Annotated in this window: 121 protein-coding genes, 1 tRNA gene, 1 pseudogene and 2 other annotated features (2 of these 125 cut by a window edge); of the genes and pseudogenes, 80 read left to right on the top strand and 43 right to left on the bottom strand. The window is 40.9% G+C overall.

Annotated features, from left to right (window positions below; genetic code table 11):
• A protein-coding gene (locus M3204_RS07790) for an amidohydrolase (RefSeq protein WP_251480534.1) crosses the window boundary here: on the bottom strand, window positions 1-899 show its 5' portion. Its footprint begins 226 nt before the window's first position; 899 of the gene's 1,125 nt are visible here — the first part of the coding sequence; it begins with the start codon at window positions 897-899; its stop codon lies beyond the left edge, outside the window.
• Between the two features lie 188 nt (window positions 900-1,087).
• Between M3204_RS07790 and M3204_RS07785 the strand changes: the two genes are divergently transcribed.
• From M3204_RS07785 to dapF, 8 genes are all read left to right on the top strand, one after another.
• Window positions 1,088-1,408 carry a DUF4870 domain-containing protein gene (locus M3204_RS07785; protein WP_251480762.1) on the top strand — a complete coding sequence of 107 codons (321 nt, stop codon included), beginning with the start codon at window positions 1,088-1,090 and terminating at the stop codon, window positions 1,406-1,408.
• 106 nt (window positions 1,409-1,514) lie between these two features.
• Complete coding sequence (locus M3204_RS07780) at window positions 1,515-1,715, top strand: PLD nuclease N-terminal domain-containing protein (protein WP_251480532.1); 201 nt, start codon at window positions 1,515-1,517, stop codon at window positions 1,713-1,715.
• On the top strand, window positions 1,715-2,623 hold the full coding sequence (locus M3204_RS07775; RefSeq protein WP_251480530.1) for an ABC transporter ATP-binding protein: 909 nt from the start codon (window positions 1,715-1,717) through the stop codon (window positions 2,621-2,623). Before M3204_RS07780 ends, M3204_RS07775 begins: the two co-directional genes overlap by 1 nt.
• Entirely contained in the window at window positions 2,620-3,399 is a 780-nt protein-coding gene (locus M3204_RS07770) for an ABC transporter permease subunit (RefSeq protein ID WP_251480529.1), read from the top strand. The genes M3204_RS07775 and M3204_RS07770 overlap by 4 nt, the downstream gene beginning before the upstream one ends.
• Window positions 3,400-3,680: 281 nt before the next feature.
• The gene (locus M3204_RS07765; protein WP_251480526.1) at window positions 3,681-5,069 is read left to right on the top strand and encodes a S8 family peptidase; all 1,389 of its coding nucleotides are present in this window, start codon (window positions 3,681-3,683) and stop codon (window positions 5,067-5,069) included.
• Between the two features lie 128 nt (window positions 5,070-5,197).
• The gene (locus tag M3204_RS07760) at window positions 5,198-5,992 is read left to right on the top strand and encodes a hypothetical protein (protein WP_251480524.1); all 795 of its coding nucleotides are present in this window, start codon (window positions 5,198-5,200) and stop codon (window positions 5,990-5,992) included.
• A gap of 88 nt (window positions 5,993-6,080) precedes the next feature.
• Window positions 6,081-6,410, top strand: coding sequence for a four-helix bundle copper-binding protein (locus M3204_RS07755; protein ID WP_251480522.1), 330 nt, complete (start codon window positions 6,081-6,083; stop codon window positions 6,408-6,410).
• A gap of 616 nt (window positions 6,411-7,026) precedes the next feature.
• The gene (gene dapF, locus M3204_RS07750; RefSeq protein WP_251480519.1) at window positions 7,027-8,007 is read left to right on the top strand and encodes a diaminopimelate epimerase; all 981 of its coding nucleotides are present in this window, start codon (window positions 7,027-7,029) and stop codon (window positions 8,005-8,007) included.
• A 54-nt stretch (window positions 8,008-8,061) separates the two neighbouring features.
• On the opposite strand, the gene M3204_RS07745 is transcribed toward dapF, so the two are convergent.
• The gene (locus M3204_RS07745; protein ID WP_251480516.1) at window positions 8,062-8,286 is read right to left on the bottom strand and encodes a hypothetical protein; all 225 of its coding nucleotides are present in this window, start codon (window positions 8,284-8,286) and stop codon (window positions 8,062-8,064) included.
• Between the two features lie 51 nt (window positions 8,287-8,337).
• Window positions 8,338-10,167 carry a DNA ligase D gene (locus M3204_RS07740; protein WP_251480761.1) on the bottom strand — a complete coding sequence of 610 codons (1,830 nt, stop codon included), beginning with the start codon at window positions 10,165-10,167 and terminating at the stop codon, window positions 8,338-8,340.
• A 137-nt stretch (window positions 10,168-10,304) separates the two neighbouring features.
• Here M3204_RS07740 and M3204_RS07735 point away from each other — a divergent pair, with 137 nt between their 5' ends.
• The 5 genes from M3204_RS07735 (at window position 10,305) to M3204_RS07715 (ending at window position 14,318) form a co-directional block, all read left to right on the top strand.
• A complete protein-coding gene (locus tag M3204_RS07735; RefSeq protein ID WP_251480513.1) occupies window positions 10,305-11,156 on the top strand; it encodes a Ku protein in 852 nt (283 codons plus the stop codon).
• A gap of 152 nt (window positions 11,157-11,308) precedes the next feature.
• Window positions 11,309-12,205, top strand: a complete 897-nt coding sequence (locus M3204_RS07730; protein WP_251480509.1) for an NAD-dependent epimerase/dehydratase family protein — start codon at window positions 11,309-11,311, stop codon at window positions 12,203-12,205.
• Window positions 12,206-12,476: 271 nt separating this feature from the next.
• Window positions 12,477-13,013, top strand: coding sequence for a hypothetical protein (locus M3204_RS07725; protein WP_251480506.1), 537 nt, complete (start codon window positions 12,477-12,479; stop codon window positions 13,011-13,013).
• 70 nt (window positions 13,014-13,083) lie between these two features.
• Window positions 13,084-13,581, top strand: coding sequence for a metallophosphoesterase family protein (locus tag M3204_RS07720; RefSeq protein WP_251480504.1), 498 nt, complete (start codon window positions 13,084-13,086; stop codon window positions 13,579-13,581).
• A 341-nt stretch (window positions 13,582-13,922) separates the two neighbouring features.
• Complete coding sequence (locus M3204_RS07715) at window positions 13,923-14,318, top strand: cytosolic protein (RefSeq protein WP_251480501.1); 396 nt, start codon at window positions 13,923-13,925, stop codon at window positions 14,316-14,318.
• A gap of 35 nt (window positions 14,319-14,353) precedes the next feature.
• Here M3204_RS07715 and M3204_RS07710 read toward each other — a convergent pair whose 3' ends face one another.
• Both M3204_RS07710 and M3204_RS07705 read right to left on the bottom strand, forming a co-directional pair.
• Window positions 14,354-14,665 (bottom strand): DUF6509 family protein, encoded by a 312-nt coding sequence (locus M3204_RS07710; RefSeq protein WP_251480498.1) that lies wholly within the window; start codon window positions 14,663-14,665, stop codon window positions 14,354-14,356.
• Window positions 14,666-14,789: 124 nt separating this feature from the next.
• Window positions 14,790-15,410, bottom strand: a complete 621-nt coding sequence (locus tag M3204_RS07705) for a LysE family transporter (RefSeq protein ID WP_251480760.1) — start codon at window positions 15,408-15,410, stop codon at window positions 14,790-14,792.
• 508 nt (window positions 15,411-15,918) lie between these two features.
• Here M3204_RS07705 and M3204_RS07700 point away from each other — a divergent pair.
• A complete protein-coding gene (locus M3204_RS07700) occupies window positions 15,919-16,125 on the top strand; it encodes a cold-shock protein (protein ID WP_251480493.1) in 207 nt (68 codons plus the stop codon).
• Between the two features lie 111 nt (window positions 16,126-16,236).
• On the opposite strand, the gene M3204_RS07695 is transcribed toward M3204_RS07700, so the two are convergent.
• A tRNA-Leu gene (locus M3204_RS07695) sits at window positions 16,237-16,320 on the bottom strand.
• 214 nt (window positions 16,321-16,534) lie between these two features.
• Here M3204_RS07695 and M3204_RS07690 point away from each other — a divergent pair.
• The 7 genes from M3204_RS07690 to M3204_RS07665 all read left to right on the top strand — a co-directional run bounded on the left by M3204_RS07690 (window position 16,535) and on the right by M3204_RS07665 (window position 23,545).
• Complete coding sequence (locus M3204_RS07690) at window positions 16,535-17,164, top strand: LysE family transporter (RefSeq protein ID WP_251480491.1); 630 nt, start codon at window positions 16,535-16,537, stop codon at window positions 17,162-17,164.
• A gap of 515 nt (window positions 17,165-17,679) precedes the next feature.
• Window positions 17,680-18,432, top strand: coding sequence for a DeoR/GlpR family DNA-binding transcription regulator (locus tag M3204_RS07685; RefSeq protein ID WP_251480489.1), 753 nt, complete (start codon window positions 17,680-17,682; stop codon window positions 18,430-18,432).
• Window positions 18,429-19,340: a 1-phosphofructokinase gene (gene pfkB / locus M3204_RS07680; RefSeq protein ID WP_251480487.1), complete on the top strand. Its 912-nt coding sequence runs from the start codon at window positions 18,429-18,431 to the stop codon at window positions 19,338-19,340. Before M3204_RS07685 ends, pfkB begins: the two co-directional genes overlap by 4 nt.
• Before the next feature lie 16 nt (window positions 19,341-19,356).
• Window positions 19,357-21,216, top strand: a complete 1,860-nt coding sequence (locus M3204_RS07675) for a PTS fructose transporter subunit IIABC (protein ID WP_251480484.1) — start codon at window positions 19,357-19,359, stop codon at window positions 21,214-21,216.
• A gap of 184 nt (window positions 21,217-21,400) precedes the next feature.
• Complete coding sequence (locus M3204_RS07670) at window positions 21,401-22,201, top strand: DUF2935 domain-containing protein (protein WP_251480759.1); 801 nt, start codon at window positions 21,401-21,403, stop codon at window positions 22,199-22,201.
• Between the two features lie 162 nt (window positions 22,202-22,363).
• Window positions 22,364-22,453: a putative holin-like toxin gene (locus M3204_RS23850; RefSeq protein WP_353056015.1), complete on the top strand. Its 90-nt coding sequence runs from the start codon at window positions 22,364-22,366 to the stop codon at window positions 22,451-22,453.
• A gap of 318 nt (window positions 22,454-22,771) precedes the next feature.
• On the top strand, window positions 22,772-23,545 hold the full coding sequence (locus M3204_RS07665; RefSeq protein ID WP_251480481.1) for an alpha/beta fold hydrolase: 774 nt from the start codon (window positions 22,772-22,774) through the stop codon (window positions 23,543-23,545).
• Window positions 23,546-23,578: 33 nt separating this feature from the next.
• Here M3204_RS07665 and M3204_RS07660 read toward each other — a convergent pair whose 3' ends face one another.
• Entirely contained in the window at window positions 23,579-24,853 is a 1,275-nt protein-coding gene (locus M3204_RS07660) for an MFS transporter (RefSeq protein ID WP_251480478.1), read from the bottom strand.
• 173 nt (window positions 24,854-25,026) lie between these two features.
• Here M3204_RS07660 and M3204_RS07655 point away from each other — a divergent pair, with 173 nt between their 5' ends.
• The 8 genes from M3204_RS07655 (at window position 25,027) to trpA (ending at window position 32,760) form a co-directional block, all read left to right on the top strand.
• The gene (locus M3204_RS07655) at window positions 25,027-25,701 is read left to right on the top strand and encodes an MOSC domain-containing protein (RefSeq protein WP_435367702.1); all 675 of its coding nucleotides are present in this window, start codon (window positions 25,027-25,029) and stop codon (window positions 25,699-25,701) included.
• A 61-nt stretch (window positions 25,702-25,762) separates the two neighbouring features.
• Window positions 25,763-26,014 (top strand) — a binding site (T-box leader).
• Window positions 26,015-26,077: 63 nt separating this feature from the next.
• Window positions 26,078-26,331 (top strand) — a binding site (T-box leader).
• Window positions 26,332-26,390: 59 nt separating this feature from the next.
• Complete coding sequence (gene trpE / locus M3204_RS07650; RefSeq protein WP_251480477.1) at window positions 26,391-27,788, top strand: anthranilate synthase component I; 1,398 nt, start codon at window positions 26,391-26,393, stop codon at window positions 27,786-27,788.
• Entirely contained in the window at window positions 27,769-28,371 is a 603-nt protein-coding gene (locus tag M3204_RS07645) for an anthranilate synthase component II (RefSeq protein ID WP_251480476.1), read from the top strand. Before trpE ends, M3204_RS07645 begins: the two co-directional genes overlap by 20 nt.
• Window positions 28,355-29,377 carry an anthranilate phosphoribosyltransferase gene (gene trpD, locus M3204_RS07640; protein ID WP_251480474.1) on the top strand — a complete coding sequence of 341 codons (1,023 nt, stop codon included), beginning with the start codon at window positions 28,355-28,357 and terminating at the stop codon, window positions 29,375-29,377. Before M3204_RS07645 ends, trpD begins: the two co-directional genes overlap by 17 nt.
• A 2-nt stretch (window positions 29,378-29,379) precedes the next feature.
• Window positions 29,380-30,168, top strand: coding sequence for an indole-3-glycerol phosphate synthase TrpC (gene trpC / locus M3204_RS07635; protein WP_251480471.1), 789 nt, complete (start codon window positions 29,380-29,382; stop codon window positions 30,166-30,168).
• Window positions 30,165-30,788 carry a phosphoribosylanthranilate isomerase gene (locus tag M3204_RS07630; RefSeq protein WP_251480468.1) on the top strand — a complete coding sequence of 208 codons (624 nt, stop codon included), beginning with the start codon at window positions 30,165-30,167 and terminating at the stop codon, window positions 30,786-30,788. Before trpC ends, M3204_RS07630 begins: the two co-directional genes overlap by 4 nt.
• A complete protein-coding gene (gene trpB / locus M3204_RS07625; RefSeq protein WP_251480465.1) occupies window positions 30,785-31,990 on the top strand; it encodes a tryptophan synthase subunit beta in 1,206 nt (401 codons plus the stop codon). Before M3204_RS07630 ends, trpB begins: the two co-directional genes overlap by 4 nt.
• Window positions 31,990-32,760 (top strand): tryptophan synthase subunit alpha, encoded by a 771-nt coding sequence (gene trpA / locus M3204_RS07620; RefSeq protein ID WP_251480462.1) that lies wholly within the window; start codon window positions 31,990-31,992, stop codon window positions 32,758-32,760. The genes trpB and trpA overlap by 1 nt, the downstream gene beginning before the upstream one ends.
• Window positions 32,761-33,036: 276 nt before the next feature.
• Here the strand turns inward: trpA and M3204_RS07615 are convergent, their stop codons facing one another.
• Window positions 33,037-33,636 (bottom strand): SAM-dependent methyltransferase, encoded by a 600-nt coding sequence (locus M3204_RS07615; protein WP_251480459.1) that lies wholly within the window; start codon window positions 33,634-33,636, stop codon window positions 33,037-33,039.
• A 578-nt stretch (window positions 33,637-34,214) separates the two neighbouring features.
• Here M3204_RS07615 and M3204_RS07610 point away from each other — a divergent pair.
• From M3204_RS07610 to odhB, 5 genes are all read left to right on the top strand, one after another.
• On the top strand, window positions 34,215-34,793 hold the full coding sequence (locus tag M3204_RS07610) for a hypothetical protein (RefSeq protein WP_251480456.1): 579 nt from the start codon (window positions 34,215-34,217) through the stop codon (window positions 34,791-34,793).
• 154 nt (window positions 34,794-34,947) lie between these two features.
• The gene (gene mnmH, locus M3204_RS07605; protein ID WP_251480452.1) at window positions 34,948-36,009 is read left to right on the top strand and encodes a tRNA 2-selenouridine(34) synthase MnmH; all 1,062 of its coding nucleotides are present in this window, start codon (window positions 34,948-34,950) and stop codon (window positions 36,007-36,009) included.
• Between the two features lie 134 nt (window positions 36,010-36,143).
• Complete coding sequence (locus tag M3204_RS07600; protein ID WP_251480450.1) at window positions 36,144-36,380, top strand: hypothetical protein; 237 nt, start codon at window positions 36,144-36,146, stop codon at window positions 36,378-36,380.
• 262 nt (window positions 36,381-36,642) lie between these two features.
• The gene (gene sucA / locus M3204_RS07595; RefSeq protein ID WP_353056014.1) at window positions 36,643-39,495 is read left to right on the top strand and encodes a 2-oxoglutarate dehydrogenase E1 component; all 2,853 of its coding nucleotides are present in this window, start codon (window positions 36,643-36,645) and stop codon (window positions 39,493-39,495) included.
• A complete protein-coding gene (odhB, locus tag M3204_RS07590; RefSeq protein WP_251480447.1) occupies window positions 39,482-40,786 on the top strand; it encodes a 2-oxoglutarate dehydrogenase complex dihydrolipoyllysine-residue succinyltransferase in 1,305 nt (434 codons plus the stop codon). The genes sucA and odhB overlap by 14 nt, the downstream gene beginning before the upstream one ends.
• A 75-nt stretch (window positions 40,787-40,861) precedes the next feature.
• Here the strand turns inward: odhB and sda are convergent, their stop codons facing one another.
• The gene (gene sda, locus M3204_RS07585) at window positions 40,862-40,996 is read right to left on the bottom strand and encodes a sporulation histidine kinase inhibitor Sda (protein ID WP_251480445.1); all 135 of its coding nucleotides are present in this window, start codon (window positions 40,994-40,996) and stop codon (window positions 40,862-40,864) included.
• Between the two features lie 368 nt (window positions 40,997-41,364).
• Here sda and M3204_RS07580 point away from each other — a divergent pair, with 368 nt between their 5' ends.
• The 9 genes from M3204_RS07580 (at window position 41,365) to M3204_RS07540 (ending at window position 48,959) form a co-directional block, all read left to right on the top strand.
• Window positions 41,365-42,498 (top strand): MBL fold metallo-hydrolase, encoded by a 1,134-nt coding sequence (locus M3204_RS07580; protein WP_251480441.1) that lies wholly within the window; start codon window positions 41,365-41,367, stop codon window positions 42,496-42,498.
• Window positions 42,499-42,829: 331 nt separating this feature from the next.
• Window positions 42,830-43,399: an FAD-dependent oxidoreductase gene (locus M3204_RS07575; protein ID WP_251480438.1), complete on the top strand. Its 570-nt coding sequence runs from the start codon at window positions 42,830-42,832 to the stop codon at window positions 43,397-43,399.
• A 302-nt stretch (window positions 43,400-43,701) separates the two neighbouring features.
• Entirely contained in the window at window positions 43,702-45,351 is a 1,650-nt protein-coding gene (locus M3204_RS07570) for an AMP-binding protein (RefSeq protein WP_251480435.1), read from the top strand.
• 277 nt (window positions 45,352-45,628) lie between these two features.
• Complete coding sequence (locus M3204_RS07565; protein WP_251480432.1) at window positions 45,629-46,174, top strand: GNAT family N-acetyltransferase; 546 nt, start codon at window positions 45,629-45,631, stop codon at window positions 46,172-46,174.
• Between the two features lie 407 nt (window positions 46,175-46,581).
• Complete coding sequence (locus tag M3204_RS07560; protein ID WP_251480429.1) at window positions 46,582-46,851, top strand: hypothetical protein; 270 nt, start codon at window positions 46,582-46,584, stop codon at window positions 46,849-46,851.
• 158 nt (window positions 46,852-47,009) lie between these two features.
• Window positions 47,010-47,678 (top strand): SOS response-associated peptidase, encoded by a 669-nt coding sequence (locus M3204_RS07555; RefSeq protein WP_251480426.1) that lies wholly within the window; start codon window positions 47,010-47,012, stop codon window positions 47,676-47,678.
• Between the two features lie 107 nt (window positions 47,679-47,785).
• Window positions 47,786-47,989, top strand: a complete 204-nt coding sequence (locus M3204_RS07550; RefSeq protein ID WP_251480423.1) for a hypothetical protein — start codon at window positions 47,786-47,788, stop codon at window positions 47,987-47,989.
• 70 nt (window positions 47,990-48,059) lie between these two features.
• Window positions 48,060-48,266 (top strand): DUF6501 family protein, encoded by a 207-nt coding sequence (locus M3204_RS07545; protein ID WP_251480421.1) that lies wholly within the window; start codon window positions 48,060-48,062, stop codon window positions 48,264-48,266.
• Between the two features lie 108 nt (window positions 48,267-48,374).
• The gene (locus M3204_RS07540; protein ID WP_251480418.1) at window positions 48,375-48,959 is read left to right on the top strand and encodes a GNAT family N-acetyltransferase; all 585 of its coding nucleotides are present in this window, start codon (window positions 48,375-48,377) and stop codon (window positions 48,957-48,959) included.
• 223 nt (window positions 48,960-49,182) lie between these two features.
• Here M3204_RS07540 and abc-f read toward each other — a convergent pair whose 3' ends face one another.
• The 3 genes from abc-f to M3204_RS07525 all read right to left on the bottom strand — a co-directional run bounded on the left by abc-f (window position 49,183) and on the right by M3204_RS07525 (window position 52,457).
• A complete protein-coding gene (gene abc-f, locus M3204_RS07535) occupies window positions 49,183-50,901 on the bottom strand; it encodes a ribosomal protection-like ABC-F family protein (RefSeq protein WP_251480415.1) in 1,719 nt (572 codons plus the stop codon).
• Window positions 50,902-51,378: 477 nt separating this feature from the next.
• A complete protein-coding gene (gene yidC / locus M3204_RS07530) occupies window positions 51,379-52,149 on the bottom strand; it encodes a membrane protein insertase YidC (protein WP_251480411.1) in 771 nt (256 codons plus the stop codon).
• 17 nt (window positions 52,150-52,166) lie between these two features.
• Window positions 52,167-52,457, bottom strand: a complete 291-nt coding sequence (locus tag M3204_RS07525) for a hypothetical protein (protein WP_251480408.1) — start codon at window positions 52,455-52,457, stop codon at window positions 52,167-52,169.
• Window positions 52,458-52,663: 206 nt separating this feature from the next.
• On the opposite strand from M3204_RS07525, the gene M3204_RS07520 reads away from it, so the two are divergent.
• A complete protein-coding gene (locus M3204_RS07520; protein ID WP_251480405.1) occupies window positions 52,664-52,981 on the top strand; it encodes a hypothetical protein in 318 nt (105 codons plus the stop codon).
• A gap of 166 nt (window positions 52,982-53,147) precedes the next feature.
• Here M3204_RS07520 and M3204_RS07515 read toward each other — a convergent pair whose 3' ends face one another.
• The 4 genes from M3204_RS07515 to M3204_RS07500 form a co-directional block, all read right to left on the bottom strand.
• Window positions 53,148-53,879, bottom strand: a complete 732-nt coding sequence (locus M3204_RS07515) for a cytochrome c biogenesis CcdA family protein (RefSeq protein WP_251480402.1) — start codon at window positions 53,877-53,879, stop codon at window positions 53,148-53,150.
• Between the two features lie 91 nt (window positions 53,880-53,970).
• Window positions 53,971-54,714 (bottom strand): pyruvate formate-lyase-activating protein, encoded by a 744-nt coding sequence (pflA, locus tag M3204_RS07510; RefSeq protein WP_251480399.1) that lies wholly within the window; start codon window positions 54,712-54,714, stop codon window positions 53,971-53,973.
• A gap of 79 nt (window positions 54,715-54,793) precedes the next feature.
• Entirely contained in the window at window positions 54,794-57,019 is a 2,226-nt protein-coding gene (gene pflB, locus M3204_RS07505) for a formate C-acetyltransferase (RefSeq protein ID WP_251480396.1), read from the bottom strand.
• A 335-nt stretch (window positions 57,020-57,354) separates the two neighbouring features.
• On the bottom strand, window positions 57,355-57,804 hold the full coding sequence (locus tag M3204_RS07500) for a hypothetical protein (RefSeq protein ID WP_251480393.1): 450 nt from the start codon (window positions 57,802-57,804) through the stop codon (window positions 57,355-57,357).
• 133 nt (window positions 57,805-57,937) lie between these two features.
• Between M3204_RS07500 and M3204_RS07495 the strand changes: the two genes are divergently transcribed.
• The 4 genes from M3204_RS07495 to M3204_RS07480 all read left to right on the top strand — a co-directional run bounded on the left by M3204_RS07495 (window position 57,938) and on the right by M3204_RS07480 (window position 63,355).
• The gene (locus tag M3204_RS07495; protein ID WP_251480391.1) at window positions 57,938-59,152 is read left to right on the top strand and encodes a DHH family phosphoesterase; all 1,215 of its coding nucleotides are present in this window, start codon (window positions 57,938-57,940) and stop codon (window positions 59,150-59,152) included.
• 365 nt (window positions 59,153-59,517) lie between these two features.
• Window positions 59,518-60,684, top strand: coding sequence for a D-alanyl-D-alanine carboxypeptidase family protein (locus M3204_RS07490; protein WP_251480388.1), 1,167 nt, complete (start codon window positions 59,518-59,520; stop codon window positions 60,682-60,684).
• 583 nt (window positions 60,685-61,267) lie between these two features.
• Window positions 61,268-62,638 (top strand): alkaline phosphatase, encoded by a 1,371-nt coding sequence (locus M3204_RS07485; RefSeq protein ID WP_251480385.1) that lies wholly within the window; start codon window positions 61,268-61,270, stop codon window positions 62,636-62,638.
• Window positions 62,639-62,701: 63 nt separating this feature from the next.
• Window positions 62,702-63,355, top strand: coding sequence for a DUF4352 domain-containing protein (locus tag M3204_RS07480; protein WP_251480384.1), 654 nt, complete (start codon window positions 62,702-62,704; stop codon window positions 63,353-63,355).
• Window positions 63,356-63,451: 96 nt separating this feature from the next.
• Here M3204_RS07480 and modB read toward each other — a convergent pair whose 3' ends face one another.
• The 3 genes from modB to M3204_RS07465 all read right to left on the bottom strand — a co-directional run bounded on the left by modB (window position 63,452) and on the right by M3204_RS07465 (window position 65,316).
• Window positions 63,452-64,108, bottom strand: a complete 657-nt coding sequence (modB, locus tag M3204_RS07475; RefSeq protein ID WP_251480383.1) for a molybdate ABC transporter permease subunit — start codon at window positions 64,106-64,108, stop codon at window positions 63,452-63,454.
• A 6-nt stretch (window positions 64,109-64,114) separates the two neighbouring features.
• Window positions 64,115-64,888, bottom strand: a complete 774-nt coding sequence (modA, locus tag M3204_RS07470) for a molybdate ABC transporter substrate-binding protein (RefSeq protein WP_251480381.1) — start codon at window positions 64,886-64,888, stop codon at window positions 64,115-64,117.
• 182 nt (window positions 64,889-65,070) lie between these two features.
• Window positions 65,071-65,316: a YkuS family protein gene (locus M3204_RS07465; protein WP_251480379.1), complete on the bottom strand. Its 246-nt coding sequence runs from the start codon at window positions 65,314-65,316 to the stop codon at window positions 65,071-65,073.
• A gap of 103 nt (window positions 65,317-65,419) precedes the next feature.
• Between M3204_RS07465 and M3204_RS07460 the strand changes: the two genes are divergently transcribed.
• Window positions 65,420-65,551 carry a YuzL family protein gene (locus tag M3204_RS07460; protein ID WP_251480377.1) on the top strand — a complete coding sequence of 44 codons (132 nt, stop codon included), beginning with the start codon at window positions 65,420-65,422 and terminating at the stop codon, window positions 65,549-65,551.
• 42 nt (window positions 65,552-65,593) lie between these two features.
• Here the strand turns inward: M3204_RS07460 and M3204_RS07455 are convergent, their stop codons facing one another.
• Window positions 65,594-67,213, bottom strand: a complete 1,620-nt coding sequence (locus M3204_RS07455; RefSeq protein ID WP_251480375.1) for an ABC-F family ATP-binding cassette domain-containing protein — start codon at window positions 67,211-67,213, stop codon at window positions 65,594-65,596.
• A 615-nt stretch (window positions 67,214-67,828) separates the two neighbouring features.
• On the opposite strand from M3204_RS07455, the gene M3204_RS07450 reads away from it, so the two are divergent.
• Window positions 67,829-67,966 (top strand): hypothetical protein, encoded by a 138-nt coding sequence (locus M3204_RS07450; RefSeq protein ID WP_023627787.1) that lies wholly within the window; start codon window positions 67,829-67,831, stop codon window positions 67,964-67,966.
• 145 nt (window positions 67,967-68,111) lie between these two features.
• Here the strand turns inward: M3204_RS07450 and M3204_RS07445 are convergent, their stop codons facing one another.
• Window positions 68,112-68,711 carry an SCO family protein gene (locus tag M3204_RS07445; protein WP_251480373.1) on the bottom strand — a complete coding sequence of 200 codons (600 nt, stop codon included), beginning with the start codon at window positions 68,709-68,711 and terminating at the stop codon, window positions 68,112-68,114.
• A 186-nt stretch (window positions 68,712-68,897) separates the two neighbouring features.
• Here M3204_RS07445 and M3204_RS07440 point away from each other — a divergent pair, with 186 nt between their 5' ends.
• Together M3204_RS07440 and M3204_RS07435 are read left to right on the top strand one after the other, a co-directional pair.
• Window positions 68,898-69,296 (top strand): CidA/LrgA family protein, encoded by a 399-nt coding sequence (locus tag M3204_RS07440; RefSeq protein WP_251480371.1) that lies wholly within the window; start codon window positions 68,898-68,900, stop codon window positions 69,294-69,296.
• A complete protein-coding gene (locus M3204_RS07435) occupies window positions 69,262-69,957 on the top strand; it encodes an LrgB family protein (RefSeq protein ID WP_353056013.1) in 696 nt (231 codons plus the stop codon). Before M3204_RS07440 ends, M3204_RS07435 begins: the two co-directional genes overlap by 35 nt.
• Before the next feature lie 56 nt (window positions 69,958-70,013).
• Here M3204_RS07435 and M3204_RS07430 read toward each other — a convergent pair whose 3' ends face one another.
• A complete protein-coding gene (locus tag M3204_RS07430; protein ID WP_251480369.1) occupies window positions 70,014-70,715 on the bottom strand; it encodes a Crp/Fnr family transcriptional regulator in 702 nt (233 codons plus the stop codon).
• Window positions 70,716-71,627: 912 nt separating this feature from the next.
• Between M3204_RS07430 and M3204_RS07425 the strand changes: the two genes are divergently transcribed.
• A complete protein-coding gene (locus tag M3204_RS07425) occupies window positions 71,628-73,556 on the top strand; it encodes an endonuclease MutS2 (RefSeq protein ID WP_251480367.1) in 1,929 nt (642 codons plus the stop codon).
• Between the two features lie 24 nt (window positions 73,557-73,580).
• Here M3204_RS07425 and M3204_RS07420 read toward each other — a convergent pair.
• Window positions 73,581-73,964 (bottom strand): annotated as a pseudogene (locus M3204_RS07420) (transposase); the annotation flags it as partial.
• A 581-nt stretch (window positions 73,965-74,545) separates the two neighbouring features.
• Here M3204_RS07420 and M3204_RS07415 point away from each other — a divergent pair.
• The gene (locus tag M3204_RS07415) at window positions 74,546-75,379 is read left to right on the top strand and encodes a formate/nitrite transporter family protein (protein WP_251480365.1); all 834 of its coding nucleotides are present in this window, start codon (window positions 74,546-74,548) and stop codon (window positions 75,377-75,379) included.
• A 67-nt stretch (window positions 75,380-75,446) separates the two neighbouring features.
• Here the strand turns inward: M3204_RS07415 and M3204_RS07410 are convergent, their stop codons facing one another.
• Window positions 75,447-75,614 (bottom strand): XapX domain-containing protein, encoded by a 168-nt coding sequence (locus M3204_RS07410; RefSeq protein ID WP_251480363.1) that lies wholly within the window; start codon window positions 75,612-75,614, stop codon window positions 75,447-75,449.
• A gap of 211 nt (window positions 75,615-75,825) precedes the next feature.
• On the opposite strand from M3204_RS07410, the gene M3204_RS07405 reads away from it, so the two are divergent.
• Window positions 75,826-77,004 (top strand): MFS transporter, encoded by a 1,179-nt coding sequence (locus tag M3204_RS07405; RefSeq protein WP_251480755.1) that lies wholly within the window; start codon window positions 75,826-75,828, stop codon window positions 77,002-77,004.
• Window positions 77,005-77,234: 230 nt separating this feature from the next.
• On the opposite strand, the gene M3204_RS07400 is transcribed toward M3204_RS07405, so the two are convergent.
• Entirely contained in the window at window positions 77,235-78,266 is a 1,032-nt protein-coding gene (locus tag M3204_RS07400) for an STAS domain-containing protein (RefSeq protein WP_251480361.1), read from the bottom strand.
• 202 nt (window positions 78,267-78,468) lie between these two features.
• Here M3204_RS07400 and M3204_RS07395 point away from each other — a divergent pair, with 202 nt between their 5' ends.
• Complete coding sequence (locus M3204_RS07395) at window positions 78,469-78,672, top strand: YozQ family protein (RefSeq protein ID WP_251480359.1); 204 nt, start codon at window positions 78,469-78,471, stop codon at window positions 78,670-78,672.
• Window positions 78,673-78,696: 24 nt separating this feature from the next.
• Complete coding sequence (locus tag M3204_RS07390) at window positions 78,697-78,855, top strand: hypothetical protein (RefSeq protein ID WP_251480357.1); 159 nt, start codon at window positions 78,697-78,699, stop codon at window positions 78,853-78,855.
• Window positions 78,856-78,900: 45 nt separating this feature from the next.
• Here the strand turns inward: M3204_RS07390 and M3204_RS07385 are convergent, their stop codons facing one another.
• The 5 genes from M3204_RS07385 to yhfH form a co-directional block, all read right to left on the bottom strand.
• Window positions 78,901-79,941, bottom strand: coding sequence for a class I SAM-dependent methyltransferase (locus tag M3204_RS07385; protein WP_435367699.1), 1,041 nt, complete (start codon window positions 79,939-79,941; stop codon window positions 78,901-78,903).
• Between the two features lie 404 nt (window positions 79,942-80,345).
• Window positions 80,346-80,597: a transcriptional regulator SplA domain-containing protein gene (locus M3204_RS07380; RefSeq protein ID WP_251480354.1), complete on the bottom strand. Its 252-nt coding sequence runs from the start codon at window positions 80,595-80,597 to the stop codon at window positions 80,346-80,348.
• Between the two features lie 153 nt (window positions 80,598-80,750).
• Window positions 80,751-80,924 carry a hypothetical protein gene (locus M3204_RS07375; RefSeq protein WP_251480352.1) on the bottom strand — a complete coding sequence of 58 codons (174 nt, stop codon included), beginning with the start codon at window positions 80,922-80,924 and terminating at the stop codon, window positions 80,751-80,753.
• 850 nt (window positions 80,925-81,774) lie between these two features.
• Complete coding sequence (locus M3204_RS07370) at window positions 81,775-82,650, bottom strand: phosphotransferase family protein (RefSeq protein WP_251480350.1); 876 nt, start codon at window positions 82,648-82,650, stop codon at window positions 81,775-81,777.
• A 173-nt stretch (window positions 82,651-82,823) separates the two neighbouring features.
• Complete coding sequence (yhfH, locus tag M3204_RS07365) at window positions 82,824-82,958, bottom strand: protein YhfH (RefSeq protein ID WP_251480754.1); 135 nt, start codon at window positions 82,956-82,958, stop codon at window positions 82,824-82,826.
• A 322-nt stretch (window positions 82,959-83,280) separates the two neighbouring features.
• Between yhfH and M3204_RS07360 the strand changes: the two genes are divergently transcribed.
• Both M3204_RS07360 and fdhF (M3204_RS07355) read left to right on the top strand, forming a co-directional pair.
• Window positions 83,281-85,440, top strand: a complete 2,160-nt coding sequence (locus tag M3204_RS07360) for a PAS domain S-box protein (protein WP_251480348.1) — start codon at window positions 83,281-83,283, stop codon at window positions 85,438-85,440.
• A 332-nt stretch (window positions 85,441-85,772) separates the two neighbouring features.
• Window positions 85,773-87,833: a formate dehydrogenase subunit alpha gene (fdhF, locus tag M3204_RS07355; protein ID WP_251480345.1), complete on the top strand. Its 2,061-nt coding sequence runs from the start codon at window positions 85,773-85,775 to the stop codon at window positions 87,831-87,833.
• Window positions 87,834-87,862: 29 nt separating this feature from the next.
• Here the strand turns inward: fdhF (M3204_RS07355) and M3204_RS07350 are convergent, their stop codons facing one another.
• Window positions 87,863-88,684: an STAS domain-containing protein gene (locus tag M3204_RS07350; RefSeq protein ID WP_251480343.1), complete on the bottom strand. Its 822-nt coding sequence runs from the start codon at window positions 88,682-88,684 to the stop codon at window positions 87,863-87,865.
• Between the two features lie 339 nt (window positions 88,685-89,023).
• Between M3204_RS07350 and M3204_RS07345 the strand changes: the two genes are divergently transcribed.
• A complete protein-coding gene (locus M3204_RS07345) occupies window positions 89,024-89,785 on the top strand; it encodes a 3D domain-containing protein (RefSeq protein WP_251480341.1) in 762 nt (253 codons plus the stop codon).
• A gap of 37 nt (window positions 89,786-89,822) precedes the next feature.
• On the opposite strand, the gene M3204_RS07340 is transcribed toward M3204_RS07345, so the two are convergent.
• A complete protein-coding gene (locus M3204_RS07340) occupies window positions 89,823-90,602 on the bottom strand; it encodes a hypothetical protein (RefSeq protein ID WP_251480339.1) in 780 nt (259 codons plus the stop codon).
• Window positions 90,603-90,760: 158 nt separating this feature from the next.
• Between M3204_RS07340 and M3204_RS07335 the strand changes: the two genes are divergently transcribed.
• Window positions 90,761-91,516: a TraR/DksA C4-type zinc finger protein gene (locus M3204_RS07335; RefSeq protein WP_251480338.1), complete on the top strand. Its 756-nt coding sequence runs from the start codon at window positions 90,761-90,763 to the stop codon at window positions 91,514-91,516.
• Between the two features lie 247 nt (window positions 91,517-91,763).
• The gene (locus M3204_RS07330) at window positions 91,764-92,630 is read left to right on the top strand and encodes a YihY/virulence factor BrkB family protein (protein WP_251480337.1); all 867 of its coding nucleotides are present in this window, start codon (window positions 91,764-91,766) and stop codon (window positions 92,628-92,630) included.
• 67 nt (window positions 92,631-92,697) lie between these two features.
• On the opposite strand, the gene M3204_RS07325 is transcribed toward M3204_RS07330, so the two are convergent.
• The 4 genes from M3204_RS07325 to M3204_RS07310 form a co-directional block, all read right to left on the bottom strand.
• A complete protein-coding gene (locus tag M3204_RS07325) occupies window positions 92,698-94,854 on the bottom strand; it encodes an MMPL family transporter (protein WP_251480336.1) in 2,157 nt (718 codons plus the stop codon).
• Window positions 94,855-94,890: 36 nt separating this feature from the next.
• Window positions 94,891-95,271, bottom strand: coding sequence for a hypothetical protein (locus M3204_RS07320; protein ID WP_251480335.1), 381 nt, complete (start codon window positions 95,269-95,271; stop codon window positions 94,891-94,893).
• Window positions 95,272-95,410: 139 nt separating this feature from the next.
• A complete protein-coding gene (locus M3204_RS07315; protein WP_251480333.1) occupies window positions 95,411-95,662 on the bottom strand; it encodes a sigma-G-dependent sporulation-specific acid-soluble spore protein CsgA in 252 nt (83 codons plus the stop codon).
• Between the two features lie 3 nt (window positions 95,663-95,665).
• A complete protein-coding gene (locus M3204_RS07310) occupies window positions 95,666-95,866 on the bottom strand; it encodes a hypothetical protein (protein ID WP_251480331.1) in 201 nt (66 codons plus the stop codon).
• A gap of 144 nt (window positions 95,867-96,010) precedes the next feature.
• Here M3204_RS07310 and M3204_RS07305 point away from each other — a divergent pair, with 144 nt between their 5' ends.
• Together M3204_RS07305 and M3204_RS07300 are read left to right on the top strand one after the other, a co-directional pair.
• Entirely contained in the window at window positions 96,011-97,144 is a 1,134-nt protein-coding gene (locus M3204_RS07305; RefSeq protein ID WP_251480328.1) for a zinc-dependent alcohol dehydrogenase, read from the top strand.
• A gap of 115 nt (window positions 97,145-97,259) precedes the next feature.
• Window positions 97,260-98,216 carry a nuclease-related domain-containing protein gene (locus tag M3204_RS07300; RefSeq protein ID WP_251480326.1) on the top strand — a complete coding sequence of 319 codons (957 nt, stop codon included), beginning with the start codon at window positions 97,260-97,262 and terminating at the stop codon, window positions 98,214-98,216.
• A gap of 521 nt (window positions 98,217-98,737) precedes the next feature.
• Here M3204_RS07300 and M3204_RS07295 read toward each other — a convergent pair.
• Window positions 98,738-99,049 carry a hypothetical protein gene (locus M3204_RS07295; protein WP_251480323.1) on the bottom strand — a complete coding sequence of 104 codons (312 nt, stop codon included), beginning with the start codon at window positions 99,047-99,049 and terminating at the stop codon, window positions 98,738-98,740.
• A 21-nt stretch (window positions 99,050-99,070) separates the two neighbouring features.
• Window positions 99,071-99,211: a hypothetical protein gene (locus M3204_RS07290; protein WP_251480320.1), complete on the bottom strand. Its 141-nt coding sequence runs from the start codon at window positions 99,209-99,211 to the stop codon at window positions 99,071-99,073.
• A 41-nt stretch (window positions 99,212-99,252) separates the two neighbouring features.
• Here M3204_RS07290 and M3204_RS07285 point away from each other — a divergent pair, with 41 nt between their 5' ends.
• The 6 genes from M3204_RS07285 to M3204_RS23845 all read left to right on the top strand — a co-directional run bounded on the left by M3204_RS07285 (window position 99,253) and on the right by M3204_RS23845 (window position 104,092).
• Entirely contained in the window at window positions 99,253-99,459 is a 207-nt protein-coding gene (locus M3204_RS07285) for a cytochrome b5 domain-containing protein (RefSeq protein ID WP_251480318.1), read from the top strand.
• Window positions 99,459-100,361, top strand: a complete 903-nt coding sequence (locus M3204_RS07280) for a hydrogenase small subunit (RefSeq protein ID WP_251480315.1) — start codon at window positions 99,459-99,461, stop codon at window positions 100,359-100,361. Before M3204_RS07285 ends, M3204_RS07280 begins: the two co-directional genes overlap by 1 nt.
• A 5-nt stretch (window positions 100,362-100,366) precedes the next feature.
• On the top strand, window positions 100,367-101,776 hold the full coding sequence (locus tag M3204_RS07275; protein ID WP_251480312.1) for a nickel-dependent hydrogenase large subunit: 1,410 nt from the start codon (window positions 100,367-100,369) through the stop codon (window positions 101,774-101,776).
• On the top strand, window positions 101,777-102,214 hold the full coding sequence (locus tag M3204_RS07270; protein WP_251480309.1) for a hydrogenase maturation protease: 438 nt from the start codon (window positions 101,777-101,779) through the stop codon (window positions 102,212-102,214).
• 84 nt (window positions 102,215-102,298) lie between these two features.
• Window positions 102,299-102,898 (top strand): class I SAM-dependent methyltransferase, encoded by a 600-nt coding sequence (locus M3204_RS07265; RefSeq protein WP_251480306.1) that lies wholly within the window; start codon window positions 102,299-102,301, stop codon window positions 102,896-102,898.
• Between the two features lie 258 nt (window positions 102,899-103,156).
• A complete protein-coding gene (locus tag M3204_RS23845; RefSeq protein ID WP_435367697.1) occupies window positions 103,157-104,092 on the top strand; it encodes a c-type cytochrome in 936 nt (311 codons plus the stop codon).
• Between the two features lie 199 nt (window positions 104,093-104,291).
• On the opposite strand, the gene M3204_RS07255 is transcribed toward M3204_RS23845, so the two are convergent.
• Complete coding sequence (locus M3204_RS07255) at window positions 104,292-104,534, bottom strand: hypothetical protein (protein WP_251480301.1); 243 nt, start codon at window positions 104,532-104,534, stop codon at window positions 104,292-104,294.
• A 331-nt stretch (window positions 104,535-104,865) separates the two neighbouring features.
• Between M3204_RS07255 and M3204_RS07250 the strand changes: the two genes are divergently transcribed.
• Together M3204_RS07250 and M3204_RS07245 are read left to right on the top strand one after the other, a co-directional pair.
• Entirely contained in the window at window positions 104,866-105,054 is a 189-nt protein-coding gene (locus tag M3204_RS07250) for a hypothetical protein (protein WP_251480298.1), read from the top strand.
• A 133-nt stretch (window positions 105,055-105,187) separates the two neighbouring features.
• Window positions 105,188-105,430, top strand: a complete 243-nt coding sequence (locus M3204_RS07245) for a hypothetical protein (RefSeq protein ID WP_251480296.1) — start codon at window positions 105,188-105,190, stop codon at window positions 105,428-105,430.
• Between the two features lie 54 nt (window positions 105,431-105,484).
• Here the strand turns inward: M3204_RS07245 and M3204_RS07240 are convergent, their stop codons facing one another.
• Together M3204_RS07240 and M3204_RS07235 are read right to left on the bottom strand one after the other, a co-directional pair.
• A complete protein-coding gene (locus tag M3204_RS07240) occupies window positions 105,485-105,640 on the bottom strand; it encodes a hypothetical protein (protein ID WP_251480294.1) in 156 nt (51 codons plus the stop codon).
• A gap of 13 nt (window positions 105,641-105,653) precedes the next feature.
• On the bottom strand, window positions 105,654-106,289 hold the full coding sequence (locus tag M3204_RS07235) for a DUF2238 domain-containing protein (RefSeq protein ID WP_251480291.1): 636 nt from the start codon (window positions 106,287-106,289) through the stop codon (window positions 105,654-105,656).
• Between the two features lie 122 nt (window positions 106,290-106,411).
• Here M3204_RS07235 and M3204_RS07230 point away from each other — a divergent pair, with 122 nt between their 5' ends.
• The 6 genes from M3204_RS07230 (at window position 106,412) to mug (ending at window position 112,419) form a co-directional block, all read left to right on the top strand.
• A complete protein-coding gene (locus tag M3204_RS07230; protein ID WP_251480289.1) occupies window positions 106,412-106,843 on the top strand; it encodes a hypothetical protein in 432 nt (143 codons plus the stop codon).
• Between the two features lie 231 nt (window positions 106,844-107,074).
• On the top strand, window positions 107,075-110,032 hold the full coding sequence (gene fdhF, locus M3204_RS07225) for a formate dehydrogenase subunit alpha (protein ID WP_251480286.1): 2,958 nt from the start codon (window positions 107,075-107,077) through the stop codon (window positions 110,030-110,032).
• Window positions 110,025-110,576: a DUF1641 domain-containing protein gene (locus tag M3204_RS07220; protein ID WP_251480283.1), complete on the top strand. Its 552-nt coding sequence runs from the start codon at window positions 110,025-110,027 to the stop codon at window positions 110,574-110,576. The genes fdhF (M3204_RS07225) and M3204_RS07220 overlap by 8 nt, the downstream gene beginning before the upstream one ends.
• A gap of 134 nt (window positions 110,577-110,710) precedes the next feature.
• Window positions 110,711-111,532 carry a formate dehydrogenase accessory sulfurtransferase FdhD gene (gene fdhD / locus M3204_RS07215; protein WP_251480753.1) on the top strand — a complete coding sequence of 274 codons (822 nt, stop codon included), beginning with the start codon at window positions 110,711-110,713 and terminating at the stop codon, window positions 111,530-111,532.
• A 75-nt stretch (window positions 111,533-111,607) separates the two neighbouring features.
• Entirely contained in the window at window positions 111,608-111,853 is a 246-nt protein-coding gene (locus M3204_RS07210) for a hypothetical protein (protein ID WP_251480280.1), read from the top strand.
• A 50-nt stretch (window positions 111,854-111,903) separates the two neighbouring features.
• A complete protein-coding gene (gene mug / locus M3204_RS07205) occupies window positions 111,904-112,419 on the top strand; it encodes a G/U mismatch-specific DNA glycosylase (protein ID WP_251480277.1) in 516 nt (171 codons plus the stop codon).
• 29 nt (window positions 112,420-112,448) lie between these two features.
• On the opposite strand, the gene M3204_RS07200 is transcribed toward mug, so the two are convergent.
• Window positions 112,449-112,904 carry a GNAT family N-acetyltransferase gene (locus tag M3204_RS07200; RefSeq protein ID WP_251480274.1) on the bottom strand — a complete coding sequence of 152 codons (456 nt, stop codon included), beginning with the start codon at window positions 112,902-112,904 and terminating at the stop codon, window positions 112,449-112,451.
• Window positions 112,894-113,388 carry a VanZ family protein gene (locus tag M3204_RS07195; protein ID WP_251480271.1) on the bottom strand — a complete coding sequence of 165 codons (495 nt, stop codon included), beginning with the start codon at window positions 113,386-113,388 and terminating at the stop codon, window positions 112,894-112,896. Before M3204_RS07195 ends, M3204_RS07200 begins: the two co-directional genes overlap by 11 nt.
• Window positions 113,389-113,990: 602 nt before the next feature.
• Here M3204_RS07195 and M3204_RS07190 point away from each other — a divergent pair.
• Together M3204_RS07190 and M3204_RS07185 are read left to right on the top strand one after the other, a co-directional pair.
• The gene (locus M3204_RS07190) at window positions 113,991-114,428 is read left to right on the top strand and encodes a peptidylprolyl isomerase (RefSeq protein ID WP_251480268.1); all 438 of its coding nucleotides are present in this window, start codon (window positions 113,991-113,993) and stop codon (window positions 114,426-114,428) included.
• 207 nt (window positions 114,429-114,635) lie between these two features.
• Window positions 114,636-115,343, top strand: the 5' portion of a protein-coding gene (locus M3204_RS07185; RefSeq protein ID WP_251480265.1) for a hypothetical protein. 36 nt of this gene lie beyond the right edge of the window; 708 of the gene's 744 nt are visible here — the first part of the coding sequence; it begins with the start codon at window positions 114,636-114,638; its stop codon lies off the right edge, out of view.

Raw genomic sequence — 115,343 nt, 5'->3', positions numbered from 1 at the left:
TATTGTATTGGAGTGTATGGATGGTCTGTCGTAACAGAAACTTCGACACCATGGTTTGTCAATTCCTGATAAGTTTTCCAGCTTTTATTCTTAAGCTCTACCTTTGATCTGCGGGTAAGTGTAGGGCCGACGGAAACTTTTAAATTAAGCCCCTCGAGCTCTTCGGCAATCAAATGTCCTTCAGTACAGTGTTCAATCCGTAAATCCAGATTGAATTCCTCCGCAAACCTGATTGCTGACATGATATCATCAGCACGGTGAGCATGAATACGGACTGGGATTTCTCTGTTCAATGCTTTAAGCAGAGGCTGCACCCTCAGGGATTCTGGATTATCTGAGTTCAATGCCTCATAAAAAGCTTCCCTCAGCATTCCCATTATTCCCATTCGGGTTATAGAATCCTTATTTCCCATACTATGAATTCGCTTAGGGTTTTCTCCAAGTGCTATTTTTAAGCCCGCCGTTTCCTGGATGATCATATTTTTGATATTTTTCCCCGCCGTTTTAATGACGGAAGTAGTCCCGCCAATAACATTGGCACTTCCAGGCATGACATGGGCAGTGGTTATTCCATATTTTATAGCATCACTGAATGCAGGATCAAGCGGATAGACGCCGTCAATTGCCCTGACATGAGGGCTCATGGGCTCTATCGTTTCATTAGCGTCATTACCTGCCCAGCCGGTACCTTCATCATAAAGACCAAGGTGGGTATGGACATCGATGAACCCTGGCAGTAAATAGCCATTGGAGCAGTCGATGACTTTATCACCTGCTCCAATGGGAATGTCAAAGTCCAGTTTCACTATTTTCCCTTCATCAATGAGAATGTCGCAGTTAGACTTTGGGTCAGAAGTTATTGGCATTACATAGGCATTCTTTAATATAATTTGATTCATGTTACATCCTATCCTGGGAAGTTATTTTTATTATTTTATCAATTTTGCTGGGCCTTGACACTATGATTCAGAAAAATTCTTGCGCAAGCCCTTTAGTTCATATTATTATGAAAAAATTTGCCATTAATGAAACCTTTGCACTTGTTTTTCGTAATGTTATACATAAGACATTGGAAGGGGAATGAATGATGCCAAAAAATGATGAACGCCTTATAGCTGCGGGCATTTATGTTATCAGCTTTTTTACTGCGTTTTTAGGACCGCTGATTATCTGGCTGCTTAAGAAAGACAATTCGAGTTATATAGAATACCACGGAAGGGAATATATGAACTTTTTTATTTCTTATACCGTTTATGGGATTGTCAGCGGAATTCTTGTCATTCTGTTAGTCGGAGTCTTCATGCTGTGGGCAATAGGGATACTTGCTGTCGTATTCACTATTGTGGGAGCACTTAAAGCATTTGAAGGCCAGGAATATCGAATCCCATTCATTTTTAGGCTTTTATAGACCAATGATGTCCGGCAATTTTTGCCGGATATTTTTTTTTGTTTTTTTGAACGTTTTTTTGCTTCGTGCGTCTTATGGATGAAAGAAAATGAGGAGGTATTCCGATATGGAGATATTTGAAACGGTAAATTGGAGTTTATTAGCACCTATTCTAGTTATTCAGGCCATCTTATTGATTGTTGCGCTCGTCGATTTAATAAAAATTGAAAAAACGAATGGACCTAAATGGATCTGGGCAATCGTCATACTGCTCATCAATATCATCGGTCCAATCCTGTATTTCGTGGTTGGAAGGAGAAATCATTGATGGCACTAGTCCGTGTTGAAAATTTGGTAAAATCCTTCAAGGACTTGAAAGTAATCAAAGGGCTTAACTTTGAGCTTGAGCCTGGAAAATGCATCGCTTTGATTGGTGCCAATGGCGCTGGAAAAACGACTACTTTGAAGATGCTTTCAGGCTTGCTGGAGCCTACTCATGGCAGCATTCATTTCGAAGGCGAAAATAAAGATGCGGACCACAGAAGATTAATCGGTTATCTTCCTCAGCATCCAGTTTTTTATGAATGGATGACAGCAAGGGAATTCCTTGAGTATGCAGGCAAACTTTCAGGCTTAAACTCAAGAGAAGCTAAGGAGCGTTCCAACGAGCTTCTTGAGCTAGTTGGAATCGATGATGCGAAAAACAGAAGAATCGGCAAGTTTTCAGGTGGGATGAAACAGCGCCTCGGTATCGCCCAGGCGATCATCCACAGGCCAAAATTAATCATGCTCGATGAGCCTGTTTCCGCTCTTGACCCATTCGGCAGAAGGGAAGTACTTGAGCTGCTTGAAAAGCTAAAACAAGAAGCGACGGTTTTGTTTTCAACCCACATCCTTAATGATGCCGAAGAAGTATGCGAGAGCATATTATTCCTGCATGATGGTGAAATCATTGAATCTGGGACGATGGATCAATTCAGGGAGAAGTACCAGCAATCTAAGATTGACCTCGTTTTCCAGGGAAGAGCAAATGATTACTTAAAAAGCCTTAACAATGATCCCAAGGTTATCTCAATAAAAATTGAAGGCAACAAAGCAAGCGTTTTCACCAGCGATATTGAAGAGGTTAAAAGTACAATTCTGAACAAGGCTGTAAAGGAAAATTGGCCTCTTTTTAAATATGAAATCAGCTCGATCAGCCTTGAGGATGTTTTTATGAAGGTGGTGCAAAAATGAACCAGTGGATTACGCTTTTGAACAAAGAATTTCTAGAAATGGCAAGGAATTATAAATGGATTTGGGTACCGCTAACTTTTATCCTGCTGGGGGTAATGGATCCACTGACGACCTATTATATGCCGCAAATCATAGATTCAGTTGGCGGGCTGCCTGAAGGCGCAGTAATAGATATACCTGAACCATCAGCCAAAGAGGTCTTTATCATGAGTCTCGGCGAATACCAGACGATAGGGATTTTGATCATCGTGCTTTCGATGATGGGGACAATAGCCGGTGAGAGGAAGAGCGGTGTAGCCCAACTGATCCTCGTAAAACCAGTTTCTTATATTTCTTATATTACATCCAAATGGACTGCTGCACTTACATTAGTCGTTATTTCATTATTTTTAGGTTTTTTGGCAAGCTGGTATTATACTGGAGTTCTATTTGAATTCATACCTTTTGGCAGTTTTATGGCTGCTTTTGGCTTGTATGCACTTTGGATCGCACTTGTTTTAACTCTTGTGGTTTTTACAAGCGCCACCTTAAAGCATCCAGGAGCGGCAGGTATGGTGACCCTTGTCACAGTATTTGTTTTTAACATGCTAGGGAGCTATTTTTCACATCTTTTGGAGTGGAGTCCGACAAAGTTGCTGCCTTACGCATCAGAAATGCTCGTTTCGGATAAATGGCCAGAACATGCTTGGCCGGCAACAGGGATGGCCTCAATCTTGATCATCTTAGTTCTGGCATTAACAGTCATCATTTTTAAGAGAAAAGAACTTGCAGATTAATAAACATACTAAACCTGGTTCAATATGAGCCAGGTTTTTAATTTGGAGTACAGGAAGAAAGAACTGTTTTTTCATAAGTGTATGTCGAAAAATCAGCTAAAATGGAGAAGGAAAATGATTCAATGAACTTATTTGTAAATCTTTTTTAGGTAAATATTTGTAATATATAATAAAAAAGCACTATTTTGATAGAGAGACATAATAATCTCGTGTCGAATTTATTATATTGCGAAAGTTAAATTTTTAAATATAATGAAAATTAAGAAAAAAGGAGGGGTACTATGTCGACGAAAAAGAAACTTTATGCAGGGACGCTTGCTGTGCTTTTAGGGGCTGCAACAATTTTCAATGCAGGTATTGCTAAGGGTGAAGCGGAAACTGCTGATAATAAATACTTGGTTATTTTTAAGGATCAGCAAGGATTGCCGTCTGGATATGCGGATGCGATCAAAAAGGCTGGTGGACAAGTTGAAGATAAATTGGACAAGCTGGGTGCGGTTGAGGTTACATCAACAAATGCGAATTTCTTAAAGGAAGTGAAAAAATCCGCTCTAGTTTTAGAGGCTGGCGTGGAGAATATTGTTTATCCGGAGCAGACAATTGAAGGGGAGACAGTGGAAGTTGAGGACCTTTCTGAAGGTGCGGATTTCTATAATCAATATATGTGGGACATTAAGCAAGTAACAAACAACGGAGAATCTTGGACGCTCCCAGGAGGAACTGGAAAGTCTGTAGTTGAGGGCGAGGATATCGTTGTTGGGGTAATCGATACAGGGATTGACTATAATCACCCCGATTTAAAGGATAATTACGCTGGTGGAAAATCATTTGTTCCAGGCTATTCAGACCCGATTGACCAGAACAGTCATGGTACACATGTTGCCGGTTCGATTGCTGCAAAAGGGAGTGCACTTGGAGTAGGGCCAGATCTAAAAGTAGCTTCATATCGTGTTTTTGGACCAACTGGCGGCGCTGAGACTTCACATATTGCAGATGCATTGATGACTGCTGCTGATGATAACGTAGACGTAGTAAATATGTCACTTGGTGGCTATGATTGGTTCCAAAACCCTGATTATGCAACCAAAGATATTGTAGCAGATGTTCACCTGTTCAACCGTGCAATCCAGTACGCAATTCAGAAAGGTGTAACTGTTGTAGGATCTGCAGGTAACAACGCTGTAGACCTTAGCAGTCCTGGGAAATTATCAGGTGATGACACGGGTGCAACCCACAGAAGTCCGAGCAGTCAGACTATGATCAGGGTATCTGCTGGCGGAGCTTTGAAGAATCTTGCGTTCTACTCTAACTATGGCGTTGGTAAAATTGACGTAATGGCACCAGGCGGCGACCTTGGACCGAATTACGATCCTTCTACTGGTGCCGGAAGAGATAATAGCTATCTGGCTTTTAGCACAGTTCCGCTCTTTGATGCTAATAAAAATGTAATTGGACATGGATACGGCGCCAAAGGCGGAACTTCAATGGCAGCACCGAAAACTGCTGCACTTGCAGGTGTCATAATCGCTAAGCACGGTAAGGATAAACTCACTCCTGCTCAAGTCAAAGCCATCATCCAAAACTCGGCTGAAGATGTCTTCAAGCCAGGTTATGACGCGGAATCTGGTCATGGTCTCATAAATGCAGTAAACGCACTCAACAATAACTAATAGTACTAGAACCGGGCAGGGAAAAAACCTGTCCGGTTTTATTTTGTTAGAAAAAGATCGAATGATTGTCCTCCTCGATTAATAGACTTAAAAGGACGAAGCAGATTTTCTTCAAGGAGATAATAGATATGAGTATCCGGCAATATTACCAGCAGACAGCCTATATCAATTTGAATGGTTCTATTGTTTCAGCAGGTCTGCTTTCTTTCATTTTAACAGCAAGTTTTTTGTTTTCCTGGAACATGCCTTTGGTTTTGGTGGCAGTGCCGTTCCTATTGGTTTGTTTGCTGCATTATAATAAATACCTTTTGTATCAAAACAAATCTGAAGAGAGTATGTATACCTTCCCTCGTCATAATGACAAGACCCTTTTTTCACAAAACCATCTGCTCCTTGCTTTTGCGCCTGCACCTGCTGTGAAACTGCTGTTTTTTACACCTGACGGGATGCTTGCAGGAGAATTAAGAGAGCTTGATGTGAGATCCTGGCGTTGGTTTTTGCCTTATTTTATCGATAAAAGCTTAAAAAAAAGCTTTGGAATCTATGATGCATACGGATGTCTGCAAGCAAGCTTGCTCCAGGATGGAAAAGGGATAAAAATGATAAATAGACAAAAAGAAGTTTTGGGATTCTTTTATTATTCTAAAAGGAACAATAACAGTCAGTTTGCTACTGCAATAGTCAGGAATGGGAGGAAAGTTACAATCGAAGAGTCGTCAAGGATGTTCCCGGAAATGAAGTTGATTGATGAACATGGTTTAATTGTTTCCAGGCTCCAAAGAGGTTGGATGCCCTTGGAATGGACAAGTTATTTCAAAGATGTGCATACTCCTGTTTTATCATTCGACTATTCCTTGGATCAGGGGGGAAGATTGGCTTTTTTTGCGGCTCTCGCTCACCGATACATGTACCATGATCATTAGAATGAAATATGTTCCATTTGATAAAGGCTTGTTTAGTCCCAATTTAATTAGGCTAAGAGATAAGTAAAATACCTAAGGAGGTTGGACTATGATAAATCAAAAGTATCAGGATTGCATCCAGGCGTGTATAGAATGTATTGAAGCTTGTAATGTATGTTTTGATTCATGCTTAAAAGAAGAAAATGTAAAAATGATGGCAGAATGCATCAGGATGGACAGGGAATGCGCAGAGATTTGCGGGATGGCAGTCACTGCAATGCAGACTAACAGCCATTTCGTCAACCAAATTTGCGGACTGTGCGCAGATATTTGTGAAGCTTGCGGCAACGAATGCAGGAAACATGACCATGACCATTGCCAAAGATGTGCTGAAGCATGCTTTAAATGTGCAGAAGAATGCAGGAAAATGGCATCGTAAGAAGCGGATGGACCGGTAGAAATGCCGGTTCTTTTTAATGGTAAACACCTATACAAGCAGTTTGCATTGCCCGAAAATGCTCGGACCAGAGAAAAACGGTAAAAGCAGAGGGACTGCATTGTCCGAAAATGCTCGGACCAGAGAGAAACGGTAAAAGCAGAGGGTCTGCATTGCCCGAAAATGCTCGGACCAGAGAAAAACGGTAAAAGCAGAGTGGCTGCATTGCCCGAAAATGCTCGGACCAGAGAGAAACGGTAAAAGCAGAGGGTCTGCATTGCCCGAAAATGGTCGGACCAAAGAAAAACGGTAAAAGCAGAGGGGCTGCATTGCCCGAAAATGCTCGGACCAGAGAAAAACGGTAAAAGCAGAGGGGCTGCATTGCCCGAAAATGCTCGGACCAGAGAGAAACGGTAAAAGCAGAGGGTCTGCATTGCCCGAAAATGCTCGGACCAGAGAAAAACGGTAAAAGCAGAGGGACTGCATTGCCCGAAAATGCTCGGACCAAAGGAAAACGGTAAAAGCAGAGTTAAATTTTGAACCTAACCACCTTCCTTATTGAACAAATCCACGATTTATGGCATCTTGTAATATAACGAAGGAATTTGGGGGCGTAAGCATGTTAGTAGACTTGATAAAATGCCATGGATCACATAATGATTTTTTACTTATAGATGAATCGGAAGGCAACTATAAGTTTGACGACTTCAAAAGGCGGGATTTAGCACTTGCGCTTTGTGACCGAGAGAAATCCCTGGGTGCTGATGGCATCTTGTTTATCCGTCCAAGCAAGGTTGCGGATGCCCAATATCGCATCTTTAATTCAGACGGCACGGAGGCTTCTATGTGTGGAAACGGCCTGCGCTGTGCCGGCAGATATGTCTGTGAAAAGCTAGGCAAAGATGAAGCTGTAATTGAAACAATGAAGGCCAATCTCAAGGTGAAAAAGCATGAGGAGATATTCATCGATATCCCAACCTACCAGGTGGAGATATCTCCTGTATCTTTTAATCTGACGAGTTTGCCGCTCAACCTTGATCAGGAGACTCTCATTCAGGAAAAAATTCCGCAGTTATCAGAAGAGCTGACTTTTACTGCACTCGCTGTCCCTAATCCGCATTTAACAGCAATCGTCAGCAAAGAACAATTAGCAACTGATTTGCAGAAAGAGCTCAGCGAGAAGGTTAACAATCCGAATGACTTATTCCCGGATGGTGTGAATGTCAGCTTTGTCAGGCTGCTTGAAAAAGGGAATATCTTCGTCAGGACTTTTGAGCGTGGAGTTGGCTTCACGAATGCTTGCGGAACAGCAATGTCTGCTTCGACTCTGGTCACTTGCCTGATTAATGAGAATGAGTTGGATCAACCAATCAATGTTTACAACAACGGCGGGATGGTGCAGTGTGCTGTCCATGAACAAGACGGAACATACACAATCGATTTGATCGGGAACGCTACGTATGTTTACTCTGCGCAAATCGAAGTTGATTTTAAACAAGAGGGAATTGTTGCTGAAATCCTGGAGCAGGAAGATTTTAATGAAGATCTCCAATATAGCAGGCTGCAGGAACACGCAAAAAAATATTTGAGTCATTTTTAATCGAGGTATCCAAGCATAATTAAAATCCTGAGGAAAGCAATCCTCAGGATTTTTTTATGAAGTAAGAAAGTATAAACTCACTACGAGAATTGTCCAGCTCCAGCGACTAGCCCCTCGAGTCACTTGTCTAGTGTCGCCTCCTAGAAACTCCGAAACTTCAACTCCGCCGGCAGAAGCAAAAAACGCTTCTTTGTCGGAGTCTCCAGTTTCTGCGTTTCTGGACAGTCGGCTATACATTTCGATTTCGGTCTGCTCAATTAAGTCAAAGAACGACTTCACCGGTCGGCCCTCCGGCGCTTGTCGGGGCTGACCAAGGCGCTTGCGCTTTTCTTACTTTTTAGCCTTTAAAACCTGCAGTACGGGATCGAAATTTTGCTCATCTTTGACAGCGAAGTAGTCGCGGAAGGGGCAGCCGAGTTTTTGTACACGTGGGATGATTGTGCCGAGATGGAAATTCTCTATCTTCAGCTCGTCATTTACTTCTTCCCAGAAAAGCGGAGCAGCGACCCCTGCATGGGCTCTTCCTCGTGCTGAATATGGGCTGATTATCGTTTTTCCTTCAGCATGCTGGACATAATCAACGTAAAGCCTGTTGCCCCTGTTTTTCTTCATTCGTTCAATTGTGAATGAATCGGGATCTTTAGAAACAAGATAGTTCGCAATAAATGAAGTGAACAACCTCGTATCATCATAGGTATAAGTATCCGCAGGGAGAGGGATATACACCTGCAGTCCTTTATTGCCGGATGTTTTAATGAAGCTTATGAGCTTTAATTCATCCAGCACTTCCTTGATGTAAACTGCTGCCTTTATCGCTAAATGAAAATATTCCCGAGATGGAGGATCAAGATCGAATACTATTTCATCCGGTCCTTTGCTGCCATTCGTCTGAAAAGGAATGTGGAATTCAATGGCGATCTGGTTCCCGAGCCACAACAGGGTTTTCATATTATCGCATACAATATATTCAATCCCCTCTGACTTTGCTGTTTCGACAAATTCAGGTGCATAATCCGGTACGTTTTTTTGGTAAAATGCTTCTCCGAACATCCCATGTGGATACCGGATTACCGTTAATAGTCTATCCTTCAAAAATGGCAGCATATAAGGAGAGATTTCTCTTAAGTAATGGATATAGTCGACCTTCCGGATAGAAGGCTCCTCCCAAAGTGGCTTGTCAGGGTGAGTAATCTCGATATCAGGTGGAAGATTCTTTTGCTGAAAAACAAATTTATCATATGTACATGCATCCGGAGTCAAATCAAAACGAAATTGATGGAAATGCGGCTCGCGCAGCTGGCCTTCATAAATTTCCAAGTATTTTACATCTAGACAGATTCCTGGCTCTACGTATATGAATTGATTATCTTCATCAGTTTTATTCTGTTTAATGATTTGATGAAGTGCATTTTTCTCCTCTGGCTTAAAACCAAAAATGACAAGGCCAATTTGATGAATTTTGGATTCCTTAAAAACAGATAGATAAAAATAGCCATTTGATTTTTCATATGCCGTTACAAAACAAGATACATATTTCCAGTTTTTTGCTTTAATCCATGTTCCAGTCCGTTTGCCTTCTTCCCATTTGCTGTTATTCTGCTTGGCTACAATTCCCTCGCCGTCGAAGATGACAATTCTTTCCCACAGCCTATTTAAATCTGATTCACTTGGAATCAGCTGCAAAAGTTTAGGATTCCCGTTATCAGGAGTTAAAGGGAGGTTAAGGTTTTCAAACAATGATTGAAGTTTTTTCCTTCTGTCTTTATATGATTGGTCCGTTATACATTCACCCATTACCATCAGGAGATCAAAAACCATCAGCCTGCAAGGATTCGTTTTTGCCGCAATTTTGATCCGTTCTTCAGAGCGCATTCTTCCCCTGACCTGGATTGCTCCGAAATGAGCCTTGTATGGATTCTCTAGAAAGACCAGCTCTGCATCGAAGGAGAGGGGCAAATACGGTTTAAAGTCTTCTTTGTATGAGAGCAGGAATTCATTGATTTCGGGGAAGATTGGAAGCAGAGGCTTCCCATTCCTGCTCGTCAGTTCAATCTCATCATCCCAAGTGAGGAGTGCACGGAAACCATCAAATTTTATTTCATAGCGCCATTCATCCCCTCTGGGGGTGTCAAATGCCAGTGTAGGGAGCATTGGTTTCAGCATCGTTCCCATCCTTTCACCAGTCGTATTTATATTGTTCCTGAAAATGAACAAACTAGTCTGCTGGGAAAAGTTTTAACGAATGATAAGCCGTTTCTAAAGCAAATTAGTAATAAAACGATAGAATGGAGAACGTTATGCATACAATTTGGAAAGGAAGCATTAGTTTTGGTCTAGTCAACATACCCATCAAGCTTCATGCGGCAACTGAAGATAAAGATGTTAAATTGAGGAATCTCCATAAGGAATGCCATTCACCAATTAAATATGAGAAGACATGTCCCGTATGTGATAAAGAAGTTAAGAATGAAGATATCGTCAAAGCGTATGAGTACACAAAAGGCAAGTTTGTTATTCTTGAGGAAGAAGATTTGGAAGCATTAAGGAAAGAAAATGAAGATAAAGCCGTCGAAATCATCGATTTTGTAAAAATGTCCGAAATCGACCCTATATATTATCAGAGAAGCTATTTTATGTCTCCTAACGAAAGTGGCAGCAAGGCGTATTCACTTTTGCGCAAAGCGCTTGAAGAATCGCAAAAAGTCGGAATCGCAAAAATCATGATCCGTGCAAAGGAACAGCTTGCAGTCATCAGAGTGTATGATAATACGCTCGTCATGGAAACGATTCATTTTCCAGATGAAGTGAGGAAGACGGTTGATGTTCCTAATGTTCCTGAAGAAGATAAGGTCACCGATAAAGAGCTTCAAACGGCAATTATGCTGATCGACCAGCTGACTACCGAGTTTGAACCCGACAAATTTAAAGATGATTATCGAACCGCTTTATTGGAGCTGATCGAAGCGAAGCGAACGGGCAAAGAACTTGTAACACCTACGGAAAAAGAACCTGTATCAAATGTTACGGATCTTATGGCAGCGCTTCAGGCATCAATCGACCGAACGAAACCCGAAAAAAAGAAAGAACCAGCTGCCAAGAAAAAGAAAGCCGCTGCGAAACCAAAAGCAAAGGAAAAAAAGCAAGCATAATGCAATAGCCCAAACCCAAACCCGGAATGCAGAAGCATTGCCGGGTTTGGTGTTTATACAGATACAATTTGTTTGGAGATGATACACTTATTAAAACAGGAAAAGTCTTTTCATTTGCAGAATAAAATATATAGAAAAAGGGGGATTCAAAAATGAGAAAAGTTTTAGTGCTGGGCGGGACCCAATATTTCGGGAAAAAGCTAGTCGGAAAATTGATAGAAAACGGCGATCAGGTTACAGTTGCAACAAGAGGAACAAAGAGCGATCCATTCGGCAATAAAGTAGAAAGACTGATTATGGACCGCGAGAAAAAGGAGACGATGGAAGCAGCATTCAGTAATAAGGAATGGGACATCGTCTACGATCAATCATGTTTTTCGCCTATCGAGGCCCGGGATACTGCAGAGGCTCTGAAGGGCAAGGTAAAACGCTACATTTTCACATCTACCCAGGCGGTTTATGAGTTCGGAACCCTCCACAAAGAAGAAAATTTTAACGCCAATACATACGAAATTGCTTACAAAACCCGGAGGGAATATCCGGGGTATGAAGGCTATAAAGAGGCCAAGCGCGCATCTGAAGCTGTGTTCCATCAGTCTGGCTGCTTTGATGTAGTCTCCGTAAGGTTCCCGATTGTCGTCTCGAAAGACGATTATTCTGAGCGCCTTAAATTTCATGTCGATAAGATTATTGCTGGAGAAGCAATTGGGATACCAAACCCTGATTTGCGGTATAGTTATATCCATGCTGATGAGGCAGCCGAATTTCTACTTGAAATCGGTAATTCTGATTTTACAGGACCGATCAATCCTGGTTCAGCAGGTGATATAAGCATGTATGAATTGACGGAAAAAATTGCCCTCCTTGCCAATAAAAATGCCATCATTGATTCAAGTTTGGAAGCGGATAGTCCTTCCCCATATGCTTTGCCGGGCTCCTGGTCGATTGATACTTCAAAGGCACAGGATTTAGGTTTTGAGTTTACAAAGCTCGATCTGTTACTTGAAGAATTGATTAAGTTTTATCTTCAAGAATATAAAGTTAGTTAACGAAAACCAGGTGCGCGGACCGCACCTGGTTTTATGTTTATGTCTAGGCCGTATATAGTTTTTTCACTGAGCAGGAAATTTTGAGGAATAATACTTCCGATGTTAAAACGGTATGGTCAAATTCGCATGACGATATTGAAAGAACCAAAAGCCGGAGAAATTAATAAGAGGGATTTGTGCATTAGCTGTCAAATTATATAAGAATAGGAGTTTTTTAGGTTATCGCTTTTTTATAAACATGGAGATTAGAATACAGGGGGCAGGCAACGACATGGAAAAGAAAAGTAAATGGAAACTCATGATTTTACCGTCAGCTCTGTTCATTTTGGCTTTTGGGTTATACGGAGGATATTCAATCTGGGAAACCGATAACAATGAAGATGTCAAGAAGATTATGGATGCAGCTGCAGCTCAAAGCAATGGCAATGAGGATGTTGCTGTGTTTCAACAAGAGTCAGATCAAAAGAATTATAGGAGTGTAGGCCGTTTTATTTCGCAGTTCCACAAAAAGTATAACACAACATTAGGATATGGGGGAATTGATACAGTGAAATGGGAGGAGCAGAGAAAAATTGCGTCTGAAATCATAGCTGTATTGGCGAACATTCAAACTGACAATACGGATTTACTGACGGATTTTGAAGCGATCTCCAATTATTCAATAACAATTGAAGGCGGCAGGAAAGACAAAAAAGCCTTGCTAAAGCTCCATCGATATTTTCACGATTTGGATATCGAATTTAATGGATATAGTGACACCAATGATTACTTTGATGTGACTGAATATAAAAAGTCTGAGAATGGTTAATCCAACTTTATGCGGGTAACATAACAGAAGTGCTTCGATAAAGTGAATGAAGGGTTTGAGATGTTCATCCATGAAAATAGTGGTGATTTCTGACACGCATTTGCCGAAAAAAGGACGCCAACTTCCAAGAAAATTACTAATGGACCTCGAGAACTGTGATCATATTATCCATTCAGGAGATTGGCAAACAATCGAGCTTTTTAAGGAGCTTAGACAATATGCCAAGGTTGTTGGAGTAACTGGGAATGTGGATGGCCCGGAATTGAAAACTCTGCTATCAACTAAGGAAATTTTCAAGGCAGAGGATTTTAAGATCGGAATTGTTCACGGCCATGGTAATGGCAAGACTACGGAAAGACGGGCAATCGATACGTTTACAATGGACAAGGTTGACTGTATTATATACGGGCATTCGCACATTCCTGTCCTAAAGGAAACAAACGGAATTCTTGTCTTCAATCCTGGTTCCCCTACGGATAAAAGAAGACAAAAGGAATTTTCGTATGGAATCCTGACCATCGGAGAAAAAATAATAGCAGAGCATGTGTTCTTTCCTGATAAAGAATAACATGATGAATTTATTTAATGTAAGGCTCTGTTAAAGCTGAATATTGATTTTTAACCTCTGTTGATTGTTGTGGAAGGCGCGAAGACTCCTCCGAAAATGCTAACGCATTTCCATCGTGCGTGGGCAGGTTAGATGAAGCTCAGGTCAATGCCCTGCGGGCTTAACTGGTCAGGTGAGACCCCGCAGGAGCGAAGCGACGAGGAGGCTCAGCGCCAGCCCCGCGGAAAGCGAAGCGCCTGGAACGAAAATCAACAGCCGTGTTTAACAGAGCCTATTGTAAAAACAACTATAAGTTTTATTAAGAAAGTGAGCTTTCTACTTTTGATTGGAGTTGTTGAATCATGAAAACATTTAATGTTAACTTTCACGCAGATGACCAGGTAGAAACAATGGCGGTCCAGAAATTGAGCAGCGAAGATTATGATAAAGCCTCTGAAGGCGGCACGCGCCATTTATTCGATCTGGATACGAATATTGGCTTCTTCGTATTTTTCGATGCGGAAGATAATGAAGGCAAAGAATCATATCTGGTGCTGCAATATGAGAATGAAAGTGAAGAGCCATCGAACTGCTATGGCTTTGAGCTGAAGGATTTTTATGAGTTTTCTGCTTTGTACCTAAACGATTTGGAATTCACTGAAGAACTGAATGAAGAAGAAGGAGAATATGGCCCTGTACACCATTTGGCACATCTTCTTTATCATATCGTTGAAGAAGGTAAGGCAGTCGAGGTTTAATAAGTTAACAAAAAAAAGAGCAGATCTGCTCTTTTTTAGTTTGTGCCTGATTCTGTTTCTTCCTCAGACGGCAAGTTTTGCAGGCAATAAGTTTTCACTGTTTCGATCTCATCATCCTCAAGGTCGAAATCAAGCACCTTTTCGGTTTCCTGTTCAATGAAGTAATTTTGGAGAATCCTGCTTTCCGGTCCATCAACAAGAAATATCACTTTCAAAAGTAAGCCTTTTTCAGTATAAAGCTCGTCTTCTTCATCAACTTCAATATTTAAAAAATACTCATATCTGCTGCCTGAAAGAAGGCCGAATGGATCTTCCAGCAGCTCAACAGTATGTTCAGTAATTTCCATTAATAAATCATCCTTTTAATTTTTGTCTTTTCTATTATATATCGAAATAGTCATTAACAATCAAGAAATTAGCTGAACTTACAAAAAGGGTGCTTCCTCAGATATGGGAAAGCACCCTTTTTTCTTATAAAAAAAGCTTCAAAGCCTGATACCCGAAAAACAATGCGAAACCTATCAAGGAAAGCCCTGAAATGATCGAAATAAATGTCAGCAGCTGGGTGGTGAGCAGCTTGCGGAAGCTGCTTGATATAGCGGCCATAACGATATCCCATAGGATTAGTCCAAGTATTATGCCAAAGCTGTATATGACAAGTTCACCAGTTCCATAAGAAGAAGCTGTTTTTGCAAGAACTGAGCCATAAATCCCCAGCCAAAAAAGAATGGTCAGGGGATTGGAAATCGACATTAGAAAACCTGAAGCAAACGATTTGAAGCCTGAGTCTCCTCCTCTATGGTCCATGACGATTTTTCCGGAATTGATTATCGTCTCGATGCCGGTATACATTAATACAAAGAATCCAAACAACCACAGGAAGGTTTGCATGAATGGAGTTTCCAAAAATTTCACCACTCCAAGATAGACAGTTAGCATATAGACAATATCGGCTGTCAATGCACCAAGGCCGAGCAGCCAGGCCTGGAAAAAGCCGCTTCTTATGCCTTTGTCCATTTGTGCAGCATTGACAGGACCGATAGGGGCGGCAAGGGATAAACCAAGGAATATGTAACCTAAAAAAACGTTAATAGTAATTACCTCCAATACCCAAAGCATACAATTTGCTTGTACTATTTCTATTCAGGTAATGGAAAGTGTACAACCTAATTTCAAAAATCAATAATAAAATTTGTATCATCAGAAATAAAGATTTACCGATATGCATATAATAATAACTGCTGATTCAGATAACACCTCAAGGTTCATCTTTGGTAAAAATAAGAAAGTGTGGTAAAATGAAATAGATATCAACTTTCGGATTATTCATTTATTATAAAAAGTTTATTTGCGGGCTTTTTATAATAAATGAATTTTTTTATCAATCGAACGATGATAAAGGCTTTTTTCGTACACTTTGTTGCTTTCACAATCAAAAGTAAATTTCGGCTTTTGGATTTATCCGGATTATTTTTGCCTACTTGGTTCAGTTCATCACGAAAAGAGCACGAAGCCAAGAAAGGCACGTGAAGCTAAGCTTATCCGAAAAGCAACAATAAATGCGATAACAGCCACGACTAAAAAATAGGAGCGTGAGGAAATGGCATTTGGCAGAAAACCACCTGAAGAGATCGTAACGGCTGAAACGAAAGTATGGGTATGTACTTCTGATGATTGCAATTGCTGGGTTCGCGACAACTTTAAGAGCAGCAATGTCCCCGCTTGCCCGATTTGCAAAAGTGATATGGAACAGACAACAAAGGTGTTGGAAGTTGTAAACAACCACAGCCAGAATTTGATTGGCTAGAAATATGAAATAGAAAACAGCCAGGGATAAATCCCTGGCTGTTTTCTATTTGATAAAGGGTTGCAAAAATGAGACAAATAAAAAGTGCCCCGAAAAGGCACCTGTTCTGTATGCGGATGAGAGAACTTGAACCTCAATGGTGTTGCGACAATTAGAACCTGAATCTAGTGCGTCTGCCGATTTCGCTACACCCGCAAAACTGATTATAAAAGAAAATTGGTGACTTTAAATCACACTGACATCGGATTACAATGATATCATTCTACTTGACTTTTTTAGATAAGATGTCAACTAAGATGCTGAAAGAGTAGAAATAAGTATCTGTTTAAATAAAATAGGACTGGTTGTTTTAAAATTTTAAATCCAATCATACAATTTACAAAGTTTTTGTGTGTTGGGGGACGAGATCTTGAATGTCAGTCTGCTTGTAAGCTATATTTTCTTAGGATTAACTTTGGCGGCACCAATAGGGCCTGTAAATTCAGCAAGATTGGACAAGGGAATCAAGAATGGATTTTGGCACGCGTGGATCGTTGGGACTGGCTCGATGATCGCAGATGCAATATTTATGTTAATGATTTACCTGGGGCTAGTAAATTTTTTGGACATCCCTGTGATCCAAATTTTCCTCTGGCTGTTTGGTGCATTCGTCCTGATGTATTCTGGTGTTGAATGTATAGTAAAGGCGAATAATATCAATCTAGCGTTTAGCAGGGGCAAGGAATCATTGTTCAAATGCTTTTTTACAGGCTTCCTGATGTCAATAAGCAGCCCTTTATCTATCTTGTTCTGGCTGGGGATTTATGGCTCGGTCCTTGCGAAGACAGCCAGCAATTATGGCAGGACCGACTTGCTAATTTACAGCAGCATGATTTTCGTTGGCCTCGCTATTTGGGACATATTTGTGGCTGCTATTACGACTGGTTTCAGAAGGTTCCTAAATTACGGCACCCTGAGAGCTATTTCAATATTATCAGGGCTTTCATTATTAGTATTTGGAGTGTATTTCGGTTTTCATGGAATTGCCGCACTATTATAGAACGTGTTTTTAAAAATGGCTGTTTTCTCATAGATTGTATTTTTTGAGCCAAGTATTCATCTCGTATTCTTCTTAACTTCGACCTCTTTTCGAGAAGGTTTTTGAACAGGGATGGCATTTAAACTCGTAAAAATCCAAAAGCCGATTTTTACTTTTGATTGTGAAAGCAACAAATTTTACGAAAAGAGCTTTTAAAATAGAATAGCCAATCATCAACTTTAATATAGGATGGTTTTTTAAATTTAATTTTAACTAACTTCGGTAAGTGTCCATTAATCACATATTGAGATTAATTAGTCTTGGGAGAAAAAAGATTTTGCTGAACAATGAGCAACTAGATTCCTATATGTCCTAATCCTCCATTAAGGGAGGATTTTTTATATCCAGGAAACAATCAAAAACATTCAAAAGAATTTATTATTTGATTAATTGTGATTGATTTTGAGAGAAAATGATTGATTTTTGAAATCGATTACATTAAGATAAAAATACGAAGTAAATAGGAGGTAATGCTCATGTTAACACCTGAGCGCCACCAGCTCATTTTGCAAATGATTAAAGAAAAACCAATAGTTAAAATACAGGAGCTTGTAGATATGACCGAAGCTTCGGAATCCACCATACGCCGGGACTTGACTCTTCTTGAGGAGGGGAAGTTTTTAAAAAGGGTGCATGGTGGGGCAGCGAGGCTGAGAGGGAAGCTTCAGGAACCTAGCATGACTGAGAAATCTACCAAAAACCTTCAGGGAAAAAGGCAAATTGCCCAATATGCTGCAAGCCTCATTGAAGAAGGTGACAGCATTTATCTGGATGCAGGGTCGACCATTATGGAAATGATTGCGTATCTTCCTGCAAAAGACATTGTAGTGGTTACAAACGGATTGATGCATTTGCCGCATCTTCTTGAAAGAAATATCGAAACTTATGTGATTGGCGGCTACGCCAAGCCTAAAACCAATGCCATCATCGGAAGAGGGGCACTGGCAAGCCTGGAACAATACAGATTTGATAAATCCTTTCTTGGAGTCAATGGAGTTCACCCGCATTCCGGCTACACGACCCCGGACCAGGAAGAAGCGATGATCAAGCAAAAAGCCATGTCCCTGGCGCGAGAGGCGTTTGTGCTTGCGGATGATACGAAATTCTCAGAAATCGCGTTTGCGAAAATCGCAGACTTGCATGAAGCTGTGATCATTACTAACAAAATAGATGAAGATATCGAAGGCCAATATTTGAGCAAAACTTCAATAAAGGTTGTGACATCATGATTTACACATTAACTCTTAATCCGTCGGTCGATTATATAGTCGAAGCAGACGATATCGTACTAGGAAGCTTGAACAGAAGTACAAAAGAAGCAAAATTTCCTGGTGGGAAAGGGATCAATGTATCGAGAGTCCTCCGTTCGATGGGAATCGAAAGCAAGGCAATTGGTTTTATTGGAGGCTTCACTGGCAAATATGTCGAGGAGTTTCTTAATAGGGAAGGCGTCTTCACTGGTTTTGTCAAAGTCGACGGTGACACGAGGATCAACATCAAGTTGAAGGCAGAAACAGAAACAGAAATCAATGCTCGTGGCCCTGAGGTATCATCGCTGGCATTAGGATTACTGAAGGAGCAAATCAAGCAGCTCGGAAACGGGGATTATCTAGTGTTAGCTGGAAGCATTCCATCAAGCATGCCTGGAACAATTTACGAAGAAATTGTCCGAATCTGTAAGGGGACAGGTGCTGAAGTAATCGTTGATGCAGAGGGAGAATTACTTAAGACTGTTCTGGAGTACCGTCCCTTCCTAATCAAGCCGAACCACCATGAATTAGGTCAATTTTTTAATAAGGACATTTCGACAACTGAAGATGCAATCTTTTACGGGAAAAAGCTTGTAGAGGCTGGTGCTAAAAATGTTATCGTCTCTCTGGCTGAAAAAGGTGCTGTGTATATAAACGAAACATCTGCCTATACCGCGACAGTACCGAATGGTGTAGTGAAAAGCTCTGTTGGAGCCGGTGATTCCATGGTCGCAGGATTCCTCGCGCAATACCTGAAAACAGGCAATCACCATGATGCCTTTCGCTACAGTGTAGCATCTGGCAGTGCAACTGCATTTTCAATTGGATTAAATACACCTGAAGAAGTTGAACAGCTTCTTACAGAAGTAAAAATAAAAGAATGCTAGTGAGGGGGAAGAGAAAATGAGAATTACAGAATTGCTGACTAGAGAGACAATACTTTTATCAATGGGGGCCATTTCCAAACTTGATGCTGTTGAGGAGCTTGTGGGTGTTCTTGAACGTGCAGGGAAAATCACAGACAGAAAAGCTTTTAAAGACGCGATTATAAAACGCGAAGAACAAAGCACAACAGGTGTAGGTGATGGGATTGCTATCCCGCACGCCAAAACTTCTGTTGTGAAGGATGCAGCGATTGTATTCGGGCGATCGCAAGCTGGAGTCGATTACGAGTCATTGGATGGCCAGCCTGCTCACTTATTCTTCATGATCGCTGCGCCTGAGGGAGCAAACAATACTCATCTTGAGGCGCTGGCACGACTGTCTGGTATTTTAATGAAAGCAGATGCCCGAGAAAAACTTCTTGGTGCAAAATCAGCTGACGAGGTCCTTGATGTCATTGACAGTTATGATCGAAATGATGCAGAAGAAAAAGTCGAGCGGGCTAATAAGAAATTTATTGTAGCTGTTACCGCATGCCCTACTGGAATTGCACATACGTATATGGCTGCAGATTCTCTTAAGGCAAAAGCTGCCGAGATGGGCGTTGACATCAAGGTCGAAACCAATGGTTCCGGCGGAGCGAAAAATGTCCTAACTTCAGCTGATATTGCCAATGCAGAGGCGGTAATCATTGCTGCTGATACAAAAGTTGAAATGGACAGATTTGCTGGTAAGCCGTTGATCGAGGTGCCTGTAGCTGACGGGATCCGGAAGCCGAAAGAACTGATCGAAAAAGCTGTCAAAAAGGATGCTCCTCTTTACCAGGCTTCAGGTAAAGTGACGACAGAAAAGAAGGAAACAAGGGGAGGAGTCTACAAACACCTGATGAATGGTGTTTCCAATATGCTTCCTTTTGTAGTCGGCGGCGGGATTTTAATCGCGATTTCATTCATGTTCGGCTATAATGCGTTTAGTCCTGAAGATCCGTCCTATAACCCGATTGCCAAGGCGCTCATGGACATAGGCGGCGGAAGCGGAGCGTTTGGCCTTCTCGTCCCAGTGCTTGCCGGTTTCATTGCACTCAGCATTGCTGACAGACCCGGTTTTGCGCCTGGTATGGTCGGCGGATTGCTTGCTGCCACTGGAGGAGCAGGGTTCCTTGGCGGATTGATTGCCGGTTTCCTTGCCGGCTATCTTGTTTTGGGATTGAAAAAGTTATTTGCAGGTCTTCCTTCCTCACTAGAAGGAATTAAAACAATTCTTTTGTATCCATTGTTCGGGATTGCTTTGACCGGATTCTTAATGGTTTTCCTTGTAAACAAACCTGTAGGTGCCCTTAACCAGGCGATTACAGATTGGCTTTCTGGACTCGGTACAGGAAATGCGGTATTGCTTGGCATCGTGCTTGGATTGATGATGTCATTCGACATGGGCGGACCAGTAAATAAGGCTGCATACGTCTTTGGAACTGGCTTGCTCGCCAATGGTGTATATGAACCGATGGCTGCCATCATGGCTGCTGGTATGGTGCCTCCGCTAGGTATCGCACTTGCGACAACATTCTTTAAAAATAAATTTACTAAGCAGGACCAGGATGCTGGAAAAGCTTGTTATGTCATGGGGCTCTCTTTCATTACTGAGGGTGCAATTCCATTCGCGGCAGCTGATCCACTAAGGGTAATTCCTTCTGTAATGGCAGGTTCTGCTGTTGCCGGCGGCCTATCAATGATGTTCAATATCGGTTTGAGAGCTCCTCATGGCGGATTGTTCGTTGTGCCGCTGGTTGAAGGAGGCTGGCTGTTGTATCTTGCAGCCATAGTCATTGGGGCTGCTGTTACGGCAATTCTGCTTGGTGTATTAAAAAAACCAGTAACAAAATAAAGATTGGAAGGCCTGCAGGTTGAATTCTGCAGGTCTTTTGTTATTTCTCAGCTGGAGGAAAAGTAGTCACCAATCGTCTTCACACTCTCTCTTGAATTGTAAAATTATCCAATGAAGTATATTTCGCCTTCAGGGCAGATATGATTTTATAAGATGATTTCTGAAGGGAGATTTCGCAATGGCGATGGCAAATGGCTTCAAAGATGCGGCTTTGTTTGAGCACCGTTTCTGGCTACAGGTACTGGGCGATCATGCAAGGTTTTTACATGGATCACTTGCGCCTGTAGAAAAGGAGGAGATTGAGACTGCGAACTATTTTATCAATACATTTGACAGGCTTTTGGCAAGGGTAGAAACAACGGATTTGGTACATCTGAGCATGAGGGGGGATGAAGAAGCGAAGAAAATCCGTCAATTCAAGCTCGAGTTGATTGCTAAAATGCTTACTGGAAAAGTGAAAATCCATTTGGGTCCAACCTTTGTGAACCACATGGTAAATGAGGTTGAGGAGTACATCAGAGTGCTGAGTTTTCTGAAAAAAGGCGAAATCCCGCCGGTATTCCATGAATTGCATCACCATACGGTTTGGCTGCTCGATGCCGCGGGTCATGCTGGGGCAATTCAGAGCAATCTTGATCAGGTAGAGAAGCGCTTGAAGGCCAAAAGCGAAGAATATATGAAGCATTTTGAGGATTTTTATTTAAAAGCGGTCGAGATGACCGGTTATCTTCGTACAAATCTAACCTCCTTTCCTGCGCTTCAGAAAATGAATATAGACGTAACTATGGAGATCCAACTGTTCATGAAATTCCTTGATGAAATAAAGGAACTAGAACTGACCGAACAGGCATTAGGAAGTTTTGCACCGTTGATGGCGGACCATATGTTCAGGGAGGAATGCTACTATTTATTAAAAGTAGCCGAAGCATCTCAGCTACATGTTCCAAATTGTGATCCAGGCAAACCTAGATTAAAGACGGAATGAATATGGAAGATACTAGATGATATGACAGAATCATCTAGTATCTTAGTCCTGTTTTTCATAAAAATAGAACAAGTGTTCTTGTTTTGGACAAGGTTGTGTTATACTTAAAAGGCAATAGTCAGATCTCAAGGGTGGTCGGCTAGCCGCGATAGGAAGGTGGTGATGCCTTTGACGGTGTTCGAGACCTTTATGGCTATGTTTTCATTTGCCAGTCTTATCATCGCTATTTTAACTTTTAGCCAAAAAAAATAGACCTCCCTTGACCTTAACTGAGGGAGAGGTCCAGCTTTACCTTGGCCGATCCTCCATGGGAAAGGCTATTGCAAAGACTGCCGGTGGGCCAACACTGGCGGTCTTTGGCACTTTTCGTTAACTTCTGGTTAAGTGAAACAAAAAATTCATTCAGGGTATTTTCTATGAAATTGTCTTTATAGGAAAAGAGCATTCATTTATAAAAAGGATACCATACCGAAAGGGCAATGTCACGGTTATAAGGTCCTTATGCATGAGATGTTTTGCCCCTTGGCAATACTAATCAAGTTGAACGAATGCATAAGGAGTGGATAACTATTGCCAATATGCAAATTAGAATATGGTGATCTTTATTATGAAGAAGCAGGAAATGGACTCCCAATTATTTTTCTTCATCCGCCCGGAATGGGAAGAAAGGTTTTTCGTTTCCAGCGCGCGCTATGTGAAAAATACAAGGTAATCATACCCGACTTAAGTGGTCATGGGGAATCCACTGCATTATTAGAAATGGTCAGCATACAAAACTATGCAAAGGAAGTACTGCAGATAATTGACTTTTTAGGCTTGGAAAAAGTCGCGTTGTGCGGTTATTCCTCTGGGGGCAGCATCGCACAGGAGTTTGCGCTGGCTTTCCCGGACCGGACTGCAGCCATAATCCTATCCGGAGGATTTGCTAAAGTGGAGTCCCCAGCCCTAAAGTATGAGCATCTTTTGGGAATGTACTTCGTCAAACATTCACCTCAAACACTCGCAAAAGTGATTGCAACGGCACATACTTTTGATAAGGCTTACAGGGAAGAATTAATTAATCACATGCTTAAAGCTGACCTCCGTACATGGTTTCATTTTTATAATGAATCACTTACCTATTCCTGTCTTGAGAGGCTCGGGAATTTATCTGCTCCATTGCTCCTCATTTATGGCTCAAGGGATTTTATTAACCAGCACTTAAGGACCTATGAAAGGGAACTTCAGGTATTCAAGACAGCCATTATCAAGAAAGTGTCCCATCAGGTACCCGTAAAAAAATGGCAGGAATTCAATAAAGAACTATCAACATTTTTGGACACTCGTGCCAATTTCTCTCAATAGAAAAAACGCATTGGTCCGGTTCAATGCGTTTTTTTATGCGCTTTTATTGTCAGGCTTTATTGCGATGAATGTAGCCAATGCGGCAGCAATGCTCAAGGCAGTTAATAATATGAAAATGTTCTTACTGGAACTTTTCATCATCAAGGCGATGACAGGAGGACCAGCTGCCACTCCAATAAATCTCATTGAGCTGTAAATTGACGTGATTGTTCCTCTCTCTTCCTTTTCTATGCTTTCAGTTATGAGCGCGTCCAATGGCGGGAGACTTGCCCCGATGCCGATACCGGCTATCAGGAACATCGAAATGATAAACCACAGCTCCTTTGAAAAACTAAGCAGTGCAATCGCAATTCCTAAAAGGATTAAGCTGCTGAAGGTGATCCACTTCATAAGTACCATATTTTTTTTGATTTTTTTTCCTGTAATAAAAGACGAAAGGCACAGGGCCCCTAATGGAAGAGCGAGAAGCAGGCCCTTCTGCAAATCTTTAATGCCATATTTGTTTTCAAGGATATCTGAAAGGTAAAACAAAACACCGAATAGAACGAACATGACAATCACGCCAATAAAAAAGATCGCATAAAGCCATCGGCCATTCTCAGTGAAAATCAATTTTACTTTCTTTAAAAAATCTTTAAAAGGCAATGGCTTTTCTTTCTTTTTAGGACTTTTGACCAAGAACATCATCAAGATGATAGAAATTGCACAGAAGACAGGGATTGAAAAGAATGGAATGAACCATATAAACCCGGCAAGAAAGGAGCCCAACACCGGACTTAGTACTTTTCCAAGTGTGTTTGCGGTTTCGATTTCACCGAGTGCTCCACTTACCTCATCATCATTCTTGAACATATCCCCGACTAATGGAAGAACAATAGGGAATGCCCCTGCCGCTCCTACACCCTGCAAAGCCCTTCCGGTAAGGACAATCCAATAGCCATCGTTCATTTTCCAGGCAGCCCAGCCGGAGATAAGGCCGCCAATACCTGTAATGATCAAGCTTGGGATGATCACTTTTTTTCTGCCTATATGATCAGATAAATAACCGGCTATCGGAATCAAAAAGATTGCGACAATGGAATAAACAGTAATGATTAAGCTTGATTGAAAGGAAGAAATACCCATTTTCTTTTCCATTACAGGCAATACCGGAATCAGCATTGAATTGCCCAAGGTCATCACCAGCGGAATTGATGCGATTGAGATAATTGCCCACTTCTGGTTATTAGCATTGTCTTTTTTCGTATCCTTCTCTTTTTTGGCCTGGATACCTTCAGACTTAGGAAACAAGTTCTCAATATAATTCATATCCGAAACCTGCCTTTTTTCATACTATTTTTAGTGTGGTCTATTATGAAAGGAAAAACTGATGTTTTTTTATGGTAATGTTTTTTGAGAAGTTTTTGCATGACCTTTAACACTGCCATTGAAAAAAGAAGCTTTAAAAGAAAAAATGGAATCTATGTAATAAAAAGGATAAAATGGGTGGAAAGGAACATAGGGGTGAGGAAATTTTGGCTGAAATTTTATATTTAAATGTAGGTTTGCCAGAAATTAAAAATTGGAACGGCAAGGCAGAACATTCCGCTATTGGGAAAAAGAGTGTTCCAGAAGCTTTTCTTTCAAAAGAGGCTTTTCATGGAGATGGCGTCGCAGCAACAGAGTTTCACGGTGGTCCTGATCGAGCTGTCTGCTTTTATCCAATTGAGCATTATTCGCAGTGGGCAAGAGAATTTGAGACGGATCTTGAGCCCCCTTCCTTTGGTGAAAACATTTCTGTTTCAGGCATGAAGGAAGCAGATGTTTATATCGGTGATATTTACCGTCTGGGAAATGCAACAATCCAAATTTCACAAGGGCGAGTCCCATGCTCCAAAATCTCGAAAAATAACCAAATTGGCCAGCTGCTAAAAAGGGTTGTGGAAACGGGCTATACCGGCTATTTTTTTAGGGTGCTTGAAGAAGGTATGGTTTATTCCGATTCTAAGATCACCCTGCTTGAAAGACAACAAAAAAACTTTTCGATTCTTAGGGCAAATCAGATATACTTTCACCGGAAAAAGGACTTCAATGCAATTGAAAAACTACTTGAAATCAATGAACTAGCAGCGGATTGGCAGCTGAATTTACAAAAGTTATTAAAACAGAAAAATTAAAATATTTTAATTTTTTATTTGACAATCGGCTTTGCGCGTTTTATTATTAAAAACAATATATCGTATAGCGTTGACGAAGAGTAGTAACTGAAACGGGTACCTCAGAGAGCTGATGGCGGGTGAGAATCAGTGTAGCTGTTGCAGCGAATGGACTTCCGAGCTTCCAAACCGAACCCTTAGGGCAGTAGGCTTTGGCGAAGAGGCCTTATCGTTACAAAAGGCAGGCATTAAGCATTCATTCAATGCTCGATGCTGTTAAGTGAGCCGTTTTTTCGGCTAATCAAGGTGGCACCACGGGTCTCTCGTCCTTATTTTATAAGGCGGGGGACCCTTTTTGTTCGTTTTTTTCAGGTAATAATGCAATTAATTTAATAATGATAACTCGATGAGCAAGAAGAGTAAGTAGGTAATTTTCGTTTCAGAGAGCCGGGTATGGTGTGAACCGGTACGAAAATGCCTGTCGAATGGCCTTGCGAGAGGCAGCTTGAAACTTCAGTAGGGCTGCCCGGGATTCCGCCGTTAAAAGGATAGGGTATAAAGAAATGCACTTATTTCCTGTACCTGAAAAGAGGGAACGGATTCCGTTCCAATAAGAGGTGGCACCGCGGTCCAATCGTAATCGTCCTCTATACAGCACAATTTCTTTGTGTATGTATAGGGGACTTTTTTATTTTCTAAGGAGGATTTTCATGAAAGCAAAAGCGCTTGAGTTACTAACAGAAGAAATCGAGGGAGATACGTTAACACCGATCTCCATTTTTCACAAGATTTCAGGAAGGAAAAAGTTCCTCCTGGAAAGCTCCCACAAACATAATGAATCAGGACGGTATTCATTCATTGGGAGCAGTCCCATTTTCGAACTGTTCAGCATAAATGGAGAAACCATTTTAAAAACAAAGGGGCAGAACGAGCGGAGATTTGCTGATTTTTCAGAGGCATTGAAAGAATTGCTGCCCAGGATTGAATCTGGTCTTGATATTCCTTTTATTGGAGGCGGAGTTGGTTTTATTGGATATGATTTCATCCGGAATTTTGAAGAGATTGGGCCATTGCTTGAAAATCCGATAGATATGCCTGATGCCCACCTGATGTTTTTTAATGACGTTATTGTGTTCGACCATCAGAAACAAAAAATAACTCTGATTGGGATTTTATTACCCGAGCAAACAAGGGAAGATCTCGTGTTAAAGCTCAAGGAAAGAAAAGCAGAGATTAGTTCATCACGAGAAAAGCAGGCGGAGACAAAGTTTATGATGACTGATTTTAAACCATCTCTGTCTCGGCAGGAATATTTAAGTTCAGTTGAAAAAGCAAAAAAGCTAATCGAGGCTGGGGACATATTTCAAGTTGTGTTATCCAGAAGGCTTACAGCTAATGCCGAGGGTGATCCATTTTCTTTTTACAGAAAATTACGGATCGATAATCCTTCGCCCTATATGTATTTTATTGATTTTGACGAATACTCAGTCGCTGGTTCTTCACCCGAAAGTCTGGTGAAATTCAGAGCAAGGACGATTACCGCTAACCCAATCGCCGGAACAAGGCCAAGGGGGGGATCGGCTGAGGAAGACGATCGTCTTGAGGCTGAATTGCGTGTCGATGAAAAGGAGCTTGCAGAGCATAAAATGCTTGTTGACCTTTCGAGGAACGATTTAGGAAGAATTTGCGAAATAGGCAGTGTGAAGATCAATAAATTTATGGATATAGCGAGATATCAGTTTGTGATGCACCTTGTTTCAGAGGTTAGCGGAACGTTGCTGCCTGAAGCACATCCATTAGAAGGACTCGCAGCTTGTCTGCCAGCAGGAACAGTATCTGGGGCTCCAAAAATAAGGGCAATGCAAATCATAAACAGCCTCGAAACAGAAAAAAGAGGAGTTTATTCCGGAGCGATCGGATACTTCTCCGCCTGTGGCAGCATGGATTTCGCTCTGGCGATCAGGACCTTGATCGTAAAGGATGGCAAAGGCTATCTTCAGGCTGGTGCCGGCATAGTCCATGACTCCGACCCAGAAAAAGAATATGAGGAAACGAACCATAAATTAAGAGCAATGATGGAGGCAGCCGATGATTCTTTTAATCGATAATTACGATTCCTTCACCTTTAATCTATACCAGTATTTAAGTGAGTTAGGTGCAGAAGTGATAACTGCACGGAATGACAAATTGTCTTTGGAGGAAATCGATCAAATGTCTCCTGAAGCGATTGTTCTTTCGCCAGGACCTGGCAGACCAGAACAAGCCGGAATGTGCGTCGACATTGTGAGGAGGTTTGCTTCTTCGATTCCAATCCTTGGAATTTGTTTAGGCCATCAGGCAATCGGTTATGCGTTTGGCGGAGCGATTATTAGAGCGAAACGAATCATGCATGGCAAGGAATCAGCAATGAGCCATCAAGGAACTTCACTGTTGAAGTCCTTGCCGGGAAATATACAGGTAATGAGATATCACTCTCTTGTAATCGATAAAAATAAACTGCCTGCGGATTTTGACATACTGGCTGAATCGGTCGAAGACAATGAAATAATGGCAATAAAGCACAATGTTTATCCGGTTTTCGGTCTGCAGTTCCACCCTGAGTCAATCGGCACGAAAAGCGGCAAACAAATTCTTTCAAATTTTCTTGAAGAGGTAAGAAAGGGGAAACTCGTTTATGAAACATTATCTTGAAAAGCTTATTGTGGGAAAGCCGCTAATGGAATGTGAGATGGAAGAAGCAGTACAGCAGTTATTTACACAAGATATAACCGACAGTGAAATAGCAGCCTTTTTAATTGGTTTGACGGCTAAGGGTGAAACGGCAGAAGAGATTTCTGGCCTCGTAAAAGCGGTAAGGAAGTATTCGCTTAGTTTCAACAAGAAAATACCGAATGTTCTTGATAATTGTGGAACTGGAGGGGATGGATCAAAAAGCTTCAATATTAGCACCACCGCAGCTTTTGTTATCGCAGGGGCAGGAATTACAATAGCAAAGCATGGCAGCCGGAGTGTTTCAAGTAAATCGGGGAGTGCTGATGTGCTGGAAGCTCTGGGTGTCAGTCTTGACTTAGCTCCTGAAGCAACTGAAGAAATCCTGGTAGAAAACGGAATTGCCTTTTTGTTTGCACCCCATGTTCATCCAAGATTAAAGCAAATAGGAAAGGTTAGAAGAGAACTGAAAATACCGACCGTGTTCAACTTGATTGGTCCACTTACAAATCCGGTCCAACTAGACTATCAAATGCTCGGTATTTACAGGAGGGATATGCTGGATCAATTTGCCGAAGTCCTTGCAAATCTTAAACGGAAACGAGCTGTAATAATTAGTGGTGCTGGCAATATGGATGAAGCCTCACTTTCCGGAGAAAACGAAATGATCATCCTCGAGGGAGAGCATATGAATCGATTGGTCCTTCATCCAGAAGAAATTAATCTCCCAGTCTATGACAACTCAACTATTCGCGGCGGTGATGCAAAGGATAATGCTGAGATATTGAAGAGTGTGTTAAAGGGGAAGAAAGGTCCGTATCGGGATACCGTGTTGTTGAACGCAGGAATTGGAATATTTACTGCAGGGCAGGCGGATTCCATCCTGCAAGGAGTGAGTTCGGCAGAGGAAAGTATCGATTCAGGCAGTGCATTATCGAAGCTTGAGCATTTGATCGAAGTTAATTCTAAATACAGGGCGGTGGGTTAACGTTGGGGACAATTTTGGAGCGTATTATAGAGCGGAAAAAAATAGAAGTCCAGCTGTTAAAAAAGGCTGGGACTAAAATGACAAACACTGCTTTTCAAACTTACTCCTTAATCCATAAATTGAGAGTGTCGGAGGATGTAGCGATTATCGCTGAATTTAAGAGGGCATCTCCATCAAAGGGAGATATCAACCTGAAGCTTGTACCTGAAGCGCAAGCAAAGCTTTATGCAGAAGCGGATGCCTCTGCTATATCAGTTTTAACGGATGAAAAAGGCTTTAAAGGGTCATTTGCTGACTTGCAAAAGGTACGGAAGACCGTAAATATTCCCATTCTTTGCAAGGACTTCATTGTAGACCGCATTCAAATAGATCTTGCCGGAGCCTCAGGCGCAGATGTGATTTTGCTGATAGCTTCAGTTCTAAATAAAGAAGAGCTAGCTGAGCTTCATAATTATGCTTCCTCTCGTGGATTGGAGTGCCTCGTGGAAATTCATGATGAAAGTGATCTCGAGAAAGCGGTTGAAATCAATGCTCCGTTAATCGGAATCAATAATCGAGACTTAAAATCTTTTCAGGTGGACCTGAAAAACACCGAGAAGCTCGGCCCACTAGTGAAAAAAGCAGGTGCGCTGCTAATCAGCGAGAGCGGGATAAAAACGAGAGAAGATGTTTTACGAGCTGCAGCTTCAGGAGCAAGTGGAATTCTTGTAGGAGAGACATTCATGACTTCCTCAGACATTCGAAAATCCTTTGCTGATTTCAAGATTCCGATTGGAGGCAGCCGTTTTTGAAAGTTAAAATATGCGGAATTAAAAGTCTTGAAGCAGCAAGACATGCCGTTGAAAGCGGAGCAGATGCGCTTGGATTTGTGTTCGCCGAAAGTAAAAGGAAAATAACTTCTGAGGATGCAAAGAGAATTATTGAAGCACTTCCCGGAGATATATGGAAGGTTGGAGTGTTTGTGAATGAGAATCCTCAAACGATTAAAAAAGTATCCATGACAGCAGGTTTAACTCATATCCAGCTGCATGGGGAGGAGAGCCCTGATGACTATGAAGAAATTGGTTTGCCCATTATTAAATCAGCATCGATTGCATCAGATGAGGATGTGAAATTGATTGATTCATTAAAGGTACCTTACATTTTGCTCGATAGTCCTCCGGGGAAATACAAGGGAGGAAATGGTTCCACCTTTGACTGGAACGCAGTCGAAGGGTTGGGCAACTCGAAGGCAAACATTATTTTGGCAGGCGGCCTGAGTCCTGCAAACGTACAGGAGGCTATCTCCAAAGTAAAACCTCTAATGGTCGATGTGAGCAGCGGTGTTGAAACAGACGGAGAAAAAGATTTTGCTAAGATCAAGGAATTTATAAAGAGAGCAAAACGGATAGAGGAGGATTTAAGCATATGAAAACAAGTACTTATAACATGCCTGATCAAACAGGACATTTTGGGCAATATGGGGGCAGGTTCGTGCCGGAGACATTGATGCAGGCTGTCCTGGAATTGGAAAAGGAATACAGTCGTGCTTTGGAAGATGCCGAATTCCATGTTGAACTGCAGAAATTAATGAAGGACTACGTTGGCCGAGAGACTCCTTTGTACCTGGCGGAAAACCTTACCCAGCATGCAGGTGGAGCAAAAATCCACCTCAAACGTGAAGATCTTAACCATACCGGTGCGCATAAAATCAATAATACTGTTGGGCAGGCATTACTGGCGGTCAGGATGGGGAAACGAAAGATTGTTGCTGAAACAGGAGCCGGACAGCATGGTGTTGCGACAGCTACTGTATGTGCATTAATGAATTTAGACTGTGTAATCTTCATGGGGAAAGAAGATATCAGACGGCAGCAATTGAACGTATTCAGGATGGAACTCCTCGGTGCAAAAGTGGTCAGTGTTGATGCAGGAAGCGGAACATTGAAGGATGCCGTCAACGAGGCGCTTCGCTACTGGGTAACGAATGTCCGTGATACTCACTATATACTTGGTTCAGTTATGGGCCCTCATCCATTTCCAAAGATGGTCCGTGATTTTCAAAGTGTAATCGGCAAGGAAACAAAGAAGCAGTTTATTGAAAAAGAAGGGAAGCTTCCTGATGCTCTTGTTGCGTGTATCGGTGGCGGGAGCAATTCAATTGGCTTGTTTTATCCATTCATTGAGGATGAAAGCGTTGAAATCTATGGTGTAGAAGCTGCCGGACTGGGTTTAACGACAGAGAAACATGCTGCCTCCCTCTCAAAAGGAAAACCCGGGGTGTTACATGGAGCGATGATGTACCTCTTACAGGATGAAGATGGGCAAATTCAAGAAGCGCACTCTATTTCAGCTGGTCTCGATTATCCAGGCATAGGTCCTGAACATAGTTACCTTCATGATATTAATAGAATCAAATATGAAGCAGTAACTGATGAGGAAGCGCTGGAGGCTTTTCAACTGCTTTCAAAACTCGAAGGAATCATTCCTGCTTTGGAGAGTGCACATGCCATTGCGTATGCTGTTAAACTGGCTGCAAAAATGAGCAAAGATGAAAACATCGTTGTCTGTCTTTCTGGCCGTGGAGATAAGGATGTTCAGACAATCAAAGATAAGTTAGGGGGAGAGGAATAGTGGATAAAATTCAAAAGGCACTTTCAGATACAGGGAAAAAAGCTTTTGTTCCATATATAATGGCAGGTGATGGCGGACTTCGATGCCTGAAAGATAGACTGCTCTATTTGCAGGAATGCGGTGCAGATGCGATTGAAATCGGCATCCCATTTTCAGATCCTGTAGCAGATGGGCCGACTATCCAAAAAGCAGGCATCCGGGCGCTAAAGGAAGGTACTACCCTGAAAAAAGTGCTGGAAGATCTCAAGGAATATAAACATGAGATCACCATTCCGCTTATACTTATGACCTATTTAAATCCGCTCGTCGCATATGGCTTTTACAATTTTGCCGAAAATGCAAAGTTAGCTGGTATAGCAGGCTGTATTATTCCTGATCTGCCAATCGAGGAGGAAGAAATTATTTTGCCTGCTCTAGATAAAGCGAATATCTCTTTGATCAGGCTTGTGACATTGACCACTCCCGCTGAAAGAATAAAAGAAATTGGGGAAAGAGCTTCCGGATTCATATATGCTGTAACAGTAACAGGAATTACGGGAACAAGGAATAATTTTAACAAGGATCTAGCTGAGTTCTTAAAAACAGTCAAAAGCATGAGTCCTGTTCCTGTCCTTGCGGGCTTCGGAGTGTCTAATGCAGAACAAGTCGAAGAAGTATGCAAATATTGTGATGGAGTCATCGTCGGAAGCAAAATAGTCGACCTTTTTGATCAGGGAGAATTAGACGAAATTAACAGGCTGGTCAAGACTGCCGATGCAGTCAGTATATAAAGATAGATCTAGCCTTCTAAAGCACAACTGGCATGGGGAATTATGAGTTGCACTGACATTGCCAATCGTGCCAAAGGGAAGTAAAAAGGCTGCATTTTCCTGAATGCCAGAAAAAAAGAAAAAGGGGTAAAAGCGAAAGTAAGGCTACGCCCATAAATTTCCATTTTGGGCATTTTCAACAATTCTGCGAAATAATCACCTTTCGTTGAATAGAACATGCACAGAACTCTCCAATAACCTTTAATAAAGCCGCTGTCCGTTTTCAATGGATGGCGGCTAATCCTTTTCAGCTGTGACGCAAACTGTCAGGACAGGTCTGACTTTTATATATGAAACGTCAGGTCTTTTGAACCCTGTCTGAAGTAAATCATTCTTCATCTTTTCTCCTAATTCTCTAGCGGTTTTATCCGTTGAACCTTCTTCACGAGGTTGTACTGTGAGGACAATTCTCCCTTTTCTATCCATCAAATGATAAAGATGTTTTAGAGATGTTAAAGGCTTTTCCCATAGGGGATAGTTATTAACTGAGATGATTTTATTATAATGGTGATCAGGCTTGAAATGGACAACGTCTCCTGTTGAAAGATACACCTTGCCCGCCGCAATCCATTCTTTGTTCCTTTTCGTAGCTTCATCAAGCATTTTTTCTGATAAGTCAACTCCATCCACGGTAATCAGCCGGTAATTGGACATCATTGTTTTGATCCCATACCCCGGACCATAGCCGATCTCCAAAATACGGTCACGCTTTTGAATCTGGAGCTTTTTGATACTCCATTTATTTATCTTGCGATTTTCTAAATACATGATAGTTCCCGCGAGCTTTCCAAGAATGCCTTTAGGTTTTTCAAATTGCTTTGCCATAGACTCGATCATTATTTTCAGCTCCTGAATGTTTTTAGTCATGTCTGTTTAAGCATAGCTTGTTTTTTTCGAAAAGAATGCCTATTATTTGTTATTCCTTATTTATAGATTTCAAAACCTTATGTTCAATAAGTAATTCCCTCCTTTTTTAAGAGGGAGGGAATTACTTATTGGAAATAACAGTTTATTCTGAAAATTATTTCTCGGGAAAGCGCAGAAACAGACAAGAAACTACAACGACTTGTCGTTTTTTGGAGTATAAAACCATACCGGGAACTGTATTTTTTTTCGTATTCCGTGCGATTTGTTACAGTAAACCAGTTGAAATTTTTTATATACTTTATTTATAGTTTTGGATGGTAAGGAAGCGCATAAAAGGCTTCCCCACACTCGAGTGAGTAATTTATTTTCTAGACGGTGCTTTAAAAAGCGCTGCTGAATTTTGCAACTGAGTTGATTGGAGCGGAAAATCCGTCAAGTTTAACAAAGTATTATATAAATTTCAAAATCATCAGCTGAATGCATGTGTCTGAAATGGAAATCAACAGTCAAGTGTAAAAGAGACAATTTAATAAAGGAAGTTGAACGAGATGAAAATGTATGAAGCGATTCTCGATATTTTAGAAAAAAAGGGAACAGCTACCATTCCCCTGATTTGTCAGGAGATGAGTGAACGAGGTCCTAGATTAGTGAATGATCTAGAGAATACTGTTGAGCCATCCTATATAAAATCACTTATTAGCAGCAATACTGAACTATTTCTGTTGAAAGATGACATTGTTTCGATTCGTCCGGAAAAGGAACCATTAATGATGACAGTAGTGCTGCATGGCTATCCGGGACCAGAGATGAGAATTAAAATTGATTTCAAACGAAATACATTTACTTATTTTGAATGGCATTTGGATTCAAGAGCCACGGTTCCATTTATGGTAAATAATTATGGATTCGTTGAAGACTTTAAAAAGGGACTATACTCTTTTAATGTTTGGGAGTGGGAAGAGGATTACCAGGCAGAGGGGATCATCGTTGATGGAACAAGTTGGTCTGTAAAGCTGCAAACCAAGGGGAAAACCTATGAAAGCGGCGGGCTTGATTCTTTTCCGAAGGAATGGAGAGGCTTCTGCCGTTCCATCAGTACCCTGATTGGCAAAAAGTTTCCCTGCTGACCGCTGTTCCAGTATGCGGTCTTTTTTTATTCTATCTAATAAATATGGTAGGATAAAGAATATACAAGGTTATAATAGTGAAATTTCACCGTTTTTTAGATAAAATAGTAAAATGGCAGTTTCACTTTAACGACCATGGAGGTCAAACGAAAAAATGAAAGACATATCAGTAAAAGAATTAGTCAGCTCTAATAAATATATTCCGGTAGATGTAAGAGCTCCGATTGAACATAAGGAATCAGCGATCCCTGGATCTGTCAATATTCCACTATTCTCGGATGAAGAAAGAAAAGAAATTGGTACCCTTTATAAGCAATCGGGTGAAGAGGCTGCAAAGTGGAGGGCTATGGAACTCGTATCGCCAAAACTGCCTAAATTGCTTAGTGACATAAAGGATCTTAAGAAAACTGGTGCAAAACCTGTAATCCATTGTTGGAGAGGCGGGATGAGGAGCAAGTCGGTTGCATCCTTTCTTGAATATGCGGGTATACCATCCTTACGATTAGAGGGCGGCTACAAAGCATACAGGGAATATATATTAGAACAAATTCCTCAATTACTTCCGGAAAAAGCTGTCGTATTGCATGGTATGACAGGAACGGGGAAGACGGAAATCTTGAAGGCACTTCAGGAAAAAGGATTTCCGGTAGTGGACCTGGAACAAATAGCGAATCATCGTGGATCGATTTTTGGGATGATCGGAATGGGTGAAGCCCATAATCAAAAAACGTTTGATGCTTTGCTATTTGACCGCCTGAACGAAATAAGAGGATCGAGATATTTCATTATTGAAGCGGAGAGCAAAAGAATCGGGCGCGCCGCCCAGCCTGAAGAAATGCTTGATAAGAAGGTTAATGGCATCCATTTCTTAGTGAGAAGCTCGATTCCAAACAGAGTCGAGAGGATCTATAGCGAGTATGTCCATCCATTTAAGGAAGAGGCTTGGTTTGAAGAGGAGGTTCATGAGAAGATATCTAAATTGCTGAAGAGGATTAAGAAACAAGACATTGCTGCTTCTCTTCAAATCGCTTTGAATGAACGTAAATATAAAGAGTTAATTGAAATACTGCTTGTGCACTATTATGATCCGAGATACGAACATGCGCTCCAGGAATATACAGGGTCTTTTCGAGAAATCGATGGTGATGAGCCTGTATCAATTTTGGAACTTGAAAAGGAATTGCAAATGCGGTTTTCTGATACGAGGGCGGTTTAAAAGGGTGGAAAAATGGTTATTAAAGAGGGAAGGCATTTTGCGGATGTCTTCCCTTCCTTTATGATATTTGTCACAGAAAATTCAGAATATTAGATATATAATAAAGTGAGGATCACTATACAGGAGGATGAAGTATGAGCGAATCAAAGAATTGCCATCACCGTTTCTCATTGCATGAAGAGAATGTTGGCTTTACTACGAATGACGGTGTTAATATCTTTAATGCTGGATCAAGATTTCAAAAATGCATAACCTGCGGCCATATGGAACTGCCTGTAGAACCTGGTGAGATGATTGAGGCAAACCAGATTGAAAAAAGGAACAATCTCTTTGCTCCTAAAAACATGTATGTTACCTTAATGAGCCTTTAATCTGAAAAACCGGTCATACCGGTTTTTTTTATTGCAGAAAATTACGGATTTTAATTTTATTAATATAATAATTATTTTATTTCGAGATTACACTATCTTGATAGTCAAAACCTTTGGGTAAATGAAATTATCATGTTAAAATACTAATGTAACCGTTTTAAAATCAGAATAATATTATAATTCTTTGATTTTACCGTTAAAAATAATTTCCAAAGGGTAACAGTTTATTAGCAAACTTTAGATTTAGCAAGGGGGTTTTACAGTGAAAAAGCCAGTTACCGGCAAAGGGAAATCTTGGCCGGGATTCCATGGGCCAAACCAGGGATATGTCGAGGAAATGTATGAAATGTTCCTCAATAACCCAGATTCGGTGGACCCTGATATTAAAGAATATTTTGAACAATTCTCCAACGCGGAATTACCTCCTGAAGCAGAGGACGAGAGAATTTCTGCTGCAAGTGGAGGGATTTCTCCGGAAAAGATTGCTTCAGCGTTACGATATGCTGATTATATACGTTCGTATGGTCATTTATCCGCAAAAATTTATCCATTGGAATTTGGAACAGAGGAATTTCCGCTTGAAGATTTTAGTAAATGGGGTCTTTCTGAAACAGACCTTAAGAAGATTCCTGTAAACCTTGTTTGTCCTAGTGCCCCTTCATCAATTTCAGATGGAAAAGAGGCATTTGAATATTTGAAAAAGGTATATTCAAATACAATCGCCTACGAATTCCATCATGTTAATGAATGGTCTGAAAAGGATTGGCTAAGACAAAAGGTTGAATCAGGGGAATTGATCCCTAACATTGCAACTGATAAAAAGATTGCTTTGTTCGAGCGTTTGACTGAGGTGGAAAATTTTGAAAAGTATTTGCATCGGACTTTCGTCGGCCAGAAAAGGTTTTCGATTGAGGGTCTTGACTCAATGGTGCCTCTGTTGGATGAAGTAGTGGCCGATGCTGTGAATAACGGTGTAGAAACAATCAATATCGGCATGGCCCACAGAGGAAGACTGAATGTCCTTGCCCATGTTTTGGGAAAGCCTTACGAGATGATTTTCGCAGAATTCCAGCATGCACCCAATAAAGAGTTGGTACCATCCGAAGGTTCGATTGGAATTAATTTCGGATGGACAGGAGATGTGAAGTATCACCTTGGAATTGATCGTAAAATAAAATCGGATAGCACTGCGAACGCAAGGCTGACGCTTGCGAATAACCCCAGTCACCTTGAGTTTGCCGGAGCAATCGTTGAAGGATTTACTCGAGCTGCCCAGGATGACCGCAGCCAGCCTGGATACGCAAAGCACGATCCAGTGAAGGCTTTAGCAATCCTGATTCACGGTGATGCTGCGTTCCCGGGACAGGGCATTGTAGCCGAAACTTTGAATTTAAGCCGTTTGCAGGGTTATAAAACAGGTGGAACCATTCATGTCATTGCAAATAATACAATAGGGTTCACTACAGAATCGATGGATTCACGCTCGACCCGCTATGCAAGTGATCTTGCGAAAGGATATGAAATACCGATTATCCATGTTAACGCTGACGCTCCGGAGGCATGCCTGATGGCAGCCCGACTTGCTTTTGAATACAGAGAAACTTTTGGCAAGGACTTTTTAATTGATTTAATAGGATATCGTCGATTTGGCCATAACGAAATGGATGAACCGATGACGACGAATCCAGAAATGTATAAGCTCGTCAACAGTCATCTTACAGTGAAAACTCTGTATGGCAATAAACTTTTACAGGAAGGTGTTCTGACAGAGGAGAAAAGGTCAGGTATTGAACAAAAGATCTCAGACAGGCTGGCATCAGCATACGAAAAAGTTCCGAGAAAAGAGAAAGAAGTCAAGAGAGAACCTGATATTCCTGATGTAATCGAAATGGGGATTCCACAGATTGATACTAGCGTGCCAATCGAAACATTAAAGACAATAAATGAAAACCTTCTGAAATGGCCTGAAGGATTCAATGTTTTTAGCAAACTTGAAAAAATCCTTCAGCGCAGGAAGGATGCTTTTTCTGAAAATGGAAAAATCGATTGGGGTCTGGCAGAAACACTTGCATTTGCTTCAATCTTGAAAGATGGCACACCTGTAAGATTGACAGGACAGGATTCAGAGCGGGGGACATTTGCCCAGAGGAATTTAGTGCTGCATGACAGCGGAAATGGTAAACAATTTTCCCCGCTGCATGTTCTTCCGGATGCTAAAGCCTCCTTTTCAATCCACAACAGCCCGTTATCAGAAGCGGCAGTAGTCGGATTCGAATATGGCTATAATGTATTCGCACCAGAAACACTGGTCCTTTGGGAAGCTCAATATGGAGACTTTGCTAATGCTGCACAAGTTTTATTTGACCAGTTCGTGGCTGCGGGCAGGGCGAAGTGGGGACAAAAATCCGGACTGGTTATGCTGCTGCCACACGGTTATGAAGGACAGGGTCCTGAGCATTCTAGTGGAAGGGTCGAACGCTTTTTGACGCTTGCAGCTGAGAATAACTGGACCGTAGCGAACCTCTCGTCCGCTGCACAATACTTTCATATCTTAAGGAGACAGGCAGCTATTTTAAAGCAGGAAGCTGTCCGTCCGCTTGTCTTGATGACACCAAAAAGTTTGCTGAGAAATCCGTTGGTTGCAGCTGATCCAGAGCAACTGAGCCAGGGAAGCTTTAAATCGATTTATGAACAGCCAGGACTTGGAAAGGAACCAGAACAAATAGAACGTGTCGTATTGTGCACAGGAAAAGTTAGCATAGACATCGCTGAACAAATTGACCCTGATTCATATAAATGGCTGCATGTATTAAGAATAGAAGAAATATATCCGTTCCCTTTGGAAGCTCTTAAGAAAATTTTGAGGCGTTATCCAAACCTGTCAGAGATTATTTGGGTTCAGGAAGAACCAAAAAATATGGGTGCCTGGACTTTCGTAGAGCCAAGAATAAATGAAGCAGCACCTAAAGGAATCGAGGTTTCATATATCGGAAGGAGAAGACGATCAAGTCCGGCCGAAGGAGATCCGAACATTCATAAATTAGAACAGGCAAGAATTGTGAATGATGCATTGACAAGGACAAAAGGAGGAGGAAATGAAAATGGCAGACATTAAAGTTCCTGAATTAGCCGAATCAATAACCGAAGGAACGATTGCTCAATGGCTGAAAAAAAAGGGTGATCAAGTCCAAAAAGGTGAATATGTCGTTGAATTGGAAACGGATAAAGTCAACGTAGAAATCATTTCGGATTATGATGGTATCTTGACGGATCTGCTCGCAGAGGAAGGCGATACAGTCAAGGTTGGGGAGACCATTGCGGTTGTTGGTGAGCAAGGCAGCGTGGAAAGTGAAGCACCTGAAGCAAATCCAGCTGAAACTGGAAGAGAAGCAGAGTCTCCGGATGAACCAGCAATTAAGGAATCAGGTGCCCAGGCAGCTGCAAATCAAAATGATAAAACCGTCGGCACACAGGATAAACAATCAGAGGAAGAAGGCAATGAGCGGATTATTGCTTCTCCAGCCGCAAGAAAGCTGGCACGGGAAAAAGGCATTGCTTTGAATCAGGTGAGTTCTTCAGATCCTCTTGGGAGAGTCAGAAAACAGGATGTCGAGTCCCATACTCCTGGGCAAAATCAGATAAAGGCTGAGCCAAGGAATAATCAAGGGGTGAAAGCACCTTCATTTCTAAATTCTGAAGATGGCAAGCAAGTAGAAAGAATTAAAATGTCAAGAAGACGGCAGACAATTGCGAATAGGCTTGTTGAGGTCCAGCAGACCGCTGCGATGCTGACAACGTTCAATGAAGTGGATATGACCGCTGTTATGGAATTGCGTAAGAAATGGAAAGACCGTTTTTATGAAGAAAATGATGTTCGTTTAGGATTCATGTCATTTTTCACTAAAGCAGTGGTAGCGGCATTGAAGAAGTCTCCGTATCTCAATGCGGAAATCCAGGGAGATGAAATAGTCCTTAAGAAGTTCTATGATATCGGAGTGGCCGTTGCTGCAGATGAAGGCCTTGTAGTTCCGGTAATCAGAGATGCCGACAGGAAGAACTTTGCCGAGATTGAAAGAAACATTAACGAGTTGGCTGAAAAGGCACGGACGAACAAACTCTCATTAAAGGATCTTCAAGGTGGTACCTTTACAATCACTAATGGGGGAGTATTTGGCTCGCTGCTTTCAACACCAATCATAAATGGTCCTCAAGTTGGGATTCTTGGGATGCACACCATCCAGCTCCGCCCGGTTGCCATCGATAAAGAAAGAATCGAAAACCGTCCGATGATGTACATCGCTTTGTCATACGACCACCGAATCGTAGATGGCAAAGAAGCGGTAACATTCTTAAAACGCATTAAAGAACTGATGGAAGATCCTGAATCATTATTGCTCCAGGGTTAAAACGACAAAAATGCACTGCCGTAAATTATACGGCAGTGCATTTTTTTGAATACTGGGTTTCATAAATCAAATCAATTAACGTTTTTTAAATGGCTTAAGTCCTCTTTTGGAAATTTCATTTTTCAAAATCTTTGCCCATTCTTTATCATGTTCCGACTTTAATGCATCACGATACGAGACCACCAACAGTTCATTGCTCATAATTTTCATTTGCATTCCTCCTCGGTAAGAATGGATTGAATTTTCAAACTATATATATAGTTTCATTCATTGTAAAGGTTTATTAATGATTTGAAAACCCATTATGAAGAATTTTTTCTAGAAATATTTTCTTGTTGGTCTAGTTTGAAAGAAAACCGGAAGAGTGAAAATCAGGAGAAATAAACCTGACAGGATTCAGAACTGTAGCTTGATTCCTTAAGATGAAAAATTATCGAAAAGGATAAAACACCATAGTCACATTATTAAACAAAAAAAGCTTGCATTTTATTAGTCGGAAATATATCATATACCCATAAGGGTATCTAATGGGGATTAGATGCTTTAAACACAAATGATTAAAACTGGGAGGAAGATCTATGGGAATGCAAGCTATTACAGCTGAAAAATTAAATGAGTGGGTAGTTGGAAAAAAGGATTTTTTCATTTTTGATGTAAGGAATGTAAAAGACTTCGAAGATTGGAAGGTTGAAGGGGAAAATATCCAATATTTAAATATCCCTTACTTTGAATTAATCGATGGAGTCGAAGAAGTTGTTGACCAGCTTCCAAGGGAGAAAGATATTGTCGTCATTTGTGCCAAGGAAGGTTCTTCGGTAATGGTTGCTGAAATGCTTTCTGATGCAGGGTTCAATGTATCTTATCTTTCTGGCGGAATGAAATCCTGGAGTGAATACTTATATCCTGTTGAAGTATATAAAGATGAGGATATAAAGGTATTGCAATTCATCCGTGTAGGCAAGGGCTGCCTCTCTTACATGGTTTTATCCGAAAACGAGGCACTGGTTGTCGATCCATCAAGATTCACAGATCGCTATACTGCAATTGCTGAAAAAGAAAACGTTAGGATCACTCACATTGTAGATTCCCACCTGCACGCTGACCATTTGTCTGGCGGCAAGCAGTTGGCAGATTTAACAGGAGCTAAATATTACCTCATGAAGAGTGAAGGGGCAGCATTTGACTTTGAAGCTTTGGAGCAGCATGATAGAATTGAATTTGAGAACATCACTCTCGAAGTACTGGCTGTTAAGACTCCGGGACATACCCCTGGCAGTGTTTCCTTCTTTGTGAATAATAAGCTTCTATTTTCAGGAGATACTATCTTCGTTAATGGTCTTGGACGTCCTGATTTAGGCGGGAAAGCTGCAGAGTGGGCTAAAGACCTTTATGATACTGTATATAGCAAGGTTTCTCTAATAGCTGATGATGTCTTTGTATTGCCAGGGCATTACGCAAGCTTTGATGGTGAAGTGAATCCTGCTGGATTCATCGGCAGCCAATTGGGACTAATCAGACAGCAAAACGAAATCATGGAAGGCAAAACTGTCGATGAGTTTGTCGAACATGTAGCACAATCAGCATCAAGCGATACACCACCTAACTTTGAGGATATCGTCGCGATCAATCGTGGTGTTAAAGCAGTGACAGCAGACGAGGCGATGGAGCTTGAAATTGGTCCTAACCGCTGTGCCGTCCACCACACACACTAGTAAGATAATGAAGAGGAGAGCAATGCTTTCCTCTTTGTAAGTCTATTGCCCAAAAAAGTGGGTACGCTTTATTGCATGTGAGGTGAGAACTGATGGAAGAAGAAAAGAAAAATAATCATTGTGCAGGCGGGTCCTGAGGCGTTGGACCAAAGCGTACAGGTAATGAGGAAAAAGGAAGGTTTTCTGGGTTTCCTCCTATATGACCAGCCACGTACGTATGGCTCCTGGCAGGAGTCATTTATTTGATTTCTAAATTATTTTAGTTCTAAAAATTCCTCCTGGAAAGTCACGGGAGGAAAACGGAATAACATCATTAACAGGAGGCACAATCATGCTGGATGTATTAGTGATTGGGGGAGGGATTTCCGGAGGATCCGCAGCAATTTATACTGCCCAGGGCGGATTGAGAACAGCGGTCATCGATTCAGGAATGTCCCAGGTTAAACAAGTTTCACAACTTTATAATTATCCAGGAATAAGTGAAATCTCTGGCACTGCTCTTATGGATACGATTAAACATCAAGCGATCGCTTCTGGTGCTGAATGGACCGAGGGTGTTGTTGAATCTGTAACACAAATTGACCGGGTTTTTTCTATATTATTGGCTGACGGCAAAGAATTGGCTGCAAAGCATCTAATTATAGCTACTAATCTGCAGACCACATTGCTGAAAGGCCTTGGCTTTGAATTGGCTGTGAATGAAAAGGTGCCAAGCGGAAAAGTTAAAAAAGTATTGGGAATTGAGCCTGACGGTACAACCACTCTCCCAAACCTTTATATCACCAGCTTGCTTGCCGGTCTTTCAAGCCAATCTGTCATCGCTGCCGGTCATGGCGCGTCAGTAGGAATATCTATAGTGTCGAAGGAAACGGGAAAATCATATATGTGGCATGATAAGTAATTTAAAACAGGGGTTTCTCCTGTTTTTTTTTCTTTGTTTTTCGAGCCGAATATTCACCCCCTTATTTCTCTTGGCTTCGAGCTGATTCTGACAGGGAGTGAATTTAAACTCGTGAAATTTTGGTTGTGAAAGCAACAAAGTTTACGAAAAGAGCTTTTTTTGTAAAGTTAATACCTTTAGATTATTAAATTTTTCAGGAAAAAGGGAGGAATACATTTTAAAAATATTGAATATTCAAACATAGGTGTTATAGTAAGTGGTAAACGCTTACATAATTTTAATTTATTTTAGGAGGTTAATAGATGGACAATTTACTGCCGTATACTGTGGGTGAATTATTAGAAGTACAGGCGAAGACATTCCCTGAACACGAAGCGGTTGTTTATGCTGACAGAAACCTGAGGATGAATTATAAGGAATTTAACAAACTCTGCCGAAAAACTGCGAGGGGATTGATGAAGCTCGGGGTGCAAAAAGGGGAGCATGTTGCTGTCTGGTCCTCGAATACCCCGGAATGGGTGGTGACCCAGTTCGCTACCGGCAAAATGGGTGCAGTTCTTGTAACTGTCAACACCAATTACCGGACCGCAGAATTAGAATATCTGCTTAAACAATCTGATTCTACGACTATTATTTTAATGGAACAGTTTAAAGACTCCTCCTATATTGATATGGTATATGAGATTGTACCTGAACTGAAAACAAGTGAACCTGGCAAACTTGATAGCAGTAATCTGCCATTCTTGAAGAATGTCATTGTAATGGGTGAGAAACGTTTTCCTGGAACCTTCAGCTGGCAGGATATTCTAGATATGGCTGATGAGGTAACAGAGGATGAACTTAATCAGCGTATGGAAACACTCACTCAGAACGAAGTAATCAATATGCAATACACGTCCGGTACGACTGGGTTTCCTAAGGGTGTAATGCTGACCCACAGCAATATCGTCAACAACGCCTATAATGTAGCCTCTGCGATGAAACTTACGGATCAAGACAGGCTATGTATCCCAGTGCCATTTTTTCATTGCTTTGGCTGTGTAATGGGCACGCTAGCATGTGCGACAGTTGGGGCGACAATGGTGCCTGTCCAGGAATTCAGCCCAAAGGCTGTCCTTGAAACAGTTGAAAAAGAAAAGTGTACGGCGCTTCATGGTGTCCCAACAATGTTCATCGCTGAGCTAAATGACCAGGATTTCCATAAATACAATCTTTCGTCTTTAAGGACAGGGATCATGGCGGGCTCTAATTGTCCGATTGAAGTGATGAAGGCTGTCAATGAAAAAATGGGAGCAACAGAAATAACGATTGCATATGGACAGACGGAATCCTCCCCAGTCATTACACAGACAAGAACGAATGACCCACTCGAGCTAAGGGTAGAAACAGTAGGAAAAGCTTTACCAAAAGTGGAAGTAAAGATAGTAAAGCCAGGCACGTTGGAGGAAGTGCCGCGTGGAGTACAGGGAGAGCTTTGCACCCGCGGCTACCATGTTATGGACGGTTATTATAAAAATCCTGATGCAACGAAAGAGGCGATTGATGAAGAAGGCTGGCTGCATACAGGTGATCTTGCCGTAATGGACGAGAATGGCTATTGCAGGGTCACTGGTAGATTAAAGGATATGATCATCAGGGGCGGTGAAAACATTTACCCTCGTGAAATTGAAGAATTCCTATACAGCCATCCAAAGGTACTGGATGTTCAGGTTGTCGGAATTCCCGACAGCGTATATGGTGAGGAAGTGATGGCCTGGATCATTTTAAAGGATGGAGAAATGGCAACAGCGGACGAAATCAGAGAATACTTTAAAGGTAAAATTTCAAAGCATAAAATACCAAGGTATATAGAATTCACAAAAAACTATCCAATGACAGCATCAGGGAAAATACAAAAGTTCAAGCTAAAAGAACAGGCTATGGATGCGGTGGAGGAACTGAAAAAGGTTTAGTGATTATCGGAGAGGATGGAATCTAAATGGTTTCATCCTTTTTATATTGTTGGACGGAAGTGATAGCCAACCGGCAACACCATCGAACACAGAAAGAGGAACAGTCTATCCAAAGAAGGGCTCTATGGGAAAAAACTGGTCGCGAATCCTTAAGAACTTTACAAAGTCGCTATATACAGTTGTACGAAGGTGCTTTAATATATATAACAATGGATATTTATGGGTAAATAAAGTCAATAAGATATTTAAAATAAACTGAAAGTAACGAGGACTTAAAGTGAAAATACAAGATCATACATATAAAGTAAAAGGATTAGGATATACGGTCAGGTCTGCTGTTGAAAAGGATGCATATGCTTTGTCAGAATTAAGGCTGCAAATCGATGGGGAGACGGAAAATCTTGACCGCGAAAAAGGAGAAGGGTTCATCGATGCCTCAGGCTTTGAAACGATTATTAATGCCGACTCAAATCATCCTAGAAACCTATTTTTAGTGGCTGAAGTCAATGGCCGACTAGTAGGTTTTTCAAGATGTGAAGGAACGGATTTAAAGCGATTTTCTCATAAAGTAGCATTTGGTATTGGAATATTAAAAGAGTTCTGGGGATATGGCATTGGGAAACACCTTATGCGAGAATGCATTTCCTGGGCAGACGCTAACGGAATTAAAAAAATCGCCTTGGAAGTAACAGAAACTAACGATAATGCAATAAAGCTCTACGAAAAGCTTGGTTTTGAAGTCGAAGGCGAACTTAAAAATGACAAGCTGCTTTCCGATGGAAAATACTATAATACCATTGTTATGGGAAGATTTAATGATTGATGAAATTTAATAGCTGTACAAATTCATCAAATTAATCTGTAAAAATTCAGGAGATATATTGTGATTAAAGCAACTTTACAAGCAGTCTTTACACAGACCTTTCAAAATAAAGTGGAGAAAAGAAGCCTTCAACCTTGGTAAAATGGTGAAACACGAATTTAGATACTGACTTCAAGTCCGTAATAAAGGATTATATCCTCCAGCAATGCCTGCATAAAATTTGTAGTTAGCTGACTTTTTCATTTTGCAAATTTTTATTTCGAATTTACGAAAAATAAAATATCATTTTGAACATTTTGTTACAACTGCCGTGGTTATATATTATTTAACAATATTACTCCCTATAATATAGTGTATACACCTGCATTTATAATTAGTGAAAGCAGGTATTATGGGGGTATGATCGCATGAGATGGCTAATAGTTTTATTGCTGTCAATCATAAGTATATTGTTCCTTTTTAAAGGGATAGAGCTATGGTCTGCCATCGACCACGTAGATGGAGAGGGCATTGGAATAAGCTTTGTTGGATTGAGTATAAGTGAAAGAGTACTGAATGAAAGCATACCTGGCTATGCGCTGGGATTTACTATATCATCCATTATTCCAATCCTTGTGGCAATTAATATTGCATTGAAGGCAAAATCCAGGAAGAAAATCGATATAAAAAATATATAGAATAAGTCTGGCGAGTGGAGATGCCTGGCTTATTTTTTTTATTCCTTTGCTTTAAAAATATCTATGCTTAAAAGGCTTTTATAATGAAATGGATGTTATTTCCTGATACGGACGGGAATTATATTAATAACGAGATTGCGGATGGAGGAGGAGCAATAATGTGTGGAAGATTTTCTTTATTTGAATCCATTGATGAATTGAAGCAGCGATTTAATTTTGAATTTTATGAGGACCTTGACTCGCGTTACAACATTGCACCAGGCCAGGATGTTTTAACTGTCATCGATAGTGGGGATCGCAGGGAAGGAACCAGAATGAGGTGGGGGCTGATTCCCTTTTGGGCGGATGATGAGAAAATCGGTTATAAAATGATCAACGCCCGCGCAGAAACAGTAGATGAAAAGGCAAGCTTCAAGAATGCACTTAAGCAAAGACGGTGTCTTATTCTTGCTGATGGATTTTATGAGTGGAAAAAAGAAGGGAAGCAGAAACAACCTTACCGGTTTGGCATGACAAACAAAAAGCCCTTCGCGATGGCTGGTCTATGGGAAAATTGGAGCAAGAATGGCAAGAGCATAACATCCTGCACAATTATTACAACAACTCCTAATGCAGTCACCGAAAGTGTCCATGATCGCATGCCTGTTATCCTGCCTGAGGACAAGATGGATATATGGCTTGACCGTTCAATGGATAAGCCTGGCGAACTGAAGAAGTTATTAGTCCCTTTTGATGCTGGCCTCATGGAAAGTTATCCAGTTTCTACGGATATAAATTCGGCCAAAAATGAAGGACAAGAATTGATTTTGCCAATCAACAGCTTGTAAAATTTCATAACCTTTTTATCCGGATGTTTAATACAAGTCTTGATTGTGGTATATAAAGACACAGCCAACAACACCAAGATGAATACATCCTGGAAAGAGGGGTTAACATGAATGGGTTTACCAAAAAAGGATTTTATGAGTTGATTTATAAAAATGAACGTTTCTCTTTTTTACAATATATTCGCAAAGATGTGATTTGTGATGTTTGTTATATAACCTTAAAAAATGTGATTACAGGTGAAACACTGACATTCGATAAATCAGAAATTCGCGGCCTGCAGGTTACCGGTGAAGAAGCGAATGCAAGCTAACTATTGCTAAATGGATCGCCTTTTCTTTATACTTAAGGGTATGAAATTGAGATAAAGGAAGTGGCAGAAGATGATTCATGTGAACTGGCACGAACGCGAAACGATTAAGAGACTTAAATGCGTTCATACTGATGCAAAAAAATATATTGTTAATAACAAGCTGACAACTGGTAAAACGTACGATGTAAAAAATGAAACGGAAGAATTTTATTTTATTGTAGATAATTCCGGCAAAGTCGGCGGGTACTACAAAGAGTATTTTGAAGAAGTAAAATAAGCAGGAAGGCTGCCCTATCAGAAGGCAGCTTTTTTTATTTTTTTAGCATTCCCGATGTTTCCCATGAATGATATGATGAAAAAACAGTACTTAACGGGAGTGAGGAAAATGAAGAGGGAAATCAAGCTGGATGGTCAAACGGTGAGGCTGGTACCAATGGAAATCGAGCAGCTGGACGATTTATGGAAGGCTGGTCATCTTCAAGAAATATGGGAATTCACCGCTTCAAAAATCAAAAGCAAGGAAGATATGAGAGAAGCAATCAAAGCTGCAGCTGATGAAAGGGAAAAGGGGACCCAGTACCCCTTTGTTGTAGTTGATAAGGAAACAGGAAAAATCATCGGCAGTTCAAGATATCTTGATATCTCTGAAGCGCATAAGAGCCTTGAGATAGGATGGACGTGGTACCATCCGGAATACTGGAGGACAAGGGTCAATACCGAAACAAAATTCCTGATGCTCGGGCATGCATTTGAAGAAATGGGTATGAATCGCGTACAATTTTGCACAGATTCAAGGAATATCCGATCCCGAAAGGCGATTGCACGTCTTGGGGCTGAAAAAGAAGGTGTACTCCGCAAGCATCGTATCATCGCAGATGGTTATGTGAGAGACACCGTCGTCTTTAGTATTATTAAAGACGATTGGCAAATGGTCAAATCATTATTGCAAGAAAAAATGAATCGATCATAGTGTTAATTTAAAGGCTGTTAAATTCATTCGTATCGATTAGAGTTGGACAGCGGGTGATAAAACAGAGAAAGTGCTGTCGATAGGGGGATCTACCTTCACAACTCTAGCTCAAAAAGTTTTTTAGTACGTATTTTGGAGGTCACCTTAGCGCTATTACAGGCTTTTTGAAGATTAATGTAAAATAAGAAAAAACACCTTAGGTGTTTTTTCTATTTTAACTTCTTTATTCCAATTCCTTTTTTGCCTTAATTAGCTTAGCCAGTTCAGTATCGATTTGTTCATATTCTTTATCATTCTTGCTCATGAAGGACAGCTTTCCAATTAAAGAGGTAATCTCATTCTGCAGGAGCATCAACTGCTCATCTTTTTCAATATTACTCAAAAAAGATGTCTTTGGATTGTTAAGTTCCTTCATTCCTTCTTCTTTCCTAATGATTTTACAATCGGATATAACTAGGAGTTTGTTGCTGATTTTTTCCAGGAAGTATACATCATGCGAGACAATCAGCATCGATCCATGAAACTCCATTAAAGTTTTTTCAAGACTCTCTCTGCTGGCTAAATCAAGATGGTTTGTCGGTTCATCAAGGATCAGTAAATCGAGATCATTCAGCAGCATCATGACTAGTTTTATTCGGGTGCGCTCGCCTAGGCTTAGATTGTCAATGGGGATTGTTAGTTTTTCTTCTGCCATTCCGATATTCGCAAAAATCGTCCGTGCTTTTCGCAATGAAGTCAAATCGGTCAAACCAGTATATTCCAATGCATTTTTAGTTGGGGGCAGGTCCGAAACATCCTGGCTCAGGTAACCAATCCTCAATGAATCACTCATCCATAAACTGCCTGTTGTTCCTTTATCGTTACCAAGAAGCATGTTTATAAGTGTGGTTTTCCCGCTTCCATTTACCCCTAGGATTGCCATTCTTTCTCCGTGATTCATATAAAAATGACTGTTATCAAATAAGCACCGGTTGCCAAAGTATTTTCCTAAATTCTGAGCTTCTATGATCCTTTTTCCGCGTTTTTGGCTTGCCTTGAACTGAAAGCTTACCTTCGTTTCCTGCTTTGGCTGCTTTACTTCATTTTTTTCAAGCTCCTGGTTCAAGCGCTTTGTTTTGGACTTTATTTGGATATCCATCTTCTTAGCTTTCATACGGTGGTACTCTTTGTAGCCAATTTGCCTTCTTTCCGAATTCGAACCCTGTTTGGTTGAATCCCTGTGTGCTTTTTCAGACCAATTTTTCAGGTTGGCGATTTGCCGTTCGATTTGCTGTTTATATTTTTCCTGGGTTTCGTATTGGTGAAGCTGGATTTCATACAGCCTTTGCTTTTCCAGACGGTATAAAGAGTAGTTGCCATTAAACAATTTGGTCTCTCCAGCTTCAATCTCGACAATTTCAGTGACTGTCTGGTCAAGGAAATACCTGTCATGGGAAATGATGATTACGGCCCCGTTAAAGGCTTTTAGTTCATTGATCAGCCATGCAACACCTTGTAGGTCCAGGTGGTTTGTCGGTTCATCAAGTATGAGAAGTTCTGGCCTGCTCGCCCAAACGCTTGCCAGGGAAAGCTTTAATTTTTCTCCGCCGCTCAGGTTCTCCCATGGAGTATCGCCCCAATCAATGGTTTTACTTAAGCCCAGCTTGCTCGATAATGTAAATAGACCTTTTTCTGCAAGTGTGAGGGCATCTTCGAATTCAAGCACTGAATATTCAGTAGATTGCTTTAGGTACCCAATATTTACTGAACCATTAAAGGTTTCAATCATCCCTGCGTCTGGAAGGACACTTCCATAGATTATATTTGCTAAAGTTGTCTTTCCGGCACCATTGTTTCCAACAAGGCCGATCCTGCTGCCGTGTTTAATGTCAAACTCTGCATTATTAATAATTTGACTTTCATTGAAGCTCTTCTTAATACCTCTTATTTTCATAAATGTCATAAAAATTCCACCTTTCGTCTTTTGCGTTTATTGAATGAAGGTGAGTATTTTATCCATTAAAAAAACCTCCCTGGTTAACCCGGGAGGTTCTGCTATGCATTCACACTTGATTTACTCAAGCACAAACAAAGCATCGTACTGCTTTTCAGCAGCATGCTAAATAAGGCCTGTAAACCGACATGGAATGGCAAATGGGCAGACTAATCCTATTTCCGGGCAACACGTTTTTCCTATTCGAAAAATCGGGCAGAAAATAAGATTAGAACTTCATCGGCTCTTTACCATTCCTTTCAATATCATTAAAACATAGTATACATTCATGAAAAATTATCTGTCAACCCATAATATACCTATTTAACATATTCCTCTGTAATGCATTATCGAATGCTTGGTTCATTCGTAAAAACAAGAATATCATCTATTACAGCCAAGGTGAAAACCCAGGGAATTTAATCCCTGGCTTTTTGCAGTGTCCCGTTATAATGGCTGTTCGACTTTTACGGAGGATTGTTTAGCGCCGTATATTTTGCGGGCCAACAACGTTTGGATAATCAGGAATATCCCGCCGACTGTCCAATAAAGGGGCAGAGCGGAGGGTGCACTTAAAGAGAACATGACGATCATGATGGGCGATAAGAGCCCCATGAACTTCATTTGTTTCTTCTGATCCTCAGTCATATTGATCATTGAAACTCTAAATTGCAAAAAATAGATCAGCCCGGCAGCAGCAGTAATCCACATATCTGACTGGCCGAGGTTGAACCAGAGGAAGGAATGGCTTGCGATTTCCGTAGAACCGCTGATCGCATAATAGAGCCCCATTAAAATTGGCATCTGTATCAGCATTGGCAGGCAGCCAACAGATAGAGGATTCACTCCATGCTTCTGATATAGTCCCATCATTTCCTGCTGTAATTTCTTTTGTTCTGCTGGATCTTTTATTTCTTTTAGCTTTTTTTGGATTTCATCCATCTCAGGCTTAAGGATGTCCATCTTTTCTTTCATGTTCTGCTGGTTTTTATACTGTTTTAACATTAGCGGCAGTAATACCAGCCGGATTAACATCGTAATCAAAATGATTGCCAAACCAAAACTCCCGCCAGTAAGCCCGGCAAAGACGTGGATCAGCCATGTGAATGGGTTTATGAATGTTGACTGGAAGAATGAACCCTCGCTTGTCAGTGCCTGGCATCCAGTTAATAGCATTGGTAAAAATAGAACAAAAATCATGGTGTATAGCTTTTTCATTTTTCTCCTCCTAAGTTTTATCTGTTTTGTACTAAAGGAGAAAAATGACTGTCTTCATCACCAGGATTTATCTTTATTTTTATCCGTTTTAGGATTTGCAGGTGCAATCTCGTTCCGAGGTCTGCCTTATTTTTAAAAGCCGTTTCAGAAGCGGATGGCTTAAATTTAACCTGCATGAAACATGAATCGATAAATGAGGTGTCATTGAGCATCCAAAGTGCGGACATCGACATGCTTATGAGCAAAGTCAAATAAACACTATAAATTGCCGTCGCATCCAAGGACTGAGCGTATAATTCCAACAGCATGCCGTCACCTCTTTCTCTTGTAACTCATTCATTAAGTATATTTGAACCTTCATTTATAAGCAATTTGAATTTACTTACATATACGGGAAACGATAGAGAAAGTTTCATTTTCCAAACATTGTAAGATGGGAGATGGTTTCAGAAACGAGAAAAGGGGCTAATTATATAGAACAAATATAAAGCGCCTGTTGAAAGGGGTTGCGACTATGAAAACTGTATACGGGTTAATGATCAATTCAGGAGATGCTGATGAAATGCTGTGGGACCATGGAGTATGGGAAACAGAGGAAGCGGCAAATTCTTATATAGAAAGTGAAATGTCACATATTAGCGGTGTATGGGTTGGCGAATTGAAGGTTAACGACTCGATTCCTGAAGCAGCTGAATATCAAGATGATGAAATGGTCGAGTGCCCATTATGCGGAATCGAATACAATAGAGAAGACGTTAACACCGACGATTACGACGAAGTGGTGTGCATTAATTGCGAGCCTGGATACAAGGAGAATATGAACATAGCATAGTTAAGTAAAGGCCATGGAGTGTTCCATGGCTTTTCTGCTTAACTTAGGAAGTGGGAGGAGCTTTCTGTAATGGGAATGTATGAAAAGTCGTAAAAATCCAGATTCCGATATTAACTTTTGGTTTACAAAAAGAGCTTTGAAAAAGGCAGACCAAAATGGTCAGCCTTTATCCCCAATATGTGATCGTATCAAAGATCCCCACAATAATTAAAATGTACCCAGCTGTTTTTTGTACCGCGGCCCCCAACTTTCGGCTTTTTTTCATCAATGATCCATCAAGCCCAATATATGAAATGATCCCTGCAAAAATAATCAACGGAATGGAGGTGCCGATCGCAAATACCGAGGGCAGCGCTGCACCGTATGAGGAGCTCAGAACAATTGGCATAAGAGTGAAAAAGAATATTGAAAACATCGTTGGACAGAATGCGATTGAAAAGCTTACGCCCATCAGGAAAGAGCCTGTTTTGCCGCTCCCTTTCCATTGTGGCAGAAGCGAGCTCAGTCGGTTAACCCAATTGAGTGCAAAGATCCCGATAAGAGTCAATCCTATAAGGATGAATAACGGGCCCATCAATTTCCGGAACCAGGAGAAGAAGCTTGGCAAAATTTCCTGAAACCCCTGGCCAACTAGCCAAACAGCCATTCCGAGCAATGAAAAAACGGTGATTTTTCCAAGTATGAAAAACGCAATTTCAATCCACTGGCTTTTTGTCTGCAGGCTTCGGTTTCCATAGTAAGTGATTGCACCAATGTTTCCAGTCAGCTGGCAAGGTGCCAGTGCGCCAACAAGCCCGAGAAGAAAACTTGCCAATAAAGGGATTTGTTCAGTCCGGTTGACGAGTGTAAAAAAAGGACCGCTTAAAAAATTGCTTATTTCAGAAAAGATTTGATACATCGAATCCCTCCAATTACAGCCAATAAGACTATCATACTTTATAAATATCAAAAAGAAATGCAGAAAAAACAGCAGGTAAGCGTACCTGCTGTTAATTTAATGATTTTGAATGGGCTGTCAATAGATTATATGCTTTTTCCACCTCTTCATCACTAGGTGGTTCTATATCTTTCAATGGATACTCGAGACCTAAAGCTTCCCATTTGTACACACCAAGTTTATGATAGGGCAAAACTTCAACCTTCTTAACATTTTTCAGGGTGCCAATGAAAGAACCTAACTGTGTAAGGTCTTCGATTTCGTTCGTTACTCCTGGTACAAGGACATGGCGGATCCAGATAGGCACTTGATGGTCTGATAAGTAACGGGCAAAGTCTAAAATATGGTCATTTGCCATTCCAGTCAGTTTTATGTGTTTTTTTCTGTTAATATGTTTTAAGTCTAAAAGGATCAGGTCGGTGTATTGCAAAAGTTCTGCGAGTTGTTCCTGAAAGAGAGGGGCGCTTGAATAACAGCCGCCGGAAGAGTCAATGGTTGTATGAACTCCTATTTTTTTACATTCCTTAAAAAGTTCTGTAAGGAAAGGGATCTGTAAAAGCGGTTCTCCGCCGCTGACAGTTATGCCGCCTCCAGATGACTCGATGAAGGGGAGGTAGGATTTCAGATCATCAATGATTTCGGAAACAGACATCTGTTTGCCAGAACCAATTTCCCACGTGTCTGCGTTATGGCAAAACTGGCAGCGCAGCAGGCAGCCCTGTGTGAAGATGACATAGCGTATCCCAGGTCCGTCTACAGTCCCAAAGGTTTCTATAGAATGAATATTTCCGATCATGATGATTTCTCCTTTCATTAAAACAGGAGTTCCCGCCATGGGAAAGGAGGGAACTCCTGTTTCGGTACACTTGTATTATTTACATTGTTTCATGGAAAGTCCGGTTGATTACATCCATCTGCTGTTCACGTGTAAGCTTGATGAAGTTTACTGCATATCCAGAAACACGAATTGTCAGCTGCGGATATTCTTCCGGATGCTCCATCGCATTTAACAGAGTTTCCCGGTTAAACACGTTTACGTTTAAATGGTGACCGTCTTTGATCGCATAGCCATCAAGGATGGAAACTAGGTTATTTGTACGGCTGTTTTCATCTTTCCCAAGTGCTTTTGGCACGATGGAGAATGTGTTTGAAATTCCGTCCAAAGCATAGCTATATGGAAGCTTTGCTACAGATGACAGGGAAGCGAGTGTTCCTTTAGTATCGCGGCCATGCATTGGGTTAGCACCTGGAGCGAATGGTTCACCAGCACGTCTTCCATCCGGTGTATTACCTGTCTTTTTACCATAAACGACGTTGGAAGTGATCGTTAAGATTGACATGGTATGAACAGAATTGCGATATGTCGGGTGCTTGCGCAGCTTTGTCATGAAGTTTTTCACAAGTTCAACTGCGATGCTGTCCACACGGTCATCGTTGTTTCCGTATTTAGGGAAGTCGCCTTCTGTTTCAAAATCAACTGCAATGCCGTTTTCATCACGGATTACTTTTACCTGTGCATGCTTGATGGCACTCAATGAATCCGCTACTACGCTTAAGCCTGCAATTCCAGTTGCCATTGTGCGAAGGACTTCTGTATCATGCAGCGCCATTTCAATTCTTTCGTAGCTGTATTTATCATGCATGTAGTGGATGACATTAAGAGTATTGATGTAAAGGCCAGCAAGCCATTCCATTACATTATCGAATTTCGCCATTACTTCTTTATAGTCAAGGACTTCAGATGTAATAGGGCTGAAGCCTGGAGCAACTTGAATCTTAAGCTTTTCATCGACACCGCCATTGATTGCGTAAAGCAAAGCTTTCGCCAGGTTGGCGCGTGCTCCGAAGAACTGCATCTGCTTACCGATTTCCATTGCGGAAACACAGCAGGCAATTCCGTAGTCATCGCCATATTCACAGCGCATCAAATCGTCATTTTCATATTGGATTGAGCTTGTTTTGATTGACATTTCAGCACAATACTTCTTGAAGTTCTCAGGCAGGGCAGGTGACCATAGCACTGTCAGGTTTGGCTCTGGAGCCGGTCCGAGATTATCAAGTGTGTGAAGGAAGCGGAAAGAATTCTTCGTTACAAGTGATTGCCCGTTATGTGCAATACCTCCGATTGATTCAGTTACCCAGGTAGGGTCACCGCTGAATAACTCGTTGTAGTCAGGAGTACGCGCAAATTTTACCAAACGAAGCTTCATGACAAAATGGTCAACAATTTCCTGTGCTTCTTTTTCAGTCAGTGTGCCATTTTGCAGGTCGCGTTCAATATAGATATCAAGGAATGTTGCAACACGGCCAAGGCTCATCGCTGCACCATTCTGCTCTTTGATTGCTGCAAGGTATGCAAAGTAAACCCATTGGAAGGCTTCCACTGCATTGGACGCTGGCTTGGAAATATCATAGCCATAGCTCTGGGCAAGCTGCTTCAATTCATTCAATGAGCGGTATTGCTCAGAGATTTCTTCCCTGAGGCGCATTGTGTCCTCAGTCATGACGCTGCTTGTCATTCCATGATCTTTTTTCTTTTGCTCCATCAGGAAGTCTATTCCATAAAGAGCTACACGGCGGTAGTCGCCAATGATGCGGCCGCGTCCATAAGCATCCGGCAGTCCAGTAATGATTCCGGCTTTACGGGCCTGGAGCATTTCTTTTGTATAAACATCGAACACACCCTGGTTATGCGTTTTACGGAAGTCGGTGAAAATCTTTTCTACCTCTTTATCCAATTCATAACCATATGCCTCGCATGCTGCTTTTGCCATCCGAATGCCGCCAAAAGGCTGCATAGAGCGTTTGAATGGCTTTTCGGTCTGGAAGCCTACAACTTTTTCTTTACTCTGATCAAGATAGCCAGGTCCATGGGATGTAATAGTGGATACTACTTTGGTATCCATATCAAAGACACCGCCATTGTCGCGTTCCTGTTTCGTTAATTCCATAACCTGCTGCCATAAAAGGTTCGTTTCATCAGTGGCTCCTTCCAGGAAGCTGGAATCACCTGTATATTCAGAGAAATTTTTTAATATGAAGTCGCGTACGTTTATATCTTCCTGCCACGCACCAGTTTTAAAACCTTTCCATTGTTCCATTTTAGGTCACCTCTAAAGTAAATATTTATATAACAGTTACTACACTTTCATCATACTATGACTGTAACAGTTTTTGTGTGACGAATTTGTGAAAATGTGAACAAACTAAGTAAAATGGTGAAATACCTATATTTTCATTTAGGAAAATTAAATCTGTATTATAATGAATTGATTCCGTTGGGAAACTGTTATATAAAAAGTAGATTATATATTTAATCTTATCAGGAATTATTGTCACTATGGTTATGTTGTTTTGTATGTTTTGTGTCAAAAAAGAAAGGAGGGTGAAAAAAGAAAAAACAGGACAGTGAGTCCTGTTTTAGGGTGCGAATCAATTAATCGACGACAATGTAAGCAATCATTGGTCCACTATTTTCGGCCGTAGGATGTGTAAGGCATATTAGCCTATAGGTTCCTTCTTTGTTAAATTGCAACGGGATGACTGTTTCCTCTCCTTTTTTGACAAGGCCTTTAATATCTGTGCCTTCAATGATGAATGGATGTTCTGTCCCGTTGACACCAAGGATTTTCAAGTGGACTTTTTCATCTTTTTCCAAAAAAATCGTTCCAGGATCCCAGCGGTATGCTTCGATTTCTTTTCCGTCGGCAGTAGCAGATTTGAATTCACCAGTCACCATGTGAATCTCGCGGATTTTCTCATTCTGCCCGCCGATCGCAGGTGCGGCATCCGGCTTGAAACTTATCCATAGTGTCCCGATCATTGCTGCAAAAATAATAATTCCCAATAAGTATAAAACCCTTTTTTTAACCACGAAGAAATGCATAAATTCACCCCCTTTTTTAAAATGTATGCTAGTCCATATAGAGAACTTGTCTAATTTTTTCATGAATTTAAGTAGGTATAGATTAACACTGCAATTACAAACTAAGGATTAGATGGAAATTAAGGAGGAAGCTATGTACCGCTTATTTACACATAATGATTTAGATGGGGTAGCCTGCGGGATTCTTTTCAGGCTGGCCTTCGGTGAAAAAGCAGATGTACGTTATAATTCAGTTTCAGGTCTTAACTACCAGGTCGAGCGTTATTTAGAGAGCATGAATGACCGGATGAAGAAAGAGGACTACCTATACATAACCGACCTGTCCGTCAATCAAGAGAATGCCGAAATAATTAACCAATTTGTATCAGAAGGGGGAAACGCTAAGCTCATTGACCATCATAAAACAGCTTTGCACTTTAATGATTACACTTGGGGTGTTGTAAAGGTAGAAGATGATAGAGGGGTTCTGACGAGTGCAGCTTCGTTGGTTTACGAATATCTGGTACATGAGAATCATCTGCAAAAAAATGGTTCGCTCGATGACTTTGTTGAGCTTGTCAGGCAGTATGACACATGGGATTGGGATATCCATAAAAATTACAGGGCGAAAAATTTGAACGATTTATTTTATATGGTATCGATTGAAGAATTTGAAGAGCGTATTGTCCCGCGACTTCAATCAGGTGATTGTTTTGAATTTGATGATTTCGAACAAAAACTGCTTGAAATGGAAGAGGATAAAATCGAGCGGTATATTAAGAGGAAGAAACGAGAAATTATCCAAATCAGCTCCGATGCGTTATTTGGAGGCGTCGTTCATGCCGAGTCCTATCATTCGGAGTTAGGCAATGAATTAGGAAAGGAATTTCCACACCTGGATTATATAGCGATTCTTAACCTTGGAGGCAGGAAAATTAGCTTCCGGACGGTACATGATCACGTAGATGTGTCAGCGATTGCAGGAGAATTTGGCGGCGGAGGCCATGCAAAGGCAGCAGGCTGCACAATGAATGGAGAAGCATATAAACGCTATATAGATCAAGCTTTCCAACTAGACCCCATCAAGCAGGATGCGACAAGGAATGTATATAACCTAAAAGAATCAAGGGATGGCTGTCTGTATGAAAACCGGGACCGCGACTTGTTCCTGATTTATAAAGATGGAAAACGATATTTTGTTTCAATGGATAACAAGGAACCTTCTGGACCATTTGAGAGTTTTGCAATGGCTGAACGTTTTTTAAAAAGAGAATTTGGAGCGGCATTGGCAAGGGATGAAATATATGTCGGATATCTTGAGTCGATTGTCCATCAGATTAAGAGCAAAAGAGGACCAACAAGCAACTAATTGTGTGCCCTTCGTAAAGTGCATTTTTAGAAAAGGCCAGGCTGTTCTAGAAGATGATCCCTGTAATGAACGTATTGAACAGGGATCATCTTTTCATTTTCCGTCGATACCTGTAGTGATTGCAGGAGTAGAGGGCAACATTGTGACCAGCCAATTTACTTTTGTGCTGCCTAAGTCAATTTATAATTTCTCCTTTATTAACCAATTGCTCCGTTATCTTCATTTTGCCTAATCTAGACAACATTTTAACAACAGTTTTACAACTATGTTTTAGTATTCTATTTTCATTAAAATTCAATAACACTAAACAAATTTCGACATTCATCTGTTAAAATTATTTGTGAGAATAGGAAATTGGATGTGTAATGATGAAAAAGATTTTGGCGCTTTCAATGATACTAATCAGCATGTATACCCACACTGAAACGGTACGGGCGGATGAAGGTGTTTCAGAGTTGACTTCTGAGGCTGCCGTTTTGATGGACACGCAGTCCGGCGCAATCCTTTTTGGTAAAAATGAAGAAAACAAGATGTACCCTGCTAGCCTCACCAAAATGGCTACGGCCATTTACGCGATTGAAAATGCTGACCTGAACGAGCAGGTGGTCGTAAGTGAAGATGTATTGAATATTGATGGCACAAGGGTTTACCTTAATCCAGGAGAACAGGTCCCATTGAAAAAGCTTGTGCAGGGGATGATGATTAACTCTGGCAACGATGCTGCTTTGGCAATCGCACTTCATATCGATGGATCGATTGAAGAGTACTCACAGAATATTAATAAGTTCCTAGAGACCAAAATCGGTGTAACATCCACGCATTTTATAAATCCTCATGGGTTGTTCGATGAGAACCATTATACAACGGCAAAGGATTTAGGCTTAATTTTGAACTATGCAATGAAGAATTCAGACTTCCGTGAAATATTTGGAACAAAACAATTGGATTGGGATGGAGAATCATGGGATACAACAATCATGTCTCACCACCGGATGTTAAAAGGTGAAATTCCATACGAATGGGTCACAGGCGGGAAAACGGGTTTTGTTGACCAATCAAAGCAAACGCTTGCAACCACAGCTGATAATGGCCAGATGAAACTGACAGCAATTTTGTTGAAATCAGAGTATAAGAGAAAAATTTATGAGGACACAATCAAACTTTTTGATTATGGGTTTACTAGTTTCAAATCTTCGCAGATTATAAAAGGTGAAGAATTCAAAAAAGGAAAACTAAAGTTCAAAGCAGCTGATGATGTCTTTCTTACAGAGCCTATTGAACAAGGTAAGAGAATGATCGATACCGAAGGAGTATTGACGATACAGGATGCAAACGGGGAGATCATCCAGTCTGTCGAGCTTAAACCGTCTATAGAAAAGAAGCCTGAAGTGACAAAAACGACTCAAGAGCTAAAACAAAGCGGTGTATTGACCCTGAACTCGATAATCGGAGCTGCATTGTTCATACTTGCAGCATTTGTGTGGTTTCTGAACCGTAAACAAAAAAAGAACAGAAGATTTCGAAGCAGGTGATACAACCTGCTTTCAGTTTGTCGAAAAAGGGGTTTGGAATGGTCTCATTCAAAACCCCTTTTTAATATCATAGAGTTTTTACATGTGGACAGAATCTTCTTAGCTACAGTTTCTGGGCCATTGCTGGACTAATTTTAGAAGTCCTGTTGATTGTAGTGGAAGGCGCGCAGACTCCTCCGAAAATGCTAACGCATTTTCATCGTGCGTGGGCAAGTTCAAGGAAGCCAATCAATGTCCTGCGGGATCAGCTGGACAGGTGAGACCCCGGAGGAGCTTGCGGCGAGGAGGCTCACCGCCAGCCCCGCGGAAAGCGAAGCGCCTGGAACGGAAATCAACAGACTAATTTACGAAGAAAAGACTCAAGACAAGCCCGATTTGTATGGAGTTTGTCTACTCTAGAAGCAGGTGAGTATAACCTGCTTTTTTATTTTGACAAGGAAAGGAATATAATCCCTGATAAGTAAAAAGGATTGTAAAGAGCCTTCACATTGATTTAAAGATTCTTTACATAGAGTTAATCATAGATTAATAGACCGAATTTATAGTAGAAAGTGAGTTAAATAATTCAACTGGAGGTCTTGAAATGATTAAAGCTAACTTTAAAAAGAAGATTCTCCCGATCGCTGTACTATCTACCGTGGCGTTCGGCAGCTTAGTAGGGACATTTAATGCAGAAGCAAAAACTGAACCAAAAAATAACCGTGCAGAAATTAAAAACGTTATTTTCTTGATTGGTGACGGCATGGGAGTGTCTTATACCTCAGCATACCGTTACTTAAAAGACAATCCAGAAACTCCAGAAATGGAAAAAACCGAATTTGATAAGTATCTTGTAGGGAACCAGATGACATATCCAGAGGATCCTAAACAGAATGTCACTGATTCTGCAGCAGCAGCCACCGCGATGTCTGCCGGTATCAAAACATACAATGCAGCAATCGCTGTTGATAACGACGAATCTCCAGTAAAAACTGTGCTGGAAGCAGCTAAGGAAAATGGCAAGGCTACTGGCCTAGTAGCTACGTCTGAAGTAACACACGCAACTCCAGCTTCATTCGGAGCACACGATATTTCAAGGAAAAATATGAATTCAATCGCTGATGATTACTTTGATGAAATGATCAATGGTGAACATAAAGTAGATGTTATGCTAGGTGGGGGACTGAGCAACTTCGTCCGCCCAGACAGAAATCTAACAGAGGAATTCGAAAAGGCCGGCTATAGCTATGTGACAGACAAAAATCAAATGCTGAATGACAAAAATGGAAAAGTTCTTGGCCTCTTTGCTGAAGGCGGGTTGCCAAAAAAGATTGACCGTGAAGAAAACACTCCATCCTTAGCGGATATGACAACATCTGCAATTGAGCGATTAAACCAGGACAAGGACGGCTTTTTCCTAATGGTTGAAGGCAGCCAGGTAGACTGGGCAGGACATGATAATGATATCGTTGGTGCAATGAGCGAGATGGAAGACTTTGAGCAGGCATATAAGGCAGCAATCGAGTTTGCCAAGAAGGACAAGCACACTCTGGTTGTTGCAACCGCTGACCATTCAACCGGAGGATATTCAATAGGTGCTGATGGGGAATATAATTGGTTCGGAGCTCCGATTAAGGCAGCGAAACGCACACCGGATTTCATGGCAGCAGAAATTGCAAATGGTGCTGATGTTGAAGGAACATTAAAGAAATATATTGATTTAGAGTTAACAACAGAAGAGATTCAAACTGTAAAGGATGCAGCTGTTACAAAGAAAGTATTAAATATCGATAACGCGATTGAAAAGATTTTCGATAAACGTTCACATACCGGCTGGACTACCGGAGGACACACAGGAGAGGACGTTCCGGTATATGCGTTCGGACCAGGTAAAGAGCGCTTCTACGGGCAGATTGATAATACAGACAATGCAAAGAATATTTTTGAAATTCTTGAAAACGGCAAACGAAAATAAACCTTATATCTCCCGCTGGGTTAAATCCTGGCGGGAAATTTATTAGAGAAGGGGTTTTTCTTAATGAATAAATATATTGCTTTTGTTGCAGCTGTTTTGCTTTTATCAGGTTGTTCCGCAACAGGGAATGATCATAAAAAGGAAATTAAAGCATCTGATGCAAATAACGCAGTTACGAAACATGTCACATCCAATGTATATGTTCCAAATCCTCAAGTTACGGATGACAGAAAATTAATGAAATCTGGGGATACTTTTGCAGACCGCAAAGGTCAACTTACTTTGAAAGCAGTTCAGAATGTAAATAAGAGGTTAACAATTGGCGGCATTCAATACACGATTAAGGATGTTAGACTGCTACATTATGTGCCTGATTATAGCCTGGTTGATTTTTATCATTCATACACGCATGATGAAGAATTTGACTTTGTAAAAGTAAATATTGAAATGGAAAACACTTCTGATGAATACTATCATTTTGCTCCAGTGGCCATGATGAATATAAATGGAACAGTTCATAAAACGTGGGAAGATGATTTTTATCTCGAGGAATTGAATGGTGAGATAGCTCCTGGGCAATTGAAGAGAGGGAACATTGGATTTATTGTTGAGGAACTGGATGAATTGAATCAAATCGAAATTTTATCTGGTGATCTTGTTGGCAATGACAAAAAGAAAGAAGCAGCCCCAGTTAAGCTTTCGATTAAGGTTGAATAAATACTCTTGATAGTACAAGCAACAGAGTTTACGATAAGTGCCATGAATAAAGTAGTGAAGCCATGGGTTTTCCCATGGCTTCTCTTCGGCGGCTGCCTATGATTTTATAAGGGAAGTTGCAAACAGCATCAAAAATGATATTCCTGCCATAACAATTACCCATAGCCAAGCAGATTGCATGTTTCCTGATTCAATGGCAACATAAATGGCAGTGGGAACGGTCTGTGTTTTACCTGGAAGATTACCCGCAAACATTAACGTTGCGCCAAATTCACCGAGGGCTCGTGCAAAACTCAGAATCAACCCAGAGATCAATGTTTTGAGGGAAAGCGGGAATGTAATATGAAGGAAAACCTTCCACTCGCTGGCGCCATCTACCCTTGCCGCTTCTTCGGCTCCTGGGTCAATTGATAGGAATCCGGTTTTTGCGGATTGATACATAAGTGGGAAGGCAACAACTGATGAAGCAATCACAGCGGCCCACCATGTAAACATGATCGGGCTGCCAAATATATCTTCTATCGCTCTGCCGACTGGGCTGTTGATTCCGAAAATGATGATTAATAAAAATCCTACTACCGTTGGCGGCAGTACTAAGGGCAGTGTTATAATCGTTTCCACAGCAGTTTTGCCGAAAAAACGTCGCCTTGATAAAATCCTTGCCGCCAATATGCCGAAAAAGAAAACGATGATGACGGAAATCGATGCGATTCCAAGTGACAGCTTAATAGGCGTCCAAAAATCAGTGCTCATTTTTAATCAATCCAATGCTGCGTTAAAGCCATATTTTTTAAAGATGTCCATTGCTTTTTTATCCTTCAAGAAGTTAAGGAAGGTAATTGCTTCTTTATGATGTTTAGATGAAGCAACTACGCCTGCTGGATAGATAATCAAGTCATGCGAATTTTGAGGGGTAATTTTGGCCACCTCTATTTTATCAGAAATCATTGCGTCTGTTTTATAGACAATTCCTGCATCGACATTGCCGGTTTCAACGTAAGCCAGTACCTGGCGAACATCCTTTGTGTTTATGATTTTATGTTCCAGCTGGCTCCATAATCCAGTTGAAACTAATGCTTGTTTGGCGTACTGGCCAGCTGGTACTGTTTCTGGTGTACCGATGGCGATTCTCTTAATATCTGGACGAAGCAAATCGTCAAGGCTTTCTGCGCCTTGTGTACCCTTTGGTAAAATCAGGACTAATTCATTGCCAAGTAATTGTACACTATGATTTTTATCGATCAAGTTCTTTGAAGTTAGTTGGTGATATTTTTCATTTGATGCAGAAATAAACAGATCCACGGGAGCTCCCTGGGCAATTTGCTGCTGCAAAGAACCGGACCCGCCAAAATTAAAGATGATTTTTATATCTGGGTTTTCATCCATGTATATTTGTCCTGCTTCTTCCAATGCGTCACGGAGACTTGCAGCCGCAGAGATAGTAAGCTCTTTTTGACGGCTGCCTTCTCCGTCTTCGCAGCCTGATACGAATAGCGTTAAAACTAATAATATCCTTATGTATAAGTTCTTCATGCTAGACATCCCCTTAAAACAGTACCCGTTTTACACATTATCAATTGCTATAACTGATTATATCGGATAAACACCATTTGGGCATGGAAAAAATATCACAAGTTAGTGAAATGACAGACGAAGAAGGCGGAGGCATGGTTCATAAAACAAAAAAAACTGCCGAAAGGCAGCTTTGATAAGAGTTATTGTCCAGATTTTTGGTCGATTTGCCTGCAAACTTCGTCTGCAGAAAGGCCGCTTGCCTCGATCACTGATCCTTGGATTGTTACATCCTGCATTCCCATGACATTTGAATCTGTACCACTGACTACGCAGAAATCACAGCCTTGTGCATCTGCTTCCTGGCGCAGCTCAACGACGTCATGACCTTTTTCACGCAAAGCTTCTGAAATGTTAGTTAAAGACTGTTCTACACCAACTCTTGCCATTAATCACACCTCCTCACTAATCTAAGTTGTCCGTGACAAGAATAAAATATTCTCCGCGCAGGACAATATTAAGGAAGGATGATTATCAAAGGGAGGTGCAGGAATGTCAAAACGAAAAAAAGATCCATCTACCATTGGCTTGAATTCGACACAGGTTGAAGGGCAGGGGACTACAACTAGCGAGACGGGCAGCAGATCAGCCTCATCATCACGGAGAAAGCAGAAAAAGGATTAAACAAAACCCTCGGATTTTTACTTCCGAGGGTTTCTGATTGGTTTATGCGTACATGTCAGCAATTTGTTTTTGAAGATCCTGATTTTCCAGGTATTCATCATAGGTCATCTGTTTATCCACGAGGCCTGCAGGAGTAATCTCCATGATCCTGTTAGCAACTGTTTCAACGAACTGATGGTCATGAGACGAGAAGATCATTGAACCTTTAAAGTTGATCATTCCGTTGTTAAGTGCCGTAATCGATTCTAGGTCCAAGTGGTTCGTTGGCTCATCAAGAAGGAGCACATTTGATCCAGATAGCATCATTTTGGATAGCATACAGCGCACTTTTTCTCCTCCGGAAAGAACACTTGCTTTTTTCAATACCTCTTCACCTGAGAATAGCATTCTGCCTAGGAAACCGCGAAGGAAACTTTCGCTGTCATCCTTTGGTGAGAACTGGCGCAGCCAGTCAACCAATGTCAGGTCGCAGCCTTCAAAGAATTCGGAGTTATCTTTAGGGAAGTATGCCTGTGAAGTGGTAATACCCCATTTATAGCTCCCGCTGTCAGGCTCCATTTCACCAGCTAGTATTTTGAATAATGTTGTAACCGCAAGTTCGTTTTTGCCGACTAGCGCGATTTTATCATCTTTGTTCATAATAAAACTGATATTATCCAATACTTTTACGCCATCGATTGTTTTGGATAAGCCATCGACTCTTAAAAGGTCATTGCCGATTTCTCGTTCTGGCGTAAATCCGACGTATGGGTATTTACGGGATGAAGGTTTAATATCGTCCAGAGAAATCTTATCAAGCAGTTTTTTACGGGATGTAGCCTGCTTAGATTTAGATGCGTTTGCACTGAATCTCGCAATGAAGGCTTGCAATTCCTTAATTTTCTCTTCTTTTTTGCGGTTTGTGTCCGACTGCATTCTCAATGCAAGCTGGCTGGATTCATACCAGAAATCATAGTTACCGACGTAAAGCTGGATTTTTCCAAAGTCAAGGTCAGCAATATGAGTACAAACTTTATTCAAGAAGTGGCGGTCATGGGATACAACAAGCACAGTATTCTCAAAGTTGATCAGGAACTCTTCAAGCCATTGGATTGCCTTAATATCAAGGTGGTTCGTAGGTTCATCTAGCAGAAGTACATCTGGTTTGCCAAATAAAGCTTGTGCAAGAAGAACTTTTACTTTTTCTCCACCGCCGATATCAGCCATCTTCTTATCATGAAGCTCTTCACCAATTCCAAGACCTTTCAGGAGAATTGCGGCCTCTGATTCAGCTTCCCAGCCATTCAGTTCAGCAAATTCGCCTTCTAGCTCTGCAGCCTTCATACCGTCTTCGTCAGTGAAGTCAGCTTTCATATAAATAGCATCTTTTTCCTGCATAACTTCATATAAACGGCTGTGCCCCATAATAACTACTTTCAGGACTTCAACGTCTTCATATTCAAAGTGGTTCTGCTTCAAAACTGCAAGTCGCTCACCAGGAGATAAAGAGACATTGCCTGATTGCGCTTCGATTTCACCAGACAATATTTTAAGGAATGTTGATTTGCCTGCACCGTTCGCGCCAATTAGGCCATAGCAATTTCCAGGTGTGAATTTAATATTTACGTCTTCAAATAGCTTACGGTCACCATATCTCAAGCCTACATTTTGAACTGTAATCATTTATTTAGTAGCCTCCATTAATATATATCCCAAAGATTATATCATGTTTAACGAACGGTAGCGAATTCTTTTTCTTTATCCAGTGTGGTTACAGCTAATAACGCAATTTTATTTTGTAATAAGGTTAGTCTACATTCATTAATAGATTGATCCTTTTAAAAGTAATTGTTAACTTTGCATCTATGCTGATTGGAGCAGAAATCAACAGGCAGGTTTAACAGAGCAGAGGGTAATAATAACTTTCTGTTTCCTGAATCAAGAAGGGATAAAAGTCGTGAAAAAAATGTATCCAATTATTACTTTGGAATAGAAAAAATCGTAAAAGTTACGAAAGGAACCGAGAGGAAAATCAACTATTATGATAAAAAGTGTTTTTAACTATTTAAAAATGGGAAAAGGCGAGAGTAGCAAAGAAAATTACCGAAGCAAATGACAATTAGTTAAATAGACAAATAGTAATGGACACGAAGAAGAAAAGGGTACAAACGTTTATATTGGGAAATTTCTCGGAAAATTTTTCCTCACTATGTCAATTTTTTTGCTCGTTTTCACACATTTTTCATATTTTTCATGTAAAATAATAATAGACAAAGAAGGATAAAAGGAGTTTTTGAAATGGCTAAAAAGCAGCTGGTTGATTTTGTTAACCGCCTAAAAGAATCAGGGATAAAAGTCAGCTTTACTAAGCCAAAATCAGAATTTTTCTCCCTGCAAAAGACTGAGAAACATCCCACCACTGTAAATTCACACTAAAATAGCCAGGCTCTTTTCGTGCCCATGGCGGTTTCACTTCATCCAGCTTAAATCAACAGCCAATACGAAAATAGTCTATTGTTGCAATGGATGGTAATAGCCTCCATTAAAAAAAGCGGTGGAATTTCACCGCTTTTTTGCATGCTTATAATTCATCCATGATTGCATCGAAGACTTTGTCTTTATTGAATTCTTCCCCCATTGGGAATTTTTTTATGAATTTATTATTTTCATCAATCAAATAAGTGAAAGTGCTGTGGACATAAAATCCATTCCCTGGGTCACGGTATTGGAATTTAAAAGTATCGGCTACCTGCTTGATTTTTTGTTGTTCCTCCATGATATTGGCTGGATCACCTGTTAAGAAAATCCAGTTCCCATCATTTTCGAGCCCGAAATTCTCCATATACATTCTTAAGACTTCCGGAGTATCGCGGTAAGGGTCAATTGTTACAGTGATAAATTGGACCTTATCTCCGTATGCGCCCTGCTCAACGAGGTCTTTCCTAAGTAAATTCATTTTTTGTGTAGTGGTAGGGCAGATATCAGGGCAATGTGTATAGATGAATTCAACCAACTTGATTGTTTCGGTCTGTTCTCCAAAAGTATAATTCTTTTCATCCATGGTAACGAGCGTGATGTCGTCCGGAATCTTTGCATTTGCATCCCGAATCAGGAAATAAGATATTCCAGAAGTGATGCCTATTAATACGATCAATGAGCTTATAATATATATTTTTTTCATAACGCAAGCCTCCCCCTTATAAGATATAAGAATTCATAGGAAAATCATATGGACATTGTGTGAACTATGTAAAACAGGAAAGTTGCCGGAACTTATTGAGTGAATATTCTTGAAATATGAAGTATCCGATTTATAATAAAATGATAACAAGAATTTTTGTTTATGGACATTAAAGGGGACTTTAGCGTGAAACCTGCAAAATTAGTTAAATATTTTTTGCAAATAGCGGGATTGATTGTGATTAATAAAGCAGGCTTTTATGTTGTTGAGTATTTCAATCTCCTTATCCCTGGCAATGTAGCGGGAATGGTCTTCCTGTTGATTTTGTTATGGACGAAGATAGTCAGGCTGGAATGGTTTGAGGAAGCTTCTGATTTTCTCGTTAAGCATTTATCCTTCTTTTTTGTATCAATTTCAGTTGGGTTGATGACGCTTGGAGGGGTGCTTGCGAATAATGGGATACAGCTCGCAGTGATCTTGATTTTCAGCGCGGTTATCGGGATGTCGTTTGCTGGAATTACGGCCCATATTCTCGCTAATCGGAAGGAGGGTGCAAAGGCTGGAAATGCTAATAACGATTTTTAGTATAGTCATAACTTTGACGGCTTATATTCTCTCAAGAATAGCTGCGGGCAAATATCCTTCTCCATTGACGTCTCCGGTATTTTTAAGCACGGTCATGGTGATTTCCATTTTGCTGTTTCTGAAAATACCATATAAGGACTATGCTCCTGGAAGCGATATGATGACATATTTTTTAGGGCCGGCTACTGTAGCGTTAGCTGTTCCACTGTATAAGCAAAGAAAAGTGATTTCAGCTAATTTTATCCCGGCTTTTGCCGGAGTATTGATTGGAACAGTTTCAACAATAATATCAGCAGTCATACTTGCAAAAATAATGAACCTATCAAATAGCATAATCATGTCTTTAACGGTCAAATCTATCACTATACCAGTCGCTTCGGAAGTATCAAAGATCATCGGTGCAGACTCCGTTTTGGTGGCTGCCTTTGTCATGATTACTGGGATGTGTGGTGCTATGCTCGGTCCTTGGCTTATGAACATACTCAATATCAGGGATGCTTTTGCAAGAGGATTGGCGATCGGTACGATTGCCCATGGAATCGGTACCGCCGAGGCTGCCAGGGAAGGTGAACTCCAGGGGGCGGTTTCAGGAGCGGCAATGGGTCTGGCTGCAATCATTACTTCCGTAGCAATTCCAGCTATTCTCCCGGTATTTTTATAGGAATGATCATCACGAATAAAAAGGAAGCTGCAGGCAACAGCTTCCTCACTTTTTGGTCAATCTATATTGCAATACTCAATTGGACAATTCTCGCAGTCTATTTCCTGTTTTAAAAATTGCATATCATGAATGATGATTCTTTTTTTATGAATTGAGATGTACCCTCCATCGCGCAATTCCCCGAGCATACGGCTTACACTTTCCCTGGCTGTACCACAATAATTTGCCAGATCTTGGTTTGTGATCGGAACATTGATGTGGATCCCATCCTCTTTTTCAATTCCATAACTGTTGGAAAGCCTGATAAGGGTTGAATACAGTGCTCCTTTTTTTCCGTGCAGGACGAGGTCTCGGAACTTAGTGATGGTCTTGCGGATATGATCGTTCATCCATCTAAGGAATTGGTAGGCAAGCTGGCTGTTGTTGAATAAGGTTTGCTCAAGAGTCTCGATATTGATTGCGGCTGCTTCACCATCTTCCAGAATCTTCGCATTGAATAAATAGCGTGGCCCGACTGAAAATAATGTTAATTCACCAACGATGTCGTTTTCCTTGCATAACCTCAGGTATAATTCCTTTCCCTCGGCATTCATTTTTGAGATTTGGACTTTTCCCGATAGGATAATATACATTTCTTTTGCTTCCTGGCCTTCACGGAATAGGAATGTACCTTTTTTAAATTTAACGATTTTTTCAGATGCTTTTATTAATTCCCCGATCTCGTAGGTCAGTTTCTTTTCGTATTTATGCCCAGCCACTCTAACCCCACCTTTTTCCGTCCCTTGTTACCCTTATTTAAATGAAATATAAACAACAGGTCAATAGAGAAAATGTGAACATTTTCTTCGCAGTGCCCATTTTATGAGAAATGGAGGGATATGGTTGACTTTACAAAATTCAGGATGTAATCTGTGAAGGAAGATATATTTTTTTAAGGGAGTATGTTGTATGTTAGGTGTCGTTCTTAACTAATCCGTTAATTTAATACGGTCAATCCGGAATATTTTTAAATGAGGCCTTTTATTAGGTTTGTTTAGTTATGTGCCGAGGTTGAATGTTAAGAACAATGAACATAGTAAAGCATGCTCGATATCCGTAAGCATCAGCTGTGTACTTGTACACGGCTTTTTCTTATCGGAAAAATGACCCTGCAGCATAGACTGCCAGGCGTTTTTGAAGCCGCTTTGGACATTGTTCCATTGCGGCTTTTTATATTTTTAATGGATAAAGGTCATTGTTGATTGGGCTTGAAAGCATAAACCCTACAGGGAGATTAACAAGCAAGTTTAACAGTGTATTTATTTTAAGTCTCTGTTAAAGCACAATGTTGTTATTTAACCCTGTTGATTGTAGTGGAAGGCGCGCAGACTCCTCCGAAAATGCTAACGCATTTCCATCGTGCGTGGGCAGGTTCGAGGAAGCTCAGGTCAATGTCCTGCGGGATCAGCTGGACAGGTGAGACCTAGGTGAAATGATTCTCTTGAGGAATCATTTGCACCCCGCAGGAGCTTGCGACGAGGAGGCTCAGCGCCAGCCAAGAAGAATTTGGTCTTTGAAAAAGCTGGCACTTGAGCTTTTTCATAATTCTTCTCCCGCGGAAAGCGAAGCGCCTGGAACGAAAATTAACAGCCTAATTTAACACAGCCTATTTTTAAAGGAGGAATATTAAATTGAACGAGCAAACATTTAAAGCACTTGGTTACGATAAAATCAAAGAATCAATCGCATCGTATGCATTGACGGATTTAGGCCGGAAGAAAGTGAATGAAATGCTTCCTTCTGTCAATTTGAAGCAAATCACATCATGGCAAGAGGAGCTGGCAGAAGCACTAGAAATTCTTCAAATCAGTTCGAGTGTACCAATCCATGGACTTGAAGGAATGGAGATCGTCCTGAAGAGTTTCAATAAGGGTGTTCCATTAAGGCCGGATCAATTAACGACGCTGCTTTCCTTCCTGGAGACCTGCAATAAGATCCGACGGTTTATGAAGGATAAGGAATACTGTGCTCCTAGAGTCTCCGCTTATGTATATGGAATTGAGGAACTCCCTGAACTGGCTGCTGAAATACAAAGATGCATTCGAAATGGTCAAATAGATGACTATGCCACAAAAGAGCTACTGAAAGTGCGGAAACAAATCTCTATTCAGGAGGAAAGGTTAAAGGAAAGGCTGAACCAGCTGCTCAAATCTGCAAAAATGAAGCCGTTTTTGCAGGAGGCAGTCATCAGCCAAAGAAATGGCAGGTATGTTATTCCGGTCAAGAAGGAATACCGGACCAAGGTGAAGGGGGCAGTGCTGGATACATCAGCATCGGGTTCAACACTTTTTGTTGAACCCGAAGAGATCGGAGCTTTTCAGGAGCAAATGGAATGGCTATATTTAGAAGAACAAGCAGAAGTGGAGAAGGTTTTAATTGCATTGACCGGCATGGCTGAAGGGAAAGAGCATGAGATACGTCTTGCAATTGAGACGATGGTCCATTATGACGTCCTGTTTTCAAAAGCAAAGTACTGCCGTTCGACTGATGCAAAAAGAGTGAAGATGTATGACGGGTCAATGGTCTTGTTAAAAGAAGCCCGCCACCCGCTGCTTGGTACCAAAGCGGTTCCATTGACGATTGAAATAGGTACCGATTACCACGCACTAGTCATTACCGGCCCGAATACCGGCGGAAAAACGGTCTCGATCAAAACCGCAGGCCTCCTGGTATTAATGGCACAGAGTGGGTTGCATTTGCCGGTGGAGGAGGGAAGTGCAGTCGGGATATTTCATAAAGTTCTTGTCGATATTGGTGACGGCCAAAGCATTGAACAGAACCTCAGTACGTTCAGTTCAAGGATTGTCAATATTATCGAAATATTGACGGAGGCTAATGACAAGACGCTTGTCCTGCTCGATGAACTCGGGTCTGGGACGGATCCCGGGGAAGGGATGGGGCTGGCGACAGCTATCCTTGAGAACCTAAATAATAAAGGCGCAACCTTGTTCGCAACGACTCATTACAGCGAAATAAAAGAGTTTGCAGACCAGCATGGGGATTTCATGAATGGATCAATGGAGTTTGACCTTGATACGTTAAAACCTACCTACCGTCTGCGCATTGGCAAGGGTGGAGATAGCCAGGCATTTGCGATTGCCCTTAAACTTGGTATCCACCCGAAATTAATCGAACGAGCACATGAAATCACTTATAAAGAGGAGAGAAATTACACCGGGTTATTCGCAAATGATCCTTCTGAGCTAAAAGGTAGAGAACAGCAAATCATTGCAAACAGACACAAAAGAAGGGGACCAGCAGCCGAAAAGAAGGTTGTCACCCAGTATCACATGGGTGACAGTGTGCATATCTCATCCTTAGGCGAGTTGGGTATTGTCTATAAAGGACCGGATCTGAACGGGAATTATATCGTCCAGCTAAGGGATGAAAAGATCGAGGTTAACTATAAACGCTTGAAACTAAATATCCCGGCTGCTGAGCTCTATCCACCCGAATATGATTTTAATATCATTTTTGAGTCAAAAGAAAATCGTAAGCTTTTGAATCAAATGAGTAAAAAACATATCGATGGCAGTATTATTCATCATGAATTGAAATGAATGCTCAGCATTGATTGATTAAGCTATTCGATAGAAAATCTGTTCGAACAAATCGGTGTCTTTAAAACGGCGTTCGTAATTCATCCCGAAGGTGGAGAAGTGGGGCACTTTATCATGGAAACCATAACCCAAAAACCAGCGGTAGGCCATGTTCGTTTCAACTTCGGCAATGGTCTGGCGCATGGAACGGATGCCAAAGGTATATTGAATGAATGAGAGTTTTACCAGAATTACAGGGTCAATGCTTGGGCGCCCTACTTCCGAATACACATCTTCCACTAAGTCATAAATGAAAGAAAAATCAAGGGCTGCTTCCATCTTGCGGACTAAATGTTCCTGAGGAACAAGCTGGTCTAAAGCGACCATCTCTAATTGATCTCGTTGGATTGGCTTATTTTTCGAAAGCATCTTTATCACCTCAAGCGTTATATGTATCTATTTTAAAATAGACTTTAGTTTAGTTCCACGTTAAGTTTGTATGTCCTGTTGATTGGAGTGGAAGGCGCGTAGACTCCTCCGAAAATGCTAACGCATTTCCATCGTGCGTGGGCAGGTTCGAGGAAGCTCAATCAATGTCCTGCGGGATCAGACGGACAGGTGAGACCCCGCAGGCGCCAGCGGCGACGAGGAGGCTCAGCGCCGGCCCCGCGGAAAGCGAAGCGCCTGGAACGGAAATAACAGCCCCGTTCCAGCACCAACCAAAAAAGACTGTAAACAAACACGATTTTCATCGAGTTTGTCTACAGTCTGGGAAGCCCTTCGTAGAAGGGCTTCTTTTGTAATAGAGGAAATCCCCTACGTTAACATCGTTCTCTCTCGTCCAGGAAAAGTCAGTTTCTAATGAAATCTCGTTATACTTCAAATGAAAACGCTTCGATAATCGTCGAAATTAGTTCATGGTCCTGTCTATTAACAAACAGCCTCCTCAGGTTTATGATATAAGCATAAACATAAAATGTGATGTATTTCACAAAAGAGGAGTTTTAAATATGAATGAACAGCCGATTGAGCAAGCGATCAAAACGGCAATTAAGAAAAAAGATTATCTCATGGAATCGAAAATGAAGTATTTGCTCAGGGCCGCACTCGCAGGTGTATATATAGGGTTTGGAATCATGGTTTCTTACCGTCTTGGCGAATACTTTTTCGATTCCCATTCGCCGGCAACTCCGATTGCCGGTTCCATCTTCTTCGGGATAGCACTTGTATTGATTTTATATGGAGGAGGAGAATTATTCACAAGCAATACAATGATGATGACGATCAGTTCGTTAAAAAAAGCAACGACATGGAAGGATACAATCGAAAACTGGATCGCTTGTTATGCGGGAAATTTATTAGGAGCAGTTTTTTTCGCGGTGATCATCATGTTATCAGGGATTTTTTCTTCGCCAGAGAAAACTCAATACATGATGGAGACGGTGAGCATGAAAATGAACACTCCAGCCTATCAGTTATTCTTTCGCGCAATCCTTTGCAACTGGCTTGTATGCCTGGCTGTATGGGTTCCACTCAATATAAAAGGGGATGGTGCTAAAATTGGAGTAATGATGCTTCTGGTCTTCGCATTTGTCGTATCTGGTTTTGAACACAGCGTCGCCAATATGGTTTTATTTTCAATCGCACTTTTTGTTCCCCATCCTGAGACAGTCAGTCTTGCTGCTGGTGCATACAGCCTTCTGCCGGTTACGGCTGGAAACATTATCGGTGGAGCATTCTTTGTAGGAACAATCTATGTGTACCTTAGTGTCAAACCTTCGGGAGCGGTTTATAAATCACATTCGACTGCCACAAAATCTGTTTATGGGCAAAAAGTTTTATAATGTAAAAACAAAAAATCCGCGGAGCTCCGTGGATTTTTTTCTGCTTATTACTTTAGAGCTTTATAATTCATTTAAAGTAATTTAAAATCCACTCTCCAGCTAGACCACCCAAATAAACTCCAACAATTCCGAGCACTCCGGCAAGTACTGGTGGCGCAGGCAGAGGAAGTTTCAGGAATTTAAATAATATCCCGACAGCTAAACCAGCAACTAAACTTAAGATTATTTCCTTCATGATTTCACCGCCTCATAATGGCAAGATGTTATTGTAGAAAAATTTATGTGAACAGACGTCTGATCACTTAAAACCAACATAATTTTACCATGATAAACTCCGATTGAAAACGCTTTATTTTTGCTATTATTTTGCTTTTATTTAAAATTCCTATTCTTATATTAAAATAGTGGTAAAATATAGCTCTACAACTTGGATCTTACGGAGGATAATAATGGAAAAACAAGTTAGAAGGGATATATATTCCTTGCAGGGTTTTTACCTTTTTGTATTTTTTGGGATAGGCAGTTTATTTCCTTTATTAAGTGTATATTTAAGTGATATAGAAAAACTAAATGGATACCAAATTGGGATTATTCTGTCCCTTGGCCCTGTAGTCATGATATTTTTTCAGCCCTTATGGGGAATGATTGCCGATATGAAAAACCTTCATAACCGGCTTTTGACAGTTACAACCTTGATAACCGGGATCTCTGCGTTAGGATATCTTTTCTTTGAGGGCTTTTTTCTATTCATTCTTGTAGCAATCGTCCTGGCAATTTTTCAAAGTGCAATCATACCATTGTCGGATAGTATTTCTTTAAAATATACGAGCAGTGCAGGCGTTAATTATGGAAATGTCCGTTTGTTTGGTTCGCTTGGTTTTGGGGTTGCTGTATTTTTAATGGGGAAATTATCAGAATGGAATCCCCAAGTAATTTTCTATGCCTTTTTTCTGACCTTGCTTATTGCAGGAGCTATTTCCTTGAAAATGCCCAGGGAAGCTGCAGGTAAGCCGAATGGATTGCTTTCCGGAATAAAGGATTTAATGGGGATGAAGAGATTTCTGGTTTTTCTAGCTATTACTTTCATGATCTTTGGACCTAATCTTGCTAATAATTTTTATTTCAGCTTATTTGTTGAGGACCGGGGCGGTACGTATACTGGGATAGGGATTGCTTTTCTTATCGCTGTATTATCAGAAATTCCCTTTATGAGGGCTGCGGGAAGCTGGATCCATAAACTCGGTCTGCTTCAGGTGGCAGTGATGGCGGCACTTGTCTCCCTAATCAGATGGATATTTTATTTTACCGAGCCAGGTTTGACCCTCATATATGCTTCAGCTGTAGTACAGGGATTTTCGCTTGGTTTATTTATTCCCGCGGGTTTGCAGTATATACGTGAAATAACTCCTAAGCATATCACCGCCACGGCTGTTACGATCTATTCAGCTGTGGGAAATGGACTTGGAAATTGGTTTTTCACCTTTGTCGGAGGAATTATTTTTGAAGAATTCAACATCTATGGTGTATATCTGTTTTTTGCTGTGCTGACCTTAGTGGGTGTACTATTAACAGTCTGGCTGCTGCGGGACCATAAAAAAGTGCAAATTCAGATGTGCGATCGTTAAAGGCAGTATTCGCATAGAATGTTGTTTTACGAAGCAAGTGTTCATCCCGCATATCTTTGGCCTTCGAGCTCTTTTCGAGGAGGTTTTTGAACAAGGAATGATTAAAACTCGTAAAAATCCAAATGCTGATTTTTACTTTTGGTTGTAGAAGCAACAAAGTTTACGAAAAGAACCTAGTCAAGAAATCAAGCCCTCTTCTAAATCAGAAGGGGGCTTAATTGTACGAACTATTAAATTATTTTCCGGCCTTTCTGAGCCAACGCATAATAAATACCATGCTGCAGCGTTGTGAAACAGTTAAACTTTCCGAGATTGAAATTGGATTGGGAAATGGTGATTCCTAAGTCAGGGGATATCCCGACAAGGATTGTTTCGGTTCCCAGCATTGAAGCAGAGGTCCCGAGTTTATGGATAAAATCAACCGTATAATGATTGGCATGATGCAGACCTGTTAAATCGAGTACAAGGTAGGCTGCTTGGTAGCGTGGAAGGTTATAAAGCGTCTTTTCAATCAACTCTTCCGAGCGAGCTTCATCATATTTGCCAAGCAGCGGAACAACCACTATCCCTTCTAAGACCGGAATGATTGGTGAGGAGATATCTTTAATTAATCCGGCTAATTCCTTCGTCCGCTCCTCTACCAATGCTTCAAGCTTTTCAATTTCAAGGGATTCTTTATGCCTGGCTAGCTTATGGATGCTCTGGTTCACTGTTATATCTGAAGGGAAGAACTCGAATTCACAATAATCGTGACCCTCAAGCTGGCTGTGGATGACACGGTACCAAATGTTTTCTCCAAACACTCCAGACAGGATTCCTGCAAAATGTCCGGGAATAAAGGTGCCGGCTTTTGTTTTTCCCTGTTCCTTATTGATTTTGAACTCCCAACTGTTTTTGATGGTGATTACTGCAGTCTTAGCTTCTGCTGAAATATTTTTAAAGCCAGCGCGGCCCCAGCCAGCTGAAGCATAAATTCCAGGCAGTGCATTAACTACATCGTCAATGCCCAAGTTGAGCTTGTTGAAAAATTCGCTTACAACCGTTCCCTGGCGGAAACCAGTAGTCTCCAGAACTACGCTAGCGGCTTCGTCTCCAGAAATTTCTTCAATAGTATCGAAGAACGTTTTCATCGCAGAAGTAATCCAGAAAAGGATTGAGTCGGTTTCTTCAAATTTAAAAGTCCCATTTTTTATATCCCAATTAAAGCTGGACTGTCCAACCTTTATTGACGGTTCATCCACTACTTTTTCATGCCCAATCATTCCATAATTCCCCTTTCAGATGTAAAAAAAGATCTGTGTTAATATAGTATACTCATTATATTTCAATAAATAGTAAAACCCAAATGTAAAGCCCATTGGTGGGAATCATTAGTATATGCCCAATAGGACATGTGCTCAAGTTTTAAGTATGGATTTTGTTCTTCTATCAAAAAATAATCTGAGAAAGAAAGGAGGGACCTTAATGAAAATGAGAGAAAGCAAAAATACTGACCTCGCTGGCCGTGTGTATGAAACAGCGGATTACAAACGGAATGATGAGCTTTCCAATGGTCTTGCAGTTACACATGAGCAAGCGAGTGACAGTTATACTGAAGGAGAGGCAGGGGGCAAAATCGAACGTTCATCTGGAGCAAAAGAAGAATTAAACAATAGAGGCTATCAATAAGATGGCTTGAAATGAGGAGTTATAATGTCACACGAAGGTGAATTTCAATCTAATGACAAACAGTACAAAATGCCAGAAGCATTAAAGAAAGAAAAAAATTTTGTCTATCGTGTTGGATATACAGCCAGCACCGGGAACCAGACTAACAATCAGCCCGAACAGGGTAAAAGATCGGACTTGTAAAATAAAACAGGCCATGCCCTTTTTGAATATGGCATAGCCTGTTTGTTATCTTGGCCGTGCGATGATACCGTTATGGACTTTAATGAAACCATGCCTTAGTATTTCAAGTCCATTCTCATATAAATAAAGTCCCATTTGCTCGACCGTCATTAATTCCCGGTAAGTATGATTCATGACGTCTGCCATTATTTCATAGTAAAGCTTTGATTTTAGCTGGGCCCGTGGAGTGGTCATGATAATATAGCCGCCAGGCTTAAGAAATTTCCGATGCCATTCGACAACTTCACTTTTTAACGAATCAGGAAAGTGTTCAAGCAGTCCGACGCTAAGCACAATATCAAATTCCTGGCTAAATGGAAGTTTGCGGATATCCTCGACAATATACTCTGAGGCAAAATCGTCCTTATGGTAAACTTTATTGCTGCCAGTCGAAGGATTAATTCCCAGGAAAGGATAAGATTCAGGGAAGTCCGCAAACCGAGTGTCCTTGCAAAAAGGATCATAATCCACAAAAACAATATCACCACCTGGGTAAATTGCACTTAGCTGCATCGCTTCATATCCTTCTGCTGCACCAAGGAAAAGAATTCTTGGTTTAATTAAATCGAGACCTTCAAACAATGCACGTTTTCCGCGCGGGTCCCAAATCCCATCCTCAACCCGGTGGGCATAATTCCAAAGATGAATACGTACCATCTCGCCCAAAGCTGATTTGGATTCATGAAAGTCGAACTTTTTAAGGCTTTGCATGAATTTTCGTTTAGATTCATTCATTTCGGCAGGGACATCTTTAACAAACCATTCATGGAATGATTTATTGAACATTTGCCAGGAGACATTTGCCGGAAGATTTGTTTCATGGGTATCTTCCCATTCTTTCTTTTCCCTGGCAATGGAAGTAACTTCATATGGTTTGCCGATGTCTTTCCAGCTGAGAAGGCTCCAGTCTTTTACACTATTTAATTTGACAAACTTGTTGTATTCTTTTTCGGAAAAGCTTCTGAGATCGATTCGGTAAGAGGGCTCAAGACGGGTTTCATTTGATGCCAGTGCGAATCCACTTTCATATTGAAGCAAACTAGTCACCCCAAACTTTTTTTATTTCTAAGATATTCGTTTTCAACAAGCAAAATCCTTTAATTTTCTAAAAATTATAAAAATTTAAAGTGTAAAAAAGCACACCCATTTTTGGGTGTGCTTCTCTCTCCAATAAGGAGAGAAGGAGGATTTGTCGATTTAAAGCTTTCCGCGTTTAATAACCTTGTTGGGGGTAAGGGTGCCATTCTTTAGATAGACAAATCCACCTTCAAATGCAGAGCCAATGACGAGTTTAGAAGATGCTGATAAGACTTTCATCTGCAATCCCTCCTCTGGAAGATTGGCTTGCTTATCGAAGTTTACCCCTTTTATTAACCTTCAAAACATGAACTGACTTTTTGATTTGGAGCACATTTTAAGGATTATCCGCTGTCTACGTGCAGTTAGCAGAATCATTGTGAATGATAGGGATCCGTAGCGTCTATATAAGCTTTTTCTGCAGCCGCTTGCGAAGTGAAGAGTGCGTCATCGTCTTCAATGACATGGAATGTTTCATTCAAAAAAAGGGCAAGTGCATTTGGGTCTTTGGGGTGCTGTACGATTTCCGCTGCTTTTATATTCGAAACGGTAGGTACATGCGGGTTCCTGTATATAACGAAGACTTCATCGCCAGACTTTAAGTGTTTTGGATCAATTATATCCAAAATGATAACCTCATTTCTTTATGCTCTTTTGTATCCTTTGCTGTTTTTATAATTATGGCATCTATTTGGAACTATTTATAATGAGTTATTAACCAATTTATATACGGTTAGAAGCATGCTGGAAACAAAAGCCTCTGTGCAGACAGCTATTATCTATAAGTTTTCATTCTGCTGCTTTATTTCATCTCCTGTGAGTATGAGGTTTCCAGCTTCAATATCCCTGTGTTGATCCACAGAACCCCCTGGAACGAATCTCTGGTTCGCTGTATAGGTTAATTTAAAAGTATCTTCATCGATTTTAGCGTTGTCTTTTTTGTTGAAATCCAAAGCATTTTCACCCCCTGATATGGATAGTTTTTGTAGAGGCTAATAAGGTTATACCTATCAATTAAGTTCAAAATGATTTAATAAAAAGGGGAAATAGACACCAAAATGTCACAACTGTAAGGGTTTACAAACAAGGCGCTGGTGGTATAATAAAAGTGTAAAAAGAAAGATATTAACATCTTAGGAGACTCAACCATATGTGTTCGTTCCGTAGTGAACGAGGAAAAAGTTTATTCCTATGAATGATTTTGTAAGCGTCTTATCAAAAAGCTGTAATGTTACAACTTGCCTGCATCTATCCACGTGTTAACTGGTTTGCCAGGAGGAACAATCCAAAAGGATCAGCTCAAGTGGGATAAAGCAGAATTTCAGCCTATTATCTTTTATACGTTGAAATGAAGCCTTTTACCAAAAGAATACGTTAAAAAGAAGACTAAGTGCTTCAATTTAACGGTATTTGGAATTGAACCTGACGTTCACGATTCAATATCAAACCGTGAATGTGGTTGGAAATCCTTGTTGCAAAACAGTTAGTTATAGCAGGCAGATACCATCTCGTTAGAATTGATGGTTAAAAGGTTGTTGCAGGAAGCCTAAGGTAAAATAACCTTATAAAGTCAGGGAATAATGAGTCTCTCGGTGATTATACCGAAAAATGTGTTTGTAAAGGATCTTCATAAAATCAGGGAATACCTTTTTATGAAAAGATACCTTTAATGCGGAACAAGCACACATCGGCTATAGTAAGAGAATCATACAACTCAATAGTTCCAAATGTGTTTTGGGCTGATGCTGGTTGGGTCTCCTAAGATGTTAAGAAGAAGCTCGATTTCGAGCTTCTTCTTTTTGTCTATTTATAAGCGCTGATCCCGTTTTTAAAAGCTTGATTATCATTGTTCTCAATTCCGTGTAAAGCTTCCTGGAGGGCAAATGTGCTTTTATAAAATTTCACTCTATCCGAAATTTTGTTGCCATCAGGATACAGTTTGATACAGAGATTAAAAAAATTCTCCCCGTAACTTGAAAGCAATCCGGCAAAATCGTATGCCGGATCACCTAGTCGTGTTCCTCCGAAATCGATTATTCCCGTAACTTTATTAGTTGCTGCATCCCATAATATATTAGATGCTCCAAAATCCCCGTGAATCAATGTAGGAATTGTACTATTTGTCTTTTCATTCTCAATAAAGGTTTCAAATCGATGCGACACGGAATCCTTGGATTCACTACTCATATAGGGGTAGACCTTGTCTATTAATTTTATATATAATGATTCGATTTCAGCACCAGGTTCTTTGAATTCTTCTTTTATAACGCTACGTAGTGCATCAAGAGGGAAAGTGTGCATTTGTTTTAAAAAAGATATAAGCTGATGTGCAACTTGTCCTAAACCGTTTTCGCTCAGCGCTAGCAATTCATTTTTCCACATAGGGTTTCCGCTGATTAATTTATATCCAGCAAAAGCTTTTCCTGCCTGCTGCTCATCCAGAGAGATGAAAACTGGTTCAGGAATCGGTGTTTTGATTACTTTAGAAATCGTATTTAACAAAATAACTTCATTCTTTAAATTATTGATTCCTTCTATGTATTTAGGGAAACGGAATACAAAACTGTCATTAATGATGATTACATCATTATTTTGTCCAAATGTATTTCTTTCGGCCTTTTCAATCTTTAAAGATGGGTAGACCTCCCTTATACGGTCTAATAGTAGATCTTTATTCATTTCTCGCTCCTTATTGTCATACGGATAAATTATAAAAATTTTTGATTTCTGTGTAAAATTATACTGTTGATTTCCTCTCCGGTCACTCGCTTTCCACCAAAAACAAGGCACCTTGTTAAAAGGTGCCTTGTTTCCGTTATACCAGGTATAACGTTCTCTTCCGCTTTTAAGGATTATTCTTCTTTCTTCGATAAGCAGCGGTCACATTCCATTAAATATGATTCTGCTTGCTCATGCACTCCTTCACCGCACTCAGGACATACCTTCTTTGGCAAATTACGAAAAAATTCAACGGGACTCATCATAATTAAATTTCCTCCTTTTATAGAACAATTTATATTTTACTTAACCTGTTATAGTACAGTATAAACATTAAAATGGATTTTGTGTAGGCTTTTTTTAGAAAAATTAAAAAAATAGGTGGATATTCCTGTTTGTTAGTAAGAAGTACAAGAAACTGAAAGAAGTTTAAAATTGAAAGGGATAAGGGAAAATTGAATACAACAATTATTCTTATTGGTCAATAGATAAAAGTGACAAACTTATTACAAATTATTAAATAACCTCTTTTAATCTTTGCCATTTTAACTTACAATCGAAATGAAAACTTAAATAGGGAATGATGCCTAAATGGATAGTGCTGAGTTATCCTTCAATCCAATTTTGTTGCTTGTGGCAATTTTATTGACGGTTATGTCTTCGTATACAGCATTAGATTTGTTCAGTCTTATTAAAACATCTGACCGGAATAAACGGTTTCTTTTTTTGGGCGGAACTTTTTCGCTCGGCATTGGAATCTGGGTAATGAATTTCTTTGGTATGCTGGCTATTAATCTAAATGGTTCAGTGTCTTACCAGATTCCAATTACCATTTTATCAATAATCCTTGGTATTTCTTTCACGGCTATGGCTTTCTACACATTGACTGGAAAAATAGTTAATAAAGGCAACTTGGTGGCAGGAAGCTTTTTCATGATGCTTGCAATTCTTGTTGTTCACATCCTTGGAATGTATTCAATGAAGCTTCAGTTCAGTTATCAGCCCGCGATTTTATTGATCGCACTCGGTATGGTTTTCGCTTCTTTTTACTTTTCCTTTTGGATGCTATTTTTCTCAACAAGTTTTACACAGGGGAACCATGGATGGATAAAGCCGGTAAGTGCACTTGTTGTCACTGCGGCTATTGTAGAAGGTCATTTTCTGCTAACAAAAGCCTCATCAGTATATAACGATAACGGTCCAGTGGAACAGGCTGGTATACCTGAATCGCTAATCAGCTACTTAATCGTTTTTGTTTCTGTGCTGATTCTTGCCGGGCTGATTGGATCAAGTGCGTTGATTAGCAAGCGGCTTGCGGTGTCAGATACGAATTTGAAAGACATCACTGATGCGCTCAACGCATCCGCAATTGTAGCGATTACAGATCCTAAAGGGAATATCACGTATGTAAATGATAAGTTCATTGAGATTTCCAAGTACAGCGAAGCGGAGTTACTAGGGGAAAACCACTCAATTCTGAATTCCGGCCACCATGCCAAAGAATTCTTCAAGGATATGTGGAGAACCATTGGAGCAGGGAAGGTATGGCAGGGTGAAATTCGGAATAAAGCTAAGGATGGATCATTTTATTGGGTTCATACGACTATTGTTCCATTCTTGAACAGCAAGGGAAAGCCATATCAATATGTAGCAATCCGTTCGGACATTACGAATAGAAAGCAGGCAGAGGCCAGCTTAAAGGAAACCTTAAAAGAGGTCAGCGATATAAACTTTGCTCTCGACCAATCTTCAATTGTTGCTTTTACCGATGAAAAGGGCATTATCAAGAGTGTAAACGATAAATTTTGTGAGATTTCGAAATACAGCAGAGAGGAATTGATTGGGAAGGACCATAGCCTGTTAAATTCCGGTTTGCATTCTAAAGAGTTTTTCAAAAACCTATGGAAAACAATTGGATCAGGCCAAGTATGGAAGGGAGAAATCCGCAACAGGGCAAAAGATGGTTCCTTCTACTGGGTAGATACAACTATCGTTCCATTCCTAAATGAAAATGGCAAGCCTTATCAATATCTCGCGATCCGTAATGATATCACCGAAAAGAAAAAATCAGAAGAAATGCTCCATCGCCAGGATAAGCTCGCCGCAGTCGGACAGTTGGCTGCAGGTGTGGCGCATGAGATCAGGAACCCGCTGACATCCATGAAGGGTTATGCAGAGTTTCTTCAATTAGATGAAAAGGACCCTCAGCGCCAGGAGTTCATAGAAATCATTCTTGATGAAATTGACCGAGTCAATAATATCGTGGAAGAGTTCATGGTCTTAGCTAAGCCTAAAGCAGTCGAGCTAGAGGAAAGAAATATCATTCCAATTGTCCAAAATGTCGTTTCTATGCTTAAGTTCGAAGCAAGGAAGAGAAATGTTAAACTCGAATTTGATACAGTCGAAGAAATTGTCCAAATTGAGTGCGATGAAAATCGACTTAAGCAAGTATTCTTGAATTTCATGAAAAACGGGATTGAAGCAATGCCAGATGGCGGGGATTTACGAGTGAAAGCTGAAATTCATGATGAGAATATCGTGATTTCCATCCAGGATACTGGTGTCGGAATTCCACCAGAAACATTAAAGAAAATCGGCGAGCCCTTCTATACGACAAAGAAAAATGGAAACGGCCTCGGATTGATGGTCAGCTTCAAAATCATCGAAAGCCATAATGGCAAGGTGTATATTGAAAGCGAACAAAATAAAGGAACAACGTTTAAGATATTGCTTCCGGCCAAAACTGCATAGTAGTTAGTCTGACAATAAGGCAGGATTTTTTCCTGTCTTATTTTTATGCTTTCAAAAATCGGGTTTGATTCATGTCTTCAATATAGAGGGATTTCAAAAATGAATCACGAGTTTATAATTGCCTTCGACAAAGAAAAGACATTCCAGGACTAGAATTGAGTTTTTACACTCTAATTGAAAGTGCATTAAAAGCACAGTAACTAAATATTGTCGAAAAAATGTTGGAAAAACGACAAAAAAATCTTATGAATTTTCAACATTACTGGGAAAATTTAGACTACTATTGGTAGTAAGAAAGAATTTAATATAGGTAAGAACCGGGAGGGGAAGGAATGACATCGATCAGGCAAGTAAAGACTGTCTGCGGTTATTGCGGAACGGGTTGCGGACTGATACTGGAAGTGGAAGATAATAAGATTATCAAGATCAGGGGAGACAAGGAAGCGCCGGTTAACAAAGGGCAGACGTGTGTCAAGGGAGCATTTGCCTATCAGTACGTGCATGCGCCTGAAAGGCTTAATACTCCGATGATCAAAAAAGCCGGAAAGCTTGTAAAGGCAACATGGGAAGAAGCATACGACTTCATTGCAAGCCGCCTGTCTGAGATTAAAAATGATTTTGGACCGGATGCGATCTCGATGTTCGCTTGTGCAAGAACAACAAATGAATCAAATTATATTACACAGAAATTCATGAGGGCTGCTGTCGGAAGCAATAATATTGATGGCTGCAACCGAACCTGACACGCTCCAAGTGTCGCCGGTCTGGCGACTGTTTTTGGAAGCGGTTTCCCAACAAATACGCTCGAAGATATTGATGAAGCAGAAGTTTTATTATTGATGGGGTCCAATACAACAGAGGCCCACCCGATTATTGGAAACAGAATCAAAAAAGCGGCTAAAGGCAGCCTGAAGGTCATTGTCATTGACCCTAGAAAAATTGATATGGTCAAATCCGCCCAGAAGCATTTGCAAATCAATGTTGGAACAGATATTGCGCTTATCAACGCGATGATCCGAGTGATTATTACAGAGGGGTTATACGATAAAGGTTTCATAGGGAATCATACAGGGGACTTTGAGGCATTGCTAGCGAAAGTTGATCGTTATACCCCTGAATTTTCAGCAGGAATCACAGGTTTATTGGCAGAAGACATCATAGAGGTCGCGAGACTCTATGCAACCTCAAACAAGTCAATGATAGCCTATACGCTTGGCATTACAGAACATCATTGCGGCGTGAACAATGTTTTTGATATTGCCAATCTGGCATTGCTTACTGGTCAGATAGGCAAGAGAGGTTCGGGAATCATGCCTTTAAGGGGACAAAACAATGTACAGGGCGCAGGAGACATGGGCTGCCTGCCAAACCAGCTGACCGGTGCAGTGAGCCTTTTGAAGGACGATTACAGGTCCCGGTTTGAACATTCATGGAAAGTACAAATCAGCCAAAGGGTGGGAGATACCCAGACGAGGACATTTGACAAGATTGAAACGGGAGAAATAAAAGCTTTATACTGCATTGGAGAAAATCCGCTAGTTGCAGATGTTCATATGAACCATACGAGAGCTCTTCTGGAAAAGCTCGACCTGTTAATCGTCCAGGATATTTTCATGACGGAGACCGCAGAAATGGCTGATGTCGTTTTGCCGGCTAGGTCTTGGGGCGAGGTGGATGGCACATACACTAATACGGACAGGAGAATCCAGCGAGTCAGGACTGCAGTGACTGCCCAGCCAGGAGTAAAAGAAGACTGGGAAATCCTTTGCGATCTTTCTGCAAGGATGGGATATCAAATGCAGTATAGTTCAAGCGAAGAAATATGGGATGAAGTGAGAGAGCTGGCCTGGGAGATGTATGGAGGAATTTCATATGCAAGGCTGGAAGATGAGTATGGCATCCATTTTCCGTGCCCCGATGAGAACCACCCAGGAACCAAGATCCTTCATGAAAGGTTCCATAATGGAAAAGAAAATGAAAAACGATCAAATTTTGTACCAGTGGAATTTACTCCGCCTCTTGAGCAGCCCGATGAAGAGTATCCTTTCACTTTGACAACAGGGAGACGTTACGAATCATATAATACCCATACCCAAACTCGTCATTATGCGTCCGGAGTTAAAATAAAGCAGACTGAAGAAACTTTGGATATTCATCCGGTTGATGCCTTACGACTGAATATCAATGACGGCGACCTTGTAAGAGTAAGCTCCAGGCGGGGAACATTGACGGTCAAAGCGAAGGTAACGGAACAAGTTGTTCCTGGGCTCGTATTCATGAGCTTCCATTGGTCAGAGGTTCCAACAAATGTGCTGACTTTGAATGAGTATGACCCTATTTCGGGTACAGCGGAATTCAAAGCTTGTGCCGTTAAAGTCGAAACAATAGCATAAAAAAATAGCTAAAATCTCCAGCGGAGATTTTAGCTATTTTTATTTTTGAAATCCATGATTACCTGCATGACATCCTTATAGATCTCGATACCCCGGAACGAGATTCCTTTCAGAATCATTTGCTGGCTTAAATCGGCTCTCAGTCCGGTCAGTATTGGCTTAATCCCGATTAAACGAAGGCTGTTTACGAGCTTAAGCAGACTTTCAGTAACGATTTCATCCACTTTATATGTGCCTGAGAGGTCAATGACAAGATTTTCAAACCTTAAGTCCTTGCAAGTTATCAATGTCTTATCAAGCAACACTCTAGCCCTATTTTCGTCAAGATCTCCTACTAATGGAAGAACACCGATTTTTGGCAGGATTGGAACGATAGGAGCTGAGATCGATAAATATTTTTCCTCGGATTCTTTCAGTTCATTAAAGGCATTGTCTGAAAAAGCTTTGCTAAAACCGGAAATTATCGTATTGAATATGGTATCCGTTTCAAGCAGGGTTGCCATCAGGAATGAACTTTCCTCGTTTTTGTCTTTCAGCCAATCTGAAATATATGTCCAGATAACTCGTTTATATGTATTAACCCTGTCAAAAGTTGAGATTAATGTGTTGCCCTGACTAACCGAGAATTTCCCCATCCTATAACCCCAAGCTAACGCATCTGATTTACTTTCATCAACAAGTCTAATCATTTCCACAAGCTCTTTTAAAACAGTTATACCTCTCTCTTTTATCGCATCTGTTATTTCTTGTGGATTTTCCTTTTTTAACTCCTCGAAAATCAAAATAGCTAAACTCTCTTGATCCCGTTCTAAAACTTCTATTAATTGATCTTTAACTCCATTGATAGCCAAATTTAGTTCCTCCGGTTCAAGTGTAATACCTTTATAATAATAATTTTTACCGAAATTAAAAAGTTTAATGTCATAAAAACGACTGGAAATTGTTAAATCAATCTAAAATCTATTTGGTAAAACATAGCTTTAAAGGAAATACATAGAATTAAATGTTAATTTACTTGAAATTATTCATCCGAAAGTATTATTTTAACTGAATATTCTGAATTTATGACATGTTCTCGTTATAATTCTGTTATTCTCGTAATCGAATTTAAATCTAGCTGTTCTTTTTCTCAGGAAATTCTATGTTACGATAATTCACGTGAGAAAAATTAGCCGATGGGAGGCAAACAAATGAAAAAGTCATTATTATCATTGGTTGCAGCAGCGGCAATTTCTGGAGCGGCCGGAGCACAAGCACAGGCAGAGGAAATCGTCGTACATAAGGGAGATACACTATGGGGTCTTTCAAAGGAATACGGCGTATCAGTTGAATCCTTAAAAAAATGGAATAACTTATCTAGTGATGTTATTTACGCAAATGACCTGCTAGAAGTATCTCCTATTAAGTATGCACAAGTTAGAAAAGGAGATACACTCTGGAATATTGCAAAAGCATACGGAGTATCTGTAGAAGAACTTAAAACATGGAATAAATTATCTTCTGACCTGATCCGCCCTGGAATGAGCCTGGCTGTTTATACAAATATGCCAGTCGAAATGAAGGCTGAAAAGGCTCAGCCAGCAGCAACACCAGTAGCAGCACCAGCACCAGCAGCCAAACAAGTTACGGCAACGCCAGCTCCATCAAAGCCAGCTGCTTCATCGAATCAAATTACCGTTGAAGCTACTGCTTATACAGCTAGCTGTGAAGGATGTTCGGGAATTACCAAAACTGGAGTGAACCTGAAAACTAATCCAGATGCGAAAGTTATAGCAGTCGACCCTTCTGTAATTCCGCTTGGTTCAAAGGTATATGTCGAGGGTTACGGCTATGCGACAGCAGAAGATATCGGTGGCGCGATTAAAGGAAACAGAATTGATGTCTTTATCCCGACTCAAAGCGGGGCACTTCAATGGGGAAGAAAGTCAGTTAAGGTTACCATATTAGATTAATAACTTGGAAAAGCATTGGCAAATTGCCAATGCTTTTTTATTCTTCCTTTTTAATTTTTGTCTTAAACGTTTTACCTTTAATTATTTTTTTTTGAGTGATGTTGGGCAAGATAAGGCTTAAGAAAAACTGGGTGATTTTTGAGTATTGATCTTCGATTTTATCAATGATTACATGGACCTTCATTGATAAAGTAGTCTTTATTTCGCTTAGCTGATCTGTGATCGTTTCGCCAACAGCATCTTGTTTGCCCAAATGTTCCATGATTGTCTGATGGAAGATTCCTTGTAAATCCGCTTGCTTTGCTATCATGTCCTGCAGCTCTTCCTGCCTCTTCGATTGAAGAGCAAGTGCATTGGTAACATCCTCATATTCGAGAAGTTTTCTGTTTAAATCCTGGACCATAGCTTCCTGGCATGCAAGCTGGTCAAGGATCGCCTGGCTGGTCAGTTCTTTGCTTAAAAATGATTTAGCAAACTGTTCATGCATTTCCTCAAGCTTGATCAGTTTGTCATCGATTTCCGAAGTGGACTCCTTTTGTTCTGAAATATTTTCAATAACCTTTTCAGAAAGATTTTCATGCCTGGCAAGAACGGAAACCAGCTCCATGTAATTTGCATATTGTTCTTGACGAGTAATCTGCAAGCTGCTGTCGAATTGAGAAACGCTTCCAGTCAGTTCGGTGTTCAACTTCTGCTGTTCATTCAATACCTCTTGCAAATAGTTAAGATGAAATTTATCTTGATTGCTCTTTTCAGCAATATTCGTTTTATTATTAAAAATTTGTGGTGAAACATAACCATTAACGAATAAAGGCATAGGCATCACTCCTGTTTATTTTGATAAGTTGTCATATATAGTATGAATGCCGGGGTAAAATTGGTACTGGCGAACAGATAGCACTTATTACCTTTTATTAATTAAGGCAATTTGCAGCAAGCTAAGAAAAATCGCTTTTTCAGAAAGGAGCAGCTGATATGCTTACAAATGGCCAGCTGTCGGCATTCAAGGCAGAGCTTCTCAAAAATAAAAAAGATCTTCAATCTCACTTGGAGGGAAATGATCACTTTGATTTAAGAAGCGGCCATGCCCATGAATCCACAGGTGAGCTTTCGAGCTATGACAACCATCCGGGTGATGAGGGGACCGAGTTGTATGAACGGGAAAAAGATATCGCTTTAAACGATCACGTAGAATATCAACTCCAGAATATAGACAAAGCATTGCAGGCTATTGAAAAAGGAACTTATGGTAAATGCGAGGTTTGCGAAAGGGAAATTTCTTTCGAAAGGCTTGAAGCTTTGCCTGAAACGACCTTTTGCATTGCGCACACCCCGGACCGAACAGTCTCTCACAACCGGCCAATTGAAGAGGGGGTGCTAATGCCTCCGTTTGGCAAGTTCGATTTGGATAATAAAGATGAAAATGTAGCATATGATGCTGAGGATTCCTGGCAGGAGGTTTCAAGCTGGGGAACATCGGAGACGCCATCTGATTTTGTCACTCCTCAGGACAATTATAATGATATGTATATTGAATCTGAGGAAAACGTGGGATATGTTGAAGACTTTGAAAACTTTGTAGGCACGGACATTTCCGGCAAAGAAATTACTGTGTACCCTAATAAACAACATGAGAAATACGAAAATGAGCTTGATGAAGAAGGGATCATGACCCCGTTTGGTGACCTTCCAGCATACGAGCATGATCCATACGTGGAAGATGATAAGTAATCTTGAGCCAATGACCGTTTCTTTTAGGAATGGTCTTTTTTTGGCTCTTTTTCTATTTGTATAAGTCTAATCGTGATATTTGACAATATGCTGATTGAGCAGAAAAGAGTTCATGGTGCGGTAATCAAACAGCAAATCTTTTAGGAGCCCTTCGAGAATATTCTGCTGGAGTTTTTTATCATGATTAAAAACTCCCAGAACGGGGAAAAGACAAGCATACTGGATGTCAACGAGAGGTGATTCGTAATTGAAAGAGAAGATTAAGTATTATGGTAAAAGCCTGCTAGGTGAGTTGAAAGAAGACCGCGCAACCGGTCTTGCAGCACAACAGGCATATTATTACATGTTAGCTTTGTTTCCTATGTTAATTTTGCTAATTGCAATTGTTCCATACTTGAATATCGATCCTCAAAAGGCAATTGACGTAGTAAATAAATTGTTGCCATCTGAATCAGCACAATTGTTGAAGGATAATGTGGTCAAGCTCGTAAGCGAGCGAAACGGCGGTTTGCTGACTTTCGGTATCATCGGGACAATCTGGTCAGCTTCCAACGGAATGAATGCTTTTATGAAAGCGATGAATATCGCATTCGATGTCGAGGAAACTCGATCCTTCATAAAAGCTAGACTTATCTCGATCATGCTGACAATTGGTTTAATTCTTACTTTAGTCGTTGCACTGCTGTTACCTGTGTTTGGGAAAGTCATTTTGGATGGAATTCAGTCGTTTATCCACATTCCAGCGCCATTCGACATCGTTTTCAGCATCGTTCGCTGGATTGTCGCGTTTGTTGTGATGGCAGCAGTAATCGCAGCCTTATATCAAATTGCCCCAAACAAACATTACCCTTTTAAGCATGTAATTCCAGGAGCAATCTTTGCAACGGTTGTATGGCAGTTGATTTCACTTGGTTTTTCATTTTATGTAAGTAATTTTGGAAACTACTCTGCAACCTACGGAAGTCTAGGTGGCGTCATCGTCTTGATGCTATGGTTATTCCTGACAGGTCTGGCTCTGGTCCTTGGTGGGGAAATCAATGCAATTCATCACCGTGATAAAACTGGGGAAGTGCCAATTGAAGAAGAAGATAAGACGGCATCAGCAAGAGGATAACACAAAAAAACAGCAGGCAACTGCTGTTTTTTTGTTTCTCTTAATTTCGGTTAGTCGGGTTTTGCTTCTAATGTCCAAGCCTTTTATTTTTTGAAGGCTTGAGGCCAAAGAACCACCAGTTCCAGTCACCTAGCAGTTTCATCAGCGAGGGCACCAGGACCATTCTGATAACAGTGGCATCGATAAAGATGGCGAGTGCAATCCCAACACCCATTTGCTTTACGGGCGCAACACCTGTAAAAGCAAATGCGCCTGTCACGACAATCATGATTGCCGCAGCAGAGGAGATGATTTTACTCGTTGAAATTAACCCGGTTAAGGTTGCGTAGTTATTATCTTGCGTTTCAAGATACTCCTCGTGGATACGTGAGATGAGGAATACCTCATAATCCATTGACAGTCCAAACACGAGGCTGAAAACAAACACTGGAAGAATCAAGGCAATGCTTGTCGGATCAACTCCAAGATGCCCTTCCTGAAAGATCCACACGACAATTCCGAATGTGGCGCTTAAGCTTAAAATATTCATGATGATCGCTTTAAGGGGAATCAACAATGACCTAAACGCCACCATCAGGATCAGGAAGGTGGATACCAGGATTAACGCCAGACCTTGTGGTGCTTTTTTAAAAATCTCATCAAAGATTTCTTGTTCGAATTTCGGGGATCCTCCAAATGAAATCGAAACATCATATTCTTTATCAGCCCATTCCCTTACCAAATCCTGTGCCTCAGCAGCAGAAAGATTCTCTTTTAAGTAAACTGATGCGAGCATTTTATCCTTCGTAATAAATGCATCAGCCACATGTTGGATCGGACTGTTTTCCTGGGAGGCAGTAATAAGAAAAGCGGCCGGGTCATCAATCCCTGTTAATGTGAAAGGAGAATCGACAACTTCCACATTTTTGTTTTGTTCGAATTTTTTCAATACGGACTGCAGCTTTTCCAGGTTCTCTTCCGTTAAGACCTCGCCTTCAGTCTCTAGGATGAGTTTGACTTCCTTGTCTGAGCTTTTGTTTATATCTACAAATTCATCCTGGAACTTATCATAAGCAATTCTAGAATCGTAGGTTGGAGGGAGTGCGTCAACTCCAGGGACAGTCAGCTCCATTTGCCTTACTGGAAGCAATCCAGCAATTAAAAGTCCTAGTGCCAGCAACGTCATAATAACAGGCCTTCTCATCACAAAATGAGCAAACGTGCTCCAGATTCCAGGCTTGTCTGATTTCACTTTTAATACGCTCAGCGAATGGACTTTGCTGCCTAACAGTCCGAGGATTGCCGGCAGGAAAGTGACGGCGGAAACTGCGGAAATAAGGACAACTGTCATCCCGCCGATAGCGACATTCTGGAAGATATCAATTTTTATGAACATAAGCCCTAGAAGACCGATGAACACGCACATCGCCGAAAAGATAATCGAACGCCCAGCGGTCGCGGTCGTTGTCATAAGCGCATCCTTGACCGGCTGTTTGTTTACTTCTTCCTTAAATCTGTTAATGAATAACAAGGCAAAGTCAATACTTAAGGCAAGGCCAATCATTGGGACGATGTTAAGGATAAAAATCGTTAAATCAAACCAATAGCTGAAAAAGTAAACCGCGCCCATTGTGGTTAAGATCGAAAAGATTCCTACCAACAGCGGCAGGCTGGCTGCAACAAGGCTTCCGAAAGCAAGTACCAGTACAAGCAAAGCAATAGGAAGGCCGATCATCTCGGCCTTGGCAAGGTCATCCTGGCTGGCCTGGTTGAGGTCTTTTATGATAACCGGTTCACCTGTAATCGAAACTTTAATACCGTCTGTGTTTTTTAAAACTTTGCGAAGATCGTTTATTTCTTCGCTCATTGAGGAAGCTTCTTTGTCAAACATCAAGACGCCATAAGCGATGTTTTCTTTGATCATTCCTTCTTGTTGAAAAGGAGAGACACTGTCTGCGGCTAGTTGTTCCGCTTTTTCGAAGGAATTCTTAATGGAAGATTTCCATTTTTCATCAGATGCTTCCCCTTCATTTTCATACAGGACAATGACTGAAGATGGATGCTGCCCAAAATCCTCCTCTATAATCTCCTTGGTTTTTTTGTATTCACCATCAAACTCAAATCCATTGCCGCTCAATACAGAAGGGAGCTGCAATGCGAAAAAACCAAAAAAGACTATGATTCCAACCCAAACCAATATCACTGATTTCTTGTATTTGTAAATTGCACTACCGAGTTTATTCACTTGTTCCTCCATAAATATCCAATTTGGTCAAATCTCTTATGAAATTTCTATAAGGTCGATCAAGAAATCCGTTTTGCTTGTGTTAATGCAGATACGACCCGGACCCTTTTGTCCAGTATAGATCCTTGATAAAGTTTTTCCTTCAATATCAAACGCTGTCTTATCGGCGGTATAGATAACAATACCATTATCGCTTAACTCAGCCTTGAACGATTCAACCTCATATGTAGAGTCAAATTTAAATTTCCCGCCAGCAAGAAATTCTCCAGACCTAACGATAACAGATTTCCCCTGAAAGGACTGAAGTTTTTCATAAAGCTTTTCAGAGCGGGCTGCTGGTTTCCAGCTTATTAAAGTTTCTTCAATTACAGCACCGGTAAAGTGGAATGCAATATCCAATAATGTTTCTAAAGGCATCGAAATCTTCTCCTTCAAAAATGAATACCTAAATTATATAATAATCGTTTTTACAGTGATATGGATAATGTTTGAAAGATTTCTAAGGAGTGTTTAGCAGGGAAGGTGAAGGAGTCCGGAGGGGTAAATCCCCTTCGGACTAGTAGAGTAATTCGTACACTTCATTCAATTGCCGGGCACGAGTTTCGTCAAGTTCGTTCTTGGCATACTCAATCGCTTCCGGAAGAATTTTATTCAAAAATTCTGCTTCCTCCGCCGTCAGGTCTCTAACAAAATGACCTTCTGAAGGATAGTTGCCTTCCTCAAGCCGCTGATAGATTTTTTTACTGAGGGGGTAGGTTTCAGTATAGTTAGATACAATTTCACGCAAATAAGCTTGTGTTTTTTCCATCGATTACTCCTTGAAATATTCCTTGAATTGTTCTGAATCGGTCATTTGATCGTTTTTAAAATAAGGGTTATCCTCTGTAGCATTTGCTGGGTCGAGATTCGTTTTGATTACCAGCTGGGGTCCAGAGGCTGGACTAGCGATAATTCGGTCTGTCATGTCCTTGAAATCAGGAAGCTTTTCATTACCTGGTTGATTTGGGTCCATTTTTAACACCTCCATTTTATAAGGTGCATTATAAAATGAAAGTTTATGTATGGCGCTAATTATTGGAAAAACTTCCAAACATGTTTTTTCTGAATAACTGTGGGGAATTCTTTTAATGAAATAACAGAAATGGGGTGGCATGATTTGAAAGCAGTTACGTATCAAGGTTCAAAGGATGTACAGGTGAAAAATGTTGAAGCACCAAAAATTGAACATGAAAAAGATATGATCGTAAAAATCACTTCGACAGCAATCTGCGGGTCAGACCTTCACCTTTACCAGGGAAATATGCCTTTGCGCCCAGGCTATATCATCGGCCATGAACCAATGGGGATTGTCGAGGAAGTGGGACCTGGGGTAACGAAAGTGAAAAAAGGTGATAGGGTTGTCATTCCATTTAATGTATCCTGCGGTGAATGCTTTTACTGCCAGAACCAAATGGAAAGCCAGTGTGACACTACAAACGATTATAAGGATACAGGTGCTTATTTCGGATATACAGAACAATACGGTAACCATCCTGGTGGCCAGGCCGAGTATCTAAAGGTTCCATTTGGCGATTTCACATCATTTGTTGTGCCTGAATCTTGTGAGCTAGAGGATGAATCGCTCCTGTTCCTGTCCGATGTTATTCCAACAGCATGGTGGAGCGTCGAGCATGCCGGTGTCAAGAAGGGGGATACCGTCATAGTCCTTGGCAGCGGGCCTGTCGGCTTGATGACACAAAAGTTTGCCTGGATGAAGGGCGCAAAAAGAGTCATCGCAGTCGACCACCTCGATTACAGGCTGATGCATGCCAAAACAACAAATAACGTGGAAATTTTCGATTTTACCCAGCAGGACGATCCCGGCAAGTTCCTGCAGGATCTCACTGACGGCGGAGCTGATGTGGTCATCGACTGCGTAGGCATGGACGGGAAGAAATCAGCCGTGGAAAAGGTCGAGCAAAAACTGAAGCTGCAGGGCGGCACGCTTTCCGCAATAGAGATTGCTCATACAGCTGTACGAAAGTTCGGTACAGTACAGTTAACCGGGGTTTACGGTTTGCGCTACAATATGTTCCCGCTTGGCCGTTTCTTTGAACGGAATATTACAATGAAAATGGGTCAGGCACCGGTCATCCACTATATGCCTAAGTTGTTTGACATGGTCGTCAACGGTGAATTTGATCCAACCGACATCATCACACACAAAATTCCTTTGGAAGACGCCGCCAAAGGGTACGAAATTTTCAATGACCGCAAGGATGACTGCATCAAGGTTGTTTTGAAGCCTTAATAGGAAATGAGGAGACGGGCCTTCGGGTCTGTCTTTTTTTTCTATTCAAGTGTGCAGGATATTCGGCAAAATATGTCGAATGAGAAGGAAGATCTATAAAAGGGGTGATTATATTTTGATTGTTAAGAGACGAACCATTCCGTTAAGAATTTTAATTGACGAAGCTTTATTGCGAAGGCTACCTCCAAACCATCCAAAACGGGCCGTTATCCTCCAGGATTTGATGATTCGGAGAGCAGGCCTAAAAGGAGAACAAGACCTCGATTATTACATCAATCTCCTCCATGAAAATGATTTTCATATCTTCCAAAATATCCGCTTGCCATTTGGCAAAACCTACTTCCAGATTGATTTCCTACTATTATCTTCAAGTTTAATTCTTTTAATTGAAGCAAAAAATATGCCTGGAATCCTTGAATTCGATACTAGGCTAAACCAAGTCCTCCGCACCCATAATGACAAACTTGAATCATATGAAGATCCCATTCTCCAGGTAAAGCGACAAAGAGAACAGTTGAAAAGATGGCTAAAAGATCGCAACTTTCCCTCCATTCCCATTGAATTCATTGTTGCCTACAGCAACTCAGCGTCTATCTTAAAGAACCCAGGGAACGATCGAGAGGTTTACGAGCGAATTTGCAAAGCTGGCAAATTGGTTTTTAAGATTGAAGAGTATAGGAACAAGTGCAAAAACGAAATCTTGCCAGAAAAGGAAGTAAAGAAATTAAGCAAACAACTACTTAAAAGCCACGAGCCCGAAGGTTCCCATCTTCATCTTTTCAGCATCGATCCTGCTGATATCCTGCCTGGTGTCCAATGCCAGAGTTGTGGCCATATCCCAATGCTGCGATATTCCGCGAGATGGCATTGTGCTTATTGCGGAAGTACCTCGAAAGATGCACATGAGCAGGCAATTAGGGACTATTTCTTCTTAATTAGCCCCTATATCTCAACAAAAAAGTTTAAAGAATTTCTATTCCTGCCTACAAGGAAAATGGCTGCCGACTTAGTTTTGAAAATGGGATTGCAATCAAAAGGTGGTAAGAGAAATAGAGTGTATACACTTAGTTAATACTGTTTAACCTCCATTATAAACATGGAGGTTTTTTTTATTTTCAGTTAGTTAACTGGTTTTTTCCATTTTTAGTTAAAAAGTGAATTAAAAAAGCGTTTTGGTTAATTAAAACTAGAAAATAGTTAAATAAAGAATAGAATTGGTTAATTAAATAGAAGAAATAGTAAATTAAAATGTAATTTTGGTAAAATAAATTTTTATGATAAAGTTAAGCTCTTTTTACAGCAGGTAAAGCAGCTATCTTTGAAAATAAATCTATTAGTTTATTTAACTTTTATCCTTTTTTAAAAGAATATTAATCCATTTATCGAATAAAATGACAAAAGGAATTAAAATTTTAATTTCCCCATTGTGGAATTTGAAGGGGGTTTATAAATTGGCAAATCACTACACGATCGACAGCGAGATTTCTGCGGCTTTTTCAGAAATTCAGTATTTAATCCAGATAATATACTCCACTGGCAATCCATACGCCCGGAACCTGGCATTAAATCAGCTCTGTAATCAAACCACCCATCTTAAATTCCTTGTACAATTCCTTCAAACTGAACGCAATACTGCCTTGCAGCAACAGGCGAAACCAAATGCAACCCACCCTTTCCAACAAACACAAACACATACAATCCCTGTCCAAGCCGGGGTGGAAAAAAATCAAATTGTTCCAACACAAGCCTCCCGCCTACCACAACCCAAAAATTCACCCCAACAACTATACCAGTCACCTCGACTATTAGACCAGCCAGCAGAAGCACCATACCACTCAACGGAAGTCTTATACCAGTCAACACATATACCATACCAGTCCAGTAGAGGACTATACCAGACGCCACAAACACAGTTTTCTTCTGCATCTAACCAGTCCCGACAACCATATCAGATACAGGAACCATCCCAGTCTGCACAAATAAACCAATCTGCACAACCGCCTTTTCAGCCATCACGTTTGCTCTACCCAGACGTCCAACGACAGCGGCAAATCCAATCGCCGACACCAGCCGGCAACCCAAATGGACAGACATTTACAAGAGAACAATTGACGCAGTTTACCGGTATGAATGGAATGCCTGCTTATGTTGCGGTTAATGGTGTTGTTTATGATGTTACCAACAATGCGGCATGGTCACTGGCTACGCATTTTGGCCTGAAAGCGGGAAATGATTTGACAGGTGAATTTGCCAGCTGCCATGCGGGACAGAACTGGATTTTGGCACAGCTAAAACCGGTAGGGAGGCTTGTGTGATGAAGAAACTGGATATTGTATTGCCGCCTGAATCCGTTACGAATGAAGCGATTGCACAAAGGTTATATCAGGCAGTGACGAGTGGGCTTGAATCTGGACATGTGAAAAGAAAGAAGCTTGTTTGGCTGGAACTGAACGGTTGTTCTGGTAATATCATTTCGCTTTTAAACGGGTTTCAGCCGGATTTTGAATATGCGATTACACAAATGGTCGACATCGTTTACAGCAATAGCATGATGGTGGAGGATGGAGAAAAAGCAATTAACCGGCTATTCGAGCTTGCTGAGGGTGATGAGGACTTCATTCTTGGAATCGAAGGGGCGGTAGCTCTTAAAAACGAGGGTATGTACCATCTAGTTGGCAATCGGAACGGCCAGCCAGTCACTGGTTTGCAGGCAGCAAAAATGCTTGGCGAGAAGGCTAGCTCTGTAATCGCGATAGGTGCTTGTGCTGTTGATGGCGGACCTTCGGCTGCCAGGCCGAATCTGTCACAGTCGGTAGGGCTGCAAACAGTCCTTGATAACCGGGAAATCATCAAGCTGCCAGGCTGTCCGGTGCATCCCGATTGGTTCCTGGGTACTCTCGCTCACTTGCTTTTATACGGCCAGCCAGAGCTCGACCAGCAGCAACGGCCGAAAATGTTTTACAGCGATTTACTCCATGATCGATGTCCACGCAGGCCCTATTTCGATAAAGGGGTTTTTTCGGAAACGCTTGGAGAGCCATATTGTTTATTCAAACTCGGGTGCAGAGGACCGGTCACGCGCATCGACTGCCCGACAAGGCAGTGGAACGGGCATGTCAACTGGCCGATTGGGGCGAGCACCTGCATCGGCTGTGCCCAGTCTGGCTTCCCAGACCGGATGGCGCCATTCATTTCATACAACACAACAAGGGAGTAGGGAATATGTCTGGAAGGAAAAGAATCGTGATAAATCCCGTTACAAGGCTGAGCGGCTTTTTGGAACTTGATGTCACTGTTGAAGACAATGCTGTGGCAGACGCCAAGACGAAAGGTGTTATGTTTCGCGGGTTCGAACAGATGATGGTAGGGCGGAGCCCATTTGATGCAATTTATTTGACTCAAAGGATATGCGGAATCTGTTCTACTGCCCACTCGGTTGCTTCATCCACAGCCCTTGAGGATGCTCTTGGAGTCGAGGTCACGGAACAAGGGCGTTACATCCGCGATATTATACATTGCTGCGAGTTCCTTCAAAATCATCTGAGGCATTTTTATCAATATACACTTCCTGATTTTGTGAAAATGCCGCCGGAGTATCCGCTTTTTACATCTGATAATAATGATTACAGGATTCCAAAGGAAATAAATGACTCGCTTGCTGATCACTATTTCGAATCCTTGAACTACAGCAGGCTGGCACATCAAATGCTTGCAGTTCTCGGTGGAAAAGCGCCTCATAACCATGGGGTTTTTGTCGGCGGATTTACCACACCTCCGGATGCGGAAAAAATCATCCATATAAAGTCGATCCTCGATAAGATTAGTAATTTTATAGAAAACAAGATGATCCCTGATACTTATACGGTTGCTAAATACTATCCAGAGCTGTTTCATCTGGGAGGCGGTCCTGGCAATTTAATGTCCTACGGAGCATTTAACAATTATAAGGAACTGGGAACTTTATATACAGATCCGCTTGTTTACATCAATAGAAAAACAGAGGCTTTTGACTCGAAGTATATCGAAGAGAAAATCCACTATTCATGGTATAAGGGGAATGAAACATCAAGGCCTTTTGATGAAATTCAAGCACCTGATATGGATAAAGAGGACGCTTACACATTCGTGAAGGCACCGCGATATAAGGGTGTCCCGATGGAGGTGGGCCCACTCGCCAGGCTATGGCTTAGTGGTGAATATCGCAACGGCATATCTGCGATGGACAGGACGATTGCCAGGTCGCTTGAAGCTAAGAAAATCGCCGTGATCATGAAGGTTCTCATCGATCAAATTATCCCCGGGACGCATGTACAAAAGAGATGGCAAGTGCCTGAAAAAGCACAGGGAGCCGGACTTGTTGAAACGACTAGGGGTGCCCTTGGCCATTGGGTTAAAATTGAAAATAATCTCATATCGTTTTATCAGATCATTACGCCTTCTGCCTGGGATTTTTCCGCCAGTGATGAATCATCAAAAGGAACGGCTGAATTGGCTTTGATGCATACACCATTGAAGGACGTGGAAAACCCTGTTGAACTTGGCCGCATCCTGCGTTCCTTTGACCCTTGCATGTCCTGCGCGACTCATGTATACAGGCCAGGGAAAGAAGTCAAATCAATCAAGGTGTTTTAGATGCTGGTGATGGGAATAGGCAATGTGCTGATGCAGGATGATGGAATTGGAGTATATCTTACTCAAGAGCTGATGGCGGAGAACACAGATGGACAGATTCGTTTTGAGATTGGTGAAACAGATGTGGATTATTGTCTTGCACAAGTGGAGGAGAATGAATTTTTAATTATAATTGACGCTGTTCAGTGCCGCGGAGAAAAAGGTAGTTTGTATGTATTCGAGCTGACAGAGCTTGGCAGGATGGAAAAAGGAATTGCAGCCCATAACTATCATCTTTTCCATGCTTTAAGCAAAAAGCAGGGAATCCTGATTGGAATCGAGCCATACGAAATCGGATTTCATTTCGGCTTAAGCGCCGAATTAAACGGCAGGTTTCCTTTTATTAAAGAAAAGGTTAGTGAATTAATCCACAATATAGCAGCGGCTAAATGCAAATAATTAAAGGTTCTGGTAAAGCAAAATAGCTTTATCAGGACGTTTTTTATTATAATGAGAGAAAAATCGACTGTTAGGAGCTGTATTGTGGCTAAATTGTTTGCTGGTTTATATGACACCCTTATGGGTCCGCTTGAAAAAAGGTGGATTGCACGGATCAGGAAGAAAATAGTTTCAGACCTTGAAGGGAAAGTTCTTGAAATTGGCACCGGTACGGGTGCAAACTTTCCTTACTATTCTTCGCAAAAAGTTTTCAGTATAGATTCTGTCGAACCGAATCCCCATATGCTTGAACAGGCAAAACAGAAGGCAAGGGATCTTAAGGTGCCGGTTGCATTCCATCAGGGAGTTGCTGAATCGCTTCCGTTTAAGGATGGCGAGTTTGATACTGTTGTCGCAACTCTTGTTTTATGTTCTGTTAATGATCCTCAACAAGTATTCAAGGAACTCAGAAGAGTTTGTAAAAAGGGTGGAAGAATCGTAATGTTTGAGCATGTCAGAACAGAATCCGCCTCGCTTGCAGCGCTTCAGGACGCTCTTACGCCCGCCTGGAAAAGGCTTTGTGACGGCTGCCATCTTAATCGTGATACAGGCCGATACATGAGGGAATCAGGCATTATAGTATTGGAGGAAAAGAAGTATCTAAAAGGTGTCTTCGTTGAATTCGAGGGCATCAATCCTGAATAAAAAGATACAGGCACAGCAATTAGAACGAAAAGCTGATCCATGCTTATGATGAAAAAACCCAGGCAGTATGGTTCCTCTATTATTTTGTGAAAGAAAAATAGACTGATTTACGAGAAGAGCTGGGGAACCCGGCTCTTTTTCCTATTCTTATAGTTTTCACTATTTATACATAATTAAAACGAAAATACTAGGTTTTTTTATACTAGAATGGGTATAAGAAAATAAATAGCAGATTTCTAGAATCTACATAAGGAGGAAATGAATGTGAAAAATAGTCTTGCAATTATTATTGGATTTTTAATTTTTGGCTCACTATTCGTTGGCTGGAAAATCAGCCAGGATCTTGGTCCTGCTGAAACAGCAAGTGCACCTCAGCCGCAAACAGAAACAGCAAGCAAAACAATTGAATTTAACCCGCCAAGCATGGAGGATGTCCCTGATGGACCTCTAGGCGAAAGCATTAAATATGGACATCAGTTAATGATGGAAACAAATACGGTTGCTGATGAGTATGTCGGTAATAACCTATCTTGCGCAAGCTGCCATGCGAATGGCGGTACAATTAAAGAAGAGGCACCAATGGTCGGTCTTTCTGCGGTTTACCCGGAGTACAGGCCGCGTGAGGGTGAAGTTTATACCCTTGAAGATCGTATTAATGGATGTATGATAAGGAGTATGAATGGGAAAATGTTCCCGTATGACAGTAAAGAGATGCGTGCGATGATCGCTTATTTACAATACATGTCTGAAGACGTTCCTGCCGGCGCTGAGCTTCCTTGGAGAGCGCCAAAGGAACCAAAGCAATTCCCGGTGCCGAGCGTGGAGGATGGAGAAAAGGTCTATGCACAATCCTGTGCGAGCTGCCATGCAGCAGACGGTGGAGGAACGGGAGCAAACACTGGACCTGCAGTTTGGGGCGATGATTCGTTCAATGACGGAGCAGGGATGTCACGATTGACTAAAATGGCTGGTTATGTTCAAAAGAACATGCCTAAAGGCCAAGGCGGAACCTTATCTGATCAGGATGCCATCAATGTAGCTGCTTACATCCTTTCGCATGACCGTCCGGAATTCAAAGGGCATGAAGGAGACTGGCCAAAAGGCGGAAGACCAGCTGATATCATGAATAAGGAAAAGCGTGATCAATTAAAGAATGGCACGATCGATTGGGAAGCAGTTCTTACAACAAAATAAACACAGCCGAAAGAACCTCAGCTCTTATTAAGGGATTGAGGTTCTTTTTTGTGCAATAATTAATATAGAGTTTGCTGTTGCGTTTAGAGTCTGAACTTTACATCACACTCATTTTTCATCTCTAGTGTCTCTTTGCGGATAACTTGTGCCAAGATTCAGCTATTAACGGTCTAGGTAATTGCCCTCGAATTGAAATGGCTTATCTATTTCGAAAATGTTTTCTCCCGCCATAATCTTCCGCCATGCCCAGTTCGTGGTTAAGCAGCCGTTCCATTTCTTCCAATGCGCTTTTCGTAACGACAGGATCACTCATCGACCATTGTATAGTATAAACGAAGTAGTAATTTTTAATTTTACGGAAAATAACAACAGAATTCGGATATGCGTTGAAAAGTGCCTTGATATTATACCTTTTTGTATAAGACCATTTAGTTAATTCCATGTCACAGTCCCCATGTCCTTTTCTTCGGCTCATGCCTTTAGGCACCAATATAATTAATTATCGTGTAAAAGAGAGCTGGAAGAAAATTTTTTTGCGTGATAGTTTTACATGAAAAAAGTGCGAAAGCAACCTTTTTATATGAATTACCCATCATGCAAAGAGGAAAAACTGCTTTGAGGAACGTGGAGTGTGTTATAACCTGTTGCAATGTGCTAAAATAAGGTCGTTGAAGGTTTATAGCGACAAATATCTACATGATATCTAATTGCTAGCAGTTTGATAGAGTGCGATTCTATAGTGTTGCAAAAGGATTTGGAGGGAAATAAGTTACATGAATGAAGCCCAGAGAATTCAATTAAATGTAAGAGTATCTAAGGAAACTTCTGAAAAGCTTGATGAAATTGTAGAATACTATCAGGAAAATACGAAGATTGGCAGAATATATAAAGGTGATGTTTTGACGGATATTATCGAAAAGTCTTATGAAATCATGCAAAAGCAAAAAAATCTTAAAAGATAAAAAAAGACTTCTTACTATGACAATTTGTCAATAATTAAATAAGGCAAAATAGTGAACAAATTCTTGCTTTCCTCAATAATAAGTCGTATTATTTAAATAATCTGATAATTCTACTATGAGGTGATTAAGGATTATGATACGGATGTCTATTGCTGGTGTAGCCGGATTTGTGCTTGTTTTTATTGAGTCCTATTTCGTGATGGTTATAAAACAATATGAAACGATTGAGTTTGGAGGAATTGCGCCGTTTGTCAGTGTCTGGACAATGAACTTCTTCCTTGTATTTTCCATCCTTACGCATATTAAATTTTGGCATGATGAACGGGAAGCCGAACGCGAAGAAGAAGCAGCCGAACGGGACCGTTTCATTAATTAGTAAGGCTCTAAATAAAAAGGAGAAAGGCAGAAAATCTGTCTTTCTCCTTTTTTGTTAAGTATTCTTGTTGCTGTCCTCCAAATAATCTCGTTCTGCTTCCTCAGCCGCTATTCTTAATTCCTGGAAAAATAATTGATCGTTGCAAACCATGCTGTGCTGTTTTTCATTTTCTTCACCAATGTTTAACTGATCTTTGCGTTCTTTTCCCATTCAATTTTCCTCCTTAATGATTCCTGTCAGTGTTTAATTCTATTTCCCTTTTTAACAGCATGTCATGCATTTTTGTAAAAAGAATTAAAGCTATGATAGACCCAATCAGTGTCAATGCCATATCCCATTGGGCATCCCATATGTCTCCCTGCATACCCAGGAAATTTTTCGATGCTTTTCCGTCACTGGTAACCATTGCGAAAAGCCATTCAATGATTTCATATAGAGCAGCTATCGCCAGAACGATGGAAACTGTAATCCCATTGAGCCATACCCCTTTAGCAAGCAAGGTTTTCCTCAAGAGGATTTCTCTTATAATAATTGCAGTCAGTCCTTTCATAAGATGGCCAAAACGGTCATAATGATTCCTTTTTAAGTCCAATGCTTCCTTTAACCAATCAAACAGCGGAACATTTGAATAAATATAATGGCCGCCGATGAATACGAGAATGGTAACGAAGGCGATGATTGAATAAGAGAGGGTCGTCAGACGAAATTTTTTATAAAGGAAAAGAACAATTGCCAGTAAGACAATTGCCGGTCCGGCTTCCAAAATCCAGGACGAATATGCGGCTGGATTAATCAAAGACCAGATAAAAGTAACTAAAACAATGATAAGCAAAAATAAATGGGCCGTTTTAAAAGTCATTAATCTCAACTCCAACGATTGTCTTCTATTGTAAGTATTTACTTTCACGTCGTTTTAATTCTAATTCATCAACCATTAATAGATGTGGAATACTAAAGCGTATATATAGTTGGAGGGAATTTATGAACGAACTAAAATGCCTTTACAATTTTGACATCGATCAACAATATCTTAAAATTGAGTTTTTACCAGGTTCATTTTCTGGATCCTGGCAGGCCTTTGTATTTGATGAAAATTGGACTGACATGACCAGCGCTGCAGCATCAATTTCTGAAATATTGGCTGACAGCATCGAATTTGTTTTCGAAACGCTCGGTGTTCGTGGACGGGTTGCCGTATTGAACGGCCTGGAAGCAACCAATTCACTGGAAAGTATAATAGAGACTTCTTTGTTTCATTTACAAGGTTTACTGTTTGTTTCAGCAATCATTGTAAACGAAGATATGCATATATTAAAAAGGTTCGGATTTGCCGAAGAAAGAGTGAGGGATGGCCATACAATATATGTCATAACATCAGAGGAGGAAAGCGGGGATTCCTGCCGTTTTTTATAAATGGCGTTTCGCACACAGGCTTTTTTCTTCGTAATTTATACATTGATGCTCCTGAGAGGATATTGAACAAAGAGCAACTAAAATGTGAAAGTCAAAATCAAGCCGTTCCGTAACTCGGAAGGGCTTTTTGTGTCATATTTTTTAAAAAACTATATCAAAAATGGTTAAGGTTTTATCGGTATAGGGTAGTGAGAAAAAGAGCGACTTTTTGATAGAGAGGAAGATGAGGCTTTGTCTGGCAAAATTAATGTAACGATCAACGGTGCCGAAGTTACGGCAATTGAAAATCAAACAATCCTTCAATGCCTTTCTGACAGCACGATTGAAGTACCTAGTGTTTGCTATCACCCCAGCCTGGGACCAATCGAGACGTGTGATACTTGTATTGTAGAAGTGAATGGTGAATTAGTCAGATCGTGTTCCACACAAATGAAAACTGGAGACGTCATCGATACAACTGCGCCCGAAGTAAAGAAGGCCCAGACGATGGCAATGGATAAAATTCTTTTTAACCATGAACTGTATTGTACGGTTTGTGACTACAATAATGGGACGTGTGAGGTACATAACACAGTCAAAGAAATGAAAATCAATCACCAGAGCATCCCTTTTGACCACAAACCATATGAAAAAGATTATTCTAACCCGTTTTACCGGTACGACCCTGATCAGTGCATATTGTGCGGCAGATGTGTAGAAGCGTGCCAGGATGTCCAGGTAACAGAAACTCTGAGAATCGACTGGGAACGAGACCGTCCGCGCGTCATTTGGGATAATGACGTTCCCATCAATGAATCCTCTTGCGTTTCTTGTGGCCATTGTTCTACCGTTTGTCCATGCAATGCGATGATGGAAAAAGGCATGGAAGGCGAAGCAGGATTCCTGACTGGCATAGCCAAGGAAACTCTGCGCCCGATGATAGAGATTACAAAAGGTGTAGAAACAGGCTATGGTTCAATTCTTGCCATTTCAGATATGGAAGCGGCCATGCGTGAATCAAGAATCAAGAAAACAAAGACAGTTTGCACATATTGCGGAGTTGGCTGCAGTTTTGATGTGTGGACAAAGGGGCGTGAAATCCTTAAGGTGGAGCCGCAGATTGAAGCACCGGCCAATGGGATCTCCACTTGTGTAAAAGGAAAATTCGGCTGGGATTTTGTCAATAGCGAAGAGCGTCTGACAAAACCGCTGATCCGTGAGGGAGACAGCTTCAGGGAAGCAGAATGGGATGAAGCACTGAATTTGATTGCAAGCAAGTTTACTGAAATTAAGAATGAGCATGGTCCGGATTCTCTTGGCTTCATCACTTCTTCAAAATGTACAAATGAAGAGTCTTATTTAATGCAAAAGCTGGCAAGAGCTGTCATTGGAACTAATAATATCGATAACTGTTCAAGGTATTGCCAGACGCCGGCAACAGTAGGATTGTTCAGGACAGTTGGCCACGGCGGTGATGCAGGTTCTTTCGCGGATATTGCAATGGCTGACCTGGTTATCATAGTTGGTTCAAACACTGCCGAAGCTCACCCGGTATTGGCTACCCGTGTAAAACGGGCGCAAAAGCTCAATGGGCAGAAGGTGATTGTCGCCGACTTGCGTGAACATGAAATGGCTGACCGCGCTGACTTGTTTGTAAGGCCTAAGGCAGGTAGCGACCTTGTTTGGATTTCAGCGGTAACTAAATATATTATCGACCAGGGCTGGGCAGATGAGGAATTCCTGAAAAATAAAGTCAATGGACTTTCTGAGTATGTAGCGAGTCTTGAAGGATTCACTCTGGAATATGCAGAGAAAACAACTGGTCTTTCCAAGGAAACGCTAATCGAAATCGCTACGAGCATCCATGAAGCGAAGAGTGTTTGTGCATTATGGGCAATGGGTGTCACTCAGCACCTCGGAGGAAGTGACACGAGTACGGCAATTTCCAACCTATTGTTAATTACCGGGAACTACGGTCGTCCTGGAACAGGAGCCTACCCTCTTCGCGGACACAATAATGTTCAGGGTGCGGGGGATTTTGGAAGCAGCCCTGACTCACTTCCAGGCTATCAGAAGGTATTCAATGATGCTGAACGCCAAAAATTCGAACAAGCATGGGGAACAAAACTGCCTTCAGAGCCAGGCATCAACAACCATGACATGATTGAAGGGATGCATAACGGAACGCTGAAAGCCTTGTATGTCAAAGGCGAAGAAATGGGTCTCGTCGATTCGAACATCAACCATGTTCACTCGGCATATGAAAAACTTGATTTCTTTGTTGTCCAGGATATTTTCTTTTCAAGAACAGCTCAATTTGCTGATGTAGTATTGCCAGCGAGCCCAAGTTTTGAAAAAGAAGGCACATTTACAAACACAGAGCGGAGGATTCAACGCTTATACCAGGTTTTTGATCCAGCAGGTGAATCTAAACCGGATTGGCAAATTCTGATTGAAGTCGCAAATCGTCTTGGTGCAGGATGGAGATACGAACACCCGAGTGAAGTCATGGCAGAAGCGGCAAGTCTTATGCCGATTTACTCCGGTGTGACATATGAACTCCTGGAAGGATACAAGAGCCTTCAATGGCCAGTAAATCCAGATGGCACTGATACCCCTGTATTATACTTGGATGGTTTCCCTTTCCCTGATGGAAAAGCACGTCTATTCCCTGTAAAATGGTCCATTCCGGTTCAATTCGGCGAGGAATATGACATCCATGTTAATAATGGCCGACTGCTAGAACACTTCCATGAAGGGAATCTGACCTACAAATCGGAAGGAATCACATCGAAAACTCCTGAAACATTCCTTGAAGTCTCTCCGGAGCTTGCGGAAGAAAGAGGCTTGAAGGATGGTACACTCGTAAGGTTGACTTCACCTTATGGCAACGTGAAGGTCAGATGTGTAGTCACAGACAGAGTGAAAGGCAAAGAAGTCTATTTGCCTATGAATGATACTGGCGATGCCGCCATTAACCTCCTAACAAGCAGTTATGGCGATAAGGACACGGACACTCCGGCTTATAAGGAGACAAAAGCGAAAATGGATATTCTGCAATATGAAGGAGTCAATCCTTTACCAAGGAACAACTTCCGATATGGCAACCCACAACCGCAAATCGGCGTCCAGGTGCAGAAAAAATGGGCTCGTCCAGATTATATCTTCCCTGGAGATCTTGTGAAAAAGGAGCGGACCCAGCATGGCTAAAGCGATAACGAAAATTCAGCAGATTGAATTGTCTGAAGAGCAGAGAAGAAGGAAGGACCTCGAAGAATTAGAGACTGCATTGCTAGATAACAAGGATGCTATTTTCCAATCTTTAGATGTCATTAAGCATATGCATGACCGTGGGGTACTGTCCCTGCTTGGCGGATTGTTCAGTGAAGGTGACAAGGTGTTGAATGTACTGGTAAAAGCTGCTGACAAACCTGAAGCCACTAATACACTGAAAAACCTGCTATTAATGGTAGGCGTACTCGGCACAATCAATGTCCAGCAACTGGAACCATTGCTGTTAAAGTTGAATTCAGGAATTGCCAGAGTAGCAGAATACAAGGAAACAGAGGATAAACTAGGCTATTTTGATATCGTGAGATCCCTCAAGGATCCGGAAATCAATAGTGCCCTTACATTACTTTTCGAATTCCTGAAGGGCATGGGAGAGGATACAAGCGGATTGGAAAGGACGACCCAGCTTCCAGAAGACCAGGATCTGCACCAGAGTCAGGAAGGCACTTTGGAACACAGATAAAATGATACGGGCAGGCGGCAGGCTTAACGGCTTGTTAGCCTGCTTTTTCAAATACCTATAAGTTTGATAAAGAATGTAATTGGTTAAAAGTAAGTGACTGATAGGTGAAATTTAAATTAGAGAGGGTGGCTGTTGTGAAACCAGTCGAAGTCAAAAGGGAAATCCTTCGTTTTGGAGATGGCCAGGCCGAAAGAATGGAAGACAGCGTGGTAACGGAATATACAGTCACTGTGAAGGTGAATGGGCAGGAATTCGTTACGATGGTCTGTACTCCGGATTACATCGAAGATATGGTAGTCGGATACCTTGCATCAGAGGGAATGATCAGGAAATATAGTGACATTAAGGATATTTGGATTCAGGAAAAAGAAGGGTTCGTGCATGTAAAGACATCCAGGGAAAATCCATTCTATAAAGGTTTGCAGGGAAAGCGGTATTTAACGTCATGCTGCGGGGCGAGCCGTTCAGGCTTCGTGTTTGCCACAGACGCTCTTACAGCCAAGAACCTTCATGGCGTCAAAACAGAGATTGAAGTCAATGACTGCTTCCGGCTGATGAAGGAAATGCAGGATGCTGCCGAGTTATTCCAAAACACTGGAGGGGTCCATAATGCGGCTCTATGCAGTTTGTTCGGACCGGTGGTATCGCGGATGGATATCGGGCGTCATAACGCCCTTGATAAGATTTACGGCCATTGCTTGAAAAATGATATCCCAATCCATGATAAAGTGATTGCTTTCAGCGGGCGGATTTCTTCGGAAATTTTACTCAAGGTAGCAAAAATTGGATGTCCGATTGTGCTGTCCAAGTCTGCACCTACAGAACTTGCCCTCAAGCTAGCAGATGAACTTGGAATCACAACAATTGGCTTCATCCGGAATCGCTCCATGAACGTATATACTCACCCAGAACGAATTGCAGATGCAAATTACAGTCTTACTGAAAGCCGGGTTTAATAACTCGGCTTATCTTTTAGTATAAGCCAAGTAAAAGAATGGAAAAATGGAGGTGAAAGACGAAGGAGTGATAAAATGGGTGAAAGAGATATGGAAGAAATGTTCGAGTGGGCAGGACTATCGGATGTTTATGAGCAGCACGGATATAAAATGTGGCTCAGCGGCATAGAGGACAGCGTAGATGTCGAACTTTTGGACCGCTTTTCTGATGCCTATTCATTTGAAAGTACCGAAACGATGTTTTATGACGAGTTTCTGTTCTATTTGAGGCTTTTTAAAGGAATATGCAAACACAATGACCTGCCGCCTCGGTATTGGTGATTCAGCTATAAATACATAATTGTTATCTAAACTGGGGAGGAGTTGGAAAGTTGGATCCGATTTCTGATCATTTACGTGAAAATCTCGACGTCATTTTTGTTGGATTTAATCCTAGTATCAGCTCGTCTGAGACTGGCCATCATTATGCCAATCCAAACAATCGGTTCTGGAAAATACTATTTGAGGCTGGGATTACACCAAGAAAGTACGATACTGCTGAAGATTACAAGCTTGTGGATTTGGGCTATGGAATGACGAATATTGTGGCAAGACCGACAAAGGCCGCAGATGAAATTACCAAAGAGGAATATAAGCAGGGGAAGCTAGAGTTAAAGGGAAAGATCGAAAAATACCGCCCCAAGATCGTCTGTTTTGTTGGCAAGGGCGTCTATCAGCAATACAGCGGCAGGAAAGACATTCCATGGGGGGAGCAGGATGAAGCAGTCGTAACCGGCACCATAGATTTCGTCGCCCCATCTTCAAGCGGGTTGGTGAGGATGAAGATGGATGAGGTTGTTGGGATTTATAAAGGTATTCCTGCTTTGATTAAGCAATTAAAAATATAAAAGACAATCCAGATAAATTGGATTGTCTTTTATATTTCCATAGATAACCGGATCATATCCCGGCACTGGATCCCATTTTCGAAAATGGGGTCCGGATAATTCATTGTGAAAAAGTCATGCTCTATTGACATGATACGGAAGCCGACTTTCTGATATAATGCTAACTGATAGATACTGGAGTTTCCTGTTCCAATGTCGATGGTTTTGTAACCTTCTTCTTTTGCATACATAATGCCATGCCTCAGAAGCTTGGTGCCAACCCCTTTGCCCTGCATTCTTTCATCGACTGCGAGATTCATGATTTCTAATTTTTCCTTTGAAGTTGGGAGCATGACAATTACGCCCTGAGTCTGGCTGTTTGCCGTTTCTGATATATAACATATACCGCCTTTTAAATAGCTGGATACCATATCTTTTGAAGGATCTGCCATGAGGAGCAGGTTCCACGGCGGCTGCTCCTCATTTCTAAGCATTCTAATTTTCATGAATGGCCACCTTTTTCATTACAAGGCGATAAATAATCCAAAATAACAGATAGCCCAGTGCTCCTCCAACTGTATTCAGAATGATATCATCGACATCGAAGCTGCCCACCCGGGTTACAAATTGCACACCTTCTACTATCGAAGTTGCCAGGAAGACGATCCATAATGTCCTCCAAAAGCCGATAAACCTTCTAAACAACAAGGGCAGAAAGAATCCTAATGGAAGAAAAGCAAGCACATTGCCGAACAGGTTCGACATCCAGATACTTTGATTGATATGTGATGAAGCTTTTATGTAATCTGAGATTGTTTTGAATGGAATAATATTATATGGGTTGGTTCCTGAAGAATTTAATTCGTAGGCAGCCTGCCTGTATGGGCTGAAAAATAACAGGGCTGCGGCAATGATTATGTAGAGAATAAACAGAGTATATGAAGCTGCTGTCAACAATTTCTTGTGTCTGATATCTATTAAATTTAACATAGCCCCTCCTGTTTAATAAGAAACCCATGAATTTTTTTGTAAAGCATGAGCATTTTAAGTAATTTTATAGAAAAGGAACAAAATATTTATCTCGAATCTTCTAAAATATCAAGATGCAAATAGGATAGCTTGCGGTCATTAACCAAGAAGTAATTTAATTACCAATAAGTAATGTTAATTTACCATAACTTCTTTTTAATTTACCTTATTCTGATTTTAATTAACTAAAATGTAAATTTATTTTACTTTTTAACTTTGTTTTTAAATTCTAACAGATAATAAGGTAATTGAAATATCAAAACGAAAGTTCTAATAAAGATGATTTTAACTCAGCTGAAAACAAAAATAAAAACCTTACCGCGGTAAGGTTCTCTTTATCATATTTAGATCTGCCCCGAAAGTAAGCCTGCAAAAGCAGGGCCCCTGCCGTCCGTACAGTGGTTAAGTGTCCCGCAACAAGCGAATGTTCGGCAGAGGCAATTATATTTTAACACAATCATGTTGGAAAAATACAATTTTAAGCGACAAAGGGTAGATGACTTTCATTTTTATTTGGAAAAGTGGTATGATAACAATGATTTTAACACAAGGAGATGATTTTCATGGCTAAAAAAGGATACATAACAATGCAGAATGGTGAGAAAATCGAATTTGAACTTTACCCTAATGAAGCTCCAGGAACAGTTGCAAACTTCGAAAAGCTTGCAAACGAAGGTTTCTACAATGGTTTGTCTTTCCACCGTGTAATTCCAGGTTTCGTAAGTCAGGGAGGATGCCCGAATGGAACAGGTACTGGCGGTCCTGGCTACACAATCAAGTGTGAAACAGAAGGCAACCCGCATAAGCATGTACCAGGCTCACTTTCAATGGCACATGCAGGTAAAGACACAGGCGGAAGCCAGTTCTTTATCGTGCACGAATCCCAGCCGCATTTGAACGGTGTCCACACTGTTTTCGGAAAAGTGACTTCTGGTCTTGAAGCTGCTAAGGCGATGCGCAATGGCGATGTAATGGAGAAAGTTGAAGTAACAGAAGAATAGGATTATAAAAAAGAGCCTTGTGGCTCTTTTTTTGTACACTTTTACCCATTGAACCGAACATATGCTCTTGTTACGATAATAACAAACAACTTTGGTATAAAAAAAGTTAAGCAGAATAGACTAATATCGAATAAATTTGACTATACTATCTAATTTATATAAAATTATACTAATTAGTCTAATTATCCGATGTTAGGTGGAATGGCAATGAGGCCTGTTTCTGTATTTATCATGGATGTAACGGAATCTTCTTCAGCAAGGCATAGAGAGGAATTAAGCGATTATATAGCGGATATTGAGAGATCGGTAAAAGAGTGGTTCCAGAACCTCGCCTCTATACAGGTAAAGCACCGTTCAGGGGATGAGCTGATTTTCGTTGCAGATGGATACTCTTCTGCCTTTATAACGGCGTTTTTCATCAGCCGTATTTGGAAGTTTGAAAATAACAAACCATATTTCGGCCTCGCTTTTGGGAGCATCGATAAAAGAGTAGACGAAATTGATATTGAAAAGTGGATCCATCCATTGGTGAAGCAAGCAAGAACAGCGAACGATACACTAAAAAAGCAAAAAGACAGAGAATCCTTCACTTTCGAAGGTAACATTCAAGATCCTGAACTGCAGACTTTATTGAATGGAATGCTTAAGCTGCAGCATGCACTCAACATCCAGCAGACTGAAGTCCAGCGCCTTGTTTGCTCGTTATATCTGGTATATGAAAAACAAAATGCTGTTGCTGAGCTCATGAAGCGATCAGCTCCAACCATCTACAGCCATTTTAAAAAGGGGCATAGCGAGCAGGTGCTAGGCAGTTATCACGCTATTGCAAATGTACTGGACTCTCTGCAGGCTAAAGAGTTTGAGGAATTGAAGAAGTATAAATCAAACATCCTCGAAAAAAAAATCAGAGACTAT

It is taken from the genome of Mesobacillus subterraneus, assembly GCF_023715485.1.
Taxonomy (GTDB): domain Bacteria; phylum Bacillota; class Bacilli; order Bacillales; family Cytobacillaceae; genus Mesobacillus; species Mesobacillus subterraneus_B.
The sequence above is the reverse complement of the archived record's forward strand: the minus strand, read 5'-3'. Positions and strand labels throughout refer to the sequence as shown.

Bases quoted from the DNA above. Each gene is read 5' to 3' on its own strand.
- M3204_RS07785 (WP_251480762.1), top strand. From the start codon at position 1,088: ATGCCAAAAAATGATGAACGCCTTATAGCTGCGGGCATTTATGTTATC.
- M3204_RS07780 (WP_251480532.1), top strand. From the start codon at position 1,515: ATGGAGATATTTGAAACGGTAAATTGGAGTTTATTAGCACCTATTCTA.
- M3204_RS07775 (WP_251480530.1), top strand. From the start codon at position 1,715: ATGGCACTAGTCCGTGTTGAAAATTTGGTAAAATCCTTCAAGGACTTG.
- M3204_RS07770 (WP_251480529.1), top strand. From the start codon at position 2,620: ATGAACCAGTGGATTACGCTTTTGAACAAAGAATTTCTAGAAATGGCA.
- M3204_RS07765 (WP_251480526.1), top strand. From the start codon at position 3,681: ATGTCGACGAAAAAGAAACTTTATGCAGGGACGCTTGCTGTGCTTTTA.
- M3204_RS07760 (WP_251480524.1), top strand. From the start codon at position 5,198: ATGAGTATCCGGCAATATTACCAGCAGACAGCCTATATCAATTTGAAT.
- M3204_RS07755 (WP_251480522.1), top strand. From the start codon at position 6,081: ATGATAAATCAAAAGTATCAGGATTGCATCCAGGCGTGTATAGAATGT.
- dapF (WP_251480519.1), top strand. From the start codon at position 7,027: ATGTTAGTAGACTTGATAAAATGCCATGGATCACATAATGATTTTTTA.
- M3204_RS07735 (WP_251480513.1), top strand. From the start codon at position 10,305: ATGCATACAATTTGGAAAGGAAGCATTAGTTTTGGTCTAGTCAACATA.
- M3204_RS07730 (WP_251480509.1), top strand. From the start codon at position 11,309: ATGAGAAAAGTTTTAGTGCTGGGCGGGACCCAATATTTCGGGAAAAAG.
- M3204_RS07725 (WP_251480506.1), top strand. From the start codon at position 12,477: ATGGAAAAGAAAAGTAAATGGAAACTCATGATTTTACCGTCAGCTCTG.
- M3204_RS07720 (WP_251480504.1), top strand. From the start codon at position 13,084: ATGAAAATAGTGGTGATTTCTGACACGCATTTGCCGAAAAAAGGACGC.
- M3204_RS07715 (WP_251480501.1), top strand. From the start codon at position 13,923: ATGAAAACATTTAATGTTAACTTTCACGCAGATGACCAGGTAGAAACA.
- M3204_RS07710 (WP_251480498.1), bottom strand. From the start codon at position 14,665: ATGGAAATTACTGAACATACTGTTGAGCTGCTGGAAGATCCATTCGGC.
- M3204_RS07700 (WP_251480493.1), top strand. From the start codon at position 15,919: ATGGCATTTGGCAGAAAACCACCTGAAGAGATCGTAACGGCTGAAACG.
- M3204_RS07685 (WP_251480489.1), top strand. From the start codon at position 17,680: ATGTTAACACCTGAGCGCCACCAGCTCATTTTGCAAATGATTAAAGAA.
- pfkB (WP_251480487.1), top strand. From the start codon at position 18,429: ATGATTTACACATTAACTCTTAATCCGTCGGTCGATTATATAGTCGAA.
- M3204_RS07675 (WP_251480484.1), top strand. From the start codon at position 19,357: ATGAGAATTACAGAATTGCTGACTAGAGAGACAATACTTTTATCAATG.
- M3204_RS07670 (WP_251480759.1), top strand. From the start codon at position 21,401: ATGGCAAATGGCTTCAAAGATGCGGCTTTGTTTGAGCACCGTTTCTGG.
- M3204_RS23850 (WP_353056015.1), top strand. From the start codon at position 22,364: ATGCCTTTGACGGTGTTCGAGACCTTTATGGCTATGTTTTCATTTGCC.
- M3204_RS07660 (WP_251480478.1), bottom strand. From the start codon at position 24,853: ATGAATTATATTGAGAACTTGTTTCCTAAGTCTGAAGGTATCCAGGCC.
- M3204_RS07655 (WP_435367702.1), top strand. From the start codon at position 25,027: ATGGGTGGAAAGGAACATAGGGGTGAGGAAATTTTGGCTGAAATTTTA.
- trpE (WP_251480477.1), top strand. From the start codon at position 26,391: ATGAAAGCAAAAGCGCTTGAGTTACTAACAGAAGAAATCGAGGGAGAT.
- M3204_RS07645 (WP_251480476.1), top strand. From the start codon at position 27,769: ATGATTCTTTTAATCGATAATTACGATTCCTTCACCTTTAATCTATAC.
- trpD (WP_251480474.1), top strand. From the start codon at position 28,355: ATGAAACATTATCTTGAAAAGCTTATTGTGGGAAAGCCGCTAATGGAA.
- trpB (WP_251480465.1), top strand. From the start codon at position 30,785: ATGAAAACAAGTACTTATAACATGCCTGATCAAACAGGACATTTTGGG.
- M3204_RS07615 (WP_251480459.1), bottom strand. From the start codon at position 33,636: ATGATCGAGTCTATGGCAAAGCAATTTGAAAAACCTAAAGGCATTCTT.
- M3204_RS07610 (WP_251480456.1), top strand. From the start codon at position 34,215: ATGAAAATGTATGAAGCGATTCTCGATATTTTAGAAAAAAAGGGAACA.
- mnmH (WP_251480452.1), top strand. From the start codon at position 34,948: ATGAAAGACATATCAGTAAAAGAATTAGTCAGCTCTAATAAATATATT.
- M3204_RS07600 (WP_251480450.1), top strand. From the start codon at position 36,144: ATGAGCGAATCAAAGAATTGCCATCACCGTTTCTCATTGCATGAAGAG.
- odhB (WP_251480447.1), top strand. From the start codon at position 39,482: ATGGCAGACATTAAAGTTCCTGAATTAGCCGAATCAATAACCGAAGGA.
- sda (WP_251480445.1), bottom strand. From the start codon at position 40,996: ATGAAAATTATGAGCAATGAACTGTTGGTGGTCTCGTATCGTGATGCA.
- M3204_RS07580 (WP_251480441.1), top strand. From the start codon at position 41,365: ATGGGAATGCAAGCTATTACAGCTGAAAAATTAAATGAGTGGGTAGTT.
- M3204_RS07575 (WP_251480438.1), top strand. From the start codon at position 42,830: ATGCTGGATGTATTAGTGATTGGGGGAGGGATTTCCGGAGGATCCGCA.
- M3204_RS07570 (WP_251480435.1), top strand. From the start codon at position 43,702: ATGGACAATTTACTGCCGTATACTGTGGGTGAATTATTAGAAGTACAG.
- M3204_RS07560 (WP_251480429.1), top strand. From the start codon at position 46,582: ATGAGATGGCTAATAGTTTTATTGCTGTCAATCATAAGTATATTGTTC.
- M3204_RS07555 (WP_251480426.1), top strand. From the start codon at position 47,010: ATGTGTGGAAGATTTTCTTTATTTGAATCCATTGATGAATTGAAGCAG.
- M3204_RS07550 (WP_251480423.1), top strand. From the start codon at position 47,786: ATGAATGGGTTTACCAAAAAAGGATTTTATGAGTTGATTTATAAAAAT.
- M3204_RS07545 (WP_251480421.1), top strand. From the start codon at position 48,060: ATGATTCATGTGAACTGGCACGAACGCGAAACGATTAAGAGACTTAAA.
- M3204_RS07540 (WP_251480418.1), top strand. From the start codon at position 48,375: ATGAAGAGGGAAATCAAGCTGGATGGTCAAACGGTGAGGCTGGTACCA.
- abc-f (WP_251480415.1), bottom strand. From the start codon at position 50,901: ATGACATTTATGAAAATAAGAGGTATTAAGAAGAGCTTCAATGAAAGT.
- yidC (WP_251480411.1), bottom strand. From the start codon at position 52,149: ATGAAAAAGCTATACACCATGATTTTTGTTCTATTTTTACCAATGCTA.
- M3204_RS07525 (WP_251480408.1), bottom strand. From the start codon at position 52,457: ATGCTGTTGGAATTATACGCTCAGTCCTTGGATGCGACGGCAATTTAT.
- M3204_RS07520 (WP_251480405.1), top strand. From the start codon at position 52,664: ATGAAAACTGTATACGGGTTAATGATCAATTCAGGAGATGCTGATGAA.
- M3204_RS07515 (WP_251480402.1), bottom strand. From the start codon at position 53,879: ATGTATCAAATCTTTTCTGAAATAAGCAATTTTTTAAGCGGTCCTTTT.
- pflA (WP_251480399.1), bottom strand. From the start codon at position 54,714: ATGATCGGAAATATTCATTCTATAGAAACCTTTGGGACTGTAGACGGA.
- pflB (WP_251480396.1), bottom strand. From the start codon at position 57,019: ATGGAACAATGGAAAGGTTTTAAAACTGGTGCGTGGCAGGAAGATATA.
- M3204_RS07500 (WP_251480393.1), bottom strand. From the start codon at position 57,804: ATGCATTTCTTCGTGGTTAAAAAAAGGGTTTTATACTTATTGGGAATT.
- M3204_RS07495 (WP_251480391.1), top strand. From the start codon at position 57,938: ATGTACCGCTTATTTACACATAATGATTTAGATGGGGTAGCCTGCGGG.
- M3204_RS07490 (WP_251480388.1), top strand. From the start codon at position 59,518: ATGATGAAAAAGATTTTGGCGCTTTCAATGATACTAATCAGCATGTAT.
- M3204_RS07485 (WP_251480385.1), top strand. From the start codon at position 61,268: ATGATTAAAGCTAACTTTAAAAAGAAGATTCTCCCGATCGCTGTACTA.
- M3204_RS07480 (WP_251480384.1), top strand. From the start codon at position 62,702: ATGAATAAATATATTGCTTTTGTTGCAGCTGTTTTGCTTTTATCAGGT.
- modB (WP_251480383.1), bottom strand. From the start codon at position 64,108: ATGAGCACTGATTTTTGGACGCCTATTAAGCTGTCACTTGGAATCGCA.
- modA (WP_251480381.1), bottom strand. From the start codon at position 64,888: ATGAAGAACTTATACATAAGGATATTATTAGTTTTAACGCTATTCGTA.
- M3204_RS07465 (WP_251480379.1), bottom strand. From the start codon at position 65,316: ATGGCAAGAGTTGGTGTAGAACAGTCTTTAACTAACATTTCAGAAGCT.
- M3204_RS07460 (WP_251480377.1), top strand. From the start codon at position 65,420: ATGTCAAAACGAAAAAAAGATCCATCTACCATTGGCTTGAATTCGACA.
- M3204_RS07455 (WP_251480375.1), bottom strand. From the start codon at position 67,213: ATGATTACAGTTCAAAATGTAGGCTTGAGATATGGTGACCGTAAGCTA.
- M3204_RS07450 (WP_023627787.1), top strand. From the start codon at position 67,829: ATGGCTAAAAAGCAGCTGGTTGATTTTGTTAACCGCCTAAAAGAATCA.
- M3204_RS07445 (WP_251480373.1), bottom strand. From the start codon at position 68,711: ATGAAAAAAATATATATTATAAGCTCATTGATCGTATTAATAGGCATC.
- M3204_RS07415 (WP_251480365.1), top strand. From the start codon at position 74,546: ATGAATGAACAGCCGATTGAGCAAGCGATCAAAACGGCAATTAAGAAA.
- M3204_RS07410 (WP_251480363.1), bottom strand. From the start codon at position 75,614: ATGAAGGAAATAATCTTAAGTTTAGTTGCTGGTTTAGCTGTCGGGATA.
- M3204_RS07400 (WP_251480361.1), bottom strand. From the start codon at position 78,266: ATGATTGGGCATGAAAAAGTAGTGGATGAACCGTCAATAAAGGTTGGA.
- M3204_RS07395 (WP_251480359.1), top strand. From the start codon at position 78,469: ATGAAAATGAGAGAAAGCAAAAATACTGACCTCGCTGGCCGTGTGTAT.
- M3204_RS07390 (WP_251480357.1), top strand. From the start codon at position 78,697: ATGTCACACGAAGGTGAATTTCAATCTAATGACAAACAGTACAAAATG.
- M3204_RS07370 (WP_251480350.1), bottom strand. From the start codon at position 82,650: ATGAATAAAGATCTACTATTAGACCGTATAAGGGAGGTCTACCCATCT.
- M3204_RS07360 (WP_251480348.1), top strand. From the start codon at position 83,281: ATGGATAGTGCTGAGTTATCCTTCAATCCAATTTTGTTGCTTGTGGCA.
- M3204_RS07345 (WP_251480341.1), top strand. From the start codon at position 89,024: ATGAAAAAGTCATTATTATCATTGGTTGCAGCAGCGGCAATTTCTGGA.
- M3204_RS07340 (WP_251480339.1), bottom strand. From the start codon at position 90,602: ATGCCTTTATTCGTTAATGGTTATGTTTCACCACAAATTTTTAATAAT.
- M3204_RS07335 (WP_251480338.1), top strand. From the start codon at position 90,761: ATGCTTACAAATGGCCAGCTGTCGGCATTCAAGGCAGAGCTTCTCAAA.
- M3204_RS07320 (WP_251480335.1), bottom strand. From the start codon at position 95,271: ATGCCTTTAGAAACATTATTGGATATTGCATTCCACTTTACCGGTGCT.
- M3204_RS07315 (WP_251480333.1), bottom strand. From the start codon at position 95,662: ATGGAAAAAACACAAGCTTATTTGCGTGAAATTGTATCTAACTATACT.
- M3204_RS07310 (WP_251480331.1), bottom strand. From the start codon at position 95,866: ATGGACCCAAATCAACCAGGTAATGAAAAGCTTCCTGATTTCAAGGAC.
- M3204_RS07280 (WP_251480315.1), top strand. From the start codon at position 99,459: ATGAAGAAACTGGATATTGTATTGCCGCCTGAATCCGTTACGAATGAA.
- M3204_RS07275 (WP_251480312.1), top strand. From the start codon at position 100,367: ATGTCTGGAAGGAAAAGAATCGTGATAAATCCCGTTACAAGGCTGAGC.
- M3204_RS07270 (WP_251480309.1), top strand. From the start codon at position 101,777: ATGCTGGTGATGGGAATAGGCAATGTGCTGATGCAGGATGATGGAATT.
- M3204_RS23845 (WP_435367697.1), top strand. From the start codon at position 103,157: ATGAATGTGAAAAATAGTCTTGCAATTATTATTGGATTTTTAATTTTT.
- M3204_RS07255 (WP_251480301.1), bottom strand. From the start codon at position 104,534: ATGGAATTAACTAAATGGTCTTATACAAAAAGGTATAATATCAAGGCA.
- M3204_RS07250 (WP_251480298.1), top strand. From the start codon at position 104,866: ATGAATGAAGCCCAGAGAATTCAATTAAATGTAAGAGTATCTAAGGAA.
- M3204_RS07245 (WP_251480296.1), top strand. From the start codon at position 105,188: ATGATACGGATGTCTATTGCTGGTGTAGCCGGATTTGTGCTTGTTTTT.
- M3204_RS07240 (WP_251480294.1), bottom strand. From the start codon at position 105,640: ATGGGAAAAGAACGCAAAGATCAGTTAAACATTGGTGAAGAAAATGAA.
- M3204_RS07235 (WP_251480291.1), bottom strand. From the start codon at position 106,289: ATGACTTTTAAAACGGCCCATTTATTTTTGCTTATCATTGTTTTAGTT.
- M3204_RS07230 (WP_251480289.1), top strand. From the start codon at position 106,412: ATGAACGAACTAAAATGCCTTTACAATTTTGACATCGATCAACAATAT.
- M3204_RS07220 (WP_251480283.1), top strand. From the start codon at position 110,025: ATGGCTAAAGCGATAACGAAAATTCAGCAGATTGAATTGTCTGAAGAG.
- M3204_RS07210 (WP_251480280.1), top strand. From the start codon at position 111,608: ATGGGTGAAAGAGATATGGAAGAAATGTTCGAGTGGGCAGGACTATCG.
- M3204_RS07200 (WP_251480274.1), bottom strand. From the start codon at position 112,904: ATGAAAATTAGAATGCTTAGAAATGAGGAGCAGCCGCCGTGGAACCTG.
- M3204_RS07195 (WP_251480271.1), bottom strand. From the start codon at position 113,388: ATGTTAAATTTAATAGATATCAGACACAAGAAATTGTTGACAGCAGCT.
- M3204_RS07190 (WP_251480268.1), top strand. From the start codon at position 113,991: ATGGCTAAAAAAGGATACATAACAATGCAGAATGGTGAGAAAATCGAA.